The following is a 108328-nucleotide window of genomic DNA, read 5'->3' as shown; positions in this document are numbered from 1 at the left end:
CACCCAGACGTAGGTAGCCACCAGGAGGGTTTCTGCGTCAAGATAGTACAGGGGGTGCTCTCTGTGGGTTTCCATAGCACCCCCTCTTTTTTACATCCCCTGGGGTAGGTCAAGTAGCACACGAAGGCATCAGAAATTTACGCCGGGCTGAGAGGTAGGTCATAAACCAAGCCAATGTAAGTCCTGTAAGCGTATTTCGCCAATCGGCCTCGCAAATTTCTATTGTGGGCAAAGCTACCAATAGCCTATAACTGAGAGCTTTTCCAGCTATCAGCCATCGGCTATAGGCTATTGGCTATCGCTGGAATGGCTTGAACCAGGTGGCCACACCTTTGGTCATTTCTTCGGCAATCTGGCGACCGGTGGCCTGACCCAGAATCATCCGCTGGATACCTGAACGCATCAATTCGGTGCCGGTCGGTGCTGCATAGCGGAAGCCCACCAGGGTCAGGTAGGGGGTGCCGTAGCTATTGGTGTAGTCAATCACTTCCTGAAGAATGGGGTCTTTGGCTTTAGTGCCTGGCACGGCAGAAGCCTGTGAAAGTTTTTCGGTGAACTGCTGGCCAAACTCCTGGGTCGAGAGGAAGTTGAGGAAGCGGATGGCCGCCTCGGGGTTGCGGGTCTTGGCGTTGATGGAGTAGTTACCATCTGCAAAGGTCGAAACCCAGGTGCGCTCGCCACGCCGCAGGGGGGGAGCCGGCACGAAGCCGAAATTGAGGCGGGGGTTGTTATCGCGGAAATAGGCGATGTCGAAGCCACCCGTTACAAAGAAAGCCGCGCCACCGTTGGTAAAGAGGGTACGGCCTTCGGGGTAGCCGATACCGGCGAAGTTAGGCGGCATGAATTCACGCATCGCGGCGGTTTCTTCTAGTGCCCGGATGAAGCCCTCGTCCACGAAGGTCTTTTGCCCAGCCGTGACCGCCCGGAAGTAGTCGGAGCCACCATAGAAGTTGGGGCCAATTACGCCGAAGATCTGCTCGAGGCTGATACCATCCTTGGGGCCGTTGGCCAGAGGGATAATTCCAGCCGCTTTAATGCGGGCCAGCATGGCTTTGAAGTCGGGCCAGTTATCGGGAATTTCGCGGATGCCCGCACGTGCCAAGAGGTCTTTGTTATAAAAGAAGCCTAGACTCTGGGTAGCGAAGGGAACCCCGTAAATACGACGGCGGGTGTCATCGCGGAAACCCCGCGCTGCGTTGAGCAAAGTAGCAGGGAAGCGGGCCAGGTTGGGCACCTGCTGGTTGGTGATAGGCAGCAGGTAACCCGCATCGGCCAGTTGGGCTAGGCCACCGTAAGCGCGGGTATGGATAATGTCAGGGCCTGTCCCGGCAGCCAAAGCCGAGGAAAGAATGGTGTTGTACTCGAGGTTGTTGTAGGGAGTATAAACCACCCGAATACCAGTTCGGGCTTCGAACTGCTTGGCGATATCGTTATAGAACTCGCGGTCTTCGACCCGCCAGCTCCAAAAAGTGAGGGTGGTTTGCTGGGCAAAAGCTGCCCCCAGTAAAAGCAGCATACCCAACAAGATCATCCGCAAGACCGTCGTCTTCATCATACCTTTGCCTCCTTGTGGGAACTCCAACGGTTTCCCACGACCCTAAACATTTTTGGTCTAGGTTAGTATAAGGCAAAGTATTTTTGGTATTCAAGTGGTCTACGTGCCAAAGCTAGGGCTCTTGGCGATAGGGTGTCCAGCTCGGAACCGCGATGAGCGTAGGCAAAACGCGAGCGAAAAGCGCGATGCGGAACAATAGCGCTCCAGAGCGCATTTCCAATGGGGCTGTTAGGGTTCTCATCTCACACAAGAGCAGCTATCAACTGGGCATATAAACCCACCCCCCAGGCAGCGCGGATGCGGTAACGTTCCTGCAGGGCAACTTCACCTGCTGGATTATGCTGGCTCACACCACCCAGGCAACCATCGGGCTCGATAAAGCTTTCGAGCGCTTCCCCACAGCGCTGAGCTGCTTGCAAAGCCTCACCGCCCAACCAACCCGCCTTGGCTCCCAGGGCCAATCCCGCCGCGATACCTGCGGAGCCCGAGGTCTCGGCAGGGAGGTCGGGTCGGTCGGTAAAGACCGGCCATAGGCCATCGGGCTGCTGGCGCTGGAGCAGCAGGGGGGTAATGCGAACCAGCCTAGAAATCAACTCATCCCGACCTGGGTGTTCAGGGGGCAGTTGCAGAACAACCTGGGCAGTCCCTAGCACCAGCCAGGCGGTTCCTCTAGCCCAATTGACCATAGCTACCCGCCCATCGCTATAGGCCCTTTGGATCACCTGCGCACCCCGCCACAGAAAATCCCAACGTCTGGCACACTCTTGCCAGGCGATATCGAACCAGTCGGTTTCATCAAGCGCCGTCGCTGTAGCGGCCAGGGGAAAAGCCAGGGTAAAGCAACCCTCGCTGGTGAGAAAGTCGCGTGTGATACGAGCAGTTTCTATCATTCTCTGGCCCAAAATACGCAAAACCCCTGCCCGTTCAGGCGTGGGCTGGGTCCGCTGCAGATGCGCCAAGGCAGCCACCGGCGCAAAGGATTCCAATCGCTGATTCAGCAAGTCAATATAGCCGGGTTCTTCAACGGTTCCCTCTCCCCTGCGCTTCATCCCTTCCAACGGCAATCCTTCCCCAACGCCGGCCAGCATCCGCTGCAGGGCCTGCCTATACGACTCGTTTCCAGTAGCCCGGTATAGGTCGCTGAGACCGGTGGTGGTACAGCCAATCATCCATCCCAGATAGTCGGTTGCAGCTCTGGAGTGTAGAAAGTCGCCCAGCATCCTCTGCAGCGGAGAAACCGCCCCCACCGGTACCGCCACCCACGCACTGGTGGGCACAAACTGCTGTCCACCCCCCACCAACAGCTTTGGCAACGGCCCCGGCTGCAGCGATTCCACCAAGCCCACTGGGTTTTCCTGGGCCGCTATTGCCAGTTCCAATACCTCAGGCCAGGCATCTGCGTTCTGCCCCAGTACCTTGGTTAGATCCAGGATAAAACTCGCCCACTGAGCAGGAATTCGCACATCCAGTTGCCTCACCAACCGGTCTTGATAAAAAACGCGGATGAGGGCCGTGCGGCGACAATCTTTTGAGTTGACCAAGCGTAGCAGGGGCCGCGCAGCTCCGCTTACGCTGGGTTTGGCAAAGCGAAGCTGGACGGGCTGTTCACCCAGTTGGATGGCTTGCAGACCCAAGGCAGGGTTCTCGAGCTGTGCGGCCTCTGCCTGTGCAGCGGTTTCCTGGGCCTTCAGTTCGGGTTGAATGTGTGTTGGGAACATCTGTATCAGTCTATGCGACACCCACTTGGCAACAGGCCGACTCCCAGCGGTTGGCTTTCGGGTTTCCTGTGCTAATACAACTCGAGGCCGCCCCTAAACACCCGCCCAACAGGACGCCCGTTTTCCCACAGGGTCAGGTCGGCGGGGGCCTCTGGGCGAATCTGACCGTGCTGGGGCCAGCCCGCCGCCAGCGCCGCCCCCCTGGTATGGGCCCACAGAACCTCGGCCGGGGTCAGGCTCTGGGCCGGGGTCAGGGGGTGCTGGGTGGCGGCCTGGAGGTTCAGCTCGTAGAGCGGCTTCATCACCGGGGCATCCGAGCCAAAGGCCATGGGCAGGCCGGTGTTCCAGAGGTCGCGCAGGCGGAAGGCCTCGTGTTCGTGGCCCTTCAGGTGAAACCGCACCAGCTCGGCGTCGCCCAAAAGATGCATGGGCTGCATAGAGAGGGCCAGGTGGAGGCCGGGCAACCGGGCCAGCTCGGCATCGCGCACGTGCTGGGCGTGCTCGAGCCGAAAGATGCGCCTGGAGCTGGGTTGCAGTTGATGAAACACCTCCAACACCCCCTGCACCGCCCGGGTTCCGATGGCGTGCACCACCAGGCCCAGGCCGGCCTCGAGAGCTGCCCGCCCTTCGCTCAGGATGAGCTCGAGGGCATCGAGCGCCAGCCCATGCGAGCCGTCGGGGTAGGGCTCGATCATCCAGGCCGTGCGGCTGCCCAGGGCCCCATCGGCAAAAAACTTGACCGCGGCAATCTCCAGGCTGTCGCCCCGCCAGCCGGGCCGGGCTTCCCGCCAGTGGTCGCGGTCCAGGGCCCACCACAACCGCACCGGCAGCCGGCCTGATTCTGCCAGTTGTTCGGCCAGGCTAAAGTGGCACCAGCCCATATGATGCACGGCGGTGTAGCCCCGGCGGGCCAGGTCATGGAGGCCGCGCTCGAGTTCGGCCAGGCCGGGCTTGGGCATCACCTGCTGCACAAGCTCCTGGGCGGCTTCCAGCAGGTAGCCGGTGGGCTGGCCCTGGGCATCGCGCACCAGAACCCCACCGGGCGGGTCGGGGGTCTGGGCGGTAATACCGGCCTGCTCGAGGGCTTTGGTGTTCACCCAGGCCGAGTGCCGGTCGCGGCTTTGCAAAAATACCGGGTGATGGGGGGCCACCACATCCAGCAGCTCGCGGGTGGGATAGGCCCGAAAAAGATAGCCCCCGCCGCGAATCCAGCCGCCGGGAGGCAGGGTGCGGGCCTTCTCAGCCACCTGCTGCGCCACCGCCTGGGGGTCGGTCAGCCCCTCCAGATCCAGGCTGTCGAGTTGCAGCCCCCACATCTGCGGGTGGGCGTGGGCTTCGTGCAGACCGGGGGTGATCTGCTCGAAAAATTGCTTTTTAGCACCGGGATACCGCGCGCTCAGGTCTTGCAGGCTGCCCATATCGGCGATGCGGTCGCCTTCCAGGTACGCCGCCTCTACCACCTGGGCCTCGGTCATAGTTTCAACGCGCCCGTAGAGCAACATGGGAGGCATCCTATCCCGCTTTGGATGGTCGCTCAAGCAGGCGTCCGGCGCGGCTGCCAACCCCACACGCAGCAAACATTGTCTCGGATAAAACGCCTGTGGCGTGCAGGGTGCAAAGCCGACGAGGCGCAAGCTAGGCTGCCAAAAGGCTCCTTCATTATTAAGGCGCTCCCCTACCGATTGGGTTATTCCCTTCATATCCAGCCAACATCCAGCGGCTATACTCATAATCTGATGAAGCGGGGCTTACTGATTGGCTTGGGCATTTTTACCGGGTTGGTATTGGGCTGGGCTGGATTCGAGCGCTACCACCACAACCGGGTGTTTGCGGGCGTCGAGGCCGCCGGGGTCAAGGTTGGGAGCCTGACCCTGGAGGAGGCCACCGCCAAAATTGCCGCAGAAACACAAAACATCGCCCCACCCCGGCTCACCCTCAAGGCGGGGGACAAAGCCCTCGAGGTCTCGGCCAGCGAGCTGGGCTGGAAGCCCGACGCCAGGGCCACCGCCGAGCGCGCCTTTGCGATAGGCCGCAACCGTTTGACCGAGCGGATGGCCGCCCTGCGCGGACAGGTCCAAATTCCTTTGGTTCCCAGCGTAGACCCAGGTGCGCTGGAAAAGCGGTTGCAAGCAATCGCGCAGTCCCTCGAGTACCCCCCCATCAACGCCAGGGTGGTGTTCAAGGACGGGCAGTACACCGTCACACCCGAAAAGGCCGGTTTGAAGCTGGACATTCAGTCTGCCATCGAGACCTATATCAAATATCCCGAGCAGACCGTGCTCGAGTTCTTCCCCAAAACCATCACCCCCCGCGTTACCGCCGCCATGCTCGAGCCCGTGGCCCGCAAAGCCAACGAACTCCTGCGGCCCGTTACCCTGGTGTATGCCGAAACCAGGCTGGCTGGGGGCGGACAAGTTCGCAAACGCACCTTGCAGGTAAACGAGGTGGCCGCACTCCTCAGCGTGCAGGAAGAAGTCCGGGTCAATAGGGCGGCCCTGGGCAAAACACTGGCCCAGATGGCCCAGCAGTTCGATCGCCTGCCGGTGGATGCCCGGTACGTCGTAGACCAGGACGGACAGCTTACCGTGCGCCCCGAGGTGGAGGGCTGGAAGCTCAACCAGCCCGAAACCCTGAAGCGGCTGGAGCTCGAGCTGTTGCGCCCAGACCTGAGCGAGCTGCGCCTAACCGTAGTCCCCAAAGCCGCACGGGTACGGGCCGCCGACCTGCCCAAGGCCGAAGATCTGCAACTCCTGGCCGAGGCCACCACCTACTACAGCGGTTCCGCCCCCGAGCGCATCGCCAATGTTCATGCGGCGGCCCGCAACCTGGATGGCTATATCGTAGCTGCCGGTGGGGTTTTCAGTTTCAACGATGCCATTGGCAGCATCAGCCCGGAGAATGGCTTCAAGGAGGCTCTGGTCATCTCCGAAGGCCGCACCGTCAAGGGGGTGGGGGGTGGGGTCTGCCAGGTCTCCACCACGGCCTTCCGGGCTCTGTACCAGGCCGGGCTGCCCATCCTCGAGCGCAACCAGCACGCCTACCGGGTGCGCTGGTACGACAACATCGTGGGCTTCGATGCGGCGGTCTACCAACCCTACCTGAACCTGCGGGCCCGCAACGATACCCCCGGCCCTTTGGTGGTTCGCAGCACGGTCACCCGCACCACCCATACCGTACGCATCTATGGCATTCCCGACGGGCGAAAGGTAGAGGTTTCCAAACCGGTCATTCTCTCCCGCACCCCACACCCGCCGCCGCAGTACATCGTAGAACCCAGCCTGCGCCCCGGTCAGGTCAAGCAGGTGGACTGGGCGGTGGATGGCTTCCGTACCCGCATCACCCGCAGCATCACCCGCCCCAACGGGAAGGTAGATGTGGATGTGCTCAACTCCAACTTCCGCCCCTGGCGCGCGGTGTATCAGGTAGGGCCACAGCCTGCGGTTCCATCCGACGAAGTGGCCTCGAGGTAGCCTTCGCCAAGCAGAAACTAGACCACCGTCTAACCGGCCTAAAAACGCCGCCTGCGCTGGGGCAGCAGCAGCAGAACAACGCCCACCACCACGCAAGCATCGGCCAGGTTCCAGATGGGGAAGTTGTCCAGAATGGCCAGCCCGGTGCGGTTGATGTCCACGTAGTCCACCACCCAGCCATGGCCCAGCCGGTCTATGGCGTTGCCCAGCGCCCCCGCCGCAATCAGGGAAAAGGCGACCTGTCCCAGCAGCGATACCCGCCGATAATTCATGCTCAGATAGAGCAGAATCCCAATGCCCACCGCTAGGCTGACCCAGACCAGAATGCGAGCACCGCCCTGGAAGATGCCAAAGGCCGCACCGGTGTTTTTGATGAAGGTGGCATCTACAATCCAGAACAGATTGGTCAGGAATATAGCACCCACCCTTTCGTCGAAAATGCGGGGCCCCACCGCCCACAACACCACGAGTTTGATGGCCTGATCGGCGACCAGCAGGGCGGGAACCAGCCAGGTGGCGATATTCATACCGCTGGGAAGTCTAGCACGGCTACGTGAGGGTATGCTATACTCGTTGCCGTTGCCCTGAAGCAAGGGGCAGTCCCTTGCGTTGGCAGTTAGGAGTCCTGCAATGTCGAAGATTTGCGAGATTAGCGGCAAGCGCCCCACGGTGGCCTACAGCATCATTACCCGTGGTAAGGCCAAACGGGAAGGTGGGGTGGGTAAGAAGATTACCGGCTACACCAAGCACTGGCAAGAGCCCAACCTGCGCAAAGTAACCGTAACGGTTGCCGGGCAGGCCATCACCTTCCGGGTCGCCAACAGCCACGCCCACAAGGTCTACGAGCTGGTGGAGCGCTCCAAGGGCATGAAGCTCGAGGGCCTCACCGCCAAGCAGATCAAAGCCCGCCTGCTGAGCCTGCTCTAAGCAACCCACCACAGCTAGAGACACAGCCCGCTGTGTCTCTTTGCTTTTGGCATAAAATAGGCCCATGCCGATCAAGCCCGGCTGGATTGTGCTCGCTCTGGTGACCCTTCTGGCTTTGTGGCAGAGCGCGCAGCTATCCGGTGCCCGCCGGCAGATTGCGGGGTTGCAGTCGGAAATTGCCAAACTCAAGCAGAGCCTCGAGCAAGGCCCCGAGGGCTTCACGCTGCCCTTGCCCGGCGCCTGCCTGCCCAAAAGCGATGCCAACCTGCCCGGCGCCCCCCGCGAGTACCGCAAGGGCACCAGCCCCGGTTTTGTGTTTATCAACGAGGATGCCTGTGTACCGGTGCGCTTTGGCATGGGAGTGGTGGCAGCAGCCGGCGGCGAGGTTGTCAAAGCCGAGACCAGCTACAAAGAGTTGACCCGCGCCGAGTTCGAAGCCCTGATTCGGGCGGTGGCCAAGGGAGCCAGCCCCGAGCAGATGGACAAACTGCGGGGGCGCGAGGTCTGGATTCGCCACCCGGGTGGGTTTACCACCGTATACGCCCACCTTTCCGATATTGCCCCCGGACTAAAAACAGGCAGCAAGGTCTACAAAGGGCAGTGGATTGGGCGGGTGGGCAACAGCGGCACCGAGGCGGCCCTGCGCGGCAGGGGTGAAGGCGCGCGGCTCTTGTTTGAGCTGTGGGATGGTGAGCCCGACCGGGACAAATACTTTGGTCAGGGTCTAGCGCCCGAGGCAGTGCGGGCCAGGGCCAAGCTCGAGTTCGGTCTTCCCTAGTGAGTAGGGTATCTTAATCCCCATGCGCCGCGACCTGGCCGAAATCTGGAAGCTGCTGTGGGTGCGAATTGCAGTTTATGCGGTTCTGGTCTACCTAATCCTACAGCTTCTGGGGATGGTCTTCGGAGGGACCAGGGGGGCTTTGGTCACGCTTTTTCTGGCCTTTCTTTTTGCCTATCTGACTTCGCCCATTGTGCGGGCTTTGGAAAAACGTAGGATACCGCGTTTTGTGGGGGTGCTCTTGGTGTATCTGGGGCTGGGGTTGTTCTTGGGGCTGGCCTCGTTTCTGATTGCCGACATGGTGAACGTGCTGGCCCGCTACGTGACCGAACTTCCCCGCATCCTGACCCCCTTGCTAACCTGGGTCGAGAACCTGCCCTCGCGCGTGGGGCAGATTGAGATACCCCCGGCCCTGGAAGGGGCCTTTGCCCAGGCAGCCCAGGGTTTGCAGACCTTGCTCGAGGGCTTCACCCAGACCCTTTTGCAGGGGTTGCAGGCCTTGCTAGCCCAGGGGGGCAACCTGGTGGGGTTCTTTGCCTCCCTGGTGGGGGGCGTGCTTCAGCTTTTCGCGGCGCTCATCATCTCGATTTATCTGCTCTACGACCTGCCGCAAATCTCCAAGACCCTTTTCCAGGCGGTTCCCTTGCCGTACCAGCCCTTCGCCGCCGATATCGCAGCCAAGCTGGATCGGGCGGTGGGGGGCTATGTGCGGGGGCAGCTAATGGTTGCGGCTGGGGTAGGCCTGATTGTGACGTTGGGCCTGTGGCTGTTTGGGGTGCCGCTGGCAGGGTCGTTGGGGTTCCTGGCGGCGGTATTCAACCTGATTCCGTTTGCCGGGGTGATTGTCTCAACGGTTCCGGCGATGCTCCTGGCCCTCACGGTGGGCTGGCCGCAGGTGGTGGCGGTCCTGGGGGTGGTGGTGGTGGCCAACCAGGTGGAGGCCCATGTCCTGAGCCCGCGCATCCTGGGGCAGGCCACCAGCCTGCACCCGGTGAGCGTGATTGGGGCTATTCTGGTGGGCTCGAGCCTCTACGGGCTGGTGGGTGCTCTGGTGGCGGTTCCGCTGCTGGCCTTTTTCAAGGTGCTCTATGTCGAGTTTTACTTGAACAGTCGGTTCTACCGCGAGGGGTAAAGGGTATGAGCGCAACGCTGAGCTGGGCCTGGCAGAACCCTTGGATACGCCTCGCAGTGTATTTGCTGCTGGCGGGGCTGGTTTTTTGGCTGCTGAGCTGGGTGCTGAATGGTGCGCGCACGGCCATCGGGATCGTTTCGGCGGCTTTTGTGTTTTCGTATTTGGCAAGCCCGGTGGTGCGCTGGTTTGAGCAACGCCGCCTGACGCGGGCTTTGGGCGTGGTGGTGGTGTTTGTGGGTATGCTCTTTTTCCTGGGACTGGCCACGGTGCTGCTGGCCGGCATGACCACGCAGCTCGCCCGCTTTATCAACAACCTGCCCAGCCTGGTAGAGCCGCTGGTGGGCTGGGCGCGGGGCCTGCCTGACCAGATTGGGCAGATTGAGCTGCCGCCGGTTTTGCTCGAGGCCCTCAACCAGGCCACCCTGAACCTGCAAACCCTGCTGCAAGCCTTCACCCAGACCTTGCTGCGCGGCCTGCAAAGCCTGCTGGCGCAGGGGGGCAACCTGCTGGGTTTTTTCACAGGGCTGTTGGGCGGTGCCTTCCAGCTCCTGACGGTCATTACTATCTCGATTTACCTGCTCTACGACCTGCCCCGCGTGGGGGCGGCGCTGTTCCGTGCGGTTCCGCTGCCCTACCAGCCCAGGGTGCAGGAGCTGGCCCAAAAGGCCGATGCCGCCTTTGGAGGGTATGTGCGGGGCACCCTGCTGGGCGCCTTGTTCAACGGGGTGCTCATCGGCCTGGCCATGTACCTATCGTTCGGGGCTTTCCAGGGCTTTGGGGTGGGGGTGCTCACCCAGGCCATGTCGCTGGGTTTTCTGGCCTTTATTTTTAGCTTTGTACCGGTGCTGGGGGTGATCATCTCGGCCATACCGGCCCTGCTGCTGGCCTTGCCGCTGGGCTGGCTGGCTTTTGCGGTGGTAGCCTTGGTGCTGTGGGTCTGCAACCAGATTCAAGGGGTAGCCTGGCCGATCATCATGGGCCGCACCACCAGCCTGCACCCGGTCACAGGCATTGCCGCGGTGTTGATTGGGGCCTCGCTGTTTGGGGTGGCCGGAGCTTTGCTGGTGGTGCCGCTGGTGGCCTTTTTCAAAATCTTATATACCGACTACTACCTGAATAGCCGTTTTTACCGGGAGGGCTAGAGCTACGGCAACAACGCCGATTCTGCTGTAATACCGGTTCTGCTTGAACCCTTCACCTTTGGGTGTAATCAAAGGTTAGGGGTTCAGGCCGACCAAAGGGCGTAGGAGTGCTGTCCGGCAGTGTCGTTTAGGCTTTCAAAAGTGAACGATACTGCCGGAGTGCGTATTTTAGGACATCTTTTGCCGGATGAAGGTCTTTTAGAGTCCGGCACAAGCCAAAAAAGGGGGAGCGCTAAATGCGCTCCCCACACGATTGGTCAAATATCAGCCGATGCCTTCGGCCACTTCTATGCGCAGCAACGAACGCACGTGCTCGAAGTGGTTAACAATTGTTGCCACCGAGGAGCCAGCAAACAAGAGCCCAAGGGCCAGGTTACCCCGTTCGCTGAGTACCAGCGAGCCCGAATCACCCGGCGCCGAGATATTGGTGGTCACGATCTGGTCAATGAACCGTGCAACCCGTCCGGCGCCATAGTTGACGTCTACCGTGGCCCCCAGCACTGTAATACGGCCGGTGGTCATGTTGGTGGTACGGCCGGTTTTCTTGATCCGCTGCCCCACCAGGGTCTTAGAGCGGGGCTGCCAGCCTTGCACATAGCCGTTCCAGTAAATTTCCCGGTCGAGATCGTGGAACTGACCCTCGGCGACGGCTGCGTCCACCAGGTTTCTGTGGCGCTCTCTGGGCACCGGGGGCTCGAAGGTAATGGGAACGAAACGGCTGAGACGGGCAATGAGATCCCCCGGTAGGGTACCCCCATCGAAGACCCCCGGCTGCAGGATGGGATCACCCAGACTGGCATCGTTGGAGTTGGCCAGCACATGGTTGTTGCTGAGGATGTAAAAGCGGGGTGGAATACCTAAGCCGTGGGCGGGCGGGCTCACGGTAGCGCCCGGCAGCAAATCGTAGACCGCTGTGGCCATTGTACCGGCAGTAACCTTAAAGTGGCCCACACTGTACCCACCCTCAGCGGGCCGTACCCGCCGCGTCAGGGTCTGAACCCCCGGCTCTTCGGCATTCCCCGCAAACACCTCACCGATAGCCAGTACATCGGTTTGCATATCCCCCAGTTTGGCCGGGATCAGGTCGGCCCGGCTGAGCTGGCTCCGATCCAGCTTCTGGCTAACCAGCACCACCAGGGCCGGTTCACCGGTAGGCTCGCCGTTCTTCCACTTGACACCCACGCCCATCCCACGCACGTTGGAGCGCATGGCCTCGGGAGCAAGAAAATTGCCCTCAGAGGCCAGTTTGGCCTTCTCTGCCTCGGCCTGGGCACTGGCCGAAAGCATGGCTTTGGCTTCGTTAATTGGCATTCAAACCCCCTGCAATTTGGGAAATGTACCCCTGTGATATTGAAGAAATGCGAATTGTTTAGAGGTGACCTAACGCCGATGGCCTCGACACTGCACATACCGGCAAACCCTACTTTTTTACTTTTTTTGCGCCTCGAGCGAACCTGCTTCGCGCACCCGCACCGGCACCCCCTCGAGGTTCTTGGGTACTCGCTCGTGCGGTTGCAAAGCCTCGAGCGGCAGCTTGCGACTTACCAGCACCACCACCACCCGACGGCCCTGCTCTTCCCCCCACCCCACACCCACCACGTTGGGCAGCGACATCAGGTTGGGAGTGTGCCGCTCGATGAGCGCCTGTAGGGCTTTCTCGGTCATACACCCCCCTTTCTTCCCGGTGAACCTTCGCGAGCAAGCCACCGGGCAGGCAACTCGGCATGACCGGTTCACACCGTTTGTAGCATAAACCCAGGGGCGTTACAAAAGCGTTACATATTCCAGCAGATGACCTTAATGGTTTGGAGGCTGGCAGCAGCACAAAAATAGAGCGTGCCAAACGGGGATAATACGGTTCCGCTCGAATCCTTCAGCGTTGGACGTAGTCAGAGGTGAAGGGTTCGAGCCGATAAAGCCTTATGGGGCCAAGAATCCGCCTCTCCTTCACTGTGAAGTCTGCTCTAACCGGCCTAGTTCCAGTGCCCACCTTCCTCGAGGGCTCGGGTAAACCACGCTGGAATCTGGTGTCCAAAGCGTTGGCCGGCAAAGTCCTGGGCAAACTCGCCGTAGTTACCGGACTGGATGGCCGTGCGGGCACTCTCCATCAGGCGGTGCAGGTAGCGCAGGTTGTGCAGCGAGATCATGCGGGGGGCCAGCATCTCCTCGGCCCGCACCAGGTGGGCCAGGTAGGCCCGGCTGTAGTGGGTGCAGGCGTAGCAGTCGCACGCGGGGTCAATGGGGCGGGGGTCGTCGAGGTAGCGCGAGAGCTTGAGGTTCAGCCGCCCCTCGGGCACCAGGGCATAGCCAAAGCGCCCGGTGCGGGTGGGGTAGACACAGTCGAACATATCCACCCCCAGGGCCACCGAGGCCACCAGGTCCTCGGGGTGGCCCACCCCCATCAGGTAGCGGGGTTTGTGCTCGAGCAGCAGCCGGGTGGAAAGCTCTACCGCCGGGTACATGCCCTCCTTGGGCTCCCCCACGGCCAGCCCCCCAATGGCCAGACCGGGGGTATCGAAGGCCACCGTGGCCTCGGCGCTGAAGCGGCGCAATTTCAGGTCAACCCCGCCTTGGGCAATGGCAAAAAGCGCCTGGTCGGGCCGGGTTTTGGCTTTAAGGCAGCGCTCGAGCCAGCGCAGGGTGCGCTCGATGGAGGCCTTGAGGTATTCCGGGCTGGCCGGGTGGGGCGGACACTCATCGAAGGCCATGATGATATCGGCCCCCAGGGCTTCCTGCACCTGGATGCTGTACTCGGGGGTTAGCTCGATCAGGTCGCCGTTAAGGTGGCTGCGGAAAGTAACGCCCAGCTCGCTGATCTGGCGCAGGTCGCCCAGGCTCATCACCTGAAAACCGCCCGAGTCGGTGAGCCAGGGGCCGTCGTAGGCGGCGAATTTATGCAGCCCACCTAGGGCCCGCACCCGCTCGGGGCCGGGCCGCAGCAGCAGGTGGTAGGTGTTGCTTAGAACAATCTGTGAGCCGATCTCTTTGAGCTCCCGCGGGCTGAGGCCCTTCACGCTGCCCTGGGTGCCGACCGGCATGAACAGCGGGGTTTGCACCAGGCCGTGGGGGGTGTGAAAAAGCCCAGTGCGGGCCCTGCCGGACTGGGCGGTAATGGCAAACTCGAACACCTGGGTATTTTGCGGCCTAAAGGCGCAAAGTGCAAGCGCGCCTATCCCCACCCATTGCCGAGGGAGAGGGTTTTATCTTCAGTTGGCCGTGCAGGTGCTGGGAGCCTGACAGCTAAAGCTGCGGGCCTGCTCGATGCTGGGCCCGTCGTAGCTGGTCTCGAGCCCCTTACCCAGCACTTTGAAGCCAGCCTCGACCTTGCTTTTGCCGTTGATGCCAGTTTTGAGGGCTGCCGAGCCGTTGTTGCCGTTCAGGGTCAAGTTGATGAAGGGTTTGGCCTCGAGGCTGGGCCCAGCCAGGCCATAAAACTTGATATCCATCGCCAGCCCCGCGAAGGCATTGCCCGTGCCCTGCACTGGAACCGAGTAGTTGAAGGTGGGGTTGAGGGCAAAATTGGCGGTGAAGGCGTTGCTCCACCCGCCGTTGGTGGTACGGCTGCGGTTGTAGTCAAGTTGTACGTTGGTGGTGAAGGTGGGCGCAATACCCACCTGCACCGTTACCTTACCACTGGCCCCACTGCTCACTCCAGCAATCAGCTTGGGCTGCAACACCACCACCACCGGCACGCTGCCCACCAGGAAAGCCCGTTTGATGTTCCAGGAGGCCAGTTCGCGGTTGACGTTGAAAGCGCTGTAGCTGGCGTTGGCCTGGATGGTCGCGGTGATCTGGGCCTTGAGGGTACCGCTCATCCCGGCCCTGAACACCTCGATGCTGCCGCTGCTGAACTTGAGGTTGAAATTGGGTTTGAGGGTTTGCTCAATAAAACCGTTGAGGGTGACGCTGGCGCCGGGTACCCCCGGAATATCAAACTTGACGTTGGTCAGGTTAATGCGTCCGGTGAAGTCTTGCACGCTCACGCCATCCAGGGCCTGCACCATGTTGGCCTCGCCGATGGTCAGGTCGGTCTCGAGGCTCACATCACCCGAAGCAATGGCATCCTCGAGGGCTGCGTTCTCGGTTTTGAGGTAGAACTTTCGCACCGCCTGACCATTAACCTCACCTGCGCCCGTTTGTGTTGCCTCGGTAATTTTCCGTACCAAGCCTTCGCCCTCGTCACTGATAACAATCTGACCAGCGGTTAGGTCTTTATCGGTTTGCACATTCATGTCGGTAGCGGTCGCCGAATCCACCTCATCGTCTGGCAGCACCACCGCATTGGGCTTCAAGTCCAGGCTGTTTTGGGGTGCAGTAGGGCCGCAAGCCACCAACAGGGTCACGGCCAGGGGTAGCAAAAAGAGGGCTTTCATTGTGGCACCGCCTCCATCCAGGTCTCGACCACATCGCGCACTTGGGCAGCGCTCAGGTAGGCCTGGGTGTGCCGGTTGAACTCCTCGTTACTGAGTTTGCCCCTAAACAACTCCCGGTTGGTGGCGGGCGTATTGGTATACAAGAGCCGGAAGCGCGAAGGCCCCAGCGGCGGCACCACCAGGTAGGTGGCCTGGCCCTGGGCGTTGCGGTCGGTGGCCAGCGGGAAGGTGTGGCGGCCTGCGGGCAACTGCACGTTGCGCTCGAGCACCACGGTGGTGGTGTCGGAGTCCATGGTAACCAAGGTTACGTAACCCGGCTGGCTCAGGGTAAAGCTAAAAAACACCCGTTCGCGCAGCTTGTACTTACCGCCCTCGCCCCGGTCGGGGGCAAAGTTGCCGATGATAGGCTGCAAGCCCCATTCACGGCGCTGGTTGTCGCTTATTCCAACCTGGGGCGCACAGCCCACGAGCAACAGCAAGACGAATGAAAGGCCCAGGAATCTCATCCCCAGAGTCTACCCCTTACTTCCTGAGAACATCTCAGAGGACTGGATTAAGACAGGCTTTAGGGAAGATACTGTGCAGTGTGGAGCGCTATCTGCTGGTCATGCTGGGCGGGGCCATCGGGGCCATGCTGCGCTATGGGCTGGGAGCCTGGGTGCAGGGCCTCTTGGGGCCGGGGTTTCCCTGGAGCACTTTTTTGATTAACATCACCGGCAGCTTCGTGATTGGGCTGGTGCTGCGCCTGAGCCTCGAGGGGGCCCTCAGCCCGGAGTGGCGGCTGTTTTTAGCGGTGGGGATGCTGGGCGGCTACACCACTTTCTCCACCTTTAGCTGGGAGACCCTGACCCTGGTGCAGCAGGGGGAGTGGTTCAAAGCCTTTTTGTACGTGGTTGGCAGTGTGGTGCTGGGGTTTGGGCTGGTCTGGCTGGCCTACCGCTGGGCCGGGAGGTGGGTATGAAACTACAGGGTGTAGCCAAGCTGGTGCGAATTTTTCTGGGCGAGTCGGATAAGTGGCAGGGGCAGCCCCTTTACGAAGCGATTGTGCTCGAGGCCAAAAAAGCCGGCCTGGCCGGTGCTACTGTTTTCCGGGGCTTCATGGGCTTTGGGGCCCACTCCCGCATCCACACCGCCAAAATCCTCCAGCTATCCGAAGACCTGCCCATCTGCATCGAGATGGTGGACAGCGAGGAGAAAATCCAGGCCTTTATGCCCACCCTCGACCAGATGGTAAAAGAAGGCCTGATCACCATGGAAAAGGTCGAGGTGATTCGCTACCGCTCCCGCTGAGGGTTTTGTGCCCCCGCTTACCCGGCCATCCGGGCCCTGCGGCTATGCTGCGGTTTATGTTCGGCAGTTTCTTCAAGCCCAAAAACCTGGACAGCGACCGGGTGCCCCCCGGCCAGGTGCTCACCGAAAAGTTCCCCGTGCTGACCTACGGCCCCACCCCTACGGTTCGCCCGGAGGAGGTTCGGCTGGAGATTAAGGGGCAGGTTGAGGAGCCCAAAACCCTGAGCTGGGCCGACCTAATGGCCCTGCCTCAATCCAACCTAACCGCCGACTTCCACTGCGTGACCCGCTGGAGCAAGCTGGATGTCCAGTGGCAGGGTATCCGGGTGCTCGACCTGATGCAGCAAGTCAGGCTCAAGCCAGAGGCTAGGGCGGTACTCATTCATTGCTACGGGGGCTATACCACCAACCTCAGCCTCGACGATTTTTTGCGCGCAGAGAATATCCTGGCCCACACCCTGTTTGGCCAGCCCCTCCCGCGGGACCATGGCGGCCCTTTGCGCCTGGCAGTGCCGCACCTGTACGCCTGGAAAAGCGCCAAATGGGTGCGGGGTTTGGAGTTTTTGGATAAGGAGGAGCTGGGCTTCTGGGAGGTCAACGGCTACCACCGGCGGGGCGACCCTTGGAAAGAAGAGCGCTTTAGCGACTGAGGGCTCCCCCTCGTCAGCCGATTTTGGGTGCAACGCCTGACGGGCCTGTGCTTTTGAAAGACCTTTAAGCCATAGGCCGTTGGGTATAAAATGCCCCCGTGGACTGGACAGCCTGGCTTGTTTTATTGCTGGCTTATTTGTTTGGCTCGGTTCCCGCGGGGGCCTGGGTAGCCCGCTGGTATGGGATAGATATCCAAAAAGTGGGCTCTGGAAACACCGGGGCGACCAATATCCTTCGCACCCTAGGGGCAGGCCCGGCACTGGCGGTGGCGACTTTTGACGTGCTTAAGGGCGGTATTGCAGTGTGGCTGGCCCGTTTTGTGGGTATTGAGGGCCCTTTGTTGGGGGGGGTGGCCCTAGCCGCGGCGCTGGGCCACAACTACTCGATTTTCCTTCGCTTTACAGGGGGCAAGGGGGTGGCAACCAGCTTCGGTACCCTGCTGTTTTTGGATCCCCCGCTGGCCCTCTTGACCTTTCCTGTAGGTATAGCGACCATGTGGCTTACCCGCTTTGTATCGGCAGGAAGCATGATTGGGGCTCTTACCGCAGCGGTGATGACCCTTGCCTTGGGGCGGCCCTTATGGGAAATCCTGACCGTGACGGCGCTGTCCGCCTTGGTTTTTTGGACCCACCGTGACAATATCAAGCGTTTGCAAGCGGGCAATGAGCGCCGTCTTGGGGATAAAGCCGCTGCCCCAACCGATGGCGTTACGCGCTAGCCGGTTTTGGGTATCAAAATTGGCACTAAAGCCCTCGAGTCTCGTCTAGACTGGAAAGGTGCGGGGGATATCTAAGGCGTTTACTAAAAATAACAAACGAGCGGCTTACTTCTGGGCAGCCCTGCTGGCTGTGCCGGTACTGTTTTTGATCTGGCTATTGCGCCCTGAGGAAGGCTTTATTCGCTGGTTATACCCCTTTTTTATGCTGATGTGCGCAAGCTGGGTCTGGCGACTGTATCGCGGGGTCGATCTAAACCGCATAGAGCGCGAGACCATCGCCACGGTAACGGGTTTTTTTAGTATCAAACTGGCCTATTACCTATTTTGGGGCAACCTCGAGCACAACTGGGTCGAGATCGAGAGCACCTACTGGGTCATGGCGTTTATCATGGTTCTGCTCTACATCGCTTTCGACGCCCGCGAGGGCCTGGCGTACAGCCTGTCCTTGGCGGTGGTCACCCTGATCCTGGGCTTGTTGCGCCTGGGAGGCGAGATTGTTATGGGCCAGCACCAGAGCGAGTTTTTAGCCTTTGTGCGCTCCGAGATGAGGCTTTTTGCCATGGCGGGTTTGCTGTACGCGCTGGCTATGGTTAAAGACCAGCTGGCTATGGCCCACCGACGGGTGGAGGAAATGCACACCCTGGCCCGTACCGACCCTCTTACCGGGCTGCCCAACCGTCTGGCCTTGAGTGAGTATCTGGAAGGAGAATCCCATCAGGCGCACGGGCTATACGTGGTGTTGTTGGATCTCGATCACTTCAAGCAGATCAATGACCGCTATGGGCACAACGTAGGAGATGGGGTGCTCAAGGAGGCAGGCCGACGCCTGCGCTCTTCTTTGCGTAAAGGCGATGTACTGGGGCGTTGGGGCGGCGAGGAATTCATGATTATTATGCGCGGAGACAGCCAGCACGATGTACTGGCAGCAGTGGAGCGTCTGCGCGAGGATGTTGCTTTCTGGCCCTTCGATGGGGTGGGGGCGGTATCGGCAAGCTTTGGGGTTGCCGAGGGCCACATGGGCGATAGCATTCATAACCTGCTGGATCGGGCCGACAAGGCTTTGTACCAGGCCAAGCGCCTGGGCCGCAATCGGGTTGAATTCAGCCTAGCGTAGGTAGGGCTTATCGCGGTTCCCTCTATTTTTTACCGTCAGTCCTAGCGGCAAAAAAACAAGTTCAGCACAGTTTTTTTAACTTTGAGGATTGCTGGGTTCTTTCCGAGAACCACTCTAGGGGGATCGCGCTAGACGTACTACAAGATAGAGGCGATGCGCTCCAAAGCCTTACGGATGTTTTCCTCGCTGGTGGCGTAGCTAAACCGCACATGGTGGGGAGCCGCAAAATCGGTGCCCGGCACCACCGCGACCTTGGCCTCGCCCAGCATTTTTAGGGCAGCCCGGTTCTCGTCGGGGTCAATCTTGGAAACATCCGAGAGCACGTAGAAGGCCCCGTTCACCTTGGGGGTAGGCAGACCCAGCGCGTTCAAGCCATCCACAATGATGCTGCGGCGCGCCCGGTAGGCTTCACGGGCCATCGAGATGAACTTTTGCGCTTCCTCTACATTGTTCAGGGCCTCCACCATGGCCCACTGGGCGATGGTGTCGGGGCTGGTGGTGGACTGGCTGGAAACATCAATGATGCCCTTGATCACGTCTTTGGGGCCCCCGGCGTAGCCGATGCGCCAGCCGGTCATGGCGTAGGCTTTGGCCGCGCCGTTGACGGTGATGGTACGATCGGGGGCCACGTGGGCGGGCGAGAAGTGCTCGCCCTCGTAGATGAGATGCTCGTAAATTTCGTCGGAAACGATATAGAGATCGTGCTTGTTGGCCAGTTCGGCAATGGCCACCAGCACCTCTTTGGGATACACCGCCCCGGTGGGGTTGCCGGGCGAGTTGAGCACGATGGCCTTGGTGCGGGGGGTAATCTTGTGCTCAATCTCGGCGGGGTCGGGAATAAAGCCCGATTCGGGGCCGGTATTGACCTCCACCGGCACCCCCTCGGCAAAGCGGGCCATCTCGGGATAGCTGACCCAGTAGGGGCCAATCACAATCACTTCGTCGCCGGGGTCGAGGATGGCCTGGAACAGATTGAACAGGCACTGCTTGCCCCCAACCGTGACCACGGTCTGATCGGCAGGGATCTCGAGGCCGTTTTCCCGCTTGAACTTGGCGCTGATGGCCTCGCGCAGCTCGGGGATGCCCGCCGGTGGGGCGTACTTGGTTTTACCAGCAGCCATAGCCCGGAGGGCGGCATCCTTGACGAACTGCGGGGTATCGAAGTCGGGTTCACCGGCCGTCATGGCGATTAGGTCTACCCCCTGGCGGCGCAGCTCGAGGGCTTTGGCATTCACCGCCACCGTCGAAGATGGCTTCATGGTTTTGACACGTTTGGAAAGGCCTCGCATACCACGCTATTGTCGAGGGTCGGCTGGCAAAGCGCAAGGGTCTTTCGAAATGCCCCCACGATAGGTATTTCAATTGTGGTTTTACAGGATGGTTTTTTGGGGTTTGCGGCAGCCCAGCCTCAGCACCAGACCTTTCAAGTGATGGCCCATTTCTAATTTGGAGATCCTTAACGCTCCAACCAAGACCTCCCCTTCCCCGGCGGCAACACCGGCCACTGTTGTCGGCGCACGTGTCGCTCGACCTGTTGCACGGCCTGGGTGGCTTGCTCCACCCACTCCACGGGATACAGTGGGGCCTTGGTCGCAAACTCTTCCAGGTCGAAGGCCTGGCAGGTATGGTCGGCCTTGCACTTGACGTCTATCTCTAGGTCGTACTGCCAGATGCGGTCTGGCTCGAAACGCGGTGGGGTCTGGATGTTCCAGTAGTACTCCAGCACGCTCCCCTCCGCATCCAGGTCTGGCCCCCCCGAATACCAACGGCCCACAAAAAAAGCCACATACGCCTGGTGATCCACCCGGAGCAGCCAGTTTTTGCTGACGTGGTGAAATTCAAACCCCAGCGGCATGTAGACCAACACCCCCTCCTCGCGCAGTTCGTACACCTGGGCTTCCCACCAGTAATGCAGCGTATCGGCAGGATATTTCCAGAATTCAACACGCAGGGTCTGGCCGATCTGATAGTTCACCATTGGACTCACCCTTCTATCGCTGGCGTTCTGGCAAGCCATCCCACAACACCGGGGAAAGAGCTGGCAAATTCATGGCAACTGAGGTTTTGAGCATGCCGCTCTAAGCCTATCGCATCTGGAAGGCCATTTTGGAGTTAGTCCAAGCATTAGAGAGTTGATAGCGATAGGATTATTAGTCGAGATACCCATGAAACGTTTGATCGTGTGTTGCGATGGCACCTGGCAGTCGCTGAACAATGCCTATCCCACCAATGTGCTGAAAATAGCCCAAGCCATCAAGGTGGTGGATAGCAAGGGGATTCATCAGGTGGTGTACTACGATGGGGGAGTCGGAACCGGTAAAGGAGCCAACAGGCTCACCGGAGGGGCTTTTGGTGTGGGCATAGACGAAAAAATCCAAGATGCTTACCGGTTCTTGTGTCTCAACTATGCTGCGGGTGATGAGGTATATCTGTTCGGCTTTAGCCGGGGGGCCTACACCGTGCGCTCGTTGGCTGGCCTGATGTATAACTCGGGCCTATTGCGACGCGAATATATTCGCAAAACCGCTGAAGCATACGAGCTATACCGCAACCGTACCCACGAGGCACGGCCAAGTGGCAAAACTGCCATCGCGTTTAGACAAGCCTATGGTGACAGCATAGACATCACTGTGCTGGGTTGCTGGGATACAGTCGGCTCGCTGGGGGTGCCGGAGATATTCCCGCTGGTCAGCGACCTGATCAACCAGCGTTATCGCTTCTACGACACCCACATCAACCGGCGCATCGGTAAGGCTTTTCATGCTGTGGCGGTGGATGAAATCCGCGAAGTATTTAACATGACCCCCATGCAGCCAAGTAGCGATCGCGAGCCCGAGCAGGTAGTACAGGTCTGGTTCCCTGGCGAACACGGTTGTGTGGGAGGCGGGAGCCAAAAAACCAGAGGACTTTCCGACGCAGCGCTGGAATGGATGATTGATCAGGTGGAACCTTTGGGTCTGGAAGTTGACCGCAGTCGGGTGGAAGATGGCATCCAGCCCGACCCCACCATTCCCTTCGACAATCGTCCAACAGGTATTTTTAAGCTAACCGGGGTCATGACCCGTACGATTCATGACCGCTTCGACAACCTTCACCCTACCGTTCGAAAGCGCTGGCATATGATTGAGGAATACGAACCTCCCAATCTCAAACCCTTCGAACAATACCTCGACGAATGGAACCCCGATTAGGTGGTGAAATAAACGCAGCGCAAAAACAGTCCAGGCTCTAACACGGTTGATTCTATTTTGACGATAGGCAGTGGTTGGTCCTCAACAGTGTCTGTGATTCAGATACCGTTCGTTACATGATAAACGAATCACCGACATCATTTTCCGGATCAAGAGGGACTGTTATTAAGTGCGCCCCACGATAGAGATTTTGGGTTGGTTTTACAGGATGGGTGTTTGGGATTTGCAGTAACGCAATCTCTGCACCAAACCTCTCAAGCTATGGCACATTGCTAAAGTAACGTCAGTTCGGAGATAGAAAAGCAGCATAAACCGGTGTGGCACGGCAGACTCACGCTAAAGCCTCCCCTACAGTGTAGGGGTGGACTTTACGATGCCGGTAGGCTGATTGACGGGCTTTCAACCTTCGGCTCAGCTTTTTCAGCTTTTTGGATAACTTCGAACTGACGTTAAGGTAGAGATACTTGACCAATACTTAGGCATTGGAAAGGCAAATGATGGTCAGATAACAAAGCAATCCGTATGTGCTGGAGACTCAGAACAAGCCGCTCAACCAGAAAATTCCCCAATTCAACGGGCCGAATCCATGGCAAAATCAACTTACCCGAGTACTGGTCATTCAGTACAACACAAATGCGGCCCAATAGGCAGGGTGGGCGAGGTCGGGGCGGCGGAGGAACTCGAGTTTGGTCTGGCGCAGGGCTACATCTATCGGCATTCCGGCTTTGAGGCGCTCCAAGAGGCGGGGCGAAAACTCGGCACTATTGGAATCGTTAATGGCCCACAAGGTGAGGAGGGTATTGAGGTTTCCGGCCACATACAAAGCATATGCCAGCCCCATCACACCCTCACCGCGCACCTGCTGCCCCAGCCCGGTGTTACAGGCTGAGAGAATTACCAGGTCGCTTTGCAGGCGCAACTGAAATACCCGCCCCAGGTCCAGCACGCCATCGTCCTGGCTGGTCTGGCTGAGCAAAACCGCCACCTGCCCGGGAGATTCGGGGTCTACAAAACCGTGGGCAGCCAGCAGCAAATAGCGATAACTGGCAAGGGTTCCGTTCTGGCTGAGGGCTTGCAACCGTGCCAGGCTAGCATCGGGGCCAATCCAAGCCTGGGCTGTCGGGGCAAACACCTGGGCAGCAGCTCTGGCCTCACGCTCGGCACCAGGCAAAGCAACCAACTGCAGGCCACGCTTTTGCAGGGTGTCGAGCAGGGAGCGGTTGGTGCTGCTGTTGGGGCGAAGGCTGGGGTCGTAGACCGGGTTGCCTAGGGCCAGCAGGCTGGGCCTATCACTGGGGATACGGCTGGCCCTAGCCCGCAACTGGGCGTAGACCGAGAGTGAGGGAGTGTAGCTGAGGGCGAACCGCTCTATCAGCAAACCCTCACCAACCCGGAGCGTCTCGAAGGGCAGGAAAGCCAGTGGGCCATCGGGGGAAATGACCAAGCGGCGCACCCCGGCACCCAGTCTGGCCACGATGGGTTCCAGCAGAACCTGGCCCAAGGCTTGGCTAAGGACACGCCAGTCACTGATACGCTGGGCGCCCTGGGGAGGCTCCTCGCGAGCTGCGCGCAGGACAAAGGAGCCGTCGCTCAGTCGGTAAATTCGCTGGCCCTGCCGCTCCAGGCCCAGTGCACCATCGGGGCTCTCGAGTAAGCGCCGATAGGCAGCGAGGGTGGCGGAAAAGTTGGGTGGGAGGCGTAGGCCCAGCGTACTGACCTGTTCGGGCGTGATGATAAAGACCTGTAGGGCTGTATCGAAATCCACGAAGCTGATCAGCGCACCATCTTGGGGCACTACCGAGAGGGCTTGCTCGAGGCTCAGCAATTGGGGCTGGCTGAGCTGGGCATAGCGCGGATACTGCTGGGCCAGGGTTTGCTGCAAGGCGGCGGTCTCCTGGCTGAGCTGGAGGCGCTGGGCTAGGAGGTTGCTGCGCTGGGGCTCTTCGGCGATCAGGAGGGCTTCCTCGAGGCGGGCAAAGGCGCTTTGCTGGGCCTCGAGGCGGGCCACTACCTCGGGGGGCAAGACAGCAGCCTGTACGGCCTGTTGTGTACTGAGCGAATCCAGCAAGGTGCGTCCCTTGGTCAGCTCGGAAACCCGAAAAGCCTCCGGCAAGTCTCGCAGCTCGAGCAGCAACAACAAGTAGTTCTGGTACAGTGGCAGGTTCTCACTCAACAAGCGGCGACGCTCTTCGGGTGGGAGCGGTTGGGCACGGAGGCGCTCGAGGCGCTCCAGGGCCTCGGCCAGAAGTGGCTTGGCCTCTAGGCTGCGCCCCAGGTTCCATAAGATAGAAGCCCGGATGGACAGAAAACGCAGGCTGGTGAAGTTGTCCTCACCCAACCTACGGCCCCAACCCGCCTCGGCCAGCACCAGGTATTTGAGGGCTTCACCTGGCTGAGCGTTGACTAGGCTCAGGTTAGCGAGTTGCTCCAAAGTCATGAGGGTTTCGTAGTGATCGGAGCCAAGGCGCTGGATCTGGGCATAGAGGGCCAGCGTCTGTCGGAGGGCTTCTTCCTTCCGCCCGGCCAGGTAGAGTCCGCCCGCCCAGGCCCGCCACAGGTTGAGGGTACGGGAATCATTGGGGCCATAGGCCAGACGCGCACGGTCGTAGAGGATCTGGTAGATTTCCAAGGCGTCATCCCTTCGGTTCAGCCCGTTCAAGATGTTTGCCAAAGCCCGAAGCGCATTGGAGGTTTGCGGGTGGAGAGGCCCCAGGGTCTGCTCGGCCTTGGACACTAGGTCTTGGGTCAATCCCGAGGCCTCCTCGTAGCGCCCAAGGCCGATCAAGGTGGAGACCACCCCTTGGTGGGCCAGCAGGGTATTGGCATGGCTGGCCCCTAGCAGCCGGGCTAGGTTGGTGCGAGCTTCCTGGTAGAGCACAAACGCTTCACCGGGGCGTCCGGCACGCTCGAGCATCAAGGCCTGATAGGTGCGCTGCTGCCAGACCCCAGGCAGGTCTCCACGCAGTTTGAGGCTGAGGGGAAAAACTATGGCAAACGCCTCAGCAGCCTGAGGAAAGTGGTTAGCCCTCATCGCCAGATTAGCACTGTATTCGTTCTGAGCCAGCTCGAGCCACTCCTGGGGGTCACTGTTGGTTTTTTGCAACTGTCCCAGGGCTTTGCTGAGGATGCAGCCCTCGCTGGGGGTCTGGAGTACCATCTCAAACTCAAGGCGCTCTACTCCGATGCTGCCTAGCCAGCCCAAAGTGTAGCGCGGCGTACCCGGCAGCGAAGAGGTCAGGACTTGGCCCTCGAGCCGTGCTGAGGGCATTTCTCGACCAATCAGGTAGCCTTGCTGCCCGGCCCCCACCAGCCACACTGGCAGAGAGGTGGGCAGGTCGAGGCAGCCCGCACCGCTGTATTCCAGGCTGCTCAAGCTGCCCTCATATAGCGTTGGAACTCCTTGAGCCAGGGCCAGCCCAAGCCCCACCAACCAGCTCCACACTCGAGCCATCACTGCCCCAGGGTATCGGCGAGAATTTGTTCTTCCTCCAGCGTGCTGGGGGTCATCAACGTGACCAGAATACCCAGCACCGGAAAGTCGGCTTGCAGACGCAAAGCCTGCTGATAGGCTTCCAGCGCCCAGCCCGGCTGGCGAGCCAACCAGAGTGTGTGGAACATGGCCCGGCTATCCGATTGGGCAATTTCGGGGGGGCATCGGGTAGGGCTGCGACGACCTCGAGGTCATCCACCACCACGCTGCCGTTGCCCGACTCTAGGCGCACCCGGTAAGTACCCGCCACCAGCGGCTGGGCCAACTGCAACACAAACCTCTGCTCATATACATCGCTGCGCACACGCACAATCGGCTGCCCACCCTGGGAAAGGGTTAGCGAATAGGGCGCAGCCGCCTCGGCATAGGGCAGCACAATGCGGATTGTACCCGCCACCAAGCGGTTATGCCCCAGAGCCAGCAGAGGCATATACACGTTGCGTTTGGCAATTTCGGCGGTGCGGCTGGCAGCCTCTACAGCCCGTGGGGCTGCCCCACCAAACCACCGCTGACCAATGTTTTTGACATTTTCACCCAGCGTCGCCGCCAACCCCCGTACCACCGGCGGTGCGGTGCGAGGCATCTGCAAAACTAGGCGCTGGCCTGCCTTCAGTTCTCGTTTCTGGGGGCGGCTGGTGGCATAGCCGTAGCTCAGTTGGGTATCGTGCACCGCTTCGACTGTATCCCCTTCACAGGCCGCTGCAGTTTTACCTGCGGCAACGGAGAGCGTATTGGCCCCGGCAGTCCAGCGCAGTTCGGCTGTGGTTAGCACATAGAGGGGTTCTTGGCAGCGCTGCGCCACTGCCAACCCCGCCCCTAGCAAAATGGCAAACCCCCATCGCTTCATATCGTCTCCCGTTTACGCATTTGCAAAACTTTCTTGCGCTGGTTGAACCAAGCCACCAGCCGCTCTACCAGTTGGAGTGTAAAGATCATCAACACCACATCTACCCACAACGCTTGTTGCGAGAACAGCGTACCCATATACACCGCCACGATCAAAAAAACATACCCCATTAAGCGCTTGATCCAACCTGACTTGAGCCAGTGGCGCAACAGCGCATAGATGCCAAGCAACAAAACCCCCAACCCCAAGCGCCAGCCCCAGGCCAGGGGCCGCAGTTGACCCGAATCGCGCAGCGAATAGTAGGCATTCACCAGCACCCAGACTCCCGGCATCATCCCGATGGCGGTACGGTGCCAGTCTTCGTGCGGCTGGTAGGTACTGCCCACAAAGACCACCCGGCCCTCGAGGGCTTCCAGGGGTGGCCAGCCATTGTAGTTGACGGGACTTTCTAAGACCCAGGCCGGATAGCGCACCGCGCCTCCCTCGCTGCCCCAAGGTAGGCTGTAGATCACCCGTTGTTCACCTTGCTGGCTGTCTCCCAGATTGATCCAATGCTCCCCAAGGCGCACCCGACAATCCCCCTTCTCACGGCAGGTTTGTAAGCGCTTATACAAGGCAGGGGCGGGTAAATCCTGGTTCAGCCAGAGCAACAAAAGCTGCACCGAGGGAAGATGCTGCGGGGTAGAGGGTAAAACCCCAGTCGAAACCTCACCGCACTGCGCCAGTTCGCTGCGGGTAGTCGAAAACTGCCAGAAACGCACCACCCCTTCACTCAGAAAGGTAGGAGAAGCCCATGTGATATGGGGATTGTTCGCTACCACTGGATCGTCGAGCAGCCTGGAATAACGCACACAAGCCAGGCTCTGAGTGCGCCTGAAGGTACGCATCAACACCAGCTTGGGGGCATCGGGCTGGCCCAGGCCATACTGTCGTAGGGTCTGCTGCAAGCGCTCGGTGCCCAAATAGGCATAGAGTTGCTCGGCCCTGGGCGATTTTTGCAGGGCCGCTGCTAGGTCAAAGTCGAACACAATCACCTTGGGCTTGTACTTCACCAGCCCGTCCAGCACCCCTGCTAGGCGGTCATGGGGGAGGCGGGTTGGCTCCCCCCAACGGGTGTAGGTCTCCTGGTTGATCTCTACCAGCGCCACCGGATTTTGTTTTTCCAGGCCATAGGGGCGGCTCCACTGCATTACCCGGTCTATGCCTTCGTTCTCCACCGCCCGCACATAGGGGGTGAACCGCAGCATGCCCAGTCCCATGAAGATAACCAGCCCCACCAGTAAAGCCCACCAGGGCAGACCCCTTCGCTCCTCCGAGACAAACTCTGACTGCAGGCGCTTGCCCAGCATGGCAAGTTGCAGTTTGAGGTCGGGCCACCTGGATTGGGGCATTTGGTTTCATTATGAACAGGGCCAAGCACCGGCTGCAATCAGGTCATACGCATTTCGGTAGTATCGTTCACTTTGACAAGCCTAAACGATACTACCGAAATGCTTTTCTACTCCCTTCGGTCGGCTTGAATCCTTCACCTTTGACTCCGTCCAACGGTGAAGGATTCAAGCGGAAACGGTATCACATGCCGTTACGATTGGAGCAGCCAGACCGTAACCCCCTGAGGCTGGGTTAATCTGGTTTATCCGGCGTGGAGTCGCTGTCCCCATCTTCGAGGCGCTCGAGTTCCTCGCGCTCCTCCTCTGGGTTGGTCACAATCCAAACATAGCGAACCAGCACCGCCAGGGCTAACAGTGCAAGCAAAATCAGCAGGGCCAAAGCAAACATTAGGACAACTGCGCCTTCACTGGGGACCGATACCAGGATCGAATGATGCCAGGGGAAGAGGTTTATGAGTCCGGGTCTTACAAACATGAGACTAGCACACCCTTTGGCCCTGCCGCGACCAGGGGGCTGCCCTGGTGGGTCAACGGCTGCCTTTGCAAGGGCAGCCAAATCCGGTAGCGTGGTTGCATGCGCCGCTGGCTGCTCCGGTTTTTTACTCTGCTGGGCTTGCTGGCCGGCTTTGTGGTATTCCAGGAGACCGTGGAGTTCTACCTGCTCAAAACCTGGGTCAACCTGACCCAAGCCCCCTCTCCCAAGGCCAATCCGGTGGGGCGTGCTGTGGCAGATGTGGTACTGCGCGAATACTACGACCGCCTCGAGGCCATGGCCCTCTACCGCAACCTCGAGGCTTGTACCCACCCAGACTGTTTCTACAGCGTGCTCTACGACCTCGACCCCCACGCCAACCTCTATACCCCCAACGCTGTTGGGACTGCGGTGAGCTGTGACCTGCAACCCACCGACCAACAGCAAAGCCGCATTATTTACTTGCACCTGCGTACTTTCGAGTTGGACGAAAGCTGCCTGGAGCAGATATGGGCCGTGGTACAGCAAGCGCAGGCCCCCAATTCGTTGGTGCTAGATCTACGCGGCAACGGCGGAGGTTATTTTGAAGATGCGCTGGCCCTGGGCTCTTTTTTCATTCCCAGCGGAACCTTGCTCGCCACCCCCTACGAGCGGCATCTCTGGCGTTATGCCGATGCCTACCTCAACCTTCCCCTGCGGGTCACCCAAAGTGGCCTCGAGAACCGCCAGGGCGAACCCTATCCCTTCAGAGACAGCCAGCCCCGCAAAGTCAAACCCCAGCGCATCGTGGTGCTGATAGACCGGGACTCGGCCAGTGCCTCCGAGATTTTTGCCAATTTGCTGGCCAAATACGCCTCGAGCGAGGTAGTCATTGCCGGAGCCCTTTCCATGGGGGTGGGCAACACTATCCTGACCACCTTCCGGGCAGGGGATTTCGAGCTGGATCTACCCACCGCTGTCTTGCCGGGCTTTAGCCCCTACGCCGAGCCCCACAAAACCCTCGAGGAAGCGGGCGAACTCCTAGGCATCGAAGGTTTCCCAGCCATCGCGGCCCATGAATAAGAACCAGATGAGTTCCGGCTTTTGGGCCATTAACCCCTTCTTGTCCTAGCCTCAGAAGTGCTGGTGCTAGGCTAGCGGGCATGAAGCGGTCGCCCCTGGGTCTGTTGGTATTGGGCAGTATGCTGATCCTCGCGGCCTGTGCCCCCAGGGCCAGCACCGCCTCGGAAAGCAGCGTGCCCATCAAGCCGGGCGAAACCTACGTACTGGAGGTACGCGGCCTACAGATTGCCAAGGGCAACAGCTTCACTCTCACGGTCGGCAACCAGCTCGAGCGCCGTACCACCCTGGGCCGGGACTGGTTCTTCGTGACCGCCCGCCCCATCACGGCAGCGGCCAAGGGCGCCAACTTCAACTACTACCCCGACCGCCAGACTTTGAGTGTGGTGGTCATGCTGGATGCAGCCGTGAGCAACAACCAGGCCAGCCGGTTGGAAGTGCTCTACTGCGACCTTAAGCAAGGCCAGGGCGGCTGGACGGGCGCAGCCAACTACGACGCTAGCCTAAAGGACAAAACGCTGAAAGACGGAACCTGCACGCTCCGGCGAACTTGAGGGCACTCTAGAAGGCGCGCTAGCGTGCCACCCACTCAAGTTTCGCCACGCCTCCTCCGGATCTCCCCCCAGGGCCAACATGGGGGGAGATTTCGTTTTGTTCATCACCGGATATGACCTATACTTGCCTTATGCCTCGCCCCCAACCGGTGGCCCAAACCAGCTTTGAGGCGTTCCTCGAGCTCGAGGCCCGGTCGCAAACCCGGCATGAGTTTGTGAATGGTCTGCTGTTTGCAATGGCCGGGGGAACCGATTACCACAACATCATCGCCGGAAATATCTTTGTGGCTGCCAAAGAAGCCGCAAAAGGCACGGGCTGCACGGTATTCATCGAAAATATGTTGCTGCAAACCCCGGAAGGCCCCACCTACTACCCCGATGTATTCGTAACCTGCGAGGAGGCCAACGACGGCGCACGCTTCAAACGCTTCCCCTGCTTGGTAGTGGAGGTTTTGTCCGAAACCACCTCGGACATTGACCGGGGAGAGAAATTACACAACTACAGCAAAATCCCCAGCCTAAAAGCCTACGTGCTGGTATCGCACGACCGTAGGCTGGTGGAAACCTACCGGCGGCTTTCGGATGCAACCTGGCGTTACGAAACCCTGGAGAAAAGCGGGGCGCTCGAGCTGCCCTGCCTGGATACAAAACTGAGTTTAGACGAAATCTACGCCGGTGTGGATTTTTTGAAAATCGGTTCCTAGAGCGGTCTTCAGAAAAAATAGTAGCGTCCTATCGATTTCCCTATCCCTCCCATCCCTACACCCACCACTCGAGCCCATCCTCCCCAAACGCCTGCGGCGCAACCGCCGTGCCCTTCTCGAAGTAAAGGGGCTGGTAATCCGGGGCGCGGTAGACCTCCAGCTTCTCTTCCAGGAGGTTCACAATCCATACCTCGGGGATGCCCGCCTGGGCATACAGTGGCACCTTCAGGCTGCGGTCTTGGGCCAGGGTGGTGTCGCTCACCTCGATCACCAGTAGAACGTCTTGTGGGTAGGGGTCGCGGTCTTTGTAGGTAGAAAGGGGCGGCTTCAAAAGCATCAGATCGGGCTCTGGCTCAGAGTCTGGCGCAATAATCAGCGAGCACTGCGGCATTACCACTGTACGCTCGGAAAAGGTTTCGACCAGCATCTGGGTGAGTGCTGTGACGCAATAGCGATGACGATAGCCCATCGGCGATATGTGATAAACCTCACCATTCAATAGCTCCACCCGGCCCTGCCCCAAAGCGCCTGCGGCATAGGCTTTGTGGTAATCCTCGACGGTGAAACGGTGCTTCACCATGGCTCGAGTATAGCAAGCGGGGTCGGCCACTTTGAATTTTGAGGTGCCTCGAGATAAACTAGTAAAAACTAACGAGCGTTAGTTTGGTTTTGGGGAGGAAAGATGCCAGCAAAGTACGGAGTGCCCAGCGATGCCGATTACAACCAGCGCCTGGCCGAGTTCGAAGCCCGCATCCATCGTGGCGAGAAGATCGAACCCGGCGACTGGATGCCCGAGGAATACCGCCGCCAGCTGATTCGCATGATCTCGCAGCACGCCCACTCCGAGGTGGTGGGGATGCTGCCCGAAGGGGCCTGGATCACCCGCGCCCCCACCCTCAAGCGCAAAATGATCCTGATTGCCAAGGTGCAGGACGAGGCCGGGCACGGCCAGTACCTCTACCACGCGGCCGAAACCCTGGGCGTGTCGCGCGAGGCCATGCTGGAAGCCTTGCTCTCGGGCAAGGCCAAGTACTCCTCCATCTTCAACTACCCCACCCTCACCTGGGCCGACATCGGCACCATCGGCTGGCTGGTGGACGGGGCCGCCATCAAGAACCAGACCATGCTGGCGGCCTGCTCGTATGGCCCCTACAGCCGGGCCATGGTACGCATCTGCGCCGAGGAGACCTTCCACCACAAGCAAGGCAAGGAGATGGTACTCCTGTACGCCAAGGGTACGCCCAAGCAGCGCCAGATGGCCCAGGATGCCATCAACCGCTGGTGGTGGCCGGCCCTGATGATGATGGGACCGCACGATGCCGACAGCCCCAACTCCGAGGTGCTCACCCGCTGGGGCATCAAGACCAAGTCCAACGACACCGTGCGCCAGGAGTTTATCAACGAACACGCGCCCGAAATCCTGGAGGCCGGCCTCACCCTCCCCGACCCCGACCTGCGCTACGACGAGGCCACGGGCAACTGGATGCATGGCCCCATCAACTGGGACGAGTTCTGGCAGGTGGTGAAGGGCAACGGCCCCATGAACAAAGAGCGCCTGGAAGCCCGTCGCAGGGCCCACGACGACGGAGCCTGGGTGCGCGAAGCGTTAGAGGCCTACGCCACACGGCAGACAGCCGTGGCCGTCTAAAGGCGAAGAGAGAGGCGGAAAGGGGAAAGCAAAGTCAACAGCTTGGGTTTCACTTTTCCCGCATTTGAGGTTCTATGGACACCCAGTGGTCTCGTTGGGAAGTCTTCAAACAAGACACCCCTAATAAGCCCCATCAGGCGGTAGGCTCGGTACACGCCGCCGACCCCCAGCATGCCCTTCTGACCGCCCGCAACGTCTTTGCCCGGCGGCCCCAGGCCGTAAGCATGTGGGTGGTACAAGCAGACGACATCTTCTCCTGGACAAAAGAGGAGCTAGCAGAGAGCAAAGCGCACAGAGCAGAAAGCTTTTTGGCCCTCAGCCCTCAGCCTTCGCCCCTCAGCTCATATGCGGTCTTCCGCAAAACCAGCCACAAACGCTCCATGACTTTTGTGGACTATGTGGGTGAGGTGAAGGCCCGTTCGCCCGAAGAAGCCCTCGAGCAAGCCCTGGCCACCTTTACCGATACCGAGGCCCTGTCCTGGTGGATTGTACCCACCGACAAAGTGTATCGAAGCGACCCCAGCCAGGAGACGGTAGAAAGCTGGTTTGCCCCAGCCAGGGACAAAACCTACAAGCAGCAGCAATACTACGCTACCATCGGCTCGCATGTGAGCAAGCACAAAACCGGGCGGGAGAACGACGATGAGGAATGAAATCAAGCAGGCCCTGATCGCCAAGCTGACCGCGCTCGCTGACGACGAAGTTATTCTGTCGCACCGTGACAGCGAGTGGACCGGCCATGCCCCTATTTTGGAAGAGGATATTGCCCTTGCCAACATTGCCCAGGATGAGTTGGGCCATGCCTCGGTGTGGTATGGCCTGCGCAAGGAACTCGATGGCTCCGATCCCGACCAGTTGGCGTTTTTCCGTGAAGCGGGCGAGTATCGCAACACCGAGTTGGTCGAGTTGCCCAAAGGCGACTGGGCCTTCACCATGCTGCGGCAGTATTTGTATGACCTTTACGAAGCGCTTTGGCTCCAATCGGCCAAGAACAGCAGCTACCAGCCCCTGGCCGATGCAGCCAACAAAGTTCTGCGCGAGGAGCGTTTTCACCTCCAGCACACCCACGCCTGGGTAGAGCGGTTGGGCCTGGGCACCGAAGAATCCAACCGGCGCTTGCAGCAGGCCCTGAACATGCAGTGGGGCTATGCCCAGCAGCTTTTTGTGCCCATCCCCGGTGAAGAACTGCTAATAGCCGAGGGCATCGTGCCCGACCTGGCCTCTGTAAAAGAACGCTGGCTCGAGCACAGCACCCGCCACCTGCAAGCCTCGGGCCTCGAGCTGCCCATCAACCCCGGCTACCAGCCCACCTCCCGCACCTACCACACCGAGCACCTGTGGAGCATCCTGGCCGAGATGCAGTCCACCGCCCGCTGGGATGCCGAAGCCAAGGTTTGGTAAGATGACCGCCCTACCCAGTACCGAGCAAGTTTGGAAAGCCCTGGCCCAGATTCCCGACCCCGAGATTCCGGTGATCAACGTGGTCGAGATGGGCATCGTACGGGGTGTGGAGATCGAAGGCAACAAAGCCACCATCACCATGACCCCCACCTTCTCGGGCTGCCCGGCCCTGCACCTAATCAAAGAGCAGTTGGAACAAACTGTTCGGTCGCTGGGCTTCAATCCGGTCGAGGTCAAGACCGTGCTATCCCCAGCCTGGAGCACCGATTGGATTACCCCGGAAGCCAAGGAACGCCTGCGCCAGTATGGGATTGCACCTCCCAGACCCAAAGGCACGCAGGACTTTTTGATAGAACTCGAGCCCGCCCCCACCCCCTGCCCGCGCTGCGGTTCTCTCAACACATCCGTAAAGAACACTTTTGGCCCCACCCTGTGCAAGGCCATTTACGTCTGCAACAACTGCCAGGAGCCCTTCGAAAGCTTCAAGACCGTGTAGGCAGCAAAACCGTTGAGTAACGCCCAAAAACCCGTTTTGGGTCAAATGTAACTGAGCTCCCCCCTGACATGGGTGTACAATTTCCCTGCTTCAAAGAGCGAGCAGGAGGAAATTATGAAACGTGTAGCACTACTCGGCAGTGTTTTGGCTTTGGCTTTTGCAGGCTGTGGTTTGATTAGCAGCCCACCCATTGATAACCCCTTCCAACTCAATGGCAAACAGACCACCTTCAACCTCGGCCCCAGTGCAGCTGCCACCGGTACAGCCAACGTGACCGCTACCTTTGAAGACCTCACCAACCTCAACCTTCCCGCCAACCCAAGTGGTTTTTCTTATAATCTGGCAATCTCGAGCGTAAGCTTTGGCGCAGGCTGCCCAGCCACTATTCCCTCACCCATCAACGTCACCATGAGCGCCACGTTGACCATTTCAGATGGTAGCGGGGCTACTGCGCGTAGCGCCCAATCCACCGCCAACAACGTGCAGTTCACCCTTACCAGCAGCGGCAGTCAAGTTACCGTAGGCAACCTGACCAACGGTACCCTCAACCTCAACGTGGGCCAAACCCTACCCATCATCCAAAACGGTGGACAGAACACGGCCGTACTGGCAGCCCAAATCACCACCGTCAGCACCCCCGACCTAGCCGGCTGTGCCATGACCATCACCTGGGGCGGTGGTCAGGGCGTCCTACGCTTCTAAAATCCTGCTAGAGAAAACCCGCTCCTAAACGAGCGGGTTTTTTTATGGCGGTGGCAGCTCGAAGTAGCGCCGCAAAACGTCGCGCACCTCGGGGGGAAGGGGTTCGGACTCGAGGTACTTCTCGGCTTGGCGCTGCACGTTTTGCGGGGGCTGGCCCGAGGCCCAGGGGCTGGGCAGGGGTGCTGGTCTCCCCTGTCGGTTTTCCCCCCGGCTGAGCGGCGCTTCGCCTGCTGGGCGCTCGGTACGCAAGGGCAGATTCTGGGGTGGGCGGGCCTGCGGGGTTTGTCCCTGAGGGCTGCCGCCTTCGCCACCGCGAGCCTGACCCTGGCCCGGATTATCTCTCGAAGGCTGGCCCTGCCCTGGTTGTTGTCCTGGCTGCGCTTGTCCAGGTTGGGATGGCTGCGCTTGTCCAGGTTGGGATGGCTGTGCTTGCCCAGGTTGGGATGGCTGTGCTTGCCCAGGTTGGCTCTGGGACGGTTGCCCCGGCTGGCTGGGCTGGGTTGGCTCCGATTGCGGACGGCCTGCTTGCGAGGGCTGTGCTTGTCCAGGCTGTGTTGGCTGTGCTTGACCGGGCTGATTGGTCTGCGGCTGTCCTGTCTGATTGGGTGGATTCTGCCCAGACTGCGCGGGATCTTGCCCGTTTGGACTGGACGGAGGCTGTTCGCGGCCTTGCAGGTTTTCGCCCGTTTGACCGGGGCGCGTTGCATCCTGGCCGACCGCGTCCTGCGGTTGGTCCTGTCCTTGAGCACCCCCCTGCTGTGCGGGTGAGTCTGTTTGCGTAGGCTGCGACTCTTCTGCTGGGTTGGTGGCTTCCCCAGGTTCCACACCGGGCTGCTCGCCTTCGGATGAGTCCCCTTGCGAAGGAGGGGGTTCCGTTTGCTGTGGGCTGGGGCTGGGTTGGGCTGGGTCGGTTGGGCTGGTGGTTTGTGGTGGGGGGCTCGAGCCAGGCGGCGTAGAAGCCACCCCGGGTGAAGGTAGAAAGGGCAATTGCAGAGGGGGCAACACCCACGCCACCCCCACCAACATCAGATAGAGGACAGCAAAAACCCAGGGCAAAGTCGGTAGTCTGGCCCCGCGCACACTGGCCTCCGATTCGGTTTGCAGTTGGCCCCGCCAGGGGTGGTTGGCCGGAGCTTCCAGCGCGCTGCGGTAGGCCAGGCCGTAGCGTCGGTCGAGGTCGGCCAGGGCACGCCGCTGCTCCCAGCGGGAGGGGTACAGCAAACCCAGCAACGACCCCAACACCCAGGCCGGATGCACCAGCCAGGCCAGCGGCAAAAGCAGCAAGGCCAGCCCTGCCGCCAGCCAGAGCCGCACCCGCCAAGCCCGTCTTGCAGCCCATACCCGGTGCATATGTACAGGGTACCGGGGATGGGTCAGGGCAGATAGGATTCAGTGCACGATGGCACAGGTTGTGCCGTCGGGGGAACCGCGCGGGGATTGGGTCTCTTTCTGCACTTGGCTACCCTAGCGCTCTACCAGCAAAGAAGTATTTGTATTGCTAAATAGCTTCAGGTGGATACGCTGACCAGCCGAATCGTAAAAGTAAGCAGGCTGGGTCGCAGCGTTGAGTTCGTCTAGGCTGGCCAGGGAAGTAAGCGCTGTTTTACCGGCGCAGTTAGTTCCGGGCTGCAAGGGTTCCAGCGCACAGCGGTAAACGGTGAAGACAGGGGTACTGCTGGGGAGCACCACCCGCGCTGCCAGGGGGGTTTCGTCATGGTTTTTGTGTTTGGGAAAGAGCCGCAGGCGGACATACTGCCACTGGCTTAGGTCGGTATCCAGGGTGTAGGTGCGCCCATGAATTAGCGTCCAGTAGAAGGGCGCGTTGGTTACATCGCTGCTGCTCAGTTGAACCCCATCGTCGCGTGTCAGACTAGGTACGCCCAGCGCGTAGCTGCGAAAGAAGGTGTTTGTCTCGGGAATTAGGTTGAGGTATTCCATCGGGGCTGGGCAGACCCTGGCATTCGCGGATGCCAGGAGCGTACAGGCCTCCGTGTACATGGCCCTCGAGCCCACCGAAGCCGGTACCACCACACTGGGCACCCCACTGCCACTGAGCGAGCCGTCGAGATCCTGCACCGCCAGATCGCTGCTGCCGTTGCAAAGGTTGAACTGAGCATTCACCCATCGAATGTTCTGGGTGATCATGTTGGGGCCTTCACGAAAGCAATTGCGGGTTTGGATGGCACTGGTTCCCGGCCCAAAATTCACAAAGGTCACGTTTTGCAGGGTAGTGGTGCCTCCATACTCCTGCACCCCCAGGCGGCCAATCTCCCCTTCGCTATCGAGGTTGGCGCTCTTGCCCACTATCAGCGAATCGCGGATCCCGTGGCTACCAATGCTCACGCCATTGTCCGCCAGGATCGAGTCGCGCACCTCCATAATCACCTCGCCGGCTGGATCACCAACTGGATTGGCCCAAAGCGCCGAACGGGTTTTGTAAATTGTGGTACGCTCGAGCACAAAAGGCCCGTGGGTGGTGGGCGCAGCCCGGTTACCGGTAATCCACAGCGCCCCCAGGTCACCTACATTGCCTGGAGCACCAATAGCCTTGCCCAACAAATAGGAGTGAATCACATTGTCACGAAATTCAAAGCGGCTGGCGTCTACCGCGCCCACGTTGTCGAACCAGAAGGCAGTGAACTCGCCCCCTGCTGCCACATTACCCACAAAACGGTTGCTGGGGCCCTTAATCCAGAAAGTAGCGGCCTGATCGTCATTTTGCCCTACCTGGACGGGGTTGCTGGGCAGATAGGGGAAAGCCCTGGTCAGCACCGCTAGGTTGCCCTCGAAGTGGTTGCCCTGTTCCGAGCCATCTTCGGTCATGATGCTATGACCCATGGTGTCATATAAAACATTGCCCTTGACCCGCACATTATCGGTTCCGTGTACCACAACGCCGCGTTGGAAGTTGCTATGGAAGCTGCTGTTTTCAAGGTAGTCGCCTGCTGAATCCCCGTTCAAATGCCAGTGGAAGGGGTAGCGGGCCAGGCGATTAAACTGACCCAGGCGGCGAAACTCCACCCCGCGCACCTTGCCACTGCTGCGCATAGCTGGGCTGGTTTCGCGGCGTATGGGGCTGGAACCCATCACCATCACATGCCCGCCAAAGCCACCTGCATGGTTGTCATCGCCCTGAATCACAATATTGCGCGACAGCAGCCCCACCTCGGCCCGCTGATCCAAGACACGGCCATCGAAGGTCTGCAACTGTCCAAAGTGTGCGTAGTCCAGTGCCCGATCCAGCGTAAGGGTATTGCCGCTGATGGCCTGGATGGTACGGGTTTCGGCCTGGTAGGGGTCGAGTGCCGAAGAAGCAATTACAATTTTCTCCCCCACCCGCCAGTCTGCCGGGCTGCTCAGGACAATCTGAGTGCTCCCAGCGGGTGCGGTCGCGCCCAGCTTGGTCCAGGGCACCCGGTTCTCGCCAATTATTTCCAGCCTGCCCCCCATCATGGCACCCAGGAACTTGGCCCCCATGTCCATAATGTTCTCTTCGGGGTTGGAGCCGGTCAGGGTAATAACCACTTTGTGGGTGAAGGGCTGGGCCTCCGAACCGATGCTGAGCTTGCCAGGGCCGTGCACCATTAGATAACCCGTACTGAGGTTGAGGTTCTTGCGAGCAAACTCCAGCTCCCCCAGTACCGTAATGCCTGCCAGCGGGGGTGGGTCTTCATCCAGGATAACCTTGCTGCCCGCTGGAATAACCACCGCGTCACCGGCCTTGGGTTTTTGTAGGTTGAGACTGGCCCAAAAACGCGCATCCGACCAATAGCCTGTATCGGCCGGCAGCGGTGTACCGAACTGGCAAGCGCTCAGGCCCAGCAGGAAGAGCAGAAACAGGTGGCGCAGGTTCATAAGAACTTAGCAAGCAACGCAGCATGCCCTCCCAAACAGGCTGCCATCAATCCACACGGTAGCGGGGTATTATCAAAACCTCAACCGCTCAACTTAAGGTTACGCCGCGTGACACGCAAAAAGGGCTTTTGTCCCAGCGTGTCCTCGAGCTAAATACGCTCCAAAACCTCCTCAGTTTGCTGGAAGTAGCCATCCTTGGGAATCAACACATAGCCCCTCGAGCTTTGCGCGGGGTAATAGGGCACCTCGAGGCTCAACTCCCGCCGCACCCCTTCGTAGCGGCGGATCTGCGCGGGGTTCAGTACCGGCCTGGGCCGGTACTGCACAGCTTGGGAGAGGCGTTCGATGAGGAGGGCCAGGTAGGCCGCAATTCCCCAGGTTCGGGCCGCTTTCACAAGGGGTAGTGTAGCCGGAAGCGAAGGGCAAATTGTGAGTACTGACCAACGGCCTTCCCTTTCGGAATTGTACAAGATTATTGTACAATAGGGCCATGGCCATTGAAACGAGTTACAGCCTAGCCAGAGAACAGTTAGCCACACTTCTAGATCGTGTGACCAACGATCTGGAGGTGGTCATCATCAACCGTCGCAACGGAAAGCGTGTGGCCATGGTGGACGCCGATGAGTACGAGCGTCTGATGGAAACCGTACATTTGCTGCGCTCTCCCAAGAACGCCGAGCGGCTGCTGAAGGCGCTCAAGCAGGCTCAAAAAGGCGAGGGTCTGAAGGGCAGCGCCGCAGATCTGCGGCTCGAGGTACTGGGTGGCAAAGGCAAATAGGCCGCGCGAGGCCCTATTCACGCCGGTCTTTCTCGAGGATCTTCGCTTCTGGGTGGACACCGACCGAAAGGTTGCGCTCAAAATTTTCGACCTGATCGAGTCGGTCTTGCGCGAACCCTTTGCTGGGATTGGAAAGCCCGAACCCCTCAAATACCTTGGCCCTGGTATGTGGTCACGCCGGATCACCCAGGAGCACCGCCTGGTTTACCGCGTCTCAGACGAGCGGGTTGATTTCCTGCAACCGCGATACCACTACTGATACCGTTTCCGCTTGAATCCTTCACCGTAGGACGCAGTCAGAGGTGAAGGATTCAAGCCGACCGAAGGGAGTAGAAAAGCATTTCGGTAGTATCGTTTAGGCTTGTCAAAGTGAACGATACTACCGAAATGCGTATGACCGCTTACCGGAAGCGGGTGAGGGGGATTTTTGACCCTAGAGAGCTCAATCTTGGTAAAAAGTGCTCTACAGGCCTGGTCAGGTGCCGTCTAGTTTCGGCTCACCTTGCGGTTCAAAAAGTCCATCAGCACATACCGCCCGATGTTGCCGGGGGTGGTGAGGTAGGCCTTGCCCTTAGTGATCTGCGTGAGCTTCTTGACGAAGGCCAGCAGCTCGGGTTCGCGGGCCAGCATAAAGGTGTGGATGGGAATACCTTCCTTGCGGGCCAGGGTGGCCTCTTTGAGGGTCTCGGCCAGGATTACAGGATCGAGGCCCCAGGCATTTTTGTAGATCTGACCCGAGGGCAGGGTGAGCGCGGAGGGCTTGCCGTCGGTAATCATGATGATCTGCTTCATCTCCCCGCTCATCTTTTTGAGCATCTTGCGGGCCAGCTTGAGGCCTTCGGCGGTGTTGGTGTGGTAGGGCCCGACCTGCACCGTGGGGAGGCGGCCCAGCGGTACTTCCTCGGCGCTGTCGTGGAAGACCCCGAAGCGCACCTGGTCGCCGGGGTACTGGGTGCGGATCAGGTGCGCCAGCCCCAAAGCCACCCGCTTGGCCGGGGTGAAACGGTCTTCGCCGTAGAGAATCATGGAGTGGGAGCAGTCCAGCAGCACCACCGTGTTCATGGCGGCGGTGTACTCGGATAGCTCGATGGTCAGGTCGCGTTCTTCGATGTTTTCCAGCCCCTTCATCACCACCTGCTTGAGCGTCTCGCCAATGTTGATGTTGGGCTGGTCGCCGAACTCGTAGGGCTTGGTCTCGCCGCTCGACTCCACCCCCGAGGCAAAATGCCGGGTGACATGGGCGCCGGGGGCATTTTTGCCCAGGGAGCCCAGCAGAGTGCGCAGGCTTTTGAGGCCCAGAAAGTCCACCGACTTGTTCGTGAGTTCCAACCGGGTGTCCTGGGCCTCGCCCTGTATTCCCTGCCCCTGCGGGTTGGTGGGGTCTTGGCCGGGCATCCGAATAAAGCCCTCATCTTGCAAGCGCTGCATTAAGCGCTGCAATTCCTGCGAGAGCCGGGTGTCCTGAAAATTTTGGGCGTTGCGGGCTTCCTGCAGCCACTCCTCGGGAATGCGGTCTTGCTCCAGCAGGGCTTGCAGCAGGGCGTCCATCAGGTCTTCGGCGGTGGGGCCGCGGTTGGGGTCGGGCTGGTAGCGGTTGTAGGGATCCGAAAAGCCCGAGTCCATCAGGAAGTCCTGGATCATGTCCATCAGGTCGGCGCCGGTGAGGTCGTCGAAGCCTGGTTCGTATTTGGAGTATCGGACGCGCATGGGTTCACTCCCGATCAGTTGCCGCTCCCCCAGCGTTCGCGTTCCCGCTCGATGGGGGCGCTGTAGCTCTCCTCACCACGGGCGATCTTTCGGCGGCCCGCCAGGCCCTCGAGGATAAATTCCCCAGCGGCTACCAGGGCCTCGGGGGTGGTTTGGGGTTCCAGTTTTTTGGCAGCAGCAATCAGCCCCGGTACTTTTTCCATTTCCTTCAGCACTGCTTTAGCGCTGCCCTCGGGCAGGGTGAGGAGGTTGCCGTCGGCGAAGTATTGCACGATTTCGTCTACCTGCAAGCCCCGCGCCCGTTCGCCGTACGACATTCCAAAGGCCTTGAGGAGTAAGTCCTTGGCGACCCGCTCGGCTCCCTGGAGTTCACCCTCGTACTCGAGTTCGATCTTGCCGGTAATAGCCGGCAGGGCCGCATAGAGGTCGAGGGGTCGGGCCACCGGGCGCTCCCCTAGGAGCAACGCACGATGTTCGGCGTTGGACGCCACCAGTTCCAGCAAGCTAATCGAAAGGCGCTGGGAGACCCCCGAGGTTTTGTCCACCCGCTTGTCCTCACGGGCCACAAAAGCCACCGCTTCCGAAGCCTCGGCCACATAGGCTGGCACATACATGCCTTCCTCTCGAGCAATCCAGGCTTCTTGCTGGGTGATGGAGAGGCCCTCCTCGAGGGTTTTGGGGTAGTGGGTGCGGATCTCCGAGCCGATGCGGTCTTTGAGGGGCGTGACAATTTTGCCGCGGGCGGTGTAGTCCTGTGGGTTGGCGGTGAAGGCGATCCAGACATCCAGCATTAGCCGCACCGGATAGCCCCGAATTTGCACATCGCCCTCTTGCAGGATGTTGAAAAGCGCCACCTGCACCTTGGGGGCCAGGTCGGCCACCTCGTTGATACCGAAGATACCCCGGTTGGCACGGGGCAAGAGGCCGTAGTGGATGGCCTCGAGGTCGGCCAGCCCGGTGCCGCGCCTGGCAGCTTTGATGGGGTCAATGTCGCCCAAAATATCGGCCACGGTGGTGTCGGGGGTGGCCAGTTTCTCCACGTAGCGCTCCGAGCGGGGAATCCAGACGATGGGGGCCTCGTCGCCGGCCTCGTCCAGCAAGCGCCGGGCCTCTGCCGAGAGGGGGAAGAGCGGGTTGTCGCGGATCTCGGTGGGCAGCGCTGGCACTTCATCGTCCAGGAGTTCGGTGAGCTGGCGCAAGATGCGGCTTTTGGCCTGCCCGCGCAAGCCCAGCAAAATGAAGTTGTGCCGGGCCAGAATAGCATTGACCAGGTTGGGTATCACCGAGTCGTCGTAGCTCTGGATACCGGGAAAGAGCCGCTCGCCGGCATGCAATTTGGCAATCAGGTTTTCCCGCGCCTCGTCCTTTACGCTGCGGCGGAGTTTCTCCAGGGGGTAGGTGCGCTTGAGCTCACCGAGGGTTCGGGCCTTGGTCATGGGTCAAGTTTAGTCCCGCCTGTCCCCAGACTGTGTAAATCAGATTGGTATTGAAACGTCAGTTCGAAGTTATCCAACAAGCTGAAAAAGTTGAGCCGAAGGTTGAAAGCCCGTCAATCAGCCGAACGGCATCGTAAAGTCCACCCCTACGCGGTAGAGGTGGGTAGGGCGGGGTTTGTTCCGCACCAGTCCATGCAATCACAAGATTGCATGAACGACCTCGGAGCCTACCCCTCCTAGCTGGCCGAAGAACAGCCAGTACCTCCCGTACACTGTGGGGGAGGCTTTAGCGTGAGTCTGCCGTGCAACACCGGTTTATTCTGCTTTTCTATCTCCGAACCGACACTATTGAAATGCAGGCTCGAGGGGAAAGCAGCAACCGAGGGCGATTTCATTTCGTAACTTGCAATGTGTTGACGTAATGGTATTAAACCTTGGCATAGGGTATGGATTTTGCCAACAAAGAACAACGCCTGCGCGATGCGGCTATTGCCGCCTACCGGGCCGAGACCCTGCAAGCCGGGGAAGCCTGGTTCAAAACCATCGCCTACGAGGAACTGCGCCGCGTGCTGGGGGATAAATGGCTCCGCCTGGGGTGCTTCCGCCTGGTGGAGATCTGCGGAACCCGCGAGGTTACGGTGGAAGTGGATGGGGAGCTGTTCTCGGTGGTCGAGGTCGCCAGGGCCCCTGAAGAGCCCACCTCGGTGGTGGTGCGCCACCTGCCCACGGGCCGGGCGGTGGGCAGCCTGGCCCAGCTAGGCGAGGTGCTCCTGGGGGATTCCTAAACCTGTCACCCCATCTGCAACACCGCCACCACCAGTCGCCCTGGCCCGTGCACCCCTTTGACCATAATCTGGCCGATATCGGCGGACTTGCTAGGGCCGGAGTGCAACCCGATGGCCGAGGGCAGCCCGGGTTGTAGGGCCTGTAGGGCCTGCAAAAGGGTCGGGTAAATCTTCTCCTGCGGTACAAACACCAGGTGCGCAGGGGGCAAAAGCTGGGTGCGGCGGCCCTCCTGGCTGCTGAGGATGACCGTGCCGGTCTCGGCTACCGCGCCCAAAGCCCAGGAGATGCCCAGGGGGGCTTCTTCGGGGGGCAGGAGGGGCAATTTAGGGCGCAACGCCTCTGGAACCGTCCGTCCCACCGCCACCCCAGCAAAGGTCTGGGCAAAGTGGCCCAGCCACTCCTGGGCTGCCTCGAGGCCTTCCAGCCGCACCCCCTCTCCCCCGTTTCCCGTCAGGCGCTCGCTGAAGAGGGCCAGGGCTTCCTCGGGCGAAGGCACCGGCAAGACCAGCGGCTCCGGCAGGGCGATCTGGGGGCGGTGCTCGAGGCCCCGCCGGATACGGCCCAAGATTCGTTCGCGCATACTGGGAGTATAGCAAGGGCAGGTGGGCCGCCGAGGCTTGGCAGAAGCCGGAGCCCGTTTGATTGCTTACGGGGATGCTGCTCCTTTAGCATAGAGTCAAATGATCCTAGTGTTGAACGGCCCCAACCTGAACCTGCTGGGCAAGCGCGAACCAGAGGTGTATGGAAAAACCACCCTGGAAGAGTTGGAAGAACTCTGCGAGGCCTGGGGCGCGGAGCTGGGTTTTGGCGTGGCCTGCCGCCAGTCCAACTTCGAGGGGCAGCTGGTGGAGTGGATTCAGCAAGCCGCCGACGAGGGCTTCCGGGCCATTGTGCTGAACCCTGGGGCCCTCACCCATTACTCGGTTGCTCTGCTGGACGCGGTGCGAGCACAAACGTTGCCGGTAGTCGAGGTACATCTCTCCAATATCCACGCCCGCGAGGAGTACCGCCGCCACTCGCTCACGGCCATAGGCGCCAAGGGCATCGTCTCGGGCTTCGGGCCCATGTCCTACAAGATGGCGCTGGTCTACCTGGCCGACCTACTGGAGGCCCAGCCATGAGGGTACACTGGCAGGAAGTGGCCATGGTCGCGGCCATCGCCTGGATTTTCACCCTAGTGGCCCAAATTCCGCAGGTGGGCTTCTGGAAAGCGTTGTGGCTGGGGCTTCCGGTGGCCCTGCTGGCCGGGGGGGCCTACGGGCTGCTGATGCCCTGGGTACTCCGCTGGGCGGCTCAAAGAGACACCCCCGATGATGAAACCAGAATATGAAGGCGCAGCTCGCAGGCTTTTAGCAAGCAAGGCGTTCTTTGCCTTGGGGAACCGCCGCATCCACCTCGACCTCGGCCAGGGGCATTACCCAGGGCCTACCGCTGGGGTGCTGGGTCTGGACAAAAGGCAGGCCATAAACCGCCTGCAGGCGTGCGGGCTGTAAAACTTCAGCCGGCTGACCCCATGCCTCTACACGCCCCTGGTGCAGCAGCAGTATGCGGTCGGAGAACAGCCCGGCCAGGTTGAGGTCGTGTAGCACCACCAGCACCCCCCAGCCCATCTGGACCAAACGCCTGCACAGGGCCAGCACCTCTACCTGGTGTTTGGGGTCGAGGTGATTGGTGGGCTCATCCAGCAGCAGCAGCCGTGGTTCCTGGGCCAGCACCCGGGCCAGGTCCACCCGGCTCTGCTCCCCACCCGAGAGGGTTTGGTACCGGCGGGTGGCGAAGTGCAGCGCACCGGTCTGGCTCAAGGCGCGCTCGGTGGCCTGGTGATCCTGGGGGTTTTCGGCCCGGCGCTCGAGGTGGGGTAGGCGGCCCAAAAAGGCCACCTCATAGGCGTCAAAGGGGAAATTGATCTCACGCCGCTGGGTCAGCACCGCGCGTTGAAGGGCCAGCTCGAGCGGCCGGTACCTGGCTAAGGGCCTGCCCATTAGCTCGATCTGCCCCGAGTCGGGCCTCACCTCGCCCGATAAAAGCCGCAGCAGGGTGGATTTGCCAGCGCCGTTGGGCCCGATGACGCTCAGCATCTGGCCGGCCTCGAGGCGAAAGGAGATGTTCTCAAGCAGGGTTTTCCCTCCTACAGCATAGCGAAGCGAGCGAGCCTCCAGCATCACACCACACCTTCCACACAAACCCTAGCGGGCTGCCCCCTGCTTGAAACGCAGCAGCAGCCAGATGAAGAAAGGAGCCCCCAGCAGGCTCGTCACCACACCCACCGGCAGCTCGGCGGGCGAGGCCACGGTGCGGGCAATAAGATCGGCCAGCACGCTCAGGCCAGCTCCCAGGAGCATCGAACCGGTCAACAGGTAGCGGTGATCCGGCCCAGCCATCAGCCGGAAAAGATGGGGGGCCACCAGCCCGATGAAGCCCACCCCACCCGCTGCTGCCACCGCAGTGCCCACCGCCAGCGCGGCCAGGGCCACGGCCTGGCGCTTGAAACGCTCGAGGTGCACCCCCAGATGAAAGGCCTCGCTTTCACCCAGAACCAGCGCGTTCAGCGGGCGGGCCAGACGCAGCAGTCCCCAGAAGGCCAGCAGCGCGGCGGGGGCGATGGAGACCAGCCCCCCCCCAGGTGGCCCCACTGTAGCCGCCCAACGTCCAGAAGGTAAGGCTACGCAGTTGCTCGTCGGTAGCACGGGCCACCAGCAGGCCAATGAGGGCCCCTGCCAGGGCGTTGATGGCAATCCCCGCCAGCAACAAGGTCAGAATCTGCACCCGCCCCCCGCTGCTGGCCATGAACCAGACCGCCAGGGTAGCCAGCAACCCCCCCACAAAAGCTGCGAACGGCAGGGCGTAAACCTCCATAAAACCCGCCCCGGGCAGCAGGATGATAAAGATGGCAGCCCCCAAGGCAGCCCCAGCGCTCACACCGATCAGGCCAGGGTCGGCCAGGGGGTTGCGGAACAGCCCTTGCATAACCGCGCCCGAAAGGGCCAGCAAGGCCCCCACTAGCAAAGCCAGCACAACCCGGGGAAAGCGAACCGATACCAGCACCGCATAGGCCTGCTCTGAGCGCTCCCATAGGATGCGGGGAATCTCCTGGGGTGGGATGTAGTAAGCTCCGAGGCCTGCCGCGATCAGCACCACCAGGGGAAGAAGCAACGCCAACCCCAGGAGCACTGAGCGATAACGGCCAGAGGCTTTATAGAAAGACGAAGGTTGCATGGCAATTGATCTGCCTCAGGTCAGCAGGGCGTGCTGGTCAAGCTGCAGCTCGCGCACGGTCACGCCATCCTTATCGTGGCGCACCACCTGGCGCCGGCTGGGCAACCAAACCCCCTCAACCCGAACATAGCGATCGTCGAAGGATTCCACCGCTTCAATCGCGCCTTGGGCATTGCGGTAGGTGACGGTAAAGTGCTGGGGCAGGTGGTACGCCCCAGCCGGTACATAGTTGTGGATGTGGATGCGAAAGGAGCTATCAGGCAAGTTGCGCTCAACCATCCGGACGTGGTTATCCTGCACCCACAGAACGGAGCGCATGGCGTCCTCGAGGCGCACCCCCACCCCCAGCGGGGTTTCCCCTTCGAGGTGCATGGGGTACTGGCCCTCGTTCTGTGCAAAAGGCCGGGGGCTACGGTGGGCCAGCATCGAGGCCAGTTCCTGGCGCGGCCAGGCTTGCAGGTCTTCGAGTAGGTGCAGCTCAATTTCCTTGGGCGAGCGGGCCACCAGGCTACCCTGGTGCCAACTGCCCGCCAGGTATACCCTTAGGCTGGCCCTGAACCCAGTAAACCCCTCCGGTAGGGTATAGGCTTGGTTGCGGGCTGCTTCCAGCAGAACGTAGGCTTTTTCCTGAACAGAAGGCATGTTGTGCTCCTATTCCTGCGATCCAGCGATAAAAAGCCCGCTGCGTTCGTAGGCCCCCACAAACAAGTCCAGCGCAGCCCGGCCCGCCCGGGGACCAAAACCGCCCAGGTAGAGGTCGTCGATGGCCACCACCCGACCGTTCTGGCCGGCGGGGGTCTGCATCACCCCGGGTAGCTTGCGCAAACCCTCTAACCCGCCAATGCTCTCCAGGCCCCCGGTAAACACCATAAACACGTCGGGCTGGGCAGCAATCACCGCCTCGGCGGTCATCTGCTGGCAGTTCTGGATGCCTTTGGCCGCATTGACAATGCCGGCCAGCTCCATCATCCCCACCGGGTTGGAACCCTGGCCACAAACATAGGTTACGTTGGTGCCGCGCAGGTACAGGAAGATGCCTTTAAGCTGTTTGCGTGCAGTGGCCTGGCGCTGCTTAGAACGTAGCACCAGCAGGTCACGCTCGAGGCGGCGCACCAGTTCCTCACCACGCTCAACCCGACCCACCGCCGCGGCAATTGTGCGGATTTTTTCTTTAGCCCCCTCGAGGCTGGGCTTGTCCGGCACCCGCACCACCGTGACCCCAGCGGCCGCTAGCTGATCAAAAACGGTTGGAGGGCGCACATCCTCCCGGCCCAACACCAAGGTGGGGTGCAGAGAAAGTATGCCCTCAACGTTGAGCTGGAACTGGTAGCCCACCGTGGGCAGCTTGTTGACGCTGGCCGGATAGTAGCTGCTGGTATCGCGGCCCACCACCCGATCCCCCACCCCCAGGGCAAAGAGAATCTCGGTAGTCACACCATTGAGCGAGACGATCCGCTCAATGGAGCGCACCGTGACGGTTTGACCCCTTGAGTCTTTGACGGTAAAGGGCTGGGCCAGCCCATAGCCCAACAGACAGAGCCCCAATCCGATAACGATTTGTTTCATAAAACTCACCTCTTTTTTTGAACCTTGGAATTCAGCCCCCATACCGCTGTCCCCAGCTAAGAAGTTGTGACCTCGAGCGCGGCCGAATCGGTGAACACCTCAAAGGTTTCCAGCGAGCTATGTCCCATAAACACTTCGCGGGGCAGGGTTCCACTTCTGGCATGACCCTGCCTGAACTCGGGGCTTTCCACCCAGTTTTTGAAGTGCTGTTCGCTTTCCCAGAAGGTCATGACCACATAGGGTTGATCGGGCTTCTGTGGGCGCAGCACTAGGTTGCGGATGAAGCCCGGCATGCGATCAACCAGACGGGCCCGCTCGCGGAAATTTTGCTCAAACAGCTCAGCATACGCGGGGTTGACCGGTATGCGGTTCATGGTGATGAACATCCTTTTCCCTCCTTAACCTCACCCGCTCGCTCAACGAGCCGGTGCTTGAGGCCCAGCTTGCTAGCGCCGGTTGGGCTCCTCCGGGAAGAAACCTGAAGCACGTTCCCTTCCCACATTCTGGCCGTCAGTCTATACAGGCAATGGCTGCAAAGTCAAGTAATCCGGTCGGAATATATATATTTAGTAAAGAGAACTATTCGCAACAGCCCGTCCCCCCTGATCCAAAAAACAAACCTCCCCCATGGGGCGGGGGAGGCGCACAACCTCGAGGCTACCGGCCTATCAGACGCCAGGCGGTAGGGAGGAGGGCCGCAGCGATGGCGGCTTTGATCAGGTCACCCAGCAAAAAGGGGATCATCCCGGCTTGCAGCACCCCCCAGACCCCGCTGTAGCGCCCCGCGCCCGCCAGCGCAAAGCCCAGCCAGGTCACGCCGATGGCGTAGATGAGCAGGCTGGCCAGCAGCATGGCACCAAAGGTTTTGAGTGCGCTGCGATCGGTGCCGTAGCGCTCAACCAGGTAGCCCACCAGGTAGGCCGCCAGGGGAAAGGCCAGCAGGTAACCGGCGGTAAAGGCGATGCGGGGATGAAACCAGGTGGCCCCCCCGGCAAACACCGGCAGCACCAGGCCCTCGAGCAGGTACGCCACCACCGCCAAAAAGCCCAGCCGGCTGCCCAGCGCGGCCCCCACCAGCAGCACCCCCAGGGTTTGCAGGGTGATGGGCACCGGCTGCAAGGGAATCACCGCCTGCGACAAAAGCGCCAGCAAAAAGCTACCCAAAAGCACCAGCAGCAGGTCGCGCTGCCAGCTCCGGGCGGGGAAAAGCGACTTCGAGAGGGGTAGATAGGGTAGGCTTTGGGTTGGGTTCATACGCTTCCTCCTAAGAAACCGATCAGTTCCACATCGCCAGCGCCGACATGATGGGTTGTGCCTGCGCTTTGCAGCACCAGCGCGCCATCGGGGGCAATATCGGTGGCCTGGCCCTCGAGCACACCCCGCGGCGTGGTCACCCGCACCTGCTGGCCCAGGGTGTAGCTCTTGGCTTTATAGTCGTGCAAAACCCCCCCTAGGTCGTGGTGGAGTTGGGCATAGCGGGCTTCCAGTCGTTCCAAAAAACGAGCCAGCACCTGAACCCTGGATACCTCCCCGAACTCGTCCAGATAGGCGATCTCCGACTTCCTGCGCCCGGCTCGGTGGACGTTGAGCCCAATTCCCAGAATCACGAAGGCCACCTCCTCGCCGCTAATCTGGGCCTCCAGCAGTACCCCGGCCATCTTGCGGTAGGTCGGTTTTGGTGCACGCTTATCCATCGCCAGCAGGTCGTTGGGCCACTTCAGGCCACCCACGCCGCAGGCCTCGCACAGCGCCAAACCGGCGGCCAGGGACAACAACGGCAGGGTGGAGAGCGGAAGCCGGGGGCGGAGCAACACCGAGAAGGTCAGGCTATGGCCGGGTTCGCTGTCCCAGGGCCGCCCACGCCGGCCCCGGCCCTTCTCCTGGCGCTCCGCCAGCACCACCGAACCCTCTTCTGCGCCGTCCAGGGCCCAGTTTTTGAGCACGTCCTGGGTGCTGCCAACCGTTCCCAAGTAGGCGTAAAAGGCCCCAAAACTACCCCCGTGAAGGGCCTCCAGGGCTTCGGGGGTGGGGGTTCCGGGCCTCAGGCGATAGCCTTGGCCCCGCTGGGTTTGCACGGGATATCCGGCCCTGCGCAGCGCCTCCGCCTGCTTCCACACCCCGGCCCGGCTGATGCCAAGCCGCTGGGCCAGGGTTTCGCCGCTCTGGTATTGGTCGTGCAGATGGGCCAGCAGCAGAGGCACGTCAACCAAATTATTCTTTTTGGGTTGACCGGCGCAAGGGGCGGCCTGCTTTCAACTGCGCCCAATGCACATGCCTCACAGCAGTTACCAGCAACACTCCATACAACGCGAACTACAGCACCGACCGGTTTTATCCAGTATGGGGGGTCGGCTTCGACCAACTCAGCCGACCTTCGGCGGGCTTGGCCAACTCTCTCAGGTCTACCGGTTATCAGCCCTGCCCTCCACCGTTTGAACGACTTAAGCAATCCCTCCTTGGTTCACCCATGAGAGCGGGCTGGCGAATAAGCTATGGGTGTGTGGAAGTGGCTTATCTGGATGGTGGTGGGCCTGGCGAGCGCCGCAGCACAGCAACCCATGCAGCTTTTGGCCGGGCACCGTGCCCCGGTGGGGGCGGTTGCCCTGGGCCCGGGCGGGGTTCTGGCCGTGGGGGCCGATGCCTATATTCAGCTTTATGGTCCCGATGGGCGGTTTTTGCGCACGCTCAGTGGGCACGCCGATACAGTACGCACCCTCGAGTTTGCCAGGGGCGGTGCGCTGTTGAGCGGCTCAGCCGACACCACACTGAGGCTCTGGAACACCAAAACCGGAGCGACCACGGGGGTGTTGCAAGGGCACAACGGCCAGGTCTGGTCGGCCCGTTTGAGTCCGGATGGTCGGCGAATTTTGAGCGGCAGTGCCGATGGCGAGCTGCGGCTATGGACGCTGCAAGGGGAAACCCAGGGGATAAGCCCAGGGCGGAACTGGATCTACGGGGTGGGGTTCTCACCCGATGGCAGGCTGTTGGCCGCGGGTGGGCTGGATGGGGTGTTTTTGTGGAACCCCGGCAGCGGCAGCCCGCTACCGCTGTTAGGGCGGTTGTCGGTACGGGCCCTGGCCTGGGGACGTGATGGACGCCTGGCCACCGGCGACCGCGATGGGCAGATACAACTGTGGGATGTGGAGGGGCGCTTTTTGCAGCAGTGGAACGCCCACCAGCTCGCGGTGGGCGCCCTGGTCTGGAGCAGCGATGCCCAGCTCATCAGCGGCGGGCAGGACGGCCAGATTATCTTCTGGGACACAGGCCGGCCCCAGAAAACCCTCCAGACGGCCTCGGTGCTGGCCCTGGCTGTGGAGGGAAACCGGCTCCTGAGCGGCCACGACGATGGGCGGGCCCGGCTGTGGAGCCTGCAAGGGGCGCTGCTGCGCACCCTCGAGCCCCCCGCGGCCTCGGTGAGCGCCCTTGCCTACAGCCCCGACGGAAGGCTGCTGGCCAGCGGGGGCTGGGACGGCGAGGTCTGGCTGTGGAACCGCCAGGGCCAGCCCATCCGCCGGTTGAGCGAGGCCACCCTGGAAATTACCGCCCTGGCCTTCAGCCCGGACGGACGACACCTGGCCGTGGGTAGCCGCGACGGCCTGACCCGCATCTACCAAACCACCAGCGGACGGCTGGTGCAGAGCCTCGAGGCCCACGGCAACGGGGTGGGGGCCCTGGCCTTCGCCCCCAACGGGCGGGCCCTGGCCACCGGCGGACGCGACCGGCTGATCCGGGTCTGGGACTGGCGGCAGGGCCAAAAAGTGCTCGAGTTTCGCGCGCACGAGTCGCATCTGACTGGCCTGGCCTTTAGCCCTGATGGGCGCACCCTTTACAGCAGCAGCAGCGATGAAAGCCTGGCCTGGTGGGCCCTGCGTCCCGAGGGGGTGGGGCTCCTGCGCCGGGTCATGGCCCACGCCAGGGGCATTTATGGCCTGGCCCTGAGCCCCAGCGGACGCCTGCTGGCCACCGCCAGCCACGACCAGACCCTCAAGCTCTGGGATGCCCAGTCGGGGAAGCTGCTCCGATCCCTGGAGGGACACACCGAGGCCGCCCAGGCCCTGGCCTTCTCGCCCGACGGCCAGCGGCTGGCCAGCGTGGGCTGGGACAAGACCCTGCGCCTGTGGAGCGTACAGGGGCAGCTTTTACAGACCACCTCGGGGTTTGTGCGGCCCCTCTACGCGGTGGCCTGGGCCCCTGATGGCCGGCTGGCCGTGGGCAGCGGCACCCTGCGGCAGGCCGGAACCGTGGCTTTATTCAAACCCTAGTCTATCCAATCCTGCGCGTGAGTGGCACATAAAGCGCCACTCACACCGTTTCCGCTTGAATCATTCACCGTTGGACGTAGCCAGAGGTGAAGGATTCAAGCCGACCGAAGGGAGTAGAAAAGCATTTCGGTAGTATCGTTTAGGCTTTCAAAAGTGAACGATACTGCCGAAATGCGTATCACTTGCCGCGCTAAGTAGCGCGTCCGAGGATCCCTTCCGTTATTTTTTAGGTCAGCTACGAGCAGAATCGGTTAGGGCATTTCCAGCCAGACCCGCCCATAGGGACGCACCTCACCCTGGGGGAAGGCCTGCTGCAAGAGTTCCTGCAAGAAACGCCCCGCCATGGGCAGCAGGCCGGTGCAGCCCTGGTTCACGTAGATAAACACATAGCCGGGCGGGCGGGGCGACTGGCTAAAGGTGAGCACCCCGGTGTATTCCGGAAAAGCCTCGTAAAAAATAGCCAGAAGGCCCTCCAGCAAGGCCCTGGCCTCGGGCAGGGGCTCACCCTCCAGCGGGCGCACCCAGAAGGTAACCACCTTGAGGGGGGTCATGACCGGCCTCCGTGCTGCCAGACCGGCACCTGCCGCAGTAGATCGGCCAGTTTTTTCGCCCCCTCGGCCAGGCGCGGCCCCGGACGGCCCAGGTAGGCCTCCTCGAGGGCGAACACCTGCTTATGCCTCAGGGCAGGAATTTTCAGTTCACGCTGCAAAACCACCTCTGGGCGCAGTTTTTTCGCCCCGCACCACGAGACTGTAATCAGGTCGGGCTGGGCCTCCTCCACCAGGGCGGGGGTGAGGGGTTGGGAGCGCACCGGCAGGTGGGCAAAGGCGTTTTCCGCCCCCAGCGCCTCCAACATCTGCGTTACCCAACTGTGTTGCCCGGCGGCAATCATGGGCCGGGGCCACCACTCCACCATCACCCTGGGGGGGCGCACCCAGTTGGGCAGCGAGCCCCGGGCCTGGGCGATCATCCATTGCATGGCCCGCACCACATGCCGGCCCTGCGAGGCCACCCCCAGGAGACCCGCCACCCGCATAATATCGCCGTAGACGTCTTGCAGGCTTTGCGGGTCGAGCACCACGTGGGGGATTTGCCGCGCCTGCAAACCCTCCACCACCCGCTCCATGCCCGGCACGCTCAGGCTGGCCAGCACCAGGTCGGGCTTCAGGGCTTCGACCCTGTCCAGGTCAATCTGGAGGTCGGGCCCCACCCTAGGCAGCCGGGCGACTTCGGGGGGAAAGTCGGAGTTGCTGTCCACCCCCACCAGCCTATCCAGGCAGCCCAGGGCCCAGACGATCTCGGTGTTGGAGCAGGTCAGGCTTACCAGGCGCATACCAGCCCCCACTTAACGGCGTTTTTTGACCAGCCACTTCTCCTCGGCGAAGCCTTCGCGTTGGTTGACGACTCGAGCCAGCGTAAAAAGCAGATCCGAGAGCCGGTTGAGGTAGCGCAGGGCCTCCGGGTTCACCGCCTCGGTGCGCATCAGCTCCACCACCCGGCGCTCGGCCCGGCGGGAAATGGTGCGGGCCAGGTGCAGGGCCGCCGCCGCGGGGTGGCCGCCGGGGTGGATGAAGCCGGTGAAGCGGGGGGCTTCCTCCTGGTAGCGGTCAATCAGGGCCTCGAGCTTCTCCACGTCCGAGGCGTCCATGCGGGCTAGGTTGCGCTCGTAAGGGCCGCCGGCGCGGGTCGCAAGGTCGGCCCCCAGGTCGAAGAGGGCGTTCTGGAGGTACTCGAGGTCGGCCTCGATATCGGCATGGGCCGCGCCCAGGGCCGCGCGGGCCAGCCCGATGGCGCTGTTGGCCTCGTCCACCGTGCCGTAGGCTTCCACCCTGGGGTGGTCCTTGCCCACCCGGTCGGCCCCGTACAGGCCGGTCTCCCCCGCATCGCCGGTTTTGGTGTAGATTTTCATGCTTTCATTTAACCGCACATTTGCCGAAACCAATTGGGTTCAAAAAGACACCATACATAAAACGTTAGCAGAATCGGCAGAGGCCCTCCGACCCCGGCCCTTTGCCCAGCCAGGGTCATGCCCCCTCCGAAATGAGAATGAGGTCGTCCAAAAACTCGAAATCGCGGCGGTTGTGGGTTACTAAGGGAATCTCCAGGGCCCTGGCGGTAGCGGCAATCCAGGCGTCGCCCGCGCCGATGGGGCGGCCCTTGGTCAGGGCTTCGCTGCGAACCCTGGCCCAGGCGGTGCAGATCTCGTCGTCGGTGTGCACCACCGCGCAGTTCGAGAGCAAAACCTCGAGGCGGCGTCGCTTGTGCTCACCCCAGTTCCTGACCAAAGCCCCAAAGCGCAGCTCGGCCATGGTCTGAGCGGCCACCAGCAGTTGGTGGCCCTCCAGAATCGGCTGGTAGACCCCCCACAGGCTGTGCTCGTTGTAGGCGTAGCTGATGATGTTGGTGTCCACCAGCAGGTTCATCGGGTCACCGAGCCCTTCTTGCGGGGTTTTTGGGGCCAGGCTCCTCAAACAGCTCGAGCAGCCGCCGGTCGCGCGCCTGGCTTTGCTCGAGGTCGGTCTGGCGGGCCTCCTCGAGTACTCGCAAGAACGCTTCGTCCTCGGCCTTTTCTTCGGGGGTCAGGGGCGGCAGGGCTTTTTGTACCTCCTCCCAGTGAAAGGGCCTGACACCCTTTAGCAGTCGGGCCAGCCGCGCCTCTTTGGGGGTCGGGCGCTTCTCGAGAATCTCGTCGAAGCGCACCGGCCTGCCCAGGAGTCGCTCGAGGCCCGCCATTAGCTTGTCGAGGGTCTCGAGTTCCACCGCCTTGGCCTTGTTGTTGACCAGGTTGTAGACGGTGGTTTTGGACAGCCCGCTGGCCTCGGCCAGCGCCAGGGGGGTTTTCTTGTGCTGGCGAAGGAGGAGCTCGAGTTTAAAGTAGGTATTTACCACCAATCAATTTTACAAGAGGTTTAGGAAAAGTATGTATGCCAATCAGATAAGCTGACGTAATTCATCCGAAAGATTGAAAGTGGTCAATTGCGTGTATCTCCAGGGTTTGCCTTGAACAACGCTGGCTTGACGACACCATTCCCGAAGAGCAGCTTGTCGGGTTAAGTCGGACACGGCCCCCGTCTGAATTATGTCACTCAGGTATGTGGCATGGGCAAATTCTGCCACGAAGTCGGGTTGATACTGTTCTTCCGATGTCACTGAGCGGTAGATTTTGAACTGGCCACACAGGTCGAGACCAACGTGTAGACTCCCGTTCAAGGAAGGCGGCAAGCTCGAAGTCAGATACCCCATCCAGCACTTGCACTGGGTAAACACAGCGCTCGAAACCTGTGAACTCTTGCCAGCCGTCGGTGTGGTGCTTCTCGGCTTTGAAGTCACAGAAACCTTGTTCACCACCCGTTGATCCTTGCAGCCCCTCAATAACACAACTCGAGGGTGACACATTCCCTATAAGGCAGTATTGGTGCGTAGTCCTGCTAAATATGTAGCCTGTTGGACCAGCCTTCATACAAAGAACCGGGTTGTACTATGGTCTCATGCGCAGGGGAAGTGTGCTGAGCATCCTGGAAGAACGATTACCGGGTCTGGCCGAGCGCTACGGCATTAAGAGCCTGTATCTGTTCGGCTCCACCGCCCGCGACGATGCCGACTCGAGCAGCGACGTGGATTTTCTGGTGCGCTTTGAGGAGCCCACCTTCGAGCACTACATCGGCCTCAAGCACGAGCTCGAGGACATGCTCGGCAGCCAAGTAGACCTGGTGAGCGCTAAAAAAGTGCCAGCCGATCTACGCCCGCATATCGAAACCGATGCGGTACAACTGGTTTGAAAGGTGCTTATGCGCGACCCCGATCTCCCCAACCCACACCTACTGCCCAGGGTTCACCTCGAGCAGATGAAGCAAGCAGCCCAGCGCGTATTGGACTACACGGCTGGGATGAGCTTTACCGACTTTGCTGCCGATGGGCGCACCCAGGATGCGGTGTGCTACAACTTGAACCAGCTAGGCGTCATCGCTGCCACCATGCACGCAAGGGTGCGAGAGGAGATAGGGGGGCTGGACTGGCGCAGAATTCTGGATCTGCCCGAGATCGTAAGCCGCCTGCATTTTGGCATCCAGGACGAAATTCTCTGGGACTTAATCCAGCGCACCCTGCCCTACTGGCTGGTGGTGCTGGAGGAGACCTTGGAGCAGCAGCCCCGTTGAGCGATTGGGCTGGGGAGTGCGTCGTGCTCATTAGGCAACGAAAAGTAGCCACCGTTTGGGGCTTCCACTTTTTAGCTTTTGACCACAACCCCCTCTAACGCGGTTCGCCCCCATCTCCACAAACACGCCACCAGGATGTTCCCAATGCTGCGTAGCCTCAAAACCCTTTTCTGCTTGGTCGCCTGGATGGGGTGGGCCTGGGCCCAGACCATCTGTGTGCCTCCAGTGGGGGGTACGCCCGGTCGTCCGGTCACCGGTTACGCCGCTCCCAGCCTCGAGCCCTACGACCGGGTGATGCACCAGCTGATGGAGCGTTACCAGATTCCCGGCGGCGCCCTGGCGGTGGCCAAGGAGGGGCGGCTGGTGCTCTTTAGGGGCTACGGCTGGGCCGATCTGCGGGCCAAAGAACCCGTGCAACCCGACTCGCTGTTCCGGCTGGCCAGCCTCACCAAGCCCATCACCGCGGTAGCAGTGCTGCACCTGGGCGAGAGCCTGGTGTTTCGAGGCATCTACCCCGACCTGAACACCTTCTTGAACGAAAAAGCCTTCAACTTCGTCAAAATCAGGCCCTACAGCGGGCAGATCGCCGACCCCCGGCTGAAGCACATCACCCTGCGCGATCTTTTGCAGCACTCGGGGGGTTGGAACCGCAACTGGGCCGGCGACCCCATGTTCCGCCCAACGCTGGGCGAGATCGCCAAAGCCATGCAGCGTTCCGAAAAGCTCTCGAGCCAGGAACTCATCGGCTTTATGATGAGCCGCCCGCTCCAGTTTGCCCCTGGCACGCGCTCGGCCTACTCCAACCTGGGCTATGCCGTGCTGGGACGGGTTATCGAGGGCATCAGTGGCCAGCGCTACGAGACCTACGTGCGCGAAATGCTCGGGCAGATGGGCATTTATAGCGTACGAGCCGGCAAAACCCGCCTGCAAGACCGCCTGCCGGGCGAGGTGCGCTACTACGATTTTCCAGGAGCACCCCTGACCCGTTCGGTGGTAGACGGCAGCCTGGTCAACCGGCCCTATGGCGAGTTCTACCTCGAGGCCCACGATGCCAACGGGGGTTTGGTGGCCACTGCGCCGGACCTGGCGCGCTGGGTGGTGGTACTGGAAGGCTTGCGCAGCCAGGCCGCCCCCCTCTCCCGCGAGGCCCTGGAAGAGATGTTCCGCCGCCCCCGGCTTGCGCAATACGCCCAGACCCCGCGCTACTACGCCCTGGGTTGGGGGGTGCGGGTGCCCCAGCCCCGGCTGGCTACCCCTGCCCATCTGGCGGGAGCCGCGGGCCAGGGCAGCAGCGAGACCCGCACCCTTCCACAGAAGCAGCCCGTGGTGCTGAGCCTGCCCTTCGACCAGCTCGAGTGGAGCCACGACGGGGCCTTTGCCGGCAGCCGCACCCTGCTTCTGCGTTTGCCGGGCCGCGTGGTGGTGGTGGCCCTCTTCAACAGCCGCCCCTGGAACGACGGGCGCTTTATCGCCGAGCTCAGGCGGGGGCTCGAGAACGCCACCCAGGCCGTCCAGCACTGGCCCGAGTACGACTGCTTCTAGACGCGCACGCCCAAAACCACTCTCATATAAAGCGATAAACTTGCCCTATGCACCGCGTGCTTTCTGCATTCCTTGTCCTGTGTTCCCTCGCCCTGGCCCAGACCACCCACACCGTCCAGCCCGGCGAGACCCTCTACCGCATCGCCAGGCAGTACAACACCAGCGTGGAAGCCCTGCAGGTGCTGAATAACATCGCAGACCCCACCCAGCTTCGAGTAGGGCAGGTCTTGCGGGTAACCGGACAGCCTAGCCCAGCCCTGCACCGGCTTACCCAGGCCCCGGCCCCCATCGAGGCCCTCGAGTGGCCCCGCGAGACCACCCAGGGCCATCTGGCAGTGATCCGCATCGCAGCCCCGGCGCCGGTACAGGGCGAGGTGCGTTTTCTAGGCAACACCTACCCCCTCCAGCGAAACCGCGTGCTGCTGCCTATACCGGCCCTGCAAGCCCCTGGGGTCTACCCCGCCCGGCTGCGGGTGGGTGGCGCGGAGGTGGGGCTCGAGGTGCGGGTGGTGGCCGGAAGCTTTGGGCGCTTTGTGCTGCGGCTCCCGCCCGACCGCCAGGCCCTGCTGGTGCCGGAGCGGCTGCGGGCCGAACGGCTCAAGGTGGTGGGCTCCTGCGACTTCGACCGCCCCCAGCAGTGGCGGGGCCCCTTCCGAAAGCCCATCCAGACCAACCGCATCACCGACCCCTTCGGCACCCGCCGCAGCTACGACCAAGGGCGCACTTACTCCTACCACGAGGGACTCGATTATGGCGTACCCGAAGGCACCCCGGTCTATGCCCCGGCCCCCGGCGTGGTGGGCCTGGCTGAGCGGCTCTTTGTGCGGGGCAACGCCGTCACCCTCGACCACGGGCTGGGGGTGTGCAGCGGCTACTGGCACCTCTCGCGCATCGTGGTAAAGCCGGGCCAGACCGTGCAGGCCGGCGACTTGCTCGGCTACTCGGGCAACACCGGCCTGTCCAACGGGCCCCACCTGCACTTTGAGATCCGGGTGCGGGGCATCCCCACCAACCCCGCCCCCTGGTTCCTGAGCGTTCCCTGACCCGGCGGCCTACGGGCCGACACTGCGCGCGGGGCGAACCCCTTGCTCGGTGGCCAGAAACTGCACCGGCACATCCCAGGGGTCGTGGGGCAGCTCGGTCACCACCAGCGCCTCGGCCACCAGGCCCACCGTGAGGGTGCGCGGGGGTAGCTGAGCCAAAAAGCGGTCATAGAAGCCCTGCCCATAGCCCAGCCGGTGGCCCCAGGGGTCGAAAGCCAGACCCGGCACCAGCACGGCATCCAGCACCTCGGGCTCCACCCTGGGGGCGTCTGTCACTGGCTCCCAGAAGCCATATTTATGCCTCACCAGCTTGCAGGGCAGGGGGTGGACTTCCAACTGGTAGGTGCGGGCCCTGGGCAGGTAATAGGTGGCCGGGTAGAGGCTTTGCAACCCAGCAGGGTCTAGCTCGGAGCCAAACGCACTGTAGAACAAAACATGCTGTGCCCGCCGCTCAAATAAGAAGTGGGTTAGGTGCTGGTTGACCTGGACTGATAGCTGGGAAACCGGCAATTTGCCCCGCACTTCCTTGGCCCAGCGCCGGAGTTCTGCTTTGGTCATGGGTTCCAGTATCCCATCCAGAAGGGCTGATAGCCGATAGCGGTTGGTCAAAAGCCAGGCGTTGTGGCCGACCTTGAACGTTGTGACCCATTCCGTTGACAGCCTGAGCCTACTTCTGTCAATATACTTGATTATTGAGGGAAGCGACCCCTCAAGACAAAATCCCATCTTGTCTAACAGGAGTCCGTCATGCCCAGGTACGTTTACCAGAACCTCGAGACCGGCGAACACTACGAGTTCGAACAGCGCTTTCACGACCCCGCCTATACCCACCACCCCGAGACCGGCGCCCCCATCAAGCGTCTGATTTTTGCCCCGGCGGTGGTGTTTAAGGGTTCAGGTTGGTACGTCAACGATTCCAAGTCGCACAACAAAACCAACCCCTCCCCAAAGGCCGAATCCAAAAGCGAGGGTTCCCAGAACGTAGGCGGTGCCGCTGCCGATTAGATTGGTTCTAACAAGTTCATGTCCGAAGCTACAAGCTGCGCAAAAGCTTGTGGCTTTTTCTTTACCCCTCTGCTCCTTTCGCAGGAGGCGTTTTATCCGTGATACTGGTAGCGTATCGTTGAGGGGGTGAGGTGTGTATGTTTCTACTCTTGGGAATCGTCGTGGCCATTTTGGGTATTTTTTTACTAGCGCAGCCTGGTGCCCGCCGGGCTTTGGGGGTTCCGCTCTTGCTGGCCGGACTGGCGATTGCGGCCATCTCGCAGAGCTTTGTGGTGGTTCCGGCGGGTAATGTGGGGGTGGTATTCAATGTGTTTGGTGGTGTACAGCCGAACCCCCTAGGTGAAGGCTTCCGCATCGTGATACCCGGCATTCAAAACGTCATTCTGTATGATGCTCGCTTGAAAGAAGTAACCCTGGCCAAGGGCCCCGCTCCTTCTGGGGCTACCACGCCGGGTGAGGACGCCATCAATGCCCGCAGTAAAGAGGGCTTGGATATAGGCGTAGATGTGACGGTGCAATACCGTATCAAGCGGGACGAGGCTGCCCAGCTACACCGCAACCTGGGGCCAAACTACCTCGAGACCCTCATTACCCCACAAATCCGCAGCAAGGTGCGCGACGCGGTAGGCTTGTTCAACGCTGCCGAGCTCATCAGTACGCAGAGAACTCAGCTCGAGGCCGCCGTTACCAAGGAACTGCGCGAAGACCTTGGCGCACAACACATCGAACTGATCTCGGTGCTGTTGCGCCGGATTGATATTCCGCCCTCGGTGGCCAAGGTGATTGAGGAAAAGCAAACCGCCGAGCAGCAGGTGCAGGTGGAGGTCAACCGCCGCCAACAAGCTGAAATTGCTGCCCAGCGGGCGGTAGTACAGGCCAAAGGCGAGCGCGATGCTGCTATTTTGCGAGCCGAAGGCGAGGCCCAGGCCATCCGCCTGCGCGGCGAGGCCCTGCGGCAAAGCCCCCAGGTTGTCCAGCTCACCGTGGCCGAGAAACTGGCCCCCAACATCCAGACCATCATGGTGCCCACCACGGGTAACTTCTTGCTTGACCTGCGTAGCTTGCAACCAGCCCAGCCTGCTCAGCCCGCGCGCTAGAACGCGAGTCTAGTGGTTTGGTAAGTTAACTCAAGTTGCCACCTATCCTGACTACGCAGAAAATAAAGGCCACTATGAGCTGGACTGTTCTAGTGGCCTTCTGCATTATAGACGACCTGCTCAAGACCCTCGGACACCGGGACGACCCCCAGAGCAAGACCCCCGCCAGCCTCGTCCTCACCCTCTGGATTCTGGCCGCCCTGGCTTTCGCTGGAAAGCATAAGCACGCCCTGATCTATGCCAAAGCGCAGGGTCTTTTCAGCTACATCCCCTTCCCCACGCCCCGCCCCGGCGTGGCGGGAGCCGACGGCTGCACAGCTTGTCTGACTGGATACCTTACCCCTGCCGGTCTGTGAAAACATCCGCGCACCCCGTTGCCGCCTGGCCCCTACCCGCCAGTACCGGGGCTACATTCCCAGCAAACGCAGCTACTTCCACGGTCTGAAGCTTCACCTGGTCTGCACGGATCACCCGTGGATCAGCGAGGTGATCCTCACCCCCGGTTCCACCGCGGACATGGAGGGGTTGTATCGGCTGCCGCTGGACTTAGCAAGGGGAAGTGAGCTGTACGTGGATCGGGGGTACACCGACTATCAGGCCGAAGATGACCTGGCCATGGCTGAGGGCATCCGGCTGCGCGTCATCCGCAAACGGAACTCCAAGCGCTACCAACCGGCATCGCAGTGGATTGCCCAGCAGGGGCGGCGGGTTATCGAGTTGGTGGGTGCTGCCCTGACGGAACTATTCCCCAAGCGCATACATGCCACGACCCTCCAGGGCTTTGTGCTCAAGGTGTGGGGCTTCATCTTTGCCCACAACTTCAGGCGGCTGGCCGGTATTTTGTAGGTAGCAACTTGGGTTAACTTTAAGTAGGGCTCGAGCCGCGCCCTGGCCTCCGGATTCCCGCCTGCCATCAGGCCATAGCCATTCTCCAGGCCCCAGACCCCGCCCGAAACCCCCACATCGGCAAACAAAATGCCATGCTCGGCAAGCTGATGCCCCCAGCGTTGCGAGTCTTTGTAGTTCGAGTTCCCTCCATCCACGAGGAGATCACCTGGGCTCAGCAGCTCAGCCAAGCGCTGCAAGGTCTGTTCTGTCGCGTCTCCGGCAGGAAGCATCAACCAAACCAAGCGCGGGGTTTTGAGCAGGGACGGGAGGGCCTCGAGGGTCTCGGCCACCGCAGGGCCCTCCCTCGAGACCTCCTGAGCAGCATTCACATCGCGGTCGTACCCCACCACCCGAACCCCCGCCCGCAGCAGGCGGCGGGCAATGTCGCTGCCCATTCTTCCTAGGCCTACAATACTGATTTCCATGCTTCCGAGTCTATCGCTCCCAAGCGGTCTGAATGGAATCTTGGAAGGGTATTGCATAACTTCAACCTCCCACGTGCACCACCGGCCTGCGCCGTGGGTCGGGCTCGGCCTTGCGCAGCACCTCGTGGGTGAGGCTGGGCACATCTCCCTCACCGTAGAGGATGAAGTCGAGGGCCGAGCGAACCAGGGAACGCTCGCTCCACTCGAAGTAGACGTGCGGGAGCTTGCCGGTGGTATCGCGCACATACAGTAGCAAGGCCGCAATAGCGTTGGGGATGGAGGTGCCCTGCACCCGCAACACCCGTTGTTCGCCCACCTCCACCCCATGCACGTAGAGGGTATCGGAAAAGTCGGAGGCGTCGGGGACGGAGACCTCGAGGAAAGCCACCGGATCGCGGGTGGGCAGGTGGGTGCGCCAATACATCCGCTCCCGCTTGTGCGCGTATTCGAAGGGGCTGCCGGAGTCGCGGTGGTTGGCGACCAGGCGGATCTCGCCCAGGGCGAGCTGCCGGAGAATCGCCTCGGCCTCGAGGTCGGCCTGAATCCGCTCGACGCGCAGTTCGGTTGAGCGAAAAACGCGCGAGATCAGCGAGACCACCACAATTGCAGCAATGAAGAGCGCGGCGATCACCAGGCCCTCGGGGTCGGCCAGCACCGTCACGGTGCCGGTGTAAATAAAGACAGCCGTAACCAGCCCGAAACCCAGCGCGGCCCCAAGCTGGCGCTTGGCAAGGGCCGAAAGCATGACCGCGAAGGCCGCCGAGGTCATCAGGGCCAGCACCCCGGTGGCGTAGGCCCCAGCCTGGGCGTCCACATCGGCCTGAAAGATTAGGGTGACCAGCACGCAGACCCCGGTGAAGATGAGCACCAGCGGACGCACCGCCCGGGCCCAGTCGGGCGCCATACCATACCGGGGCAGGAACCGCGGGGTAATGTTGAGCAGTCCGGCCATCGCACTCGCGCCCGCGAACCACAAAATCAGAATGGTGGAGAGGTCGTAGAGGCTGCCAAACCACTCGCCTTGGTCACGGTGGGCCAAGAAGGCCAGGGCCCGCCCGTTGGCTGCGCCGCCCTCCTTGGTCACCTGCACCAGCCGCCCGCCTGGGATGGGGGTGACCGTTACCTCGAGGCGTATCCTTCCCTGGTTCCCGTCGAGCTGAACTACCTCTGAAAAGCTCCCCTTGCGCTCGGGCACCTGGTAGGTGTATACGTCGCCGTTGCCCAGCGGTACGTCTATGGTGCGGGCCTGGCCGCGCAGCTCGCGTTGGGCGGTGGTCTCGGGCCAGAACTCGCTCGGCGGAACCAGCAGGGTGGTCACCAAGGCGCTGCTGAGCAGCATCACGCTCATGATTAAGGCCGCTGTGGTGAGCAGTTTGCGTGAATTGGCAATCCGTCCCACGGGGTACTGGGGCGAATCGCCGGGCCTACCCCGCACCAGCGGCATTACCACCACCCCGGTCTCGAAGCCAGAGAGACCCAGGGCCAGTTTGGGAAAGACCACCAAGGCCGCCACCACCACGGCAGCGGGGGTGGCGTAGTCGAGGGCGATGTGGCCCGTCCACTCGGCCAGAAGGCCAGGGTTCTGTGCGATCAGACCAAGCCCATGACCGATCACCATCAGGTTGAGGCCGATGTAGGCTACCACCAGCACCACCGCGATGCCGATGGCCTCCTTAAAGCCGCGCAAGAAGACCGCGCCTAAAAGCCCCACCAACAAGAGTGTCAGGCCAATCTGGCTGTTCATCCAATCCGGCGCCAGGGGGTTCTCGATGATGTGCTTGGCTGCGTCTGCTGCCGAGAGGGTGATGGTAATGATGAAGCCGGTTGCTACGAAGCCAATTAGGGCCAGTACCACGAACTTACCCGCCCAGCCCTCGAGCAGCCGCACGAGCATCGAGATTGAGCCGTCGCCATGGGGGCTCTCACCAGCAACCCGGCGGTACATGGGAAGAGCCCCAAACAGGGTGAGCAGCACCAGCATCAGGGTGGCAATGGGCGAGAGCGCCCCCGCGGCCAGCGCTGCAATGCCGGGCTGGTAGCCCAGGGTGGAGAAGTAGTCCACCCCGGTCAGGCACATCACCCGCCACCAGGGGTGGGTCGGGTGGGCATTGGTAGGCTGCTTGTAGTAGCCCTCGGAAGGTTTGGGAGCCCCCTCGAGCAGCCAGCGTTGCAAGCGACTGGAAGCAAAGCGGGCAAAGGATTGACGATTCGGCATAGCGAGGTTCCAAAGCGGTTAGGCTGGCCTGGATTATCCGGGGCGAGCTGGAGGGTTGCCTGCCGACCTCGGTTGATTTTTCACTATGCCCGCAAGTTTGTTTTGCGGCTGGACAGCAGCCCGTCTCGGCCTCGGACGAAAGTTTGCCCCATTGCCTCGCGCAACCCACCAACCCTGCCCCAAAGCACCCAACACCGCTTACTCTCCCAGCCGATACCCCATGCCCCGCACCGTCTCGATGACGTTCTCACCGAGGCGTTTGCGGAGGTTCTTGACGTACACATCTATCAGGTTGGAGTCGGCCTCGAAGCCCGGCCCCCAGATGCGCTCGAGGATCTCCTCGCGGGTAAAAACCCGGCCCTTGTTGAGGGCCAACAGTTCCAAGACCTGGTATTCTTTCGCGGTGAGGCGCACCAGCTCGCCCAGCCGCCGTACCTGACGGTGCTCCAGGGCCAGTTCGACCTGGGGTGAAATTTGCAAAACCTGCGGCTTGATCTCTCCACGCCGCCCCAGGGCCTTGAGGCGGGCCACCAGCTCGGCTAGGGCGAAGGGCTTGGGCAGGTAATCGTCACCCCACTCGAGGCCCCGCACCCGGTCAGGCAGGGCCTCGCGGGCGGTAAGGAAAAGGATGGGCTGGTGGAAGCCCGACTCGCGCAAGCCTTGGGCCAGCTCAAAGCCGGCCTCCGGCCCCTCGGGCAGCATCACGTCCAGTAAAAGCAGGTCAAAGGGCTGCTCCCAAACCATTACCTCGGCCTCGGCCCTCGAGCGGGCCAGAGTGGTCTGGAAGCCCTGCGCGCTCAGGCTTTCCTTCAGGGTGAAGCCCAGGTTGGGTTCATCCTCCACAACCAATAAACGCATATACAAGCTTACATCGGAGGCAAGCGGTGAGGTTACTAGATTCATGGCTGCAATGCTACGAGGATCGGCTGAAGCCAGTGTGAAGCATGGCCCAAGCCCCAGATTAAGGAGCTGCGGTGGATGAGGCCGCAGCTCCGAGGGGAGGTTGGGCACGGCAATGGCCTGTGCAAGGGTATGTTGCCTTGCTTGGGTGAAGCGGAAATGAAGCGGTGTGTCAACCAACCACTCTAGGAACCTCAAATCATGGATAGCTTGCGGTCTTGAGGGTCTGGATGGCCCGATATTCCTCCAACAGAGCTAATGGCGTTAGACTGAGCCTAAGGGGCTGTTTGCCTCCCTCGAGGTGTTATGCTAACGTTTCTACTGGCACTCCTGATTGGCGCGACGGCGGGTATCCTATCCGGCTTTTTTGGTATCGGGGGTGGGGTGGTGGTGGTGCCCGCCTTGGTGCTCCTGCTAGGCCTCAGTCAGATCCAGGCCACCGCCACCTCGCTGGCGGCCCTGCTGCTGCCGGTGGGCATTTTGGGCGTGCTCAACTACTACCGGGTGGGGGCGGTCAACCTGCCGGTGGCAGGCCTGTTGGCGTTGGGATTGCTGGTGGGCACCTACTTTGGCTCCCGTATTGCCCTGACCTTACCGGAGGCCGTGCTGCGCCGGGGATTTGCCATCCTGCTGATCCTGATCGCGCTCCAGCTTTTGCTCCGTCGCTAAAGGGATGCTGGCGTTGAGGCCACGGGGCTTTATCGCGGTGGCCTTTATTTTGGCCGCTGGTTCTGGCGGCCAAAACGAGTTCGGTGCAGTTTTTGACTGAAGATTGCTGGGTTCTTTCCGAGAACCGCTCTAAACCCTGAAGAAGATTTTGCGAGCGTAGAACCACCAAAACACCAGCCACCAGGCCAGGATGTAGAGCAGTGTGTACGTCCACCCCCCCACCACCACCCCGCTTTGCGCCACGTGCCAGTTGAGCCAGGCCTGCTGCAAGCTGACTCGCGCTCCGTTCAACGAGACCGTCCAGCCCTGCAACACCCAGACCTTGAACAAAATCGGCAGGATATAGGCCAGCAGCGCGTTCGAGCCAAACACCAGGAACGGGAAGGCCAGCCACTTCCACCTGCCGAGGTCGAACAGCACGTAAAACGCCCCGATCAACAGCGTCGCCAGCCCGGCGCTGAACAGGATGTAAGGCGGTGTCCAGAAAGTTTTGGAGAACGGCACATTCAGGCTCCACAGGTACCCCAGCAGAGTCATCGCACCGCCCAGTAGCAGGAGCTGGGGGAGTGGACGGTGAGCCACCAGGAATTGCCAAAAGCCGGGCGACCGGGGGTATGGAGCCTCGGCAGAGGGGGTTGGCCGCTCACCTTCCCTTGGGTTCTTTCCCCCTGTTTTTAGCATTTGCGCCACAATCGCCCCCAGCAAGGCCAGTGCCGCCGTGGGGATGGTCGAAAGCAGGCCGCGCAGGCCGAGGGGCTCGAGGTAGGTCTTGTTCAGGTGTAGCAACAGGTTGCGGTCTTCCTCGAAGATGCCCGGCCCCGCGCCGGGAATGGGAACAAAGCGGATGGCCGCCCAGTAGCCCACCAGGAGCCCCGCTGCGACTGCCAACAGGAAGGCGGGCCGGGGGGAGATCAGGTAAAAAAGCGCGGCCAGGCAGTAGGCCAGCGCGATGAGCTGCAAGACCCCCAGCGCGAAGACCGGGGTGCGGGCCAGGGCGCTGGTCAGGAAGAGGCCCAGCAAAAAAATCAGGCTCGTGCGCCTGAAGATGCGAGCCAGCCTGCGCCACAGCGAAAGCTTTTGTTTATCGAAGCTCGAGGCCGCATACGGAATGGCTGCTCCCATGCAGAACAAAAACCACGGGAACACCAGATCGGCCAGCGTCACCCCGCCAAAAGGGGCGTGCATGAGTTGGTCGGGCGTGGCATCCTGAAGCGCGAGGTTGTTGACCAAAAGCATCAAGAAAACCGTCAAGCCCCGCAGCCCGTCCAAAGCCAACAGCCGGGCCCCGGCTACCGCCATCTTGCGTTTGGAATCCACCGCCATCGCGGTGCTGGGTTGGGCTACCATAAACACCCCTCTTTTGCGTCCTCCTTGCTTTTTCTCACTCACCAGAACGCAGGCGATACGCCCTACAACCTTTCCTCTGCCTTCGATTTTTCTCTACCCCCTACCTCCGATTTGCCCCCGCAACAGCGCACTAACCGTGCCCAACCGGTAGCCCCCTCGCTCGGCCAACGCCAGAAAGCGCGGCAACACTACGATGGTCTGGAGTACGTTGTCGTGCAGCAGAACGATGCCGCCGGGCCGCAGCCGTTGCAGCAGCCGGGCCTCGAGGGGAGCCTGCCCGAGGTTGTCGAAGTCGCCAGGGTCGTCCGTCCAGAAGACCACCGTCATGTTTAGCCGCCGCATCACCTCGAGCACTGCGGGTGAGAAGCGACCCCCGGGTGGGCGAAAGTAGACGATGGGCTTGCCGGTGATAGCCTCAAGCACCCGGTTGGCCTGGACGATCTCGGCGGTCACGCTGGCCTCGTCAAGCCCGTTGAGGCGGACATGGTGGTAGGTGTGGTTGGCGATCTCGTGCCCCTGCTGCACCATATCCCGTATGAAGTAGGGGTAGGCCTCGGCGTTGCGGCCAATGCAGAAGAAGGTAGCCCGCACACCCGCCCGGCGCAGGGTGTCGAGGAGCAGCGGCGCGAACAGGGGGTGGGGCGCATCGTCGAAGGTCAGGGCCACCACGCGCTGCCTGGGATCGCCGTGGAAGAGACGGTTGCCTACCACCCCGCCCTGCTGGCTGGCCGCGGTCTGCTCGAGCTGCTGGGCGCGGAGCTGGGCCCGGGTGCCCTGGAACTGGGGGGTGAGCTCGAGCTCGTCGGTTACGGGCGCGGGTGGGCCGTAAAAGGCATCTTGCGGTTGGATCCAGAGGTGGTCAAACTGCAAAAAATTGCTCAGGTTCAAGCGCACAAACTCGTTGAGCCTGGCCCTCGAGACCGAAGCAGTAAAACGGGGCAAGGGGCCTCCAAAGCCCGCGTACTCCCTCCGGCTATAAATCGAGACATCCACATAGCTCAGGGAAGGCCGGGCCGCAAAGGTCTCGGCCACCACCCGCTGGGCCTTGGTAAGCATGAAGCTAGGGGTGGTGGAGGCCTCCGGAATCAACACCAGGGCCTCGGCCGCCTCCACAAAACCGTTGGAGGCCCAGACGATCCGCTCCACAAACTGGATGGGCGGGTTGAGCACGATCTGGGGTAGCGCGGGCGCGGGCCGCTGGCCGGGTGCCAACGGCTGCACCTCGCCGGGCGGAATGGCGCGCACCGGCGGTAAGGGCGCTTTGTCGGTCGGCTGGGCCAGCACCAACCCCAATACCAGTGACAGTAAGCATACCCAAGGCCTCATACCTTCTAGCATCACCAGCCAGATGAAGGGGGTCTGAAACAATTGAGACTCCTCCCGAGCAGCGCCAATGTACCTATTCCAACCCTTCATCCCAGATTCACCCCTCCAACCTAGCCTTCTGGTCAGGGGTACTATGGGGCCTATTGTTGGGCTTGGGCGTGCGGGCAGGCATACCTAGGTTGGGTTTCGGCAAATACTATAGGAGCCCCCTGCACGTCTCCATCCAGAGATTGTGCAAACCACCACAACCTCGAGGAACCCTACAACCCTATGAACCTGCGGCTGCGTCTGGCGCTAATCACCTTCAGCCTAACCCTTCTGGGCCTGGGCCTGGGCCTGCTCCTGACCTACCAGATCTTGGAGCGCAGCCGCCTGGCCGACCTCGATCGGGAGCTCGAGCTTCAAGCCAACCTAGTGATGCAAACTGTCCTCAGCAGCCGCCCCTTGCCCGATAACCTGGCTGGGGTGCTCACGCAAGACAACCGCGTCCGGTCGGTACAGGTTTACCGTGGCCTTCAGAAGGTCTGGGAAGGCGGTGCCCTCACTTCCAGTCTGCCCTTCGATGCACGGATGCTGGGGCAGCAAGGCTCCAGCGAGGTGCGGGGGCTCAGGGTGTACACCCTGAGCCAGGGGGATTTAAGCGTGCAGCTCAGCGAACCACTGCAGCTTTTGCGCGAGACTCTCAACCGCTTTGTGGAGGTCGCGCTACCGGTTGCTTTGCTGCTGGCCCTGCTCTCAGCAGGGCTGGCCTATCTAGCCGCCGGGCTGGCGGTGCGGCCCCTCGAGCGCCTCACCCGCGCGGCGGCTCGCTTTGAGCAGGGGGAGCCGGTACCACAGATCTCCGGCCAGGACGAGGTGGCCAGCCTGGCCCGCTCCTTTGCCAGCCTGCTCGACCGGCTCAAGGATCAGCGCGAGCGGGAGCAACAGTTTTTGGCCTACGCGGCGCACGAGCTGCGCACGCCGCTTTCGGCCTTCCGGGCCAGCCTCGAGGCCGCCAAGCTTAAAGGACAGGCAGCCCCCGAGCAGCTTGGCCGCCTACACCGCGAAGCCCTGCGGCTGGAAACCCTGGCCCAGAACCTGCTGGCCCTCTCGCGGGCCGAGAGCGGCGAGGTGCGGGGACAGCCCCTGGATCTGGCCGACCTGGTTTCCGAAGCCTTCGACCGCTTCCAACCGCTGGCCCTGGAACGGGGTCTGGAGCTGGGCCTCGAGGCCCAGCCTGCTCCCACCCATGCCGATCCCCGCCTGCTCGAGCAGGCCCTCAACAACCTGGCGCACAACGCCCTGCGGTATACCCTCAAGGGCTCTGTAACGCTGAGGAGTGGCCTAGATGGCGACTGGGCCTGGCTCGAGGTGGCCGACACCGGCCCTGGCTTCCGCAAGAACGCTCCCGAGGGACTGGGCATGCGGGTAGTACGCTCGGTGGCGCTGGCGCTGGGCGGGCAACTCGATATACAAGAGCACCAAGGTAGTCAGATACGCCTGCGGCTGCCCCGGCACGTGCTCCAGACGAAAGGGTGAACAAGATGTGGCATAAAACCCTGTTGGGCCTTCTGTTCATAAGCCTCGCGGCCACGGCGCACGCCAGCGCACCGGAGGCTGCCTATGCATATGCCTACGGCAGCAAGGCTTTTACCCGCCTCGTTGAGGAATCCTACCGCCTCATCCCTTCTACGGGGCGGGAGTCCTTTTACGCTTGGTTTGAGGGGGCCTATGCTCGCCATGCCAAGCAGGGCCTGCGGCAAAGCCTCGAGGCCCGCCGGCGGGCCTACAGCCGGCTACGGCCCTCCCAAAAAACCGCCTACGAACGACAGAGCGCCATCTGGGCCTATCGCACGGTTAAGGCCCTGATGCCCCGCTTCAGCCTCGAGCGCGGTTACGAGTTTGCCTATGCGGCGCGCAACGGGGAACGGCAGTGCCTGTTGCAGTCGGTGCTCATCGCCGGGATGCTCCAGCGCATCGGTCTGAGGGCGGGCGCGGTGATGGTCTGGAAGAGCCTGCACGGGCAGGTCAGCAACCTCGGACACGTGAGCACTTTGCTGCGCCTTTCCAACGGCCACGACCTGTTGGTTGATGCCTCGGAGCCCGAGCCCTTCCCCGAGCACCAGGGCCTCTTCACCTGGGACGCTGCCGCACGCGATTATCGCTTCCTCGAGCCCCGCTTCGCGACCGACCACGAAATTCAGGCCTATCGCCTGGTCGGCAACGGGCACGAAGCACCGGTGAGCGAGATCGCGCCGCTGGGCCTGCGCTATCTACAGTCGCAGTTCTACTACTACCGGGGCGAACGTGCACCCAACGGATTCATCGGCCCTTCTACGCCTCAAGGCCTGGCGGCCTCGGCTGGCTTTTTGCAGCAGGCCGTGCGCTTAGAGCCGGGCAACCCCCTGGCGGTGTACGTGCTGGGGCTGGTCTACCGCAAGCAGGGGCAGCTCGAGGCCGCCCGCCAGCAAATCCGCGCCGGTTACCAGCTTTATGTGCGCTATGGCTTCATCCCCGACGGCCCCAAGGCCGCCTATACCTGGGCCGGTGAGTGAAGGGTGGGCTACTCACCTCGAGGGCTAAAGAGCTCGTTTTGGCGCACAAAAGCCAGCATGAAGTGTGCGAGCAACTGCATCTGGCTGGTGTGGGCCTGCAGCGCCTCGAGCTTAACCGTACGTTCCTCAGGACTCAGGGGCAGGCGCTGCCAGGGCAGGCCCTTGCCCCGCGGGGCGGGCTCGAGGGGCAGTTGGGGGTGCAAGCCCTTGGGCAAGGGCCACTCCGGCCCACCGTGCACGATCCAGAAGCGCAGCCGCTCGGCCGTGACCTCCTGCTGGGCCAGCAGCCCCACAGCGCGGTGATCGACGTGGGCATCCCTGGGGGAAGGGGCCAGTACCAAAGTGGGCTGCACCTGCTCGAGCACCCGCCGGAAGTCGCGCCGCAGCGCCTCGCCGGTGTAGGGGGCGCCGGGCGAGAGCACACCGGCGTAGGGCACATGGTCAACCTGGGTCAGATGCGAACGATAGGGCGTGCCTTGAGGGTAGCGCTCCAACAGAGCCCAGAGGCCCCGGTCGGGGTAGCCCAAAAAGATCAGGTGATCCTGGGGCACGCCCAGACGGCGGGCGGCCAGGCGGGCCTCGCCCATACGGCGCTGCCCCAGCTCGAGGGAGGCCCGGCCCTGCGGCCTGAGGGTATCCTCCATCAACGCGGCGTCCCACTCGAAGCCGTCCCCGCTGGTGAACCACAGCACCCAGACCTCACCTCCGCGCTTCAGCACCTGCTGGATGGCCCCGGCACAGCACAGGCTCTCATCGTCGGGGTGGGGGGAAAGCACCAGCAGCCGCTCGCCCGCCAGGGTCATCTGGGGCAGGCGGTTCACGGTAAGGCGATAATAGAAGCCGTAGCCCCAGGCAGTGATGGATGGTGCATTGATCACCACCGCCGCCACCAGCAAAGCCACCAACAGCGCATACCGCTTCCTGACCCACCGCTGCATGTGAACCATTATGGAAAGGATTCGTGAAGTCCGCATGGGAGACCTCGAGGCCCTCGGCCACATCGCCTACGCCACCGGCTTTTTCGGCGAGAGCGCCCGGCGCTTCTTCCCCGATGCCACCCTTTTCACCGACCTCTGGGTGCGGCCCTACCTGGGCCCGGCGGGTTGTGGCAATTTTGTAGCGCTTTTAGGGGGCGTGCCGGTGGGCTACATTCTGGGTGCTCGCCTCGGCGCCTACCGCCGTTACTTGCTGCACGCCCTGCCCTGGCTTTGCAGCCGGGCGCTGCGGGGTGATTACCCGCAGTTGTGGCCCTCGCTGGCCTACCTGGGGCGCCTGCTCCGCTACGCCCTACCCCATGCCCCCACCGCCGCCTACCCGGTTCAGTTGCACATCAACCTGCTGCCCGGGGCGCGGGGCCGGGGGCTGGGCCAGGCGCTCTTACGCGCCCACCTCGAGGCCCTGCACCGGCAGGGCCTACCCGGCGTGCAGCTTTCCACCACCCGCGAGAACACCGCAGCGCTACGGCTCTACGAAGGCATGGGTTTTTGGGTCTGGCGCGAGGCCCGCAGCCCCCTGTGGCGCCCCTGGCTGGGCCGCGACGCGGTGCATGTGGTAATGGTCAAGGAGCTGGTATGAACCAAGCGCTGATGCAAGCCCTGGGCGATGGGGTAACGCTGCTGTTCACCGCCCTGCGGGTGGCGGTGGTCTATGTGGGGTTGCTGCTGCTGTTGCGGCTGGCCGGCAAACGCACCCTGGGCCAGATGACCCCCTTCGACCTGCTCACCCTGCTGCTGCTGTCCAACGCGGTGCAGAACGCCATGATCGGCCCCGACAACAGCCTGACCGGCGGCCTGCTGGCCGCGGCCATTCTGCTACTGCTCAACCGTGCGGTAGCCAGCAGCCCCTTGCGCCAGCACCTCGAAGGCCGCCCCACCCTGCTGATCCAGAACGGCCAGATCCTCCACGAGGCTCTGCGGCGCGAGGGGATTCAGCTCGAGGAACTCGAGGCCGCTTTGCGCGAGCACGGGGTAAGCCGAACCGAACAGGTGGCCTCGGCCGTGCTGGAGATCGACGGCACCATCTCGGTGGTACCCTCCCAGGAGCCCATCGTACACAAGGTGCGCCACGTCAAGTCCAGCCGCAACCGCTAGTGGTTTGGTAAGTAAAGGTGGATATACCATGAAGTCCCCCAAACGAAGCGCTCAAAGCAACTCCCGGATGTTAGAGGGGCTCAATCCATCCCAGAAATCACGTCGCCAGAGCACTGGGTATCTCCTCAGCTAAAATGCGAAATACTGTCCCGCAAAACCCGCGGGCAGTTGCGCTAAGCCGCGGGTGCTGTTTTCAATAGTCTCGCAAATCTACCTTGGTGCAACTTATAGTTTCATCTTGCCGGATGCACGGGTTTCACGCTGCTTTCACACTCTGGCTCCAAAGTCTACGTGAGTTCAAGGCATGAAGAGGCAAGTATGTAGGCCAACGGTTTGCGGAAAATAAACTGATGACCGAGGTTTGCAGGAGATAATTTTGGGACGTATCCGGTAGTGGGAACACCAAGGCCAGGGGGCCAAGCACGGGAGCAGGGGTTAGGTATCGAAGGGAGAAGCCGTATGGAAGCTTTTGGTAGACCCGGCATTCCGCCGACCTGGGCCAGCAGTAGAAAAGATCTGGTAAGCACTGCGCTCGGCTCGAGCCGTGTCTGGTTCACGCTGGGCTACGGCATCCTCAATGAGGTGTTCTGGCCTAGCAGCGGGGAGCCGCAAATTCGCGATCTGGGGTTTATCGTGGCTCGAGAAGGCGCATGGTTCGAGGTCAAGCGGGTTAAAAGGTACTCCCTCACTACCCCCCAACCCGACATCCCCTTGGCCCAGGTGGTGCATCAGGGGGAGGGCTATACCCTAACACTGGAATATCTAAGCGACCCCGACCGGGATGTGGTGCTGGTTTACTACCGGCTCGAGGGGGAGGGTTTTCGGCTCTACCCCTTATTGGCTCCCCACCTAAGGGGCTCCGGCCACAACAACACTGTATGGGTGGGCGAGGATGCTCTATACGCTCGTAAGGAATGGACCGCGCTGGCCCTTGTCTCGCAGGTTCCTTTTGTCCGGTCAAGTGCAGGGTATGTGGGAGCCTCAGACGGCTGGCAAGACTTCCACCGTCATGGAGCCATGACCTGGACCTTCAGCCACGCCGAGGGAGGCAACGTGGCCCTGATGGGTGAGCTACCCTGTGGAGAAGGAGTGATAGCGTTGGGGTTTGCCGAGACGCCCCAGGGTGCTCGAACCCTAGCCGCCGCAAGTCTGGCCGAGGGATTCACCTCTATACGCGAGCGCTTTCTATCCCTCTGGCAAAGCTGGATCAAAAACCTGCGGATTCCCGCCTCAGAACCCCTCTTGGAGCGGGAGGGTCGTGTATCGGCCATGGTGCTAAAAGTGCACGAGGACAGAACCTTCCCCGGCGCGGTGGTGGCTAGCCTTTCAACCCCCTGGGGCTTTGCTCAAGACGATCCTGGCGGCTACCACTTGGTCTGGCCCCGCGACGCGGTAGAGGTTGGGCTGGCCCTGCTGGCAGCAGGTCAGACTGAGGACGCTCGGCGGATGCTGGCCTACCTGATTGCGGTTCAGCGGCAGGACGGAGGCTGGTCACAGAACTTCTTTCCCGACGGAACGCCCTACTGGCGAGGGATACAGTTGGATGAGGTGGCTTTCCCCGTGCTCCTGGCCTGTAAGCTGGCTGCCGAAAAGCATCTAGGCGATCTGGCGCTTCTGGCTACGCGGATGGTGCGTAAAGCCCTGGCCTACATCGCCCAAAATGGTCCACAAAGTCCACAAGACCGCTGGGAGGAGAACGCTGGAGCCAGCCCGTTCACCCTGGCAATCCTGGTCACAGCCCTGGTTGCGGGGGCTAAACAGGGGTTTCTCGAGGAGCCCGACCGAAGCTATGCCCTTTCGCTGGCTGACAACTGGAATGCCCGCATCGAGGAGTGGACTTATGTCGAGAATACCGAGCTCGATGGTCAGTATGGCATCCGGGGCCATTATGTTCGCATCACCCCATCGGGTCAGGTAGCAGCGCGTGGCAGTTTGGTGGTGCAGAATCGTCAGGGAGAGGAGATGCCCATTCGCAATCTGCTTGGCCTCGAGTTCCTCTACCTAGTACGCCTAGGGCTCCGCCGCGCTGATGATCCCCGCATTCGCGACACCCTCAAGCTGGTGGATGCACTGCTCCGGGTGGAAACCCCTAGCGGCTCCTTTTACCGCCGCTACAACGAGGATGGTTATGGTGAGCACCCCGACGGTACTCCCTTCAACGGCTGGGGAGTTGGGCGGGCCTGGCCGCTGCTGGCGGGTGAACGGGGACATTATGCTGTACTGGCCGGAGAAGACCCCTTGCCCTATCTGCGCGCAATGGCTAGGGCTACCAGTCCAGGCGGTCTGATACCAGAACAGGTTTGGGATGCCCAACCTATTCCATCAAGGGGCCTTTACCCAGGGCAGCCCAGCGGCAGCGCAATGCCCTTGGTGTGGGCGCACGCGGAGTTCACCAAGCTGCTCTTGGCGATGCACAACCAGCTACCCTGCGAGTGCTTGCCCGTGGTAACTGAACGCTACCGCCAGCCTGCTGCGCCTGGAGTGTGGCACTGGCGCAGCAACGCGCCCCTGGAACGCCTACCCACACCGAGCGACCTCCTGATCGAGGATAACCGGCCTTTTACCCTGTATCTGGGGTTTGAGGGCTGGCAGGATACCCACGAACGCCAGGCGCTACCCCTGGGTCTTGGCATCTACGGTGTGCGTTTGGAACGAGCGTTGCTGCAAAAGTACTCTACCCTCGAGTTCACCCGCCGGTTTGATACAAGCTGGGAAAGTCGGGACTACCGCGTGATTCTCTGAGTCCACCTGCGGGATTGCTTATCTTTGACAGTCCGACCTAGTTCGCAAAGCAGGTCGGTTCATTTGTGCAGATGAAACCACTGACGCCACGCCGCTTCTGGCTTAGTGCTCCGGTAACTTAATTCCTGGGATGGATCGGGCTCCCCTAATATCTGAGAGTTGCTTTGAGCGCTTCATTTTGGGAACTTCACTGCATATCAATCTTTAACTTACCAAACCACTTAGTGCTCCGCTTTTCCTAAGGCAACGACTTCAGTAGCCTCTTTACAACCTAATACCAACGCATAGCCGGTCTGATCCAGAAAACCGCATTTTGGACAGGATTTTCGCTCAACTCAGGTAATACCAGTTCTGTCTATGAACGACCCCAAAGGGCGGTTCGTGATCCTTCGAGCTAATCACTGCGCCCAAAAGTTTCTTGATATAGCGCGGCTTGCATTATTGGCTGCTCTTGGACGGTTTTACACTGACCACCGTACCGGGCCCCACCTGGTTCAGCGCAAACCAACCCTGCCCCACCTCGAGCACCTGCCGGTAGACCACCCCCGGCGCATAGCTGCGGCAGCTTTTGCCTGGGGGGGGCGTGGGGCAGGGCTCGATGTCCAGAATGGCCAGAATGGTGCCACGGCTATCCAGAAAAGCCACCGAGACGGGCTTCTCGAGGCCCATTCCCGTCCAAGCCTGGTCTCGGGGTTCCAAAAAGCTATACAGAAGGCCCTGGTGGGCTTTTCGGGCTAACAGGTCGAGCGCCCTGGGGTTGGAGAGCCTGTACACCGGCAGTTCCACCATTCCCTTGGGGCTCGCAATGCTCACCACCGCGCTGGGCATGGGCGGGATGCGCCGCTCTTGCGGACGGTTCAGAATCTGTCCGGCCCAGAAATAGCCCGTGGTGGACAACGCCACCGCCAGGGCAATGAGCCCCAGACCATAGCCGCGCAGACGTCCAGAGCGGTTCATGGGTTGCTTACCACTTCAATCTCGAACAAGAAGGGCCAGAGCTTGCCGGTGACGAAGATGCGCCGGTTCTGACTGTCGTAGGCGATGCCGTTGAGCACCGCGTCGGGGTTGGGATTCCGGGCCTGGGCCAAGAGTGCAAGCCCGCTCAGGTCGAGCCAGGCTTCCACGTTGCCGCTCTGGGGGTTGATGATGGCGATGCGGCTGGTCTGCCAGACATTGGCCCAGATGCGGCCCTGGATGTACTCGAGCTCGTTAAGCCGCTGCACCGGCTGTCCAGCCGCCCGCACCACCAGGGTGCGCTCGGGCCGGAGGGTGCGGGGGTTCAGGAAAAACAACTGGGCCGAGCCGTCCGACATAATGAGGCGCTGGCCGTCGTGGGTGAGGCCCCAGCCCTCGGTCTGGTAGGTAAAGCGCCCCACCGGGTTGAAGTTCCGGTCGTAGATAAAGCCCTCCTGGTTCTGCCAGGTGAGCTGATAGAAGCGGTTCTGGAAGAGGGTAATCCCCTCGCCAAAGTATTTCTGCGGCAAAGCCCGGCTTTGCAACACCCGTCCGGTCTTGAGCTCCACCTTGCGCAGGCTGGACTGGCCATAAAGCCCGGTGCCTTCGTACAAAAAGCCGTCGTGGTAGATGAGCCCCTGGGTAAAGGCCTGGGGGTCGTGGGGGTAGGTGTTGACGACGCGGAAGCCCCAGACCGGCACCGAGGGCTGGGCCAGGGCCAGGGCCAGCAGGGCCAAAAGGGCAAAGAACGCTCGAGCCACGCCCTTTACCTTACCGCAAGGCCCCCAAGATGAATGAGACCGGGGTCAAGGCCTGGCCTCCAGGAGCAGGCTTTCCAGATATCCCCGCAACTGGGCTTGCAGGGCCTCGAGGGGCTGGGTTGCATCCAGTACCACAAAGCGTTCGGGTTCGGCCTGGGCCAGCTCGAGGTAGCCCTGCCGCACCCGCCGGTGAAACTCGAGCGGCTCACGCTCGAGGCGGTCGCGTCCTTCGAACCGCTCCAGACCCACCTCCGGCGGCAAGTCGAACAAAAAAGTCTTGTGGGGCCGGATACCCTGCGTCGCCCCCTGGGCCACGGCCCGCAGCCAGCCCAGGTCCAGCCCCCGCCCGTAGCCCTGGTAGGCCAGGGAGGAGTCCAGCCAGCGGTCGCACAGCACCACCTGGCCTTGCTGCAGGGCTGGCCGGATCAGGGTTTGCATATGCTCGGCGCGGTCGGCGGAGTAGAGCAGGTACTCGGCCTCGGCGCACATCTGGCCCTGGTGCAGCAACAGGTGGCGAATTTCTTGCCCCAGTTGCGTGCCGCCGGGCTCGCGGGTCAGCACCACCTCGCGCCCCTGCCCACGCAGCCACTCCGCCAGCAGCCGGGCCTGGGTGGACTTGCCAGCCCCCTCGGGGCCTTCAAAGGTGAAGAAGAAACCCTTCATAGCAAGAAAGGTTGCTCAACACGATTTAGTGGGTGAAACCCAAATTCACTCAAGAGATGTGAGGGTAAAGGAAGGCGTTCTAGAGCTCGAGGTTCCGCCTTCAGAGCTCCGCCCCCATAGGATTTGCTCACCCAGGCCAAGTTTTCAAGTGTTTCAGGATGATTAAGTAATTGCCACAGTCTGTTAACAAAATCCCGATCAGACAAGCTGGGGTAAATGGCCAAAAATCCTGTGAGGGGTAGCACTCCTGCTGTATTCAAAATAAAGCGCTGGGAACGCCGTCCAAGGTATGCGAATAGTAAAGGGGGAATAGCTCTGGTTTCCATCCGATACCAAGGACGCCGAGTTGAAATAAGTGGACGTGAGGGCAATCCTTGTTGTACGCCGTTCTCTAGATAAGAACGCACTGCTTTGGGAAACTGCTCAATTGGGCTACCGTCTAACGATAAAAGCCATACTGGACGCCCGGAACGACGAATCTTTTCAAAAAGATCTTCATCCAGAATATTCCCAGGTACATCCCTCACTTTAGCGATAGCCGCCCGTACGTATTGCCAAGGTATCTCTAGGTTTTGCACTTGTTCGTTGCTCAGCAAGAAAAAATGGTTGGCTCCTGTTGCAATACCCCGCATAACTTTAGCTAGATCACCAAGTGTGGTCTGCTGCTCTTTTTCTACCGAACTGGGACGAGATAAACCCGTTCGAATAGCCTCGTCTAGGTTTCGAATATGTATCTCTAAACCTGGCACAGTATGGGTGAAGCCAGATTGAATCCAGTGCATAAGGCCATCACCTCTATGAAAACAACGTGCCCAAAATAACGAATCTTTAGGCCGTACATTACGGAAAAGCAAAATTAGTGGATTGGTGTCCACTCCATCAAAAGGATTTGCCTCTGGCGCAAAAGTCACCACAGCTTCAAGGTGATACCTACGGCTTATCCAAGCCCATAAACCATTGGCAAAAACACCCTCACACACATCGGCAGGAACAATAATTGCCAGCCTACCACCGGGCTCGAGAAGTGTTAGCAAACGGAGCAAAAAGTAAACATGAAGTCCAGCTCTTGCATCTAGAGCATATCCGGTCAATTGCCTAGCCCAAGAATTGAGATGCTGTTTGACTTGGCTTTCTAGGCGATGGTGGCGAATGTAAGGTGGGTTCGCAACAATCGCCGATTGTAGGTGATCGGGTGGATGGTCAAAGAAATTCGCATTTTGTATTTGGCTTAGGTCTGAATCACTCAACCCTTTGTTACGCGCATCCACAAGCGCCTCAGCATCGAGTTCGTAGCCCAAAAAGCGCACCCTCGAGCCAAGTCTTCGTGCTGCTCTAAAAAAAGCTCCATTACCCACAGCGGGGTCAAAAAGCGCATTGCTCTCATTTTGTAAAACATAAGCCACCATCGCTTGGGCTACCCAATCAGGTGTCCAGAACTGCCCCTTGCGGCGCAACTCTTCACGTCTTGAGCCTCTTGGCAAAATTTGCATCAACTTCTCTCCAAAACAAGTTTGTCCAATATCTCTAAAGCCCCGGACTCAATATTCAGACTCCCTCCACTAAAACGCACAAATGGAAGAATATGACCATTTTTGTCTACAATATAATCTGCTCGGAGTGTTGGCTCAGTGCCAGCCCTGCCTACCAGGTAGGTATATTGATAGTAGACCTTATATATGCGTTTTGTTGTAGTAGCTCCGCTTGGCGCTTGAAAGGTTTGTTCGCTTGGAAGGATAGCTCCATCAGAAATCAACTCCTCGATTCTATCCAAAGAAATCCCAAAAGACATATCAAAAAATACGTGCCATATTTGAATGGGTAACCTATTTTGATGCTGCCAGTCGAGCAAGGGACGGCGATCTTCATCTTTGATAATAATTGTCGGCACTACAGCACTTTTAGCCAGACCCAGCTTGCCATTCAAGCGTTTTTGTGGCTTCAACACACTGCCATAACCTGGCATTTGCTGAGCTTTCCATAAGCTGTTCTCACACTCGATAGCTACTATTGCGCCAGCCAGCAATTCTTGCATTTGCTTTTCATTTTCAGGTAGGAAGGGTAGATTGGCCAGTCCACCTAGGTTTTCTATCAATTTATTCGCAGTCTCCTGAAACGATTTTGGGAATATTAGTAAGTCAGGCCGCTTGAGTTTACCTAAACCCGCCGCCTCCAAACGTTCGAAGTAAAGCTCAAAAGCCCGAACATCACCGGTCGGGGCAACTCCACTGGGGCCGTAGGGAATCGCAAAATAGGACGAACTTTGATTCACAGCTTCCAGAAGGCGTTGCTCGCTCCAAACCCCCTGCGACCAGCGCATCAAAAAGTCGCTGCCTCGTAATCTTCGAGGGTTAAGCCAAAACTCCAACCAAGCAATGGGCGCAAATCGCAACTCCAACTCAAGCGTTTCTTCTCCAACCAATAGAATGCGTTCAAATGCGTGCATTACTTTTACTATAACCCGGTCGGATGCTCAATAAACACCCAGGGCAGGCCAAATTCCCGCTCCAGCCTGGCGGCCAGGGCCTTGACCCCGAAGGTCTCGCTGTCGTAGTGGCCGGCGTAAATCACGTTCAGGCCCAGCTCGAAGGGCTCGTGGTAGTGGGCGTGGGCAGGCTCGCCGGTGATGAAGAGGTCACAGCCCAGGGCCTTGGCCAGCCCCACATCCCCCGCCCCACCCCCCGAGACAATGCCCACCCGGCGCACCGCCTCCAAGCCGGCCCGCACCACCAGGGGCTGCATGCCAGTTAGCTCGCCAATGCGGTCTTCCACCAGGGCCAGCAGCGCTGGCTCGGCAAACTGGCCGATGTAGCCGATGTTGCCGTACTTGGGGTGCGGGAAGTGCTCCAGGCTTTGCAGCCCCAGCTCGCGGGCTAGCACGGCGTTATTGCCCACCTCGGGGTGGGCGTCGAGGGGAAGATGGGCCGTGTAGAGGCTGATGCCCGCCGAGAAAAGCCGCTCGAGGCGCTTCTTCTGATACCCCACAATGGCGAAAGGCTGCCCCCAGAAGAGACCGTGGTGGGTAATGAGAAAATCCACCCCGGCTTCGGCGGCTTTATCGAAGATAGCCTGGGCTGCGTCCACCGCGGCCCCCACCCGACGCACCTCCGCCCGGCCTTCCACCTGCAAACCGTTGAGTGAGGGGTCTTTGAACTCCCGAATTTTTAAGTACTCATCCAGCCAGCGAACCAGATCATCGCGCCGCATGGCCTCAGTCTACCGGTTGCGCCGCCAGGGCCTTGCGCACCTCGTCCACCTCGTTCCAGGGGATGGCCTCCGTACCCCGCTCGAGCGTCCGCTCATGGCCCTTGCCGCTAAATAGCAGGGTATCGCCCGGCTGGGCTTCCCGGATGGCGTAGCGGATGGCCTCGCGCCGGTCGGGGATGAGCAGGTACCGGCGGGGATCGCCGTGGGCCTGGGCCATGGTCTCCAAAATGGCCTCCAGCGGCTCGGTGCGGTGGTCTTCCTCGGTAAAGATGGCGAGATCGGCCAGCCGCGCCGCCACCTGGCCGATGCCCACGCGCCGGCTGGGATCCTGATTCCCGGCGGCCCCGACCACCACCACCAGGCGGCCCTGGGTGGTGGGGCGCAGGGTCTGGAGGGCGGCCTCGAGGCTGGCCCCGGTATGGGCGAAGTCCACCACCACCCGAAAGGGCTCGCTCTGCACAAGCTGCATCCGGCCCGGCACGCCGGGAAAACCAGCCAAGCCCTCCTGGATTTGCTCCACCGAGAGGCCCACCTGCGCAGCAGCAGCCATGGCGGCCAGGGCGTTCTCGGCATTGAAGCGACCCACCATGGGAAGCTGTACGGCAAACCGGCCGATGGGCGAGGCCACCTCGAACTCGAGGCCCGTACTGCTTTCCACCAGGTTGTGGGCCTGCCAGTCCCCTTGCTGGCCGAAGCTCCAGGTCTGGGGGCGGCCCAGCAGGGTTTGGGTCCAGGGGTTGTCGCTATTCACGACGGCGAACCTCGAGCGCTCCAGGAGCTTCTTTTTCTCGGCAAAGTAGTTCTCCATGCTCCCGTGCAGGTCGAGGTGGTCTTCATAGAGGTTGGTAAACACCCCCACCCGATACTCCAGCCCCCGCACCCGCTCCAGCGCCAGCGCGTGGCTGCTCACCTCGAGCACCGCCTGCCGGCAGCCCGCCTGCACGAAGCGGTGCAGCATCTCCTGTACCTGCGGGGCCTCGGGGGTGGTGAAGTGGCCGGGCAAAAAAAGCTCTTCTTGGCCAATTTTGATGCCCACCGTGGAGAGCCTGCCCACCGGCGGACGGGCCCTTTGCAACAGGTGATGGAGCAGCACCGCAACGGTGGTTTTGCCTTTGGAGCCGGTCACCCCCAGCAGCTCTAGCCGTTGCGCCGGATACCCCCGGAACGCCGCCGACAGATCGGCCAGGGCCGCGCGCGCATCCGCCACCCGCAGGTAGGGCACGTTCAGGTGCAGCTCGCGCATCCCCACCACCGCCACCGCCCCGTTCTGGATGGCCTGGGGGATGTAGTCGTGCCCATCGAAAGGCTTGCGGCTCGGCAGGGGCACGCCGGGGATCGCCACGAAGACAAAACCCGGCTGTACCAGGCGCGAGTCGTGGGTCACGCCCCGCACCTCCAGGGCCGGGGCGGTCTGTTCGAATAGTCCAAATAGCTCTCGCAGGGTTGGCATCCAGGCCGCTCCGTTAGACTTGATTTTTGGGCCCCTCGAGCCGCTCGACCGCCCCCCCGGCCTCGGCCCAGGCCTTGAAGCCGCCCTCGATGTGGCAGACCGGCTCCAATCCCATCCGCTGCACGGTCTGGGCTGCCAGGGCCGAGCGCCAGCCCCCCGCGCAGTAAAACACGAACTTTTTACCCGAGGCGAAGATGGGCTTGTGGTAGGGGCTTTCGGGGTCTATCCAAAACTCCAGCATGCCCCTGGGGGCGTGAAAAGCGCTGGGGATTTTACCCTCGCGCTGGAGTTCGCGAATGTCCCTCAAGTCCACAAACACGTAGTCGGGGTGGCCCAGGTAGCCTTTGGCCTCCTCCACCGAGATGGTCTTGATCTCGGCCAGGGCCTGCTCGAGCAGCTTTTTATAGCCGACCTTCATTGCCATGCCTCAATTTACTCATCCGAGCGGTTTAAGCTAGCTAAGGTATGCGTGGTTTGCTTTGGCTCCTGCCCTTGCTGCTTTCGGCCTGTGTGGTGGGCGTGCGGCCCGAACCCGCCCCTCCCCTGCCGGTGCGGCCCGTACCCCAAACCTCCAGTTTCGTGCTGAATGCCCGGCTGGGCCTGCCGCCCTATCCCGGCAGCGTCGCTATCAAGCGCGAGGAACGGGGCGGCTCGAGCGAGGCCGAGTTCGAGACCCGCGACCCCCTCGAGCAGGTCTACACCTTCTTCCACAACTGGCTCACCAGCCGGGGCTGGGTGCGCACCCGCCTCGAGTACAAAGGCCCGGCCACCAAACTCGAGGCCGAGTACCGGCGCGGGGCCGAGCGCTTCAAGCTCGAGCTCGACCAGCAAGGCCGCAGTGGGCGCTATAAGCTCGAGATAGATTTTTGAACTCGGACGACTTCGCCCCAGCATGGACAAATGAGGTAAGGGGTCAACAGGGGTTTGGCATAGCTCACCCCCACCAAATTGACCCGGCAACGCCTTAGAGCGCTCTTCACAATTATTGAGCCGCCCACAACATGATTGTTTTGTCCTGCACAGTACAGTGGCCTCCCGGATGGGAGGCAACGTCTGTGAAGAGTGCGACAACGCCCGCCGTACCTTGACCCCACCGCATGCACAGTTTCGCAAACCTTTCCAACCTCAAACTAACTTTTGTAGGCTTGTACCAAGGCCTAACGCAGGCCCGCAAGATATACTACTGCCGCACACAACCGGCTGGCCGCCAGATGGTCGGGTGACGATCCGATTCGCACCGAGCTACCACCACCCTGGGCTGCACCCCCGAATAACTTTAGATAACGCCTGCCGTTGCACCTCCACACCGACAGGGGCCAATGGGGTTGCCACAGTAATCGAATCTCTGGATTTTGCAGGTTTCTGTAGCCTCCTGAGCACGTATTCGATTGTTCCTTTGGGGTCCATCTCACCTCGAGTCAAGTCGAGGATGCCGGTGCTTTTCTGCTTTGCCTTAGCCCGCGCCAACAGGCTCCGAGAACCCCTTTACGCGCTGTTGGGTCACCGACAAATCTTGATGCATGGCTTCAGGGTCATATCATGGGAATAAGGTGAAAGAGTTGAGGTAAATTGTTCAGCAACTCGAGAACCCACGCATTGCGGCAAGGTCTCGTGAATGATTAGGGGGAGCTAGCATGGTAATTACATCCCTGGAAGATTTGGACGGAATGACCGACGTGATGGGCCTATTGGACGAGGGGCAGCGACTGCAAAACCGCCTGGGGGAGTTGGGCGGGGTCTTGCGCCAGGTAGCCAGCCAGCTCGACAAAGGCAGCCCTCCTTCCCCTGGCATGGCTGCCAGCGTGATTGAAGTCTCCAAGGCCTTTGAAGGCTGGCATGAGCGGGCCCAACGCATTCTGGGAGGTACCCCTGTCGAACCCGTGTTGCCCAAGGTATTGGAAGCCCTCGAGGCCCATCGCAAGGCCCTGGAGGAAGCGGCTTTACGTCAGAAAACCCTGAATGTGCTGGAGCAGGTCAGCAGCCTGGTCTACCGGGGCGGCGATGAATTCCTCCCGCTCTCTACCGTTCAGTTCGACGCACTGGGCATGATCCGCAAGTTTAAGGACATGACCGGCCTCAACGATGTCATCCTTGCCCTGGCCGGCGGCAACCACTCCTACAACCTGTTGCTGAAACTCATAACGGACAAAGAGATGACCAACGAGGAGTGGATGAGCGTCTACGAAAAAGTAAGCAAAGAGGTAGGTCAAGACCTCGCAGTAGCAGCGGTTCGTGGGCGGGTTTATCTGCCCGAACAATAAAACGTTATCGGGGTTGCCCTTCCGAGGGCAACTACTCCATCGCCCTGCGATCCAGCGCCCTGGCATGGGCTTCCAGGCCCTCCTCGCGGGCCATGCGGGCGCCCCATACCGACAGCCTGCTGGCCGCCTCCTGGGTCAGGCCCACCACCGGAATCACCTTGAGGAAGTCGCGCAGCGACAGGCCCCCACCAAAGCGGGCCGTGCTCGAGGTGGGCATCACGTGGCTGGGGCCTGCGATGTAGTCGCCCAAGGCCTCGCAGGAGTGCTCCCCCAGGAAAACACCCCCGGCGTTGCGTACCATCCCCAGCGCCGACAGGGGGTCGTGGATGGAAAGGCAAAGATGCTCGGGGGCATATAGGTTGGCGAGTTCCAGCGCCTGTTCCAGGTGCGCCACCAGCACCAGACCGCTCCGCTCCAGGGCTTTGCGGGCCACATCGGCCCTGGGCAAGGTAGCCAGTTGATGCTCTAGCTCCTCCCGCACCCGCTCCAGGAGTTCCCGATAGGACGAAAGCAGCCAGGCTTCGGAGTCGGGGCCATGCTCGGCCTGGGCCAGGAGGTCGGCGGCCAGCAGCTTGGGGTCGGCCGAGGCATCCGCCACAATCAAGGTTTCGGTGGGCCCAGGCAAGCCCTCCATACCCACCACCCCATAGACCTCGCGCTTGGCCAGTACCACATACCGGTTGCCGGGCCCCATTATTTTGTCTACCCGTGGCACCAGTTCCGTTCCATAGGCCATCGCGGCAACCGCCTGCGCGCCCCCCATGCCAAACAAGCGGTCGGCGCCCGCTACCCAGGCAGCGGCCAGAATTCCCGGATGCACCCTGGGCGGCGAGGCCACCACAATCTCGCCCACCCCGGCCACCTTGGCCGGAACCACGGTCATCAAGACGGTCGAAAGCAGCGGGGCTGAACCCCCCGGCACATACACCCCCACCCGATCCAGCGGGCGCACCAGTTGGCCCAGCACACCATCCGGCCCGGCGCCCAGAAAGCCCCCCATGGGCTCCCGCCGGTAAAAGGCCTCGATGCGCTCCTTGGCGGTCTCGAGGGCATCGCGCAAGTCGGCATCCAGGCTCTCGTAGGCCTCCCGCCAGACCCGCTTGGGAATCTCCTCCACCGGATGTCCGTCTATCTCCTGGCTGATGCGGTGCAGGGCTGCATCGCCTTCCTGCTCAATCTGATGCAGAATATGCCGCACCGTCTCGAGGGCATCGCCATACTCCACCGTCACCCGACGGGCCTTGAAATGGTCACGTATTTGCTCTGGGGTTTTGATCATAAACTCGAGCCTCTGGCAGACTACCTTGATGGGGTCGAAACAGCACCGGCAATAACCAGCCGCGAATCTAGAATGAAGCCGCCCAACACTGGAGAAGGCCTTCAGTTGTATCGTCTGCGGCGACGGCGGCGGCGGTTGGAGGCATCCCCCGCACGTTCTCTGGGCGGTTCACCGAGAACCACCCTGGGTTTGTTAGGCTCACCAGCCACGATGCGGGAGCGGCCCGAATCGCGCGGGGCGGCCTCGAGGCGACGTTCTAAAGACGGCAAGCGCTGCCCTGCCTCCAGGCGCTGCACCTGAACCAAATCCGCCTCGAAAACGTGCTCGCCCACCTTCTGGGTCAGCCGCACCGGATACCCTTCCTCATCGAAATAAAGCAGGCTAAGCCCTGGGCGCAAGCGGTAGACCCGCACATTTCGCTCGGCTTTCTCGCCGGAAGAGATGACCTCGAGGTTTTGATCGGGCAGGCGTTCGGCATAGGCCCGCCCCCCCACCAGGGCGAACTTTTCCACCCCACCCACCTCTAGTTGTAGCCCCCCCACAGCCCAAATCAGCGAGAGGGGGTCGTGCATCTGGGCCAGGTAGGGAATCGCGAAGTCGTCCTTGCCCTGGCTCACCGTCACCAGCCCGTCTTCGCGGGAAAACTCCACCTCCATGACCCGCGCTCCATTCCCTTCCACCCGTTCGCGGTACCAACGGGGCAGGCCCTCCTGGTCTACCTCGCTCTCCCAGCGCTGCCGGGTTTTGGGTAGGGGTAATTCCACATTGGCTTCCAGGGTCAGGCGCAGCCCGTCCCGCCGCGGCTCGATGGTCAGGCGCTGCTCACCGGCCGGATGCCCGGCATATTTCAGGCTGTAGCGCAGCGACTGCGGAATCGCCATATCCATGTCCCCTATCTTACCAATGCCAAAACCTGTGGATTTTTTTTCACTCCAACGCCATGGCCATGAGCCGGTGAAAGTGGTGCACCCCCTGCTCCCGCTTGACGCTAAAGCGCCCCCGGTCGTAGAAGCGCGACTTGACCCCCTTCTGCACGGCCTCCACCACCACCTCGTCTTCGCGTTCCACCCGGTCGAGGGCCGCCCCAGCCCCGGCCTCCAGCTTGCTGGCATCCCACACGTAGGGCAAAAACGAGACCTTGGTAAGCTCGAGCCCCAGCGGGCGCACCACATTAACCGAAAGACCCCAGGGATAGAAGTTCAGCATGAGGTTGGGGAAGACCCAGTAGTAGTAGGCCGCGATGCGCTGGCCGTAGTCGGGCGAGTCTTTGGGCAGGTCGAAGCAGGGCTCGCCGGGGGCCGCCACCCCGAGCTGTAGGTTGCACCAGTCGTAAACCTCGGTGGTGTAGCTGCTGTAGTCAATGGCGCTATTGAGCGAGGCGTGGATGTAGGGAATGTGAAAGCCTTCCAGGTAGTTGTCGCAGTACAGCGCCCAGTTGGCCCGCACCAGGTAGTCGCGGGCCCGGGCAGGCTCGAAGTAAAACTCCCGGAAGGGCAGCCAGCCCAACCGCTCCTGCACAGGACGCAACACCTCTTGCAATGAAACCGGCGGGTTCAGGCTGGCAAACAAAAACTTCCCCTGGCCCCAGGTCTCGAAGGCCACTTTGGGCAGGTCGTCCTTGGGGCTGGGGAACCCCTCTACCCCCTCGAACTCCGGCATGGCCTGAAAGCAGCCGTCCAGCCCAAACCGCCGCCCGTGGTAGCGACAGCGCAGGTAGCGGGCGTTGTCGCCGGTCTCGGCCACCAGCATCCCGCGGTGGGTGCAGACATTGGAGAGCAGGTGCAGTTGATCGTGGTGGTCGCGGGTCAGCACCAGCGGCTCATCCAGACAGCCTTCCAGCAGGGTAAAGGGCTTGACGGTGCCGGGGGCTTTTAGATCGTCGGTGTCGCCCACCCACTGCCAGCTTCGGGCGAACACCTTTTCTTTGACCGCTTCGTATACCTGGGGGTCTTGGTAGAAGCGGGCCGGAAGGGTGGAGGCCTGGGCGATGTTGGGGTGAACCTCGAGGTTGTTCATAGTTATTCCTTAATGGCGTTTGGAATCGAGGGCTAGGGGTCGAGGACTCAAAAGGCAAAACCCGTACAGCCTCGCGACTGTACGAGAGCGAAAGAGGTTTTATTTACCCGCCGCAATAATGGCCCTGGCAAAGCGCAGTTGTTTGGTTGGAATATCCAGCCAGGGGTGCATGTGGCAATTATAAAAGCAAAGCCCCCGCGCCTCCAGCGGGGGCATATGGGGGCAGGGCGCGCTATCTGCCCCACTCCAGCTTGACAATCATCTCGGCGCCACGGGGGGCTACCCTGACCTCGAGCCTATCCCCACCCCGGCGGTACTCCGCCTCGTAGGCCAGGTTCTTCTTGCCCCCCTTGGACTTGAAGCTCACCTTCACCCAGCCTTTGGAGGTCAGGTCGCGGTGGTAGTAGCTGAAAATCTGCTCCACATCGCCACCGCGGTAGGCCACGCTATACTCGGTGTCGTCGCGGTCTTCCCAGGCCACCCAGTACCCCGGCACCGGAGAAATGAAGTAGATGGGCGGCCTGGGCACCACGGGCTGCGGGTTGACCGCCAGACGGGGCTGCACGTTGTAGCGCACCGCATCGCTCACCCAGTCGCGGTCGGGCAGCGGGGTGACCACAATCGAGAGCGCCCTGGCCAGGTTGCCAGCCCCCTGCACCCGCATCTGCCCGCTGCGAATATCGGCAATCTGCGCGAGCGAGAGCGGCTGGCGGCTGGCCACCGCCAGCACCTGGTCTACCCCCGCTGGCCCGCTGATGGTGAACTCGTAGCGCGCCCCAGGTTCCGGAAAGCTATAGGTCTCCCCCGCCCGCAAATAGTTGCCAGGGTTGTAGGCATTGGGCAGAATCAGGTCAATCTGCCCATCGGCGTTGATGTTGAACAGGTAGACGTAGGCGTTCTGGTTGACGCGGGTGTAAATCCTGATTTTGTCGCCAAAGAAGTAGGTCGCGTTGCCCAGGCCCGAGGGGTCGCGGTCGACCCAGGTCTGCACCTCGAGGTCGGTGGGCACCGGGTTGACGATGATCCCTTGGGGGCTCAGTACCGGGGTGGCATAGGCCATCAGGCCCAGCAAGCTTGTTGCAATCAGTCGCTTCATCTCGCTCCTCCTGGTTCAAGGGTAGGAAAGAGATAGCCTGCTGCAATGAAGCCCGCATCAGCAAAGCTTAACCTTGGCGTTGAGCGATTCTTTAGCCAGTCAATCAATGACACCCTGGTTGCACCAAAAACCCCCCTTATGCACTCTTTGCATAAAGAGGGTTTCTCGTCCTGGACGTGGTGGGCGACGAGGGACTCGAACCCCCGACTTCATCCTTGTAAGGGATGCACTCTACCAACTGAGTTAGTCGCCCGTGTGGTGACCCCAAGGGGATTCGAACCCCTGTTACCGCCGTGAGAGGGCGGCGTCCTAGGCCACTAGACGATGGGGCCGCTGGAGTCTTGGGTCTGTGGGGATAGACCCACCAAAAGACCGTTCATAAGGGTAGCACAGGGCCGCCCTTTCGTAAAGATAAGCCCCCGGTTTTCGCCGGGGGGCTTTTTGGTGGACCGCACAGGACTCGAACCTGTGACCAACCGATTAAAAGTCGGTTGCTCTACCAACTGAGCTAGCGGTCCGGTTTTTAGGCTTGCGGAGCATATAAGGCCCAACAGCCTTAGAGATTATAGGCAAATGGCTGAAAGTTGTCTATAGCGCGGGCACACCAAAAAAGCCGAGGGCCGGCGGTATTCCGGCCCTCGAGCCCAAACCAACTTACCAGATATAGAAGATGGTCACGATGAACAGCCAGACCGCATCCACCAGGTGCCAGTACATCGAGGAGCCTTCCAGAGTGCCCTGCTCATGGCTATCTATCTTGCCGGCTAAACCCTGGGCATAGGCCAGCGCCAGGCCGGTACCGCCAATCAACACGTGGGCACCGTGCAGGCCCACAATAATCACAAAGGCTGCCACCCACAGTTGCTCTTGGTAGCTGTGGTGGCTAAAGAGCACCGCAAACTCGTAAACTTGGAACAAGAAGAACACCGCGCCCAAGATGATGCTGATCAGGAGGCCAAACTTGAAGGCTGAGAACTTGTTGGCACGCAGGTCGTGGTGAGCATAGTGGACGGTAAAGGAGCTGGCCACCAGGAAGAAGGTGTTGAGCAGGGCCAGCCATAAGGCCGGGCGGTGCTCCTCCGGTGGTACCGCAGCGCCGGTAAGGCGCAGGTATAGGTAACCTGCAATCAGGATGCCGAAGAGGGCAATTTCCGAAACGATGAACCAAGCCATCCCCACCCAGGCATTGGACTTGCCGGTCACGGTGTGGTGCACCACCGGGTGGTCGTACTCTTTACGCAGCGCCCACTGGAACAGGCTGTACATAAAGAGCACCAGGCCCACCGCCAGCCAGCCACCCCAGCCCGCAACGCCACCCACCGCGGCGTTGCCCATATCGGGGGCCAGCGAAATCCCAATACCGGTAATCAAAAGCCCCACAGCGGTCATGAAAGGCCAAACCGTAGGAGCTGGCAGGTGGATGGTGGCAGGGTCTACCGGGGTCGGCTTGAGGCCCTCTTTTTCCCAGTCGTAGAGGGGTCGCTCAGACTTGAAGACGGTGGGGAACTGCACGGCAAAGTTATACGAGGGGGGCGGCGAGGAGGTGGCCCACTCGAGGGTGTACCCCCCCCAGGGGTTATCGGGGGCCTTCACGTTCTGGCGGAAGCTCTGAACCATGGCAATCAGCCAGGCGATACCACCCAGGGCCAGAATTATCGCGCCAATAGTAGAGGCAAAGTTGAGCTCGTTCCACAGGTACAGCCCATCGGGGTAGGTGTAGTAGCGGCGGGGCATCCCCAGGAAGCCCAGCACGTACTGGGGCATAAAGGTGATCAGGTAGCCCACCAAGAAGAGCCAGAAGTGCACCCTACCCCAGAACTCGGGGTACATGCGGCCCGTAATCTTGGGCCACCAGTAGTAAAGCCCAGCAAAGGCCAAGAAGCCCGAGCCTGCCATCAAGACGTTGTGGAAGTGGGCCACCACGAAGTAGCTGTCCTGCACCTGGTAGTCGAAGGGCACCACCGCCAGCATGACCCCGGTAATCCCCCCCAGCAGGAAGTTGAACATGAAGCCCATCACGAAGAGCAGCGGGGTCTTGAAGTCGAGCTGGCCGCCCCACAAGGTACCCAGCAGGTTGAAGATCTTTACGCCGGTGGGCACCGCCACCAACACGGTGAAGAACACGAAGACCAGCTGGAACAAGAGGCTCTCGCCCACCGTGAACATGTGGTGCGCCCAGACCAAAAAGCCCACCACCGCAATGCCCACCAGGGCAAACACCATAAAGCGATAACCGAAGACCGGCTTGCGCGCGAAGGTCGAGGCCACCTCGGCTGCGATGCCCAGGTAGGGAAGCAGCATGATGTACACCGCCGGGTGGGAGTAGAACCAGAAGAACTGCTGGAACAGCACCGGATCGCCCCCGATCGTGGGATCGAAAAGCGTAAGCCCCAGCTTGCGGGAAAGCAACACAGTCAGGCTGGCCGCGGTAATGCCGGCCAGGGCGAACAAAGAGAGCATGGAGGTCGCGAAGATGCTCCACACAAAGATGGGCATCTTCCACAGGCCCATCCCCTTGGCCCGCAGGTTGTAGACCGTGGCGGCAAAGTTGGCCGAACCCAAGAGGCTCGAGAGTCCCACCAGCAACAAGCCCATCATGAAGAAATCGGTGCCCAGGCCGGTGGTGCGCGAGAAGGGGTAGTAGAAGGTCCAGCCCACATCCGGTGCCCCGCCAAAGAACAGCGAGGTATAGATGAGCACCGCTGAGAACACGAATAGCCAGGCCGCAAAGGCGTTGATGCGTGGCAGAGCCACGTCCCGCTCCCCCAGCATCAGCGGCAGGATGAAATTCCCAAAACCCGCTAGCCCTGCTGGGATGATAAAGAAGAAGAGCATGGTAGCCCCATGCATAGTGAGCATCTGGTTATAAGCATCCCCTACCAGGAACTGCTGCTCAGGGCCTGCCAACTGCCAGCGAATGGCCACCGCCATCAGGCCAGAAAGCCCGAAGGCCACAAAGGAGGTCACCAAATAGATCATGCCGACCTTCTTGTGGTCGCTGGTGGTCAGCAGATCCCAGACTGCGGGCCAGAATCCCATGCGGGAAGTACTTTGTGGAGTTGCAACGGCCATAATTAGTTCAATCCTCCCGTTAGAACTTTTCCAGCTTGCTAAAGTCGAGGCCCTCCACTTTGTGTCTCATCAGGTAAGCCGCAATGGCCTTGACATCTTGGTCGGATAGATTAGGGAAGGCCGGCATCTTAACGCCGGGCTTCATGCCGGGGGAGTTTTTGATCCAGGGCTCGAGGTACTCCGGCACATTGGGCCACACCCCGGCCCCCACCGTGGTGCGGTTGCCGAAGAAGGTTAGGTCGGGGTTATTGGGAAGACCCTGTGCGACTCCCTTGAGCGCGTGACAGGCCGCACACTGTTGCTTATACAGCTCTTCCCCCAGAAGCAGGGTGGGGTCGGTTGGGGTGGTCGCCTGGTAAGCTTTAGCCCCTTCAATCCAGCGGTCGAACTCATCCTGGGGCACCACCTTGACCCTGAAGCGCATATTGGCGTGGGAAGCCCCGCACAGCTCCACGCACTGGCCGTAGTAGGTACCCACTTTCTCCGGCGTTACCTCGATGGTCGTAACCACACCGGGAATGGCGTCGCGGGTTCCCACCATACTGGTGATGCGGAAGGAGTGGATTACGTCGTAGTTGGCTCCATCCCCACCGGTAATCTCGAAGCGCACCGGCTTACCTACAGGCAGTATCAGCTCGTTGGAGTTGCGAACCCCGTGATCTTTGTAGATGAAGTCCCACCAGAACTGCCAGCCGCGCACCTCCACCACCATGGCGCCGGGGGTTGGACGGTCCAGTTTAAACATGCTCTGGGCGGTAAGGCCAAAGATGATGAGCACGATCACCGTGGGGATGACCGTCCAGGCCACCTCGAGGCGATCGTTGCCGTGCATCTGCTCGGGTTCACTGGTCTCTTTGCCGGTACGACGGAACTTGACGGTTACGTAAATCAGCGCCCCGGTTACCACCACAAACACCAGGGCTGCAAAGCCCATGACCCAGGCCAACAGCCCCCGAACCTCGCGGTTGAACGCCGAGGCATCCCGGTCTAGGATGTTCAGGGTGTGGCCCCCGGCCTGGCCTGGCTCGGCGGCCAGCGTCAAACCCAGCAGCAGCAAAACTATCAGACCTAGACTTCGTTGCAGCATTCCTCGCATCCTCCCTTGATCTTGGGGTATTTTATAGCATTTTAGTTGGAACCATTTTAGGCTACTTGCCTCGAGGCGTCCGATACCCTATCCCGATAGGATATTCTACCTACATCCACATGGTGCGGTCTATGGCCATCGCAACAAATAGTAATGCCAGATATAACATCGAGTATTTATACAGCGAAAGCGTCCAGCTCCGCTCGAGGGTCTGGTATAAGCGCAGGCTGCGCACCAAGAGCAGGCCATTGAGCACCAGCGCCGCCACCAGATAAAACCAGCGCAATTCACCCATCAGCACCGGAATAAGGGCAATCACGGCGGTCAGGATGGCATAAAGCCAGATCTGATAGGCGGTCTCACGCTCCCCACGCACCACCGGGAGCATGGGAACGCCCACCGCGGCATAGTCGTCTTTGATCATCAGCGATAGGGCCCAGAAATGCACGGGCGTCCAGAAAAAGATAATCAGGAACAAATACCAGGCGAAGAGGCTCACATCCCCCGTTACAGCAGCCCAGCCGACCAGAGGCGGGAAAGCCCCGGCAGCCCCACCAATCACGATGTTGCTCCAGAAGCGGCGCTTCATGTAGAGGGTGTAGATCAGCACATACCAGCCCAGCCCGGCCATCGCCAAGAGAGCAGTGGTCAGATTGGCACCCCACCACAGCAACAAAAAGGAAAGCAGCATCAAAGCCGTTGCAAAAATCGTGGCATCGCGGCTGCTAATCCGGTCGGTGACGGTGGGGCGCTGGGCGGTGCGCTTCATGCGGCCATCAATGTCACGGTCAATGACCATGTTGAAGGCATTGGCTGCGCCGGCGGCCATGTAACCGCCCACAAACACCACCACAAACAGACCCAGGCCCGGCCATCCGCCTGCGGCGATGAACATGGCCATCAGGGTGGTGAACAGCAACAAGCTGATGACTCGAGGCTTGGTTAACCAGAAATAATCGCGCCAGGTTGCGCGTTCGGGATGGGCAACAGAAACCACCATATCAGTCTACCTTGCTTCAGCCACAGGAACTGCTGCCGGCCCTGCACGATACCCCAGGCTCAGGGCCGAGACCGTGAGCAGCAACCAGGTAACCCAAACCACATCGGAGAGCAGGAGATGGGGCAACTGGGTGTGGAGCGGGGCCCCCTGTTGCACGTTAAGGTAGCCCATCCCAAGTTGCAAGATAACAATCACCCCAGCCATTCGGGAGAGCAGTTTGGTGTAGTTGCTGGACCGGAGTGTCGCCACCAGATTGGCAATCAAAACCACATAAACACTCACCATCACCGCAATCAAAGGATGGTAGATGCGAAGCTGCACCAGAAAATGCTCACCGGGCGTGAGCGCTCGACCCACCGCTTCAGCTGTGCTGCGCACTGGGAACAAGGTATCGCCCAACGAAGTTAGGGCTCCCGAGGCAGCCACCAGCAGGATACCCACAAAACCCAAACCCAGGGCCCAGCCCACCAGCCCCTGGCCTCTCCAGACCGGGCGGTGTTCGGGGTGGCCCGACCACCAGGCGGTGAGCGTCAACGAACCAATCAGGAAAAGGGTATTGATGAGGTGAATGGGAGCCACAACAGCCCGGGCAACGCTGGCGTCCTCCCCTACCAGCCGAAACAGCACCAGTCCGGCCCCCACCAGGCTCTCGGTAATCATGAAGAGCATCGAAAGACCGGCCCCCAGCCGGGCCAGGTGGCCCTTAGGAAAGGCCCGGCGCGACCAGACCAGCAGCCCAATGGTCAGGAGCAGCGAGAGGCCACTAGTGACACGGTGGAAAAACTCGATGAAGGTCTCGAGGCCCCTGAAGATGGGCAATACCTCGCCATTACAGGTAGGCCAGTGCGCCCCACAGCCATCCCCGGAGCCAGTAGCTTGTACCACATCGCCCCACAAAATAACCGCCAGGGTAAAGATCACCACGCCCCAGGCGTAGAAGGTAAAGCGTCGGTTCATCATAAGAAAAAGCCCCCGCTGGGGTATGAACCCTATTCTGCCAGAACCGCTCCAGATACTCCATAAGGACAATTGTCCTGGTAGTTGCAGGCCAGAGCAGTTGATGGCTCGGTGGGCCTAATGCCCGTGGGGAGGAAGGGTACTGGGGTCAAAAGGCAGTTTCTCTCCGCCACGCTCTGCAAGCCAGCGTTCCATGGTTTGGATCTCACCCGTCTGGCTCTGGCCCATGGCCTCAATTAGGCGGCGGGGGAGGCCCTCGGTTTTTACTTCCACCAGGCCCTGTTCAATCATGGGCAGGGCGCCCTGGTGGTGGCGAATCATCAGTTGCAAGAATTTCGTCTCGGCAGCAGGGCCTTGCAGGGCCAGCAGCTCGGCTATTTCTTGCGCCGAGGCCATGCCCATGGCCGCAGCGGCCTGGGGGCTGGGACGTTCAAAACCGATGGTCAGTTGCCGCCACCACGGCAACCACTTTCGCATCTGGGCGATCTGGGCGGCCTGGGTCTGGGCTACATCCTGAGCGAAGTAGCGCAGGTTTTGGTCGGCGGCTCGAGGCTCTAAAATACCGGCCAGCTCTACCGCCTGGGCATGGTGGGGAATCATCTGTAGGGCGAAACGGCCCTCGGGGGTGAGGGGTTGGGCCAGCAGGAGGCCGGTCGCAATCAGGCCCAGCCCCAATAAACCCCATCCCAGCGGACGGCGCAGGGAGGAAGCTGGCAGATGAGCTTTCACAGATTGCATTCTAGCTCTTCTCCCCTGTAGCGAGTAGCGCTTTTATCGCCGGGTTGTTGCCGCATCACCCACCCAACCCCCACCGAGCACGACGTATGGGAATGCGCACTCTACCCTATCTAAGCTAGCATCAGTTCGGAGATAGAAAAGCAGAATAAACCTGTGTGGCACGGCAGACTCACGCTAAAGCCACCCCTACGGCGTAGGGGTGGACTTTGCGATGCCGCCCGGCTGATTGACGGGTTTTCAACCTTCGGCTGAGCTTTTCAGCTTATTGGATAACTTCGAAACTGACGTTAAGCTAACCTTGGAACCACTCGAGCTCACCCGCTGCGGCCTCAAAACCCACCTTTTTGTGGGTGCCGTCGCAAAAAGGCTTGTTTTCTGAGTGACCGCAGCGGCACAGCGCAAGTTTGGCGCGCTCAAGCACCCGCTCTTCCCCGTTTAGAACCAATTTGGTGCCCTCTGGTAAATCCAGCACCAGCGACCCGTTTTCCCGCAAGCGGATTTTCATAAACCCAGTTTAGACTCTGCCATTTCACCCAAAACGGGGCGATTGACCCTACTGAGTTATAGGTTCGTAGTGGAAACTAGTTCCAAAGGCTAGTGAGAGATTTATCAAAGTCGCCAGCCTGTCAGAGGAGGAACCAGCATGCCCGTGAAATATACAGGGACAACCGTTAGAGTTAAGGACGATATGCAAAGCCTCGAGTTCCCCCCCTACATCAGAAACGAGCGGGTCAAACACTGGATTGCCGAAGCCGTGGCACTGTGCAAACCCGACGCAGTGCACTTCTGCGACGGCTCAGAAGAGGAGTACAACGCCCTGTGCGATCAGTTAGTCGAGGCTGGTACGTTCATCCGCCTCAACCCCAAGCTGCGCCCAAACAGCTTTCTAGCCCGCTCCGACCCCAGCGATGTAGCCCGTGTGGAAGACCGCACCTTTATCTGCTCCATCAACAAAGAAGACGCCGGCCCCACCAACAACTGGGTCAACCCCAAAGAAATGCACGCTACCTTGCAGGGCCTGTTCGACGGCTGCATGCGGGGCCGCACCATGTACGTGGTGCCCTTTAGCATGGGGCCGCTGGGCTCCCCCATCAGCTACATTGGCATCGAGATTACCGACTCGGCCTATGTGGTGGTCAATATGCGCATCATGACCCGCATGGGCAAGGCCGTTTACGAGGTGCTGGGCGAGGATGGCGACTTTGTGCCCTGTATGCACACAGTGGGGATGCCCCTGGAACCCGGCCAGAAAGACATTCCCTGGCCCTGCAATCCCAAGGTCAAATACATTGTGCATTTCCCTGAGGAGCGCAGCATCTGGAGCTATGGCTCGGGCTACGGCGGCAACGCCCTGCTGGGCAAAAAGTGCCTAGCCCTACGCATTGCCAGCGTCATCGGGCGCGACGAGGGCTGGCTGGCTGAGCACATGCTAATCCTGGGCGTCGAAGACCCCAAGGGCCAGAAAACCTATGTAGCTGCCGCTTTCCCCAGCGCTTGCGGCAAAACCAACTTCGCCATGCTGATCCCGCCCAAGCCCTTCCAAGACGACGGCTGGAAAGTCACCACCGTGGGCGACGACATCGCATGGATCAAGCCCGGCCCCGACGGGCGCCTCTACGCCATCAACCCCGAGGCGGGCTACTTTGGGGTGGCTCCGGGTACGTCCTATAGCACCAACCCCAACGCCATGGAATCCATCAAGGCCAATACCATCTTCACCAATGTTGCCCTCACCCCCGAGGGCGATGTGTGGTGGGAAGGTATGGACGGCCCGCCCCCAGCCAAGGCCATTGACTGGCAGGGCAACGAGTGGACCCCCGACTCCGGACGCAAAGCCGCCCACCCCAACGCCCGTTTTACCGCCCCAGCCGGCCAGAACCCGGTCATTGACCCCGAGTGGGAAAACCCCAAAGGTGTGCCCATCAAAGCCTTTATCTTTGGTGGACGCCGGGCTACGGTCGTGCCCCTGGTGTATCAGAGCTTCAACTGGAGCTTTGGGGTGTATCTGGGCGCTACCATGGGCTCGGAGATGACTGCCGCCGCCTTCGGGCAGATTGGGGAAGTGCGCCGCGACCCCTTCGCCATGCTGCCTTTTATCGGCTACCACATGGCCAGCTACTTCAACCACTGGCTGGACATGGGCCGCCACGTGGTAGATCCACCCCGCATCTTCAGCGTCAACTGGTTTCGCAAGGACAAGGACGGCAACTTTGCCTGGCCGGGCTTTGGCGAGAACATGCGGGTGCTGAAGTGGATCGTGGACCGGGCCAATGGGCGCGGACGCGGCACCGAAAGCCCCCTGGGCTATGTACCCCACTACGAAGACCTCGACTGGCGCGGCCTGAACTTCAGCAAAGAGCAGTTTCAGGAACTCATGGCCATTGACCGCGACCTGTGGCTCAGGGAAATCCTCTCACACGAGGAGCTCTTCATCAAGCTCTACGAGCGGATGCCCAAGGAATTCCTGGCCATGCGCGAGCTTCTGATTTCCAACCTCTGGCGCTCCCCCGAGCACTGGGACGTGGGCAACTCGCAATAACACAACCCCCCATTTCTGGCCTCCCCTGCCCCCTAGGGGAGGTTTCCTTTGAAGGACTATATTGATGAGCATGCAGCCCTCCGATTTTGGCTTCTTCCACCGCCTGCGGGTTCGCTGGGCCGAAAGCGACCCACAGGGTATCGTCTTCAACGGCCACTACCTGACCTACTTCGACGTGGCCATCACCGGGTACTGGCGGGCGCTGGGCATCCCCTACCCCAGTACGGTGGAGCGCTTTGGGCTGGATTTATTCGTGGTCAAGGCAACGGTGGAGTACCACGCCCCCGCCCACTACGACGACGAGCTGGATATCGGGGTGCGGGTCGGGCGTATTGGCAACAGCAGCATGCAGTTTGTGCTGGGTATCTTCCGGGAGGAGGCCCACCTGATTAGCGGGGAGGTCATCTATGTGGCCGCCCACCCCCAGACGCGCCAGCCCCAGACCGTTCCACAGGCCATGCGCGAGTTGCTGGGTCACTGAAGCTGGTTATATTCCGCTCTGCAACCGCTACCCAAGGGGATCGGCTTCGACAGGCTCAGCCGCCCCCTACACCGGATGAAACCGGCAGCGCTATGAACCTTTAAGCTTTGTTTTTGCGAGTACGTTCAGGGTAGCGCGGTCGGCGTAAAGGTGGGTGATAAACAACCTGCATCATACCCTTTCCGCTTGAATCCTTCAGCGTTGGACGCAGTCATAAGAAGTCCTTTTGAGTTATTCCCTTAATATCCCCTGGCCACCAGTGGAATAGGGTGTAGCCCTGGGTAAGCGCTGGCTGAGTTAAATGGTGTTGTAGTCGGAGTTCCAACCGGGGACGGCGCTGACGTTGGGCCAGTTGCATGGCTCCACTTTAGTGGAAAGAGTATTGAAGATTTCTTATCAGAGGTGAAGGATTCAAGCCGACCGAAGGGAGTAGAAAAGCATTTCGGTAGTATCGTTTAGGCTTGTCAAAGTGAACGATACTACCGAAATGCGTATCACAGGCCAGGCCTCCACCCCCGAACCCGCAGGAAGTGCCGTTATTCCACCCCCTCGGCGCGCAACTCCTGGGCCAGCGACTCCCAGCCCTTGCGCCCCATCAGGGCGTAGGTGTACTCCTTGCCCAGCTCCACCCCCGGCTGGTCGAAGGCATTAATGTTCCACAGCTCGCCCAGGAAGGCGGTCTGCCACATCAGGTGTTGCAGCAGCCAGCCCAGGTGGTAGGCGTCGAGTGTTTCCAGAGTGAGGGTGTAGTTGGGCTGGCCGGCCTTGGCCATGGCGTGGGCGGTGGCTTTGGCCTCGGCGTCCAGCAGCTCGAAGAAGCTCTTGCCAAAGAGGTAGTCGAGGGCCTCGAGCCCCCGCACCGCCGGAATCTCGAGGTTTTCGCTGGGGTTGAGCAGGCGCACGAAATTGATGAGTTTGTCGTGTGGCCCCTCCCGGAAAAGCTGCACCTGGGCGTGCTGGTCGGTAGTACCGATGGCCCGTACCGCGGTGGTGCCGGTGCGAACCTCCTGGCCCGCCCGGTCGCGCATCTTACCCAGCGACTCGTCGTGGAGTTGAACAAACCAGTCGGGCAGGTAACGCAGACGGGTGGAATAAGGCATGAACACCACGATGTTTTTGCCCCTTTGGCTATACAGGTGATTAATCAGGGCGGTCTGGGCTGGCAGGTTGTGCTCGAGGGCAGCCCTGGCCTGTTCGTTGGACTTGCGCGCCCCGGCCAGCAGGTTTTCCAGGTCCACCTCGGCAAAAGCCAGCGGGAGGGTACCCACCGGGCAAGTCACGCTAAAACGCCCACCCACCGCGGGGGGCACCTCGAAGGTGGCTAGCCCCTCGGCCTGGGCATAGGGGCGCAGGATGCCTTTGGCGGGGTCGGTGGTGACCACCACGTGCTTTTTCCAGTCGGCCACACCCAGCTCGAGCCACTGCCGGAACACCAGAAAGGCCGCCATGGTCTCGGCGGTGGAGCCCGACTTGGAGATGACGTTGACCAGGGTTTTATGGGGCTCGAGGGTGCGAAGCAACCCGATGATCGGCTCAGGTTCGACATTATCTACAAAATGCAGGCGCACCGGGCCTTTGCCCAGGGCCGCACCCACCGCCTGTGCACCCAAGGCCGAACCCCCAATGCCCAGCACCACCAGGTCTTCGACCCAGGCATTGGCCTCGCGGTAGCGCAACACCCGCCGTAGGGTCTCGGTGTCTTCGGGCACATCAATCCAGCCTAGAAACTCGGCTGGATCGGATTTACGACTCCAGAGCGCATCACGGGCTGCTTCCAGGTTCGGCGCTTGAGAAGCAAACTCCGCGACCCAGTCAATCCCATGCTCACCGATACGCTCCGAAAATAGGTTGTTGAGGTCTAGACGCAGCATGCTGCTAGTCTACCAGCCCAAGTGAGTAGATTTGATTTAGATCTAATACTATCTCTGCTCGTGAGGGACGCTAGACGCGTCCCTCGTCGCGTTTCCCAAAATTACACCGCAGGCGGTGCGGCGTAATTTACCCAGTACAGCGGTTTTGCTGAACTGGGTATTCGTGGGAACTGCTCTCACTTGCCTCGCCAATGAGGGCATTCGAGGGTCACTTTTCTCACTTATTGGGTTACCAGCACAGACTTGGCATAAGTGCAAGATTGATTTTTCTGAAAACCCCTTATGGCCCCACCCAAACTCGAGCAGGGCCACGGGGAATGAGAGGTCTACTCGATCTGGCCGCGAATTTCACCGCTAGGGAAAGTGGCACTGTGCAGGTTGATGTAAAGCATGCCCATCTCGAGGTGGGAGATCTGCTCGTCGGTGAGGGTTACGTTGGCCGAGAAGGTGCGGGCGGTATTGTCAAAGGTTAGGTTGGCGACGATAGGGCCGTTGGCATTCTTGGCGGCGGGGCCGTGGATGTGGGCACCGGGGCCGCCGATGGTCATGCCGCTAAAGGTGCCGTTGACCGTGAGCTGTTTGGTCGAGCGGTTGAGGGTGATGGTGGCCGAACCGGTGGCCGAGGTGGTGACGGGCGGAACCTCGTTGGCCCCGCTGAGGGTCGCGCCAAAGTTATTTTTGGAGCCACCCGCAGCACACGCCGACAAAGCCAACACCCCCACCACCGCTGCTGCCATAGTCAAAACTTTCATCTCTACCTCCTGTTGGGTAAGTTTTACCCATCCAACCCTACCCATCGCCGCGTCAAAAAAACGCAAAACGCCTGGGTCGAGTCTCTGCCATCCTCGAGCCCCTCCGGTAACGCGCCAGTAACAGGGCCGGGATTTCCTTCATAAACCTCCCAGCTTCAACCGGTTCTGCTGGCTGCTTTGCGCCAGGAAACAAGTGTGGCCGCAAGCCGCTGCTCAAACGGTGGCCCGCGAGTCCTGTTTGGCTGGCACCCGGCTCATGGCACGCTCAGCCAGCGCAGTGATGGTCAGGCTGGGATTGACCCCCACATTAGCAGGAACAGCAGACCCATCCACCACATAAAGCCCTGGGTAGCCAAATACCTCATGATTTGTATCAATAACTCCACTTAGGGCATCTTTGCCCATTGAGCAACCACCCAGAATATGCGCCGTTACCGACATATTGAGCAGGCTCTCCAGGAAGGAGTTATGGGGAATTGCATTGGCCACTTGTGCAAAAGCCCTGGTAGCTTGGTTGGCCTCCGGAATGTAGGTGGGCGCAGTCTTGCCCGCAATCGCCACCGAGTGCAAACCCTTGCGAAACAGCGAAAATAAGCTGCGTCCATAACGAAAACCAAGCTGGTTGTCGAGTTGCTGCATGGTCGCCAGAATGGTGACACGCTTGTGCCAATTGTCCACTACCAGCGAGGCCATCGAGCGATGTGGACGAAACACAAATTCACGCAGCGCATACAAAGCCCGCACCAGTGGGTTTGTTCCATCCACCAGCGGTCCGTTGAACAGCTTCAGATACCAGTAGCTGGGCGGTACACGGTTTTGCGTAATGTGGGTGTAGGGGTTGGGGTAAAAATGCGAGGAAATCGCGGGGCCATGACTCAGGTCAGGGCTGTCCTTGGGCGATAAAACTGCCGTGATGGCCTCGCTGTTGGTACGCACTACCCTGCCCAAGGCAGGCGAAACATGGGGCAACGTGTGATAGTGGTCACGGTTTGTAAACAAAAGCTGAAGCGTACCCAGCACACCCGCCGCCAGCACTACCTTTCTAGCCCGCAGAGGTGGATATTTCTGGCGGGTGAGAGGATTGTGCATGCAGAGTTCATAGCCACCCTGTGGCAAGGGCTGGATGCGGGTCACTTTACGCTCTGGGAGTACGCGCACTCCCAGCCTTTCGGCCAGGTAGAGGTAGTTTTTGTCAAGGGTATTTTTGGCGTTGTGGGGGCAGCCCGCCAGACAAGCCCCACAGCGGATGCAGCCGGTGCGTTCGGGGCCACGTCCTTCAAAATAGGGGTCGGGCGCTGTAACGCCTGGCTCCCCCTGATAAATACCGAGTGGAACACCTCCGAACGTTGAACCAGCCCCCATGGCTTGAGCAGTTTGCTGCAAATAGCGGTCTTGCAAGTGCATCTGGTCGTACACGGAACGACCCAACATCCGGGCAGCAGTGGCGTAGTGAGGCTTCAGTTCAATTTCCCAATCAATGCCCAAATGGCTCCAGGCCGGGTCTCGATAGAAAGAATTGGGTGGCTCCAGCAATACCGCCGCATATACCAGACTACCCCCGCCCACCCCCACCCCACCAATGATGGTCGCATGGCGAAAAAAATGTTGCACAAAAATACCTTGAAGCCCCAGTGCAGGCAACCAGAACAGATCTCGCACCGAGCGGTTGGCCCTGACTAGGTCGGCAACGCCGATCCGCCGCCCCTGCTCCAATACCCCCACCTGGTAGCCTTTTTCGCTCAGGCGCAAGGCGGCTACACTACCACCAAAACCGCTTCCCACCACCAGTACGTCGTAGTCGTAGGTCATACATCTTTGTGCAGCAAAAAGGGCAGGGGAAGTCGGGCCAGTGGGCCCATTTTGAAGAAGGTCAGGCCCAACAAAGTTTGCTCGTCAAGTTGGCGCAGTTCGTCCACCACACTGGGCCAGGGCCAGGGGTTTACCGCAGGGTAGGTCACTATCTGGCAAGGCTGGCCGTCCACCCGCGAGGGGGCCAGTGCAACCTGAACCGGGAAGCGCCGAATGATGGTATCCTCCCGTTGCAGAAGGTTGATGCCCGCGCCATTGGCAGCAAAATCCTTACCACACCACCCCCCCAACCCCAGCAACCACAACCCTTTGGGCGCTACCCAACGCAACCAGGCCGGGCCCACAAACTCAGCCCTATAAACTCCCTGGACGGCGGCCGGAGCTTTGAGCGTAATAAATAGCGCCTGGAAAGACCTCAACGATTTACGGTTGAGGTTGATGGCCTGCGGGCTGATCTGCATGGCTCTCCTTGAAGATGGCTCATTGTATCAAGGCGTAGGAGCCAAGGGTATAAACAGGTCGTGTGGTGGCTTGAGGTTCTCAACGGCACACGAGCGGTTCTTTTGAAAACCGCCCTAGCACCCAAGGGCCTTGGTGGATTGGTCAGACCCCCGCAAAATGCTAGACTTAGCAAAGTGTCTTTGCGGGCCAAGCAAAAGCAAAGCCCAGAACCGTTATGACCAAGCCTTCCCATAAACCCGTAGTGACCCCTCTATCGCCAGCAGAGCATTCGGCAGTAGAGGCGCTCTGGCACGGACTAGAACCCCATTTACACTATCTTTCTGCCTCTACTAAAGTGCAGGTACACGCGGCCCTCGAGTTTGCTTATGTAGCCCACGAAGGCCAGCAACGCAAGAGTGGGGAACCTTACATCATCCATCCGGTAGCGGTGGCCCAAATCCTAGCCGATTTGGGTCTGGACGCTGAAACCCTGATGGCTGGGCTACTGCACGACACCATCGAAGACACCGAGGTTCGCCCTGAGGATATCGAAGAGAAATTTGGTGCAGCCGTTCGCAAAATTGTGGAGGGGGAAACCAAGGTCTCCAAGCTCTACAAGCTGGCCCACGCGGCCAGTGAAGACAAGCCTGTCGAGGAAAAGCACGCCGAAGACCTGCGCCAAATGTTCATCGCCATGGCCGAGGACGTGCGGATTATCATCGTCAAACTGGCCGACCGGCTGCACAACCTGCGCACCCTGGAGTTCATGCCCCCCCACAAACAGCAGCGCATTGCCCGCGAAACCCTGGAAATTTATGCCCCTCTGGCGCACCGGCTGGGGATTGGACAGGTCAAGCTAGAACTGGAAGACCTCTCCTTTCGCTACCTCGACCCGGAAAGCTATCTAGCCCTCGAGGCCCGCCTCAAAAGCCACCGGGCCGAGCGCGAAGCCGCCGTGCAGGCCGCTAAAGAAAAGCTCGAGCAAGCCCTGGGTCGTGACTTCATCCTCAAGCAGTCCATCAAGAGAATCGAGGTGACGGGGCGCACCAAACACCTGTTTTCCATCTGGAAAAAGATGGAGCGGGAAGGCAAGGCCATCGAGCAAATCTACGATCTGCTGGCCCTGCGGGTAATTCTCGAGCCGCGCCAGGGCAAAGACCCAGAAGAAAACGCGCTGCGCGAGAAGCAGGTTTGTTATCACGTGCTGGGGCTGGTACACGCCCTCTGGCAGCCCATCCCGGGCCGGGTCAAGGACTATATCGCGGTGCCTAAGCCCAACGGTTACCAGTCGCTGCACACCACCGTTATTGCGGTAAACGGTCTGCCGCTGGAGGTGCAGATTCGCACCAAGGAAATGCACCAGATCGCCGAGTTTGGTATCGCCGCCCATTGGCTCTACAAGGAGGGGGTCACCGACCCCGAAGACCTCCGACGGCGGGTGGGCTGGCTCAAAAGCATCCAGGACTGGCAGCAGGAATACAGCAGCTCGCGCGATTTTGTCGAGGCCGTCACCAAAGAGCTGCTGGGGGATCGGGTTTTCGTGTTCACCCCCAAGGGCAAAATCATCAACCTGCCCAAGGGCTCGAGCCCGGTAGATTTCGCCTACCACATCCACACCGAGGTGGGGCACCACATGGTGGGGGCCAAGGTCAATGGGCGCATTGTGCCCCTCAGCTACGAGTTGCAAAATGGCGAGATCGTGGAGATTCTCACCGCCAAAACCGCCCATCCTTCCAAAGACTGGGTGGAGTATGCCAAAACCCGCTCGGCCAAACAAAAAGTGCGGATGTTCTTCCGCACCTTCGAGCGGGCCGAGACCCTGGAAAAGGGCCTACGGATGCTGGAAAAATACTTCAAGCGGCGGGGCTTGCCCAAACCGCTGGAGAGCCAGCTCGAAGAGGTGGGCCGCAGGCTTATCAAGAGTTCCTCTCCGGAAGATTTGTACGCAGCCATCGCGGGCAGTAGGGTCGCACCCCAGCAGATCGCCCGGATTCTGGCCCCCAAAACTGAGACCGCCACCCCCAAACCCAAGCCCCTGAAGAATGAGTTAGGGATTCGCCTAGAGTCCAACCTCCATGTACCCATCAAACTGGCCAGTTGTTGCGGCCCCGCCAAAGGCGACCCCATCCTGGGCTATGTGACCCGGGGGCGGGGCGTTACCATCCATAAGGCGGACTGTCCCAATATGCGCCGCCTGATGGAGCAGGATTCGGGGCGGGTGATACCGGCCTACTGGGAAGGGCTGGGACGGGTGATGCAGCTCGAGGTAATGGCCGATGACCGGGCCGGTCTGCTGCGCGATATCATGGACGCCATTGCCTCGATGGGCAAGAGCGCCATGGGGGTGAACTCCAACCAGGCTTCTCCCCTCTCCTCGCTGTTTCGCATCAGCACTCGAGTGGATCTGACCGAGGGCGAGCAAAAGGTGCTGGACGAGCGATTGCGCAGTGTGCCCAACGTGCGTACGGTAAACTGGTCGCAAGTGCTGTAACGTTGCTCCGCGCCACCTGGATCATGCCTCTGCTGCTCGCGCTGCTCGTCGCCTTCGGGGTGGGTCTGCTGGCCGAGCGGTTGGGCTGGCTCAAACCACGCTCAGCCTGGGCTGCGGCGTTGGTGGGTGGGTTGCCGTTGTGGGCGGGCGGCATCCCTGCAGCCCTGGCGGTCATCTTTTTTGTCGTTTTGGGCAGCGCCGCCAGCCGCCTCAACCCAGGGAGCCGCGACCGAAGAGGCCGCAGTGCCTTTCAAGTCCTGGCCAATGGACTTCCTGCCGCGCTGGGAATGGCACTGGGATCGCCCACCTTCTTTTTGGCGGCGCTTGCAAGCGCCGCGGCCGATACCCTGGCAACAGAAGTGGGCAGCCGCAGCCCGTGGGCCTGGCACCCTTTGTTGGGGCGGGTGCAAAGCGGAACCAACGCCGCCATAAGCTGGCCCGGCACCATCGCCCTGCTGGGGGGTGCGTGGCTATTTGCGCCGTGGGCTGTGTGGCTAGGTGCACCAGTGCTCGCGGTTGTGGCTGGAGGGGTGGCCGGCGCTACAGCGGATACCCTGCTGGGTTTATGGGAGGATCGCTTTGCCTGGTGGAGCAACGACCTTACCAACCTGCTGGCTACCACAGCGGGCGGCCTGGTCGCGTGGGTGTTATCGGCAGGAGTGGCGGCGTGATACGAACCCCACCCGAAGCGTTCCGCCGAGCGCATCTACCGTGAGGGCCTGGCCGGCTGGCTCCACTTGACGAGTTCCTTCGTGGCTACCAAGTCTGCGTTGAGCTAAAGCCTGCCAGGAATCCAAACGTAAACCATCCAGAACTTTCGGCAAAAGCAGACCGTCCATCAGGCCGCATCGAGTGGTGCATAATCCCATACCTTCGTGTGCTACTTGACCTACCCCAGGGGATGTAAAAAAGAGGGGGTGCTATGGAAACCCACAGAGAGCACCCCCTGTACTATCTTGACGCAGAAACCCTCCTGGTGGCTACCTACGTCTGGGTG

Annotated in this window: 103 protein-coding genes, 3 tRNA genes and 4 pseudogenes; 45 read left to right on the top strand and 65 right to left on the bottom strand. The window is 60.8% G+C overall.

Translation table 11 applies throughout. The features are described from left to right. Window positions 1-295 precede the first annotated feature (295 nt). The 3 genes from WKI89_RS07700 to WKI89_RS07690 all read right to left on the bottom strand — a co-directional run bounded on the left by WKI89_RS07700 (window position 296) and on the right by WKI89_RS07690 (window position 4775). On the bottom strand, window positions 296-1555 hold the full coding sequence (locus WKI89_RS07700) for an extracellular solute-binding protein (RefSeq protein ID WP_337868589.1): 1260 nt from the start codon (window positions 1553-1555) through the stop codon (window positions 296-298). A gap of 242 nt (window positions 1556-1797) precedes the next feature. Beyond that, on the bottom strand, window positions 1798-3273 hold the full coding sequence (locus WKI89_RS07695; RefSeq protein ID WP_337868588.1) for a glycoside hydrolase family 88 protein: 1476 nt from the start codon (window positions 3271-3273) through the stop codon (window positions 1798-1800). 71 nt (window positions 3274-3344) lie between these two features. Then, window positions 3345-4775 carry an amidohydrolase gene (locus tag WKI89_RS07690; protein ID WP_337868587.1) on the bottom strand — a complete coding sequence of 477 codons (1431 nt, stop codon included), beginning with the start codon at window positions 4773-4775 and terminating at the stop codon, window positions 3345-3347. Window positions 4776-5009: 234 nt separating this feature from the next. Between WKI89_RS07690 and WKI89_RS07685 the strand changes: the two genes are divergently transcribed. Continuing rightward, window positions 5010-6743 (top strand): VanW family protein, encoded by a 1734-nt coding sequence (locus WKI89_RS07685; RefSeq protein ID WP_337868586.1) that lies wholly within the window; start codon window positions 5010-5012, stop codon window positions 6741-6743. Window positions 6744-6781: 38 nt separating this feature from the next. On the opposite strand, the gene lspA is transcribed toward WKI89_RS07685, so the two are convergent. Continuing rightward, window positions 6782-7270, bottom strand: coding sequence for a signal peptidase II (gene lspA, locus WKI89_RS07680; protein ID WP_337868585.1), 489 nt, complete (start codon window positions 7268-7270; stop codon window positions 6782-6784). A 103-nt stretch (window positions 7271-7373) separates the two neighbouring features. On the opposite strand from lspA, the gene WKI89_RS07675 reads away from it, so the two are divergent. The 4 genes from WKI89_RS07675 (at window position 7374) to WKI89_RS07660 (ending at window position 10722) form a co-directional block, all read left to right on the top strand. Beyond that, a complete protein-coding gene (locus tag WKI89_RS07675) occupies window positions 7374-7670 on the top strand; it encodes a L28 family ribosomal protein (protein WP_297562135.1) in 297 nt (98 codons plus the stop codon). Between the two features lie 64 nt (window positions 7671-7734). Continuing rightward, entirely contained in the window at window positions 7735-8448 is a 714-nt protein-coding gene (locus WKI89_RS07670; RefSeq protein WP_337868584.1) for a M23 family metallopeptidase, read from the top strand. 22 nt (window positions 8449-8470) lie between these two features. Beyond that, the gene (locus tag WKI89_RS07665) at window positions 8471-9580 is read left to right on the top strand and encodes an AI-2E family transporter (RefSeq protein WP_337868583.1); all 1110 of its coding nucleotides are present in this window, start codon (window positions 8471-8473) and stop codon (window positions 9578-9580) included. A 5-nt stretch (window positions 9581-9585) separates the two neighbouring features. Beyond that, window positions 9586-10722 (top strand): AI-2E family transporter, encoded by a 1137-nt coding sequence (locus WKI89_RS07660; protein ID WP_337868582.1) that lies wholly within the window; start codon window positions 9586-9588, stop codon window positions 10720-10722. Between the two features lie 264 nt (window positions 10723-10986). Here the strand turns inward: WKI89_RS07660 and WKI89_RS07655 are convergent, their stop codons facing one another. The 5 genes from WKI89_RS07655 to WKI89_RS07635 all read right to left on the bottom strand — a co-directional run bounded on the left by WKI89_RS07655 (window position 10987) and on the right by WKI89_RS07635 (window position 15601). Further along, window positions 10987-12033 (bottom strand): hypothetical protein, encoded by a 1047-nt coding sequence (locus tag WKI89_RS07655; RefSeq protein ID WP_337868581.1) that lies wholly within the window; start codon window positions 12031-12033, stop codon window positions 10987-10989. A gap of 117 nt (window positions 12034-12150) precedes the next feature. Continuing rightward, the gene (locus WKI89_RS07650; RefSeq protein ID WP_337868580.1) at window positions 12151-12387 is read right to left on the bottom strand and encodes a hypothetical protein; all 237 of its coding nucleotides are present in this window, start codon (window positions 12385-12387) and stop codon (window positions 12151-12153) included. Window positions 12388-12695: 308 nt separating this feature from the next. Beyond that, window positions 12696-13850 carry a tRNA guanosine(34) transglycosylase Tgt gene (gene tgt, locus WKI89_RS07645; RefSeq protein ID WP_337868579.1) on the bottom strand — a complete coding sequence of 385 codons (1155 nt, stop codon included), beginning with the start codon at window positions 13848-13850 and terminating at the stop codon, window positions 12696-12698. Window positions 13851-13928: 78 nt separating this feature from the next. Next, window positions 13929-15095 (bottom strand): hypothetical protein, encoded by a 1167-nt coding sequence (locus tag WKI89_RS07640; protein ID WP_337868578.1) that lies wholly within the window; start codon window positions 15093-15095, stop codon window positions 13929-13931. Continuing rightward, on the bottom strand, window positions 15092-15601 hold the full coding sequence (locus tag WKI89_RS07635) for a DUF4384 domain-containing protein (RefSeq protein ID WP_337868577.1): 510 nt from the start codon (window positions 15599-15601) through the stop codon (window positions 15092-15094). The genes WKI89_RS07640 and WKI89_RS07635 overlap by 4 nt, the downstream gene beginning before the upstream one ends. An 80-nt stretch (window positions 15602-15681) precedes the next feature. Between WKI89_RS07635 and crcB the strand changes: the two genes are divergently transcribed. The 5 genes from crcB (at window position 15682) to WKI89_RS07610 (ending at window position 18868) form a co-directional block, all read left to right on the top strand. Continuing rightward, window positions 15682-16056, top strand: coding sequence for a fluoride efflux transporter CrcB (crcB, locus tag WKI89_RS07630; protein ID WP_337868576.1), 375 nt, complete (start codon window positions 15682-15684; stop codon window positions 16054-16056). Beyond that, complete coding sequence (locus WKI89_RS07625; protein ID WP_337868575.1) at window positions 16053-16385, top strand: DUF190 domain-containing protein; 333 nt, start codon at window positions 16053-16055, stop codon at window positions 16383-16385. The genes crcB and WKI89_RS07625 overlap by 4 nt, the downstream gene beginning before the upstream one ends. A gap of 56 nt (window positions 16386-16441) precedes the next feature. Next, window positions 16442-17035: a sulfite oxidase-like oxidoreductase gene (locus tag WKI89_RS07620; RefSeq protein ID WP_337868574.1), complete on the top strand. Its 594-nt coding sequence runs from the start codon at window positions 16442-16444 to the stop codon at window positions 17033-17035. 98 nt (window positions 17036-17133) lie between these two features. Beyond that, the gene (gene plsY, locus WKI89_RS07615; RefSeq protein ID WP_337868573.1) at window positions 17134-17754 is read left to right on the top strand and encodes a glycerol-3-phosphate 1-O-acyltransferase PlsY; all 621 of its coding nucleotides are present in this window, start codon (window positions 17134-17136) and stop codon (window positions 17752-17754) included. A gap of 58 nt (window positions 17755-17812) precedes the next feature. Continuing rightward, window positions 17813-18868: a GGDEF domain-containing protein gene (locus WKI89_RS07610; RefSeq protein WP_337868572.1), complete on the top strand. Its 1056-nt coding sequence runs from the start codon at window positions 17813-17815 to the stop codon at window positions 18866-18868. 137 nt (window positions 18869-19005) lie between these two features. On the opposite strand, the gene WKI89_RS07605 is transcribed toward WKI89_RS07610, so the two are convergent. Further along, window positions 19006-20157, bottom strand: coding sequence for a pyridoxal phosphate-dependent aminotransferase (locus tag WKI89_RS07605; RefSeq protein WP_337868571.1), 1152 nt, complete (start codon window positions 20155-20157; stop codon window positions 19006-19008). A 167-nt stretch (window positions 20158-20324) separates the two neighbouring features. Then, on the bottom strand, window positions 20325-20846 hold the full coding sequence (locus WKI89_RS07600; protein ID WP_337868570.1) for a DUF402 domain-containing protein: 522 nt from the start codon (window positions 20844-20846) through the stop codon (window positions 20325-20327). A 187-nt stretch (window positions 20847-21033) separates the two neighbouring features. Between WKI89_RS07600 and WKI89_RS07595 the strand changes: the two genes are divergently transcribed. Further along, window positions 21034-22059 (top strand): DUF2235 domain-containing protein, encoded by a 1026-nt coding sequence (locus WKI89_RS07595; RefSeq protein WP_337868569.1) that lies wholly within the window; start codon window positions 21034-21036, stop codon window positions 22057-22059. Window positions 22060-22678: 619 nt separating this feature from the next. On the opposite strand, the gene WKI89_RS07590 is transcribed toward WKI89_RS07595, so the two are convergent. The 4 genes from WKI89_RS07590 to WKI89_RS07575 form a co-directional block, all read right to left on the bottom strand. After that, window positions 22679-25510: a CHAT domain-containing protein gene (locus tag WKI89_RS07590; RefSeq protein WP_337868568.1), complete on the bottom strand. Its 2832-nt coding sequence runs from the start codon at window positions 25508-25510 to the stop codon at window positions 22679-22681. Window positions 25511-25565: 55 nt separating this feature from the next. Further along, entirely contained in the window at window positions 25566-26396 is an 831-nt protein-coding gene (locus WKI89_RS07585; protein ID WP_337868567.1) for a hypothetical protein, read from the bottom strand. Beyond that, window positions 26393-27787, bottom strand: a complete 1395-nt coding sequence (locus WKI89_RS07580) for a CHASE2 domain-containing protein (protein WP_337868566.1) — start codon at window positions 27785-27787, stop codon at window positions 26393-26395. Before WKI89_RS07580 ends, WKI89_RS07585 begins: the two co-directional genes overlap by 4 nt. A 232-nt stretch (window positions 27788-28019) precedes the next feature. Next, window positions 28020-28175 (bottom strand): hypothetical protein, encoded by a 156-nt coding sequence (locus tag WKI89_RS07575; protein ID WP_337868565.1) that lies wholly within the window; start codon window positions 28173-28175, stop codon window positions 28020-28022. 186 nt (window positions 28176-28361) lie between these two features. Between WKI89_RS07575 and WKI89_RS07570 the strand changes: the two genes are divergently transcribed. The 3 genes from WKI89_RS07570 to WKI89_RS07560 all read left to right on the top strand — a co-directional run bounded on the left by WKI89_RS07570 (window position 28362) and on the right by WKI89_RS07560 (window position 30576). Beyond that, complete coding sequence (locus WKI89_RS07570; RefSeq protein ID WP_337868564.1) at window positions 28362-29321, top strand: S41 family peptidase; 960 nt, start codon at window positions 28362-28364, stop codon at window positions 29319-29321. Window positions 29322-29401: 80 nt separating this feature from the next. After that, window positions 29402-29872, top strand: coding sequence for a hypothetical protein (locus WKI89_RS07565; protein WP_337868563.1), 471 nt, complete (start codon window positions 29402-29404; stop codon window positions 29870-29872). 131 nt (window positions 29873-30003) lie between these two features. Next, complete coding sequence (locus tag WKI89_RS07560; RefSeq protein WP_337868562.1) at window positions 30004-30576, top strand: Uma2 family endonuclease; 573 nt, start codon at window positions 30004-30006, stop codon at window positions 30574-30576. Between the two features lie 55 nt (window positions 30577-30631). Here WKI89_RS07560 and WKI89_RS07555 read toward each other — a convergent pair whose 3' ends face one another. After that, complete coding sequence (locus WKI89_RS07555) at window positions 30632-31156, bottom strand: Uma2 family endonuclease (RefSeq protein WP_337868561.1); 525 nt, start codon at window positions 31154-31156, stop codon at window positions 30632-30634. Window positions 31157-31258: 102 nt separating this feature from the next. Between WKI89_RS07555 and paaA the strand changes: the two genes are divergently transcribed. From paaA to WKI89_RS07530, 5 genes are all read left to right on the top strand, one after another. Beyond that, window positions 31259-32224 carry a 1,2-phenylacetyl-CoA epoxidase subunit PaaA gene (paaA, locus tag WKI89_RS07550; protein WP_337868560.1) on the top strand — a complete coding sequence of 322 codons (966 nt, stop codon included), beginning with the start codon at window positions 31259-31261 and terminating at the stop codon, window positions 32222-32224. Window positions 32225-32298: 74 nt separating this feature from the next. Continuing rightward, window positions 32299-32877 carry a phenylacetic acid degradation protein gene (locus WKI89_RS07545; RefSeq protein WP_337868559.1) on the top strand — a complete coding sequence of 193 codons (579 nt, stop codon included), beginning with the start codon at window positions 32299-32301 and terminating at the stop codon, window positions 32875-32877. After that, window positions 32867-33625, top strand: coding sequence for a 1,2-phenylacetyl-CoA epoxidase subunit PaaC (paaC, locus tag WKI89_RS07540; protein WP_337868558.1), 759 nt, complete (start codon window positions 32867-32869; stop codon window positions 33623-33625). The genes WKI89_RS07545 and paaC overlap by 11 nt, the downstream gene beginning before the upstream one ends. A 1-nt stretch (window position 33626) precedes the next feature. Then, window positions 33627-34121 (top strand): 1,2-phenylacetyl-CoA epoxidase subunit PaaD, encoded by a 495-nt coding sequence (gene paaD / locus WKI89_RS07535; RefSeq protein WP_337868557.1) that lies wholly within the window; start codon window positions 33627-33629, stop codon window positions 34119-34121. Between the two features lie 114 nt (window positions 34122-34235). Continuing rightward, on the top strand, window positions 34236-34823 hold the full coding sequence (locus tag WKI89_RS07530; protein ID WP_337868556.1) for a hypothetical protein: 588 nt from the start codon (window positions 34236-34238) through the stop codon (window positions 34821-34823). A 42-nt stretch (window positions 34824-34865) separates the two neighbouring features. On the opposite strand, the gene WKI89_RS07525 is transcribed toward WKI89_RS07530, so the two are convergent. The 3 genes from WKI89_RS07525 to WKI89_RS07515 form a co-directional block, all read right to left on the bottom strand. Continuing rightward, window positions 34866-36173: a hypothetical protein gene (locus tag WKI89_RS07525; protein WP_337868555.1), complete on the bottom strand. Its 1308-nt coding sequence runs from the start codon at window positions 36171-36173 to the stop codon at window positions 34866-34868. 114 nt (window positions 36174-36287) lie between these two features. Next, window positions 36288-38678 (bottom strand): G8 domain-containing protein, encoded by a 2391-nt coding sequence (locus WKI89_RS07520; RefSeq protein ID WP_337868554.1) that lies wholly within the window; start codon window positions 38676-38678, stop codon window positions 36288-36290. 149 nt (window positions 38679-38827) lie between these two features. After that, window positions 38828-39073 carry a hypothetical protein gene (locus tag WKI89_RS07515; RefSeq protein ID WP_337868553.1) on the bottom strand — a complete coding sequence of 82 codons (246 nt, stop codon included), beginning with the start codon at window positions 39071-39073 and terminating at the stop codon, window positions 38828-38830. A 95-nt stretch (window positions 39074-39168) separates the two neighbouring features. Between WKI89_RS07515 and WKI89_RS07510 the strand changes: the two genes are divergently transcribed. Together WKI89_RS07510 and WKI89_RS07505 are read left to right on the top strand one after the other, a co-directional pair. Next, window positions 39169-39456 (top strand): type II toxin-antitoxin system prevent-host-death family antitoxin, encoded by a 288-nt coding sequence (locus tag WKI89_RS07510; RefSeq protein WP_337868552.1) that lies wholly within the window; start codon window positions 39169-39171, stop codon window positions 39454-39456. Next, window positions 39440-39715 carry a Txe/YoeB family addiction module toxin gene (locus WKI89_RS07505; RefSeq protein WP_337868551.1) on the top strand — a complete coding sequence of 92 codons (276 nt, stop codon included), beginning with the start codon at window positions 39440-39442 and terminating at the stop codon, window positions 39713-39715. The genes WKI89_RS07510 and WKI89_RS07505 overlap by 17 nt, the downstream gene beginning before the upstream one ends. Before the next feature lie 227 nt (window positions 39716-39942). Here WKI89_RS07505 and WKI89_RS07500 read toward each other — a convergent pair whose 3' ends face one another. Both WKI89_RS07500 and WKI89_RS07495 read right to left on the bottom strand, forming a co-directional pair. After that, the gene (locus tag WKI89_RS07500; protein WP_337868550.1) at window positions 39943-41163 is read right to left on the bottom strand and encodes a VWA domain-containing protein; all 1221 of its coding nucleotides are present in this window, start codon (window positions 41161-41163) and stop codon (window positions 39943-39945) included. Window positions 41164-41177: 14 nt separating this feature from the next. After that, window positions 41178-42599 (bottom strand): sigma 54-interacting transcriptional regulator, encoded by a 1422-nt coding sequence (locus tag WKI89_RS07495; RefSeq protein WP_337868549.1) that lies wholly within the window; start codon window positions 42597-42599, stop codon window positions 41178-41180. 446 nt (window positions 42600-43045) lie between these two features. Here WKI89_RS07495 and WKI89_RS07490 point away from each other — a divergent pair, with 446 nt between their 5' ends. Further along, window positions 43046-43384 (top strand): hypothetical protein, encoded by a 339-nt coding sequence (locus WKI89_RS07490; protein ID WP_337868548.1) that lies wholly within the window; start codon window positions 43046-43048, stop codon window positions 43382-43384. A gap of 5 nt (window positions 43385-43389) precedes the next feature. On the opposite strand, the gene WKI89_RS07485 is transcribed toward WKI89_RS07490, so the two are convergent. Continuing rightward, on the bottom strand, window positions 43390-43965 hold the full coding sequence (locus tag WKI89_RS07485; RefSeq protein ID WP_337868547.1) for an LUD domain-containing protein: 576 nt from the start codon (window positions 43963-43965) through the stop codon (window positions 43390-43392). A 100-nt stretch (window positions 43966-44065) separates the two neighbouring features. On the opposite strand from WKI89_RS07485, the gene aroQ reads away from it, so the two are divergent. Together aroQ and WKI89_RS07475 are read left to right on the top strand one after the other, a co-directional pair. After that, window positions 44066-44506 carry a type II 3-dehydroquinate dehydratase gene (gene aroQ / locus WKI89_RS07480; protein WP_337868546.1) on the top strand — a complete coding sequence of 147 codons (441 nt, stop codon included), beginning with the start codon at window positions 44066-44068 and terminating at the stop codon, window positions 44504-44506. Further along, a complete protein-coding gene (locus WKI89_RS07475; RefSeq protein WP_337868545.1) occupies window positions 44503-44715 on the top strand; it encodes a hypothetical protein in 213 nt (70 codons plus the stop codon). Before aroQ ends, WKI89_RS07475 begins: the two co-directional genes overlap by 4 nt. Before the next feature lie 19 nt (window positions 44716-44734). On the opposite strand, the gene WKI89_RS07470 is transcribed toward WKI89_RS07475, so the two are convergent. The 7 genes and pseudogenes from WKI89_RS07470 to WKI89_RS07440 all read right to left on the bottom strand — a co-directional run bounded on the left by WKI89_RS07470 (window position 44735) and on the right by WKI89_RS07440 (window position 50368). After that, window positions 44735-45547 (bottom strand): heme ABC transporter ATP-binding protein, encoded by an 813-nt coding sequence (locus tag WKI89_RS07470; RefSeq protein WP_337868592.1) that lies wholly within the window; start codon window positions 45545-45547, stop codon window positions 44735-44737. A gap of 24 nt (window positions 45548-45571) precedes the next feature. Continuing rightward, window positions 45572-46601 (bottom strand): annotated as a pseudogene (locus WKI89_RS07465) (iron ABC transporter permease). Window positions 46602-46616: 15 nt separating this feature from the next. Further along, the gene (locus WKI89_RS07460) at window positions 46617-47243 is read right to left on the bottom strand and encodes a DUF3386 family protein (protein ID WP_337868544.1); all 627 of its coding nucleotides are present in this window, start codon (window positions 47241-47243) and stop codon (window positions 46617-46619) included. A 9-nt stretch (window positions 47244-47252) separates the two neighbouring features. After that, a complete protein-coding gene (locus WKI89_RS07455) occupies window positions 47253-48167 on the bottom strand; it encodes a hemin ABC transporter substrate-binding protein (protein ID WP_337868543.1) in 915 nt (304 codons plus the stop codon). A gap of 56 nt (window positions 48168-48223) precedes the next feature. Beyond that, on the bottom strand, window positions 48224-48553 hold the full coding sequence (locus WKI89_RS07450) for an antibiotic biosynthesis monooxygenase (RefSeq protein ID WP_337868542.1): 330 nt from the start codon (window positions 48551-48553) through the stop codon (window positions 48224-48226). Window positions 48554-48824: 271 nt separating this feature from the next. Next, window positions 48825-49421, bottom strand: a complete 597-nt coding sequence (locus tag WKI89_RS07445; RefSeq protein WP_337868541.1) for a biotin transporter BioY — start codon at window positions 49419-49421, stop codon at window positions 48825-48827. Next, window positions 49418-50368: a biotin--[acetyl-CoA-carboxylase] ligase gene (locus WKI89_RS07440; RefSeq protein WP_337868540.1), complete on the bottom strand. Its 951-nt coding sequence runs from the start codon at window positions 50366-50368 to the stop codon at window positions 49418-49420. The genes WKI89_RS07445 and WKI89_RS07440 overlap by 4 nt, the downstream gene beginning before the upstream one ends. A 297-nt stretch (window positions 50369-50665) precedes the next feature. On the opposite strand from WKI89_RS07440, the gene WKI89_RS07435 reads away from it, so the two are divergent. Further along, complete coding sequence (locus WKI89_RS07435) at window positions 50666-52429, top strand: WD40 repeat domain-containing protein (RefSeq protein WP_337868539.1); 1764 nt, start codon at window positions 50666-50668, stop codon at window positions 52427-52429. A gap of 251 nt (window positions 52430-52680) precedes the next feature. On the opposite strand, the gene WKI89_RS07430 is transcribed toward WKI89_RS07435, so the two are convergent. The 5 genes from WKI89_RS07430 to WKI89_RS07410 all read right to left on the bottom strand — a co-directional run bounded on the left by WKI89_RS07430 (window position 52681) and on the right by WKI89_RS07410 (window position 55318). Next, window positions 52681-52980: a hypothetical protein gene (locus tag WKI89_RS07430; protein ID WP_337868538.1), complete on the bottom strand. Its 300-nt coding sequence runs from the start codon at window positions 52978-52980 to the stop codon at window positions 52681-52683. Beyond that, the gene (locus WKI89_RS07425) at window positions 52977-53762 is read right to left on the bottom strand and encodes a cobalamin-binding protein (protein WP_337868537.1); all 786 of its coding nucleotides are present in this window, start codon (window positions 53760-53762) and stop codon (window positions 52977-52979) included. The genes WKI89_RS07430 and WKI89_RS07425 overlap by 4 nt, the downstream gene beginning before the upstream one ends. Before the next feature lie 12 nt (window positions 53763-53774). Beyond that, window positions 53775-54338: a cob(I)yrinic acid a,c-diamide adenosyltransferase gene (locus tag WKI89_RS07420; RefSeq protein ID WP_337868536.1), complete on the bottom strand. Its 564-nt coding sequence runs from the start codon at window positions 54336-54338 to the stop codon at window positions 53775-53777. Window positions 54339-54453: 115 nt separating this feature from the next. Continuing rightward, on the bottom strand, window positions 54454-54852 hold the full coding sequence (locus tag WKI89_RS07415) for a type II toxin-antitoxin system VapC family toxin (protein WP_337868535.1): 399 nt from the start codon (window positions 54850-54852) through the stop codon (window positions 54454-54456). Window positions 54853-54856: 4 nt separating this feature from the next. After that, window positions 54857-55318 carry a helix-turn-helix transcriptional regulator gene (locus WKI89_RS07410; protein ID WP_337868534.1) on the bottom strand — a complete coding sequence of 154 codons (462 nt, stop codon included), beginning with the start codon at window positions 55316-55318 and terminating at the stop codon, window positions 54857-54859. 599 nt (window positions 55319-55917) lie between these two features. On the opposite strand from WKI89_RS07410, the gene WKI89_RS07405 reads away from it, so the two are divergent. The 4 genes from WKI89_RS07405 to WKI89_RS07390 all read left to right on the top strand — a co-directional run bounded on the left by WKI89_RS07405 (window position 55918) and on the right by WKI89_RS07390 (window position 59171). Continuing rightward, window positions 55918-56208, top strand: a complete 291-nt coding sequence (locus tag WKI89_RS07405; RefSeq protein ID WP_337868533.1) for a nucleotidyltransferase domain-containing protein — start codon at window positions 55918-55920, stop codon at window positions 56206-56208. A gap of 9 nt (window positions 56209-56217) precedes the next feature. Beyond that, complete coding sequence (locus tag WKI89_RS07400) at window positions 56218-56586, top strand: HepT-like ribonuclease domain-containing protein (protein ID WP_337868532.1); 369 nt, start codon at window positions 56218-56220, stop codon at window positions 56584-56586. 144 nt (window positions 56587-56730) lie between these two features. After that, window positions 56731-58128 (top strand): serine hydrolase domain-containing protein, encoded by a 1398-nt coding sequence (locus WKI89_RS07395; RefSeq protein ID WP_337868531.1) that lies wholly within the window; start codon window positions 56731-56733, stop codon window positions 58126-58128. 47 nt (window positions 58129-58175) lie between these two features. After that, on the top strand, window positions 58176-59171 hold the full coding sequence (locus WKI89_RS07390) for a M23 family metallopeptidase (RefSeq protein WP_337868530.1): 996 nt from the start codon (window positions 58176-58178) through the stop codon (window positions 59169-59171). Window positions 59172-59180: 9 nt separating this feature from the next. Here the strand turns inward: WKI89_RS07390 and WKI89_RS07385 are convergent, their stop codons facing one another. Further along, window positions 59181-59729, bottom strand: a complete 549-nt coding sequence (locus WKI89_RS07385) for a 5-formyltetrahydrofolate cyclo-ligase (protein WP_337868529.1) — start codon at window positions 59727-59729, stop codon at window positions 59181-59183. A gap of 189 nt (window positions 59730-59918) precedes the next feature. Between WKI89_RS07385 and WKI89_RS07380 the strand changes: the two genes are divergently transcribed. The 4 genes and pseudogenes from WKI89_RS07380 to WKI89_RS07365 all read left to right on the top strand — a co-directional run. Beyond that, the gene (locus WKI89_RS07380; protein ID WP_337868528.1) at window positions 59919-60176 is read left to right on the top strand and encodes an FmdB family transcriptional regulator; all 258 of its coding nucleotides are present in this window, start codon (window positions 59919-59921) and stop codon (window positions 60174-60176) included. Between the two features lie 137 nt (window positions 60177-60313). After that, window positions 60314-61273: a prohibitin family protein gene (locus WKI89_RS07375; RefSeq protein ID WP_337868527.1), complete on the top strand. Its 960-nt coding sequence runs from the start codon at window positions 60314-60316 to the stop codon at window positions 61271-61273. A gap of 74 nt (window positions 61274-61347) precedes the next feature. After that, window positions 61348-61629, top strand: a complete 282-nt coding sequence (locus WKI89_RS07370; RefSeq protein WP_337868526.1) for a hypothetical protein — start codon at window positions 61348-61350, stop codon at window positions 61627-61629. Then, window positions 61601-62035 (top strand): annotated as a pseudogene (locus WKI89_RS07365) (transposase); the annotation flags it as partial. The gene WKI89_RS07370 and the pseudogene WKI89_RS07365, both read left to right, overlap by 29 nt. On the opposite strand, the gene WKI89_RS07360 reads toward WKI89_RS07365, so the two are convergent. The 3 genes from WKI89_RS07360 to WKI89_RS07350 form a co-directional block, all read right to left on the bottom strand. Continuing rightward, window positions 61939-62556, bottom strand: a complete 618-nt coding sequence (locus WKI89_RS07360) for an NAD(P)-binding domain-containing protein (protein WP_337868591.1) — start codon at window positions 62554-62556, stop codon at window positions 61939-61941. The pseudogene WKI89_RS07365 and the gene WKI89_RS07360 overlap by 97 nt on opposite strands. 91 nt (window positions 62557-62647) lie before the next feature. Beyond that, window positions 62648-64801, bottom strand: a complete 2154-nt coding sequence (locus tag WKI89_RS07355; protein ID WP_337868525.1) for an APC family permease — start codon at window positions 64799-64801, stop codon at window positions 62648-62650. Window positions 64802-64999: 198 nt separating this feature from the next. After that, window positions 65000-65659 carry a response regulator transcription factor gene (locus WKI89_RS07350; RefSeq protein ID WP_337868524.1) on the bottom strand — a complete coding sequence of 220 codons (660 nt, stop codon included), beginning with the start codon at window positions 65657-65659 and terminating at the stop codon, window positions 65000-65002. Between the two features lie 348 nt (window positions 65660-66007). On the opposite strand from WKI89_RS07350, the gene WKI89_RS07345 reads away from it, so the two are divergent. Next, window positions 66008-66370 carry a TSUP family transporter gene (locus WKI89_RS07345; protein ID WP_337868523.1) on the top strand — a complete coding sequence of 121 codons (363 nt, stop codon included), beginning with the start codon at window positions 66008-66010 and terminating at the stop codon, window positions 66368-66370. Window positions 66371-66499: 129 nt separating this feature from the next. Here WKI89_RS07345 and WKI89_RS07340 read toward each other — a convergent pair whose 3' ends face one another. Together WKI89_RS07340 and WKI89_RS07335 are read right to left on the bottom strand one after the other, a co-directional pair. Then, window positions 66500-67717: a DUF5009 domain-containing protein gene (locus WKI89_RS07340; protein ID WP_337868522.1), complete on the bottom strand. Its 1218-nt coding sequence runs from the start codon at window positions 67715-67717 to the stop codon at window positions 66500-66502. Between the two features lie 93 nt (window positions 67718-67810). Next, a complete protein-coding gene (locus tag WKI89_RS07335) occupies window positions 67811-69043 on the bottom strand; it encodes a polysaccharide deacetylase family protein (RefSeq protein WP_337868521.1) in 1233 nt (410 codons plus the stop codon). A gap of 270 nt (window positions 69044-69313) precedes the next feature. Between WKI89_RS07335 and WKI89_RS07330 the strand changes: the two genes are divergently transcribed. Together WKI89_RS07330 and WKI89_RS07325 are read left to right on the top strand one after the other, a co-directional pair. Then, window positions 69314-70561, top strand: a complete 1248-nt coding sequence (locus tag WKI89_RS07330; RefSeq protein WP_337868520.1) for a HAMP domain-containing sensor histidine kinase — start codon at window positions 69314-69316, stop codon at window positions 70559-70561. A gap of 5 nt (window positions 70562-70566) precedes the next feature. Further along, complete coding sequence (locus tag WKI89_RS07325; RefSeq protein WP_337868519.1) at window positions 70567-71577, top strand: tetratricopeptide repeat protein; 1011 nt, start codon at window positions 70567-70569, stop codon at window positions 71575-71577. An 8-nt stretch (window positions 71578-71585) separates the two neighbouring features. Here the strand turns inward: WKI89_RS07325 and WKI89_RS07320 are convergent, their stop codons facing one another. Then, complete coding sequence (locus WKI89_RS07320; protein WP_337868518.1) at window positions 71586-72515, bottom strand: PIG-L family deacetylase; 930 nt, start codon at window positions 72513-72515, stop codon at window positions 71586-71588. A gap of 10 nt (window positions 72516-72525) precedes the next feature. Here WKI89_RS07320 and WKI89_RS07315 point away from each other — a divergent pair, with 10 nt between their 5' ends. From WKI89_RS07315 to WKI89_RS07305, 3 genes are all read left to right on the top strand, one after another. Beyond that, on the top strand, window positions 72526-73152 hold the full coding sequence (locus WKI89_RS07315) for a GNAT family N-acetyltransferase (RefSeq protein ID WP_337868517.1): 627 nt from the start codon (window positions 72526-72528) through the stop codon (window positions 73150-73152). Continuing rightward, a complete protein-coding gene (locus WKI89_RS07310) occupies window positions 73149-73667 on the top strand; it encodes a YetF domain-containing protein (protein ID WP_337868516.1) in 519 nt (172 codons plus the stop codon). The genes WKI89_RS07315 and WKI89_RS07310 overlap by 4 nt, the downstream gene beginning before the upstream one ends. A 459-nt stretch (window positions 73668-74126) precedes the next feature. Continuing rightward, entirely contained in the window at window positions 74127-76409 is a 2283-nt protein-coding gene (locus WKI89_RS07305) for a glycoside hydrolase family 15 protein (RefSeq protein WP_337868515.1), read from the top strand. Window positions 76410-76847: 438 nt separating this feature from the next. Here WKI89_RS07305 and WKI89_RS07300 read toward each other — a convergent pair whose 3' ends face one another. Genes WKI89_RS07300 through WKI89_RS07265 form a run of 8 tightly spaced genes read right to left on the bottom strand, consistent with a single transcriptional unit; the run spans window position 76848 to window position 83865 of the window. Then, window positions 76848-77366, bottom strand: a complete 519-nt coding sequence (locus tag WKI89_RS07300) for a DUF192 domain-containing protein (protein WP_337868514.1) — start codon at window positions 77364-77366, stop codon at window positions 76848-76850. Beyond that, window positions 77363-78124 (bottom strand): glutaminyl-peptide cyclotransferase, encoded by a 762-nt coding sequence (locus WKI89_RS07295; protein ID WP_337868513.1) that lies wholly within the window; start codon window positions 78122-78124, stop codon window positions 77363-77365. The genes WKI89_RS07300 and WKI89_RS07295 overlap by 4 nt, the downstream gene beginning before the upstream one ends. 45 nt (window positions 78125-78169) lie before the next feature. Beyond that, window positions 78170-78787: a dTMP kinase gene (tmk, locus tag WKI89_RS07290; RefSeq protein ID WP_337868512.1), complete on the bottom strand. Its 618-nt coding sequence runs from the start codon at window positions 78785-78787 to the stop codon at window positions 78170-78172. After that, a complete protein-coding gene (locus tag WKI89_RS07285) occupies window positions 78784-80277 on the bottom strand; it encodes an N-6 DNA methylase (protein WP_337868590.1) in 1494 nt (497 codons plus the stop codon). The genes tmk and WKI89_RS07285 overlap by 4 nt, the downstream gene beginning before the upstream one ends. Beyond that, a complete protein-coding gene (locus WKI89_RS07280) occupies window positions 80277-81230 on the bottom strand; it encodes an AccI family restriction endonuclease (protein ID WP_337868511.1) in 954 nt (317 codons plus the stop codon). Before WKI89_RS07280 ends, WKI89_RS07285 begins: the two co-directional genes overlap by 1 nt. An 8-nt stretch (window positions 81231-81238) precedes the next feature. Beyond that, window positions 81239-81991 (bottom strand): Nif3-like dinuclear metal center hexameric protein, encoded by a 753-nt coding sequence (locus tag WKI89_RS07275; protein ID WP_337868510.1) that lies wholly within the window; start codon window positions 81989-81991, stop codon window positions 81239-81241. Between the two features lie 4 nt (window positions 81992-81995). Next, window positions 81996-83441, bottom strand: coding sequence for a UDP-N-acetylmuramoyl-L-alanyl-D-glutamate--2,6-diaminopimelate ligase (locus WKI89_RS07270; protein WP_337868509.1), 1446 nt, complete (start codon window positions 83439-83441; stop codon window positions 81996-81998). A gap of 13 nt (window positions 83442-83454) precedes the next feature. Continuing rightward, window positions 83455-83865 carry a rhodanese-like domain-containing protein gene (locus WKI89_RS07265; protein ID WP_337868508.1) on the bottom strand — a complete coding sequence of 137 codons (411 nt, stop codon included), beginning with the start codon at window positions 83863-83865 and terminating at the stop codon, window positions 83455-83457. 41 nt (window positions 83866-83906) lie between these two features. Here WKI89_RS07265 and WKI89_RS07260 point away from each other — a divergent pair, with 41 nt between their 5' ends. Both WKI89_RS07260 and WKI89_RS07255 read left to right on the top strand, forming a co-directional pair. Next, the gene (locus WKI89_RS07260; protein ID WP_337868507.1) at window positions 83907-84311 is read left to right on the top strand and encodes a hypothetical protein; all 405 of its coding nucleotides are present in this window, start codon (window positions 83907-83909) and stop codon (window positions 84309-84311) included. A 764-nt stretch (window positions 84312-85075) separates the two neighbouring features. After that, complete coding sequence (locus WKI89_RS07255) at window positions 85076-85702, top strand: hypothetical protein (protein WP_337868506.1); 627 nt, start codon at window positions 85076-85078, stop codon at window positions 85700-85702. A 31-nt stretch (window positions 85703-85733) separates the two neighbouring features. Here WKI89_RS07255 and hisD read toward each other — a convergent pair whose 3' ends face one another. The 12 genes and pseudogenes from hisD to WKI89_RS07195 all read right to left on the bottom strand — a co-directional run bounded on the left by hisD (window position 85734) and on the right by WKI89_RS07195 (window position 97452). Further along, the gene (gene hisD, locus WKI89_RS07250; RefSeq protein WP_337868505.1) at window positions 85734-86981 is read right to left on the bottom strand and encodes a histidinol dehydrogenase; all 1248 of its coding nucleotides are present in this window, start codon (window positions 86979-86981) and stop codon (window positions 85734-85736) included. Between the two features lie 101 nt (window positions 86982-87082). Then, the gene (locus WKI89_RS07245; RefSeq protein WP_337868504.1) at window positions 87083-87868 is read right to left on the bottom strand and encodes a DUF3108 domain-containing protein; all 786 of its coding nucleotides are present in this window, start codon (window positions 87866-87868) and stop codon (window positions 87083-87085) included. Window positions 87869-87908: 40 nt separating this feature from the next. Next, complete coding sequence (locus tag WKI89_RS07240; RefSeq protein WP_337868503.1) at window positions 87909-88997, bottom strand: aromatic ring-hydroxylating dioxygenase subunit alpha; 1089 nt, start codon at window positions 88995-88997, stop codon at window positions 87909-87911. Between the two features lie 562 nt (window positions 88998-89559). Then, a pseudogene (locus WKI89_RS07235) lies at window positions 89560-90093 on the bottom strand (DUF4384 domain-containing protein); the annotation flags it as partial. A 177-nt stretch (window positions 90094-90270) separates the two neighbouring features. Further along, window positions 90271-90346 (bottom strand) — tRNA-Val (locus WKI89_RS07230). A gap of 3 nt (window positions 90347-90349) precedes the next feature. Continuing rightward, window positions 90350-90425 (bottom strand) — tRNA-Glu (locus tag WKI89_RS07225). Window positions 90426-90535: 110 nt separating this feature from the next. Beyond that, window positions 90536-90611, bottom strand: a tRNA-Lys gene (locus WKI89_RS07220). 136 nt (window positions 90612-90747) lie between these two features. Next, window positions 90748-93165 (bottom strand): cbb3-type cytochrome c oxidase subunit I, encoded by a 2418-nt coding sequence (locus WKI89_RS07215; RefSeq protein ID WP_337868502.1) that lies wholly within the window; start codon window positions 93163-93165, stop codon window positions 90748-90750. A 19-nt stretch (window positions 93166-93184) separates the two neighbouring features. After that, on the bottom strand, window positions 93185-94252 hold the full coding sequence (gene coxB / locus WKI89_RS07210) for a cytochrome c oxidase subunit II (protein WP_337868501.1): 1068 nt from the start codon (window positions 94250-94252) through the stop codon (window positions 93185-93187). A 109-nt stretch (window positions 94253-94361) separates the two neighbouring features. Continuing rightward, window positions 94362-96212, bottom strand: a pseudogene (locus WKI89_RS07205) (heme o synthase). A 114-nt stretch (window positions 96213-96326) separates the two neighbouring features. After that, window positions 96327-96938: a DUF305 domain-containing protein gene (locus WKI89_RS07200; protein WP_337868500.1), complete on the bottom strand. Its 612-nt coding sequence runs from the start codon at window positions 96936-96938 to the stop codon at window positions 96327-96329. Between the two features lie 301 nt (window positions 96939-97239). Further along, entirely contained in the window at window positions 97240-97452 is a 213-nt protein-coding gene (locus WKI89_RS07195) for a CDGSH iron-sulfur domain-containing protein (RefSeq protein ID WP_337868499.1), read from the bottom strand. A 138-nt stretch (window positions 97453-97590) separates the two neighbouring features. Between WKI89_RS07195 and WKI89_RS07190 the strand changes: the two genes are divergently transcribed. Beyond that, a complete protein-coding gene (locus WKI89_RS07190; RefSeq protein ID WP_337868498.1) occupies window positions 97591-99486 on the top strand; it encodes a phosphoenolpyruvate carboxykinase (GTP) in 1896 nt (631 codons plus the stop codon). Between the two features lie 70 nt (window positions 99487-99556). After that, the gene (locus WKI89_RS07185) at window positions 99557-99967 is read left to right on the top strand and encodes a thioesterase family protein (protein WP_337868497.1); all 411 of its coding nucleotides are present in this window, start codon (window positions 99557-99559) and stop codon (window positions 99965-99967) included. A gap of 536 nt (window positions 99968-100503) precedes the next feature. On the opposite strand, the gene WKI89_RS07180 is transcribed toward WKI89_RS07185, so the two are convergent. The 4 genes from WKI89_RS07180 to WKI89_RS07165 form a co-directional block, all read right to left on the bottom strand. Next, on the bottom strand, window positions 100504-101838 hold the full coding sequence (locus tag WKI89_RS07180) for a glucose-6-phosphate isomerase (protein WP_337868496.1): 1335 nt from the start codon (window positions 101836-101838) through the stop codon (window positions 100504-100506). A 326-nt stretch (window positions 101839-102164) separates the two neighbouring features. Continuing rightward, window positions 102165-102590 (bottom strand): CHRD domain-containing protein, encoded by a 426-nt coding sequence (locus WKI89_RS07175; protein WP_337868495.1) that lies wholly within the window; start codon window positions 102588-102590, stop codon window positions 102165-102167. 213 nt (window positions 102591-102803) lie between these two features. Then, window positions 102804-104399, bottom strand: coding sequence for a GMC oxidoreductase (locus WKI89_RS07170; RefSeq protein ID WP_337868494.1), 1596 nt, complete (start codon window positions 104397-104399; stop codon window positions 102804-102806). After that, window positions 104396-104860 carry a hypothetical protein gene (locus WKI89_RS07165; protein ID WP_337868493.1) on the bottom strand — a complete coding sequence of 155 codons (465 nt, stop codon included), beginning with the start codon at window positions 104858-104860 and terminating at the stop codon, window positions 104396-104398. The genes WKI89_RS07170 and WKI89_RS07165 overlap by 4 nt, the downstream gene beginning before the upstream one ends. 215 nt (window positions 104861-105075) lie before the next feature. Between WKI89_RS07165 and WKI89_RS07160 the strand changes: the two genes are divergently transcribed. Both WKI89_RS07160 and WKI89_RS07155 read left to right on the top strand, forming a co-directional pair. Next, window positions 105076-107331 carry a bifunctional (p)ppGpp synthetase/guanosine-3',5'-bis(diphosphate) 3'-pyrophosphohydrolase gene (locus tag WKI89_RS07160; RefSeq protein ID WP_337868492.1) on the top strand — a complete coding sequence of 752 codons (2256 nt, stop codon included), beginning with the start codon at window positions 105076-105078 and terminating at the stop codon, window positions 107329-107331. 23 nt (window positions 107332-107354) lie between these two features. Next, complete coding sequence (locus WKI89_RS07155) at window positions 107355-108002, top strand: DUF92 domain-containing protein (RefSeq protein WP_337868491.1); 648 nt, start codon at window positions 107355-107357, stop codon at window positions 108000-108002. Window positions 108003-108328 lie beyond the last annotated feature (326 nt).

The organism is Meiothermus sp., assembly GCF_037443965.1.
Classification (GTDB): Bacteria; Deinococcota; Deinococci; order Deinococcales; family Thermaceae; genus Meiothermus.
Note: the sequence above shows the minus strand (reverse complement) of the source record. Positions and strands in the feature narration are given on the sequence as shown.

What these genes read in the sequence shown, in the direction of transcription:
- WKI89_RS07285 (WP_337868590.1), bottom strand. Translation starts at nt 80,277, where the DNA reads ATGCAAATTTTGCCAAGAGGCTCAAGACGTGAAGAGTTGCGCCGCAAG.
- WKI89_RS07380 (WP_337868528.1), top strand. Translation starts at nt 59,919, where the DNA reads ATGCCCAGGTACGTTTACCAGAACCTCGAGACCGGCGAACACTACGAG.
- paaA (WP_337868560.1), top strand. Translation starts at nt 31,259, where the DNA reads ATGCCAGCAAAGTACGGAGTGCCCAGCGATGCCGATTACAACCAGCGC.
- WKI89_RS07580 (WP_337868566.1), bottom strand. Translation starts at nt 27,787, where the DNA reads ATGCCCCAATCCAGGTGGCCCGACCTCAAACTGCAACTTGCCATGCTG.
- WKI89_RS07455 (WP_337868543.1), bottom strand. Translation starts at nt 48,167, where the DNA reads ATGAAACAAATCGTTATCGGATTGGGGCTCTGTCTGTTGGGCTATGGG.
- WKI89_RS07490 (WP_337868548.1), top strand. Translation starts at nt 43,046, where the DNA reads ATGGATTTTGCCAACAAAGAACAACGCCTGCGCGATGCGGCTATTGCC.
- WKI89_RS07565 (WP_337868563.1), top strand. Translation starts at nt 29,402, where the DNA reads ATGAAGCGGTCGCCCCTGGGTCTGTTGGTATTGGGCAGTATGCTGATC.
- WKI89_RS07280 (WP_337868511.1), bottom strand. Translation starts at nt 81,230, where the DNA reads ATGCACGCATTTGAACGCATTCTATTGGTTGGAGAAGAAACGCTTGAG.
- WKI89_RS07555 (WP_337868561.1), bottom strand. Translation starts at nt 31,156, where the DNA reads ATGGTGAAGCACCGTTTCACCGTCGAGGATTACCACAAAGCCTATGCC.
- WKI89_RS07260 (WP_337868507.1), top strand. Translation starts at nt 83,907, where the DNA reads ATGCGTGGTTTGCTTTGGCTCCTGCCCTTGCTGCTTTCGGCCTGTGTG.
- WKI89_RS07420 (WP_337868536.1), bottom strand. Translation starts at nt 54,338, where the DNA reads ATGAAAATCTACACCAAAACCGGCGATGCGGGGGAGACCGGCCTGTAC.
- WKI89_RS07670 (WP_337868584.1), top strand. Translation starts at nt 7,735, where the DNA reads ATGCCGATCAAGCCCGGCTGGATTGTGCTCGCTCTGGTGACCCTTCTG.
- WKI89_RS07175 (WP_337868495.1), bottom strand. Translation starts at nt 102,590, where the DNA reads ATGAAAGTTTTGACTATGGCAGCAGCGGTGGTGGGGGTGTTGGCTTTG.
- WKI89_RS07395 (WP_337868531.1), top strand. Translation starts at nt 56,731, where the DNA reads ATGCTGCGTAGCCTCAAAACCCTTTTCTGCTTGGTCGCCTGGATGGGG.
- WKI89_RS07165 (WP_337868493.1), bottom strand. Translation starts at nt 104,860, where the DNA reads ATGCAGATCAGCCCGCAGGCCATCAACCTCAACCGTAAATCGTTGAGG.
- WKI89_RS07605 (WP_337868571.1), bottom strand. Translation starts at nt 20,157, where the DNA reads ATGCGAGGCCTTTCCAAACGTGTCAAAACCATGAAGCCATCTTCGACG.
- WKI89_RS07600 (WP_337868570.1), bottom strand. Translation starts at nt 20,846, where the DNA reads ATGGTGAACTATCAGATCGGCCAGACCCTGCGTGTTGAATTCTGGAAA.
- WKI89_RS07275 (WP_337868510.1), bottom strand. Translation starts at nt 81,991, where the DNA reads ATGCGGCGCGATGATCTGGTTCGCTGGCTGGATGAGTACTTAAAAATT.
- WKI89_RS07340 (WP_337868522.1), bottom strand. Translation starts at nt 67,717, where the DNA reads ATGGTAGCCCAACCCAGCACCGCGATGGCGGTGGATTCCAAACGCAAG.
- WKI89_RS07560 (WP_337868562.1), top strand. Translation starts at nt 30,004, where the DNA reads ATGCCTCGCCCCCAACCGGTGGCCCAAACCAGCTTTGAGGCGTTCCTC.
- WKI89_RS07405 (WP_337868533.1), top strand. Translation starts at nt 55,918, where the DNA reads ATGCGCAGGGGAAGTGTGCTGAGCATCCTGGAAGAACGATTACCGGGT.
- WKI89_RS07360 (WP_337868591.1), bottom strand. Translation starts at nt 62,556, where the DNA reads ATGGGCAGCGACATTGCCCGCCGCCTGCTGCGGGCGGGGGTTCGGGTG.
- WKI89_RS07315 (WP_337868517.1), top strand. Translation starts at nt 72,526, where the DNA reads ATGGAAAGGATTCGTGAAGTCCGCATGGGAGACCTCGAGGCCCTCGGC.
- paaC (WP_337868558.1), top strand. Translation starts at nt 32,867, where the DNA reads ATGAGGAATGAAATCAAGCAGGCCCTGATCGCCAAGCTGACCGCGCTC.
- WKI89_RS07700 (WP_337868589.1), bottom strand. Translation starts at nt 1,555, where the DNA reads ATGATGAAGACGACGGTCTTGCGGATGATCTTGTTGGGTATGCTGCTT.
- WKI89_RS07330 (WP_337868520.1), top strand. Translation starts at nt 69,314, where the DNA reads ATGAACCTGCGGCTGCGTCTGGCGCTAATCACCTTCAGCCTAACCCTT.
- WKI89_RS07425 (WP_337868537.1), bottom strand. Translation starts at nt 53,762, where the DNA reads ATGCGCCTGGTAAGCCTGACCTGCTCCAACACCGAGATCGTCTGGGCC.
- WKI89_RS07655 (WP_337868581.1), bottom strand. Translation starts at nt 12,033, where the DNA reads ATGCCAATTAACGAAGCCAAAGCCATGCTTTCGGCCAGTGCCCAGGCC.
- WKI89_RS07475 (WP_337868545.1), top strand. Translation starts at nt 44,503, where the DNA reads ATGAGGGTACACTGGCAGGAAGTGGCCATGGTCGCGGCCATCGCCTGG.
- WKI89_RS07195 (WP_337868499.1), bottom strand. Translation starts at nt 97,452, where the DNA reads ATGAAAATCCGCTTGCGGGAAAACGGGTCGCTGGTGCTGGATTTACCA.
- WKI89_RS07370 (WP_337868526.1), top strand. Translation starts at nt 61,348, where the DNA reads ATGAGCTGGACTGTTCTAGTGGCCTTCTGCATTATAGACGACCTGCTC.
- WKI89_RS07305 (WP_337868515.1), top strand. Translation starts at nt 74,127, where the DNA reads ATGGAAGCTTTTGGTAGACCCGGCATTCCGCCGACCTGGGCCAGCAGT.
- WKI89_RS07265 (WP_337868508.1), bottom strand. Translation starts at nt 83,865, where the DNA reads ATGGCAATGAAGGTCGGCTATAAAAAGCTGCTCGAGCAGGCCCTGGCC.
- tmk (WP_337868512.1), bottom strand. Translation starts at nt 78,787, where the DNA reads ATGAAGGGTTTCTTCTTCACCTTTGAAGGCCCCGAGGGGGCTGGCAAG.
- WKI89_RS07575 (WP_337868565.1), bottom strand. Translation starts at nt 28,175, where the DNA reads ATGTTTGCTTTGGCCCTGCTGATTTTGCTTGCACTGTTAGCCCTGGCG.
- WKI89_RS07400 (WP_337868532.1), top strand. Translation starts at nt 56,218, where the DNA reads ATGCGCGACCCCGATCTCCCCAACCCACACCTACTGCCCAGGGTTCAC.
- WKI89_RS07520 (WP_337868554.1), bottom strand. Translation starts at nt 38,678, where the DNA reads ATGAACCTGCGCCACCTGTTTCTGCTCTTCCTGCTGGGCCTGAGCGCT.
- WKI89_RS07430 (WP_337868538.1), bottom strand. Translation starts at nt 52,980, where the DNA reads ATGACCCCCCTCAAGGTGGTTACCTTCTGGGTGCGCCCGCTGGAGGGT.
- WKI89_RS07335 (WP_337868521.1), bottom strand. Translation starts at nt 69,043, where the DNA reads ATGAGGCCTTGGGTATGCTTACTGTCACTGGTATTGGGGTTGGTGCTG.
- WKI89_RS07185 (WP_337868497.1), top strand. Translation starts at nt 99,557, where the DNA reads ATGCAGCCCTCCGATTTTGGCTTCTTCCACCGCCTGCGGGTTCGCTGG.
- WKI89_RS07325 (WP_337868519.1), top strand. Translation starts at nt 70,567, where the DNA reads ATGTGGCATAAAACCCTGTTGGGCCTTCTGTTCATAAGCCTCGCGGCC.
- WKI89_RS07270 (WP_337868509.1), bottom strand. Translation starts at nt 83,441, where the DNA reads ATGCCAACCCTGCGAGAGCTATTTGGACTATTCGAACAGACCGCCCCG.
- WKI89_RS07460 (WP_337868544.1), bottom strand. Translation starts at nt 47,243, where the DNA reads ATGCCTTCTGTTCAGGAAAAAGCCTACGTTCTGCTGGAAGCAGCCCGC.
- WKI89_RS07390 (WP_337868530.1), top strand. Translation starts at nt 58,176, where the DNA reads ATGCACCGCGTGCTTTCTGCATTCCTTGTCCTGTGTTCCCTCGCCCTG.
- WKI89_RS07635 (WP_337868577.1), bottom strand. Translation starts at nt 15,601, where the DNA reads ATGAGATTCCTGGGCCTTTCATTCGTCTTGCTGTTGCTCGTGGGCTGT.
- WKI89_RS07245 (WP_337868504.1), bottom strand. Translation starts at nt 87,868, where the DNA reads ATGGATATGGCGATTCCGCAGTCGCTGCGCTACAGCCTGAAATATGCC.
- WKI89_RS07180 (WP_337868496.1), bottom strand. Translation starts at nt 101,838, where the DNA reads ATGCTGCGTCTAGACCTCAACAACCTATTTTCGGAGCGTATCGGTGAG.
- WKI89_RS07625 (WP_337868575.1), top strand. Translation starts at nt 16,053, where the DNA reads ATGAAACTACAGGGTGTAGCCAAGCTGGTGCGAATTTTTCTGGGCGAG.
- aroQ (WP_337868546.1), top strand. Translation starts at nt 44,066, where the DNA reads ATGATCCTAGTGTTGAACGGCCCCAACCTGAACCTGCTGGGCAAGCGC.
- WKI89_RS07155 (WP_337868491.1), top strand. Translation starts at nt 107,355, where the DNA reads ATGCCTCTGCTGCTCGCGCTGCTCGTCGCCTTCGGGGTGGGTCTGCTG.
- WKI89_RS07545 (WP_337868559.1), top strand. Translation starts at nt 32,299, where the DNA reads ATGGACACCCAGTGGTCTCGTTGGGAAGTCTTCAAACAAGACACCCCT.
- WKI89_RS07345 (WP_337868523.1), top strand. Translation starts at nt 66,008, where the DNA reads ATGCTAACGTTTCTACTGGCACTCCTGATTGGCGCGACGGCGGGTATC.
- WKI89_RS07510 (WP_337868552.1), top strand. Translation starts at nt 39,169, where the DNA reads ATGGCCATTGAAACGAGTTACAGCCTAGCCAGAGAACAGTTAGCCACA.
- WKI89_RS07190 (WP_337868498.1), top strand. Translation starts at nt 97,591, where the DNA reads ATGCCCGTGAAATATACAGGGACAACCGTTAGAGTTAAGGACGATATG.
- WKI89_RS07695 (WP_337868588.1), bottom strand. Translation starts at nt 3,273, where the DNA reads ATGTTCCCAACACACATTCAACCCGAACTGAAGGCCCAGGAAACCGCT.
- WKI89_RS07500 (WP_337868550.1), bottom strand. Translation starts at nt 41,163, where the DNA reads ATGCGCGTCCGATACTCCAAATACGAACCAGGCTTCGACGACCTCACC.
- WKI89_RS07530 (WP_337868556.1), top strand. Translation starts at nt 34,236, where the DNA reads ATGAAACGTGTAGCACTACTCGGCAGTGTTTTGGCTTTGGCTTTTGCA.
- WKI89_RS07685 (WP_337868586.1), top strand. Translation starts at nt 5,010, where the DNA reads ATGAAGCGGGGCTTACTGATTGGCTTGGGCATTTTTACCGGGTTGGTA.
- WKI89_RS07485 (WP_337868547.1), bottom strand. Translation starts at nt 43,965, where the DNA reads ATGCGCGAACGAATCTTGGGCCGTATCCGGCGGGGCCTCGAGCACCGC.
- WKI89_RS07590 (WP_337868568.1), bottom strand. Translation starts at nt 25,510, where the DNA reads ATGGCTCGAGTGTGGAGCTGGTTGGTGGGGCTTGGGCTGGCCCTGGCT.
- WKI89_RS07170 (WP_337868494.1), bottom strand. Translation starts at nt 104,399, where the DNA reads ATGACCTACGACTACGACGTACTGGTGGTGGGAAGCGGTTTTGGTGGT.
- WKI89_RS07160 (WP_337868492.1), top strand. Translation starts at nt 105,076, where the DNA reads ATGACCAAGCCTTCCCATAAACCCGTAGTGACCCCTCTATCGCCAGCA.
- WKI89_RS07660 (WP_337868582.1), top strand. Translation starts at nt 9,586, where the DNA reads ATGAGCGCAACGCTGAGCTGGGCCTGGCAGAACCCTTGGATACGCCTC.
- WKI89_RS07495 (WP_337868549.1), bottom strand. Translation starts at nt 42,599, where the DNA reads ATGACCAAGGCCCGAACCCTCGGTGAGCTCAAGCGCACCTACCCCCTG.
- WKI89_RS07355 (WP_337868525.1), bottom strand. Translation starts at nt 64,801, where the DNA reads ATGCCGAATCGTCAATCCTTTGCCCGCTTTGCTTCCAGTCGCTTGCAA.
- WKI89_RS07300 (WP_337868514.1), bottom strand. Translation starts at nt 77,366, where the DNA reads ATGAACCGCTCTGGACGTCTGCGCGGCTATGGTCTGGGGCTCATTGCC.
- paaD (WP_337868557.1), top strand. Translation starts at nt 33,627, where the DNA reads ATGACCGCCCTACCCAGTACCGAGCAAGTTTGGAAAGCCCTGGCCCAG.
- WKI89_RS07675 (WP_297562135.1), top strand. Translation starts at nt 7,374, where the DNA reads ATGTCGAAGATTTGCGAGATTAGCGGCAAGCGCCCCACGGTGGCCTAC.
- WKI89_RS07450 (WP_337868542.1), bottom strand. Translation starts at nt 48,553, where the DNA reads ATGTTCATCACCATGAACCGCATACCGGTCAACCCCGCGTATGCTGAG.
- WKI89_RS07385 (WP_337868529.1), bottom strand. Translation starts at nt 59,729, where the DNA reads ATGACCAAAGCAGAACTCCGGCGCTGGGCCAAGGAAGTGCGGGGCAAA.
- WKI89_RS07665 (WP_337868583.1), top strand. Translation starts at nt 8,471, where the DNA reads ATGCGCCGCGACCTGGCCGAAATCTGGAAGCTGCTGTGGGTGCGAATT.
- WKI89_RS07215 (WP_337868502.1), bottom strand. Translation starts at nt 93,165, where the DNA reads ATGGCCGTTGCAACTCCACAAAGTACTTCCCGCATGGGATTCTGGCCC.
- WKI89_RS07690 (WP_337868587.1), bottom strand. Translation starts at nt 4,775, where the DNA reads ATGTTGCTCTACGGGCGCGTTGAAACTATGACCGAGGCCCAGGTGGTA.
- WKI89_RS07320 (WP_337868518.1), bottom strand. Translation starts at nt 72,515, where the DNA reads ATGCAGCGGTGGGTCAGGAAGCGGTATGCGCTGTTGGTGGCTTTGCTG.
- WKI89_RS07620 (WP_337868574.1), top strand. Translation starts at nt 16,442, where the DNA reads ATGTTCGGCAGTTTCTTCAAGCCCAAAAACCTGGACAGCGACCGGGTG.
- WKI89_RS07415 (WP_337868535.1), bottom strand. Translation starts at nt 54,852, where the DNA reads ATGAACCTGCTGGTGGACACCAACATCATCAGCTACGCCTACAACGAG.
- WKI89_RS07375 (WP_337868527.1), top strand. Translation starts at nt 60,314, where the DNA reads ATGTTTCTACTCTTGGGAATCGTCGTGGCCATTTTGGGTATTTTTTTA.
- WKI89_RS07650 (WP_337868580.1), bottom strand. Translation starts at nt 12,387, where the DNA reads ATGACCGAGAAAGCCCTACAGGCGCTCATCGAGCGGCACACTCCCAAC.
- WKI89_RS07445 (WP_337868541.1), bottom strand. Translation starts at nt 49,421, where the DNA reads ATGAACCCAACCCAAAGCCTACCCTATCTACCCCTCTCGAAGTCGCTT.
- WKI89_RS07585 (WP_337868567.1), bottom strand. Translation starts at nt 26,396, where the DNA reads ATGAAGCGATGGGGGTTTGCCATTTTGCTAGGGGCGGGGTTGGCAGTG.
- WKI89_RS07350 (WP_337868524.1), bottom strand. Translation starts at nt 65,659, where the DNA reads ATGCGTTTATTGGTTGTGGAGGATGAACCCAACCTGGGCTTCACCCTG.
- WKI89_RS07470 (WP_337868592.1), bottom strand. Translation starts at nt 45,547, where the DNA reads ATGCTGGAGGCTCGCTCGCTTCGCTATGCTGTAGGAGGGAAAACCCTG.
- WKI89_RS07310 (WP_337868516.1), top strand. Translation starts at nt 73,149, where the DNA reads ATGAACCAAGCGCTGATGCAAGCCCTGGGCGATGGGGTAACGCTGCTG.
- WKI89_RS07595 (WP_337868569.1), top strand. Translation starts at nt 21,034, where the DNA reads ATGAAACGTTTGATCGTGTGTTGCGATGGCACCTGGCAGTCGCTGAAC.
- lspA (WP_337868585.1), bottom strand. Translation starts at nt 7,270, where the DNA reads ATGAATATCGCCACCTGGCTGGTTCCCGCCCTGCTGGTCGCCGATCAG.
- WKI89_RS07640 (WP_337868578.1), bottom strand. Translation starts at nt 15,095, where the DNA reads ATGAAAGCCCTCTTTTTGCTACCCCTGGCCGTGACCCTGTTGGTGGCT.
- WKI89_RS07255 (WP_337868506.1), top strand. Translation starts at nt 85,076, where the DNA reads ATGGTAATTACATCCCTGGAAGATTTGGACGGAATGACCGACGTGATG.
- WKI89_RS07525 (WP_337868555.1), bottom strand. Translation starts at nt 36,173, where the DNA reads ATGCACCGGGTATGGGCTGCAAGACGGGCTTGGCGGGTGCGGCTCTGG.
- WKI89_RS07240 (WP_337868503.1), bottom strand. Translation starts at nt 88,997, where the DNA reads ATGAACAACCTCGAGGTTCACCCCAACATCGCCCAGGCCTCCACCCTT.
- WKI89_RS07570 (WP_337868564.1), top strand. Translation starts at nt 28,362, where the DNA reads ATGCGCCGCTGGCTGCTCCGGTTTTTTACTCTGCTGGGCTTGCTGGCC.
- hisD (WP_337868505.1), bottom strand. Translation starts at nt 86,981, where the DNA reads ATGATCAAAACCCCAGAGCAAATACGTGACCATTTCAAGGCCCGTCGG.
- coxB (WP_337868501.1), bottom strand. Translation starts at nt 94,252, where the DNA reads ATGCTGCAACGAAGTCTAGGTCTGATAGTTTTGCTGCTGCTGGGTTTG.